This window comes from Bartonella sp. AC62GZZY (assembly GCF_042196525.1).
In the GTDB taxonomy this organism is placed as follows: Bacteria; Pseudomonadota; Alphaproteobacteria; order Rhizobiales; family Rhizobiaceae; genus Bartonella.
Genome location: NZ_JBHIQN010000001.1, coordinates 115344 through 230686, shown reverse-complemented (window position 1 = coordinate 230686; position 115343 = coordinate 115344). Strand labels below are relative to the sequence as shown.

The following is a 115343-nucleotide window of genomic DNA, read 5'->3' as shown; positions in this document are numbered from 1 at the left end:
AGTTTCAAATTATGGGTGGAGATGCTATGGATAATCCAGAAACCATTACGATTGCAGGAAAAGCGGCAGAAGGTTTCTTACATACAACACTTCCCTATAGTGAGGATATGCCAAATATGTCAGTAGCTGCGCAAGAATTCACAAAAGAATGGAGAGAAGCTTACCCTGACAAAGAGCCAAATATCAATTCTGTTTTAGGGTACACGAGTTATATGATGTTTATGAAGGCTATTGAAAATGCAGGTAGCGCTGATCGTGAAAAAATTACTATCGCACTTAGCAAATTAAAAGATTTTCCAACCCCCTTTGGTGATATGTCCATGGATGAAAATCATAATCCTAAAATTCCTATTGGTATCATTAAAATACAGGATGGAAAACGTGTTTATTTAGAAGAAGTTAAACCTGCTTTTTAATTAAGAAGTTTTACTAATGAAAATACAAGAATTGGTTGAGGATCTTTTCTCAACCAAAAACTTAAAGGTTTCTTGTTGTCTTATGTAAATTAACAAATGTGGAAGGATGAGAGATGAGCACTGAAATGTTCATCCAGTATTTTTTTAATGCACTGGCATTGGGATCTCTTTATGGACTTATCGCTATTGGTTATACTATGGTCTACGGTATACTGAGACTCATTAATTTTGCTCACGGTGATATTTTTATGCTGGGAGCATATTTTGTTTTCTTTTCCACAATTGGCTTTATGCCTGCTTGGGCAGCCCTTCTTCTTTTGTTCCTCGCTGCTCTTGTTTATTATTCGGTCTTTGTAGGGTTTAAAAGGCGTCCTCCAATTTATTGGATTGCTGTTTTTTTAATTCTTGCTTTAGGGTTTGTTTATTACTTTAAAATTTCTCCACAGGATTTCACTCCGATTTGGGTTTTAGCGCTTTGTTTTTCCATTTTTATTACAAGTGCAGTGGGTGTTACTGTTGATCAACTTGCCTATAAACCTCTACGCCATGCTCCACGTATCTCGGCATTGATCGGTGCGATCGGTGTTTCTTTTTTTATTGAAAATCTTGCTACTGTACTCTTTAGTGGTATTCCGAAAGGTGTAAAACAACCAGATTTTCTTGTAACACCATTTTTATGGCATCTAGGATCAGACGCAGATGGTATCATTAGAATTGCTCCTATGTCTCTGATTGTTCCTGTTGTGTCATTAATTCTTATTGTATTACTGTTATGGATTATCCATAAAACGAAACCGGGTCTTGCTATGCGTGCAATCTCCCATGATATTGAAACGACGCGTTTGATGGGTGTATCTGTTAATAAAGTCATTGCATTTACATTTGGAATAGGCTCAGCACTTGCCGCTATATCAGGCATTATGTGGTCTTTGCGCTATCCTCAAATTCAGCCTTATATGGGTGTTCTTCCTGGTCTCAAAGCATTTATCGCTGCTGTTATCGGAGGGATTGGTTCGATACCAGGAGCAATGTTGGGAGGATTGTTATTAGGGTTTATTGAAATTATGATTATCGCATTTTTCCCCGCGCTATCTGGATATCGAGATGCCTTCGCTTTCATTTTATTGATTCTGATTTTATTGATATTGCCCACAGGATTAATGGGTAAAAAAAGTCAGGAGAAAATCTAATGGCAAAGTCAGTGACAACTATTTTATCGTGTATAAGTGTTTTAGTTCTCATAGGTTTTTTATTTTATGCTGATAGCCATTTTAATGACTATACGCTTCGTATCATAAATCTGATTGCTATTAATGCGATACTGGCAATTTCGCTTAATTTGATTTATGGTTTTACAGGTATGTTTTCTCTTGGACATGCTGGCTTTATGGCTATTGGTGCTTATGTCTGCGCAATTTTACTGCTTTCTCCTGAACAAAAAGAGATGATGTGGATTCTTGAGCCTATCGCTGAACCATTGTATCATCTGCAATTACCTTTTTTCATTGCTGTTGTTGTAAGTGGTTTGTGTGCCGCAGTTGTAGGTTTATTGATTGCTTTGCCAATATTGCGTCTTGGTGGTGATTATCTTGGAATTGCAACATTGGGTTTTGCAGAAATTATTCGCATTGTCATTACAAATGCAACATCGCTCACAAATGGCTCTTTAGGAATCAAAGGAATACCTCAAAATGCAACATTATGGTGGAACTATGGTTGGCTAGCATTCACAGTTCTCTTTATTGTTCTCTTACTGCGAAGCAATACTGGTAATGTATTACGTGCTATTCGTGATGATGAAATAGCTGCGAAAACTATGGGAATTAACGCTTTTTTCTACCGTAGTTTTTCTTTTACTGTTGGAGCGTTTTTTGCAGGTATAGGTGGAGCATTAATGGCTGCTCTTATTTCAACCATTGATCCCAAAATGTTTAATTTTCTTCTCACTTTTAATATTTTGATGATTGTTGTTGCTGGTGGTTTGGGTTCAATTACAGGGAGTATTATTGGTAGCATTGTTATTACAGTTATGCTTGAATGGCTTCGTATTATTGAAAGTCCATTTGACTTAGGTTTTATACATATTCCAGAAACACCAGGACTTCGTATGGTTGTTTTTTCTCTTTTATTGCTGGTAATTATCTTGTTTTGGAGAAAAGGCTTGATGGGACAACGTGAATTCTCATGGAATGGAATTTATAGCTTTCTGATACGCAAAAAACTTTCTAATACTGAGGGAAATCTATGAACGACACCATCCTTTCACTCAACGAGATCGTCATGCGTTTTGGCGGATTAGTTGCTGTAAATAATATTAATATGGCAATTAAACGAGGAAGTATTACTGGATTAATTGGTCCCAATGGTGCTGGAAAAACAACAGTTTTCAATATGATTTCGGGATTTTATGCCCCTACGAGCGGTATCATTTTTTTTGATGAGCAAAAAATTTCTGGAGCACCTCCTTATATTATCTGCAGACGCCATATCGCCCGAACATTTCAAAATATTCGTCTTTTTTCAGGGTTAACGGTTTTGCAAAATGTTATGGTGGGGGCGCATGTTCGACAAAAATATCCTTGGTTTTCTTCAGCTCTATTTTTTTCAAAAGCAATGAAAGAAAAAAAAGAAATTTATAAAAATTCTATGGAGCTTCTTGAACGGCTACAACTTGATCACCTTGCCAATCAATCGGCAACAGCTTTACCTTATGGTGTGCAGCGACGTCTAGAAATTGCACGTGCGTTAGCCACAAAGCCCAAATTGCTTCTTCTTGATGAACCTGTTGCTGGCATGAATCCACAAGAAAGCGAAGATCTTAAAGAATTTATAACAAAAGTGCAAAAAGACTTTGATCTTACAATTCTTCTTATCGAGCATGATATGAAAGTGGTTATGGGACTTTGCCAACATATTTTAGTCATGGAACATGGCTGTTGCATTGCCAATGGTACACCAGATGAAATTCGTAATAACCCTAAAGTTATTGAAGCTTATCTTGGCGGAGATGTGTATGGATATTCTTAAAATAAAAAATCTTCACGTTCATTATGGTGCCATTAAAGCTGTCCAAGATCTTTCTATGTCCATAAAAAAAGGAAGTATTGTCACTTTAATTGGCGCCAATGGTGCAGGAAAAAGCAGTATTGTACGTTCTATTACAGGACTCAATCGCTCTGTGTATGGAGAAATTACCTATAATGGCAAATCAATTATTAAAAAGTCACCAGAAGAGATTTTGCGTTTAGGGATTGCTCTCAGTCCTGAAGGGCGTCGTATTATGCCTCATCTCACTGTTTTAGAGAATCTCCATCTAGGTGCTTATATCCGTCATGATAAACAGGGAATTTCTCGTGATATTGAATGGATATTTGATCTTTTTCCGCGCCTACGTGAAAGATCAAAACAGTTGGGAGGAACAATGTCAGGTGGGGAACAACAAATGGTTGCTGTAGGCCGCGCACTCATGAGCAATCCTGATATGGTCATATTAGATGAACCGTCGTTGGGATTAGCGCCCCTTCTCGTTCGGGAAATTTTTTCAATTATCCGAAAAATTAATGATATGGGAAAAACTGTTCTTCTTATTGAGCAAAATGCATTTGCTGCACTTTCCATAGCTGACTATGCTTATATTTTAGAGGTAGGGCATATTTTATTTCACGGTGAAGGTAAAGCTATGCTTTCTGATCCACGTGTTAAAGAAGCCTATCTTGGTGGATAAAGGCTACAAATTAAGGAAATAAAGTTCTCCCCTCCTCCTTTTAAAAAAGCATCTCTCTATTTAATGAGAAATGCTTTTTTGCGCTTAACTATGATATCCACCATTTTTCTGCACAGTATACTCCTGCTGCTTGTTCAATAATGTGCGCTATCTGAAAAATAACTTCCTCAGAAAAAGGTTTACCAATCAATTGCAGTCCTAACGGTAAACCATTTGATGACAGACCAGCAGGAACAGAAATTCCTGGTAAACCAGCCATATTAACTGGTACCGTAAAAATATCATTAAGATACATTGCGACAGCATCATTTTTTATTTTTTCATCAGCAATACCAAAAGCAGGTGTTGGTGTTGCTGGTGTCAAAATAGCATCAATGCCTGAAGCAAAACATTGGTCAAAATCACGCTTTACGAGTGTTCTTACTTTTTGAGCTCTTAAATAACAGGCATCATAATACCCAGATGAAAGAACATAAGTTCCAACCAGAATGCGCCGTTTGACTTCATCTCCAAAACCAACAGAACGCGTATTTTCATACATCTCAATGATGTCTTTTCCAGGCATGCGCAAACCAAAACGCACACCATCATAACGCGCTAAATTAGAAGAGGCTTCTGCAGGAGCGATAATGTAATAAGAAGGTAGAGCATATTTTGTATGGGGCAAAGAAATATCTTTAATCTCAGCACCTGCTTCTTTTAACCAATTTATTCCTTTTTGCCAAAGCTCAATAATTTCTGGAGACATTCCATCTACATGATATTCTTTTGGAATACCGATTTTCATTCCTTTGATTGATTGACCAAGATAACTTTCATAATCAGGAACTGGTAAATTGACGGAAGTAGAATCTTTTTCATCAAAAGAGGCCATTGATCTTAGTAAAATAGCACAATCACGAACATCTCTAGCAACAGGTCCAGCTTGATCAAGAGATGAAGCAAACGCAACAACGCCCCATCGCGAACAACGTCCATAAGTTGGCTTTATTCCTACAGTTCCAGTAAAAGCTGCGGGTTGACGTATTGAGCCACCTGTATCGGTTGCAGTTGCACCAGCACAAATTTGTGCCGCAACAGCGGCTGCGGATCCCCCCGAAGAACCACCGGGTACGAGTTTTTCATTTGAGCCTTTTTTTCTCCATGGACTAATAACGGGACCATAATATGATGTTTCGTTGGATGAGCCCATAGCAAACTCATCCATATTAAGTTTTCCTAACATCACAGCACCATCTTGCCATAAATTAGCCGTGACAGTTGATTCATAGTGCGGTTTAAAACCATCAAGGATATTTGAACAGGCTTGAGTATGAACACCATAGGTTGCAAAAAGATCTTTAATCCCCAAGGGAATTCCTTCCAAAAGCCCTTCCTGCCCTCTCGCTAAGCGACTGTCTGATTCAGCAGCCATTTTCATTGCCTGTTCTGCTGTTATTGTTACATAAGCATTCAAAATTGGATTAGCTGATTCTATTGCTTGTAAATAAGCTTCCGTTAATTCTGTTGCTTTGAGATTTTTCTTTATTAAAGCATCACGAGCTTGCGCAATTGTGAGAGTTGTTAAATCAGTCATATTGGTTCTCAAATTTCAAAAATATAAAAAGTTACTCAACAATTTTTGAGACAAGAAAAAAATTTTCTTCTGTAACAGGGGCATTGGCTACAATATCTGCTGCTTTATCGCCATCTGTAACACTATCTTCACGCATTCGTAGAGTCATCGGCATCACAGAAGTTAATGGCTCAACTCCACTGACATCAACTTCATTCAATTGCTCTACAAAACCTAAAATAGCATTGAATTTTTTTGTCACAGGTTCTATCTCATCATCGTGGAGAGCAATCCTTGCTAAATGTGCTATCCGCTTGACTGTCTCTTGATCAACAGACATACTCTTTACGCCTTTCTGCTTTTTTGTTTATTTATTGATCTTTATTCTGGCTATACAAGGCTGCACTTGTAAGTGCAAGAATATTAGATAACATGAATAAAGAATATAACTATAGATCTGAAACATTAAAAAACGTATTATACCTTTATGACTGTTATTAATATAGATGAAGTTATAACACATCTTTTGCCTAGACAAACGATAGCAGGCTTAGATTTAGGGACAAAAACGATCGGAATTGCGATTTCTGATAGGGGGTTGATTGTCTCAAATCCGCGTCCTGTATTACAGCGAAAAAAATTTACAGAAGATGCTTACACACTTATTAAAATTTTTGACCGTGAAAATGTAGGTGTTATTATCATTGGTTTACCTCTTAACATGAATGGAAGCAGTGGCTCTCGTGTTCAAGCAACCAGAGCTTTTGTGAGCAATATGAAAGCTTATACAAAAATTCCATTTGTTTTTTGGGACGAACGTTTATCAACAATTGCTGCAGAACGGTCTCTTTTAGAAATGAATGTATCGCGCGCTAAAAGAGTAAGCCGTATTGATTCGGCAGCCGCCGCTTTTATATTGCAAGGTGCTCTCAATAGAATTCAAAACTTTCATCATATGGAAGGATAGAGGACATTGAGCAAATGCCCTGCATTATATCGCGCAATGAGCATCCCGTAAGAAGATCTCCATTGTCCCCCAAGGCGGCTTTCCATATAGGCATTCGCAACATGTTCTATGTCCGTAGAACGTAATGCTGCTGCTGCTGCTGCATAAGCTACTTGTTCAACAAAAAATCTTCCTGCACCTTCATTTGCTGATGCCATATCACCTGCTGATTTAATAATTTCAATTGCTCGGGGTCCCGCTGGTCCAATATCAAGAGCAATTTTTTCCAACAATTTCTGAAACAATCCCGGTGCTTTTTCACCAATAAGAATGGCATCCTTTACCAATTGATTAGCAGAACTATTTCTCACAATTCGCGCAGGCCCATTATGCAACATTTGTGATAATGGATTATTCTCTATAAAACTTTCAATACCAAGTTGTGCAATAATTTCACCAATAATAGGCACAACCAATTGACTTACATGATAAGCAATAATAGGTGTCATAATGCGGGCAAAAGCTGCTTCAGAACGGTCATTTGCTGCATTGTCAAATGCTCTTGCTAAACGCAAAACCAATGCTTGTGAGGCAGCTATATCTAATGCAATATCTGCAAAAATACGTTCTGTCAGTGGAGGTAAAGGCTGATTGGGCATTTTTTTCCGGAAAAAATCCATACCAAATTGAAGAGCCGCTCGTAAAACACCTGCCGATATGACAGATTGATCGAAACGCATCATCGTCTCGATATCTTTAATAACTTTAAGCCCTTCTCCAGCATTTCCCAAAAGCCAGCCATAACTGCCTTGGAAGTCGACAACCCCCTCTGGTGTTAAAAGTTCTCCAGAACGCTGAATTAAATGACGAATCGATATAGATCCATTTAATGCGCCATTTTCTTGTATGCGTGGAATAAAAAAACAACTTAAATGACCATCTAAATCTGCACTAACAAGATATCCGTCAGCGGTAGGATTAATAACGTTGGTTTTTACAACATTTAAACGATATAGATCACGTTCCATACTTTCATCGAAAGAAATTTTCTTAACACTTGGAAAATTGAAAGCGTATTTTTCAATATCGTCAAATGCACAAGTTAGAGAAGCAGCCTTTTTATGATGAATAGGCTTTGATGAGGAATCATATTGGCGTGATAAAAGGACATGTTGCCATTTTTTGAAGAGCTCAATATCACTAATTAAAACAGCAATAGCTGCACTCGTTATGATAACTTCATTCAAATGTCCTGTTTCTAAACCAGCAGATAAAGCTAAACGAATCGCACGCGCTTGATAGCGTACTCCATTTTCTGAGCTCGTATTTTCCCAAAGCGAGGTAACCAAACCTGCTTGTCTAGAATATTGTTGAAGAGCTTGATAGGAAGAATGGATCTCTAATCTTTCTGTTGGTTGCCCCCATTCATCATTATAGCATAGTAAAGGCTTATAATGATTCGCTAAGCAAGAAAGTTTCCATGCTTCTCGACTCGCGGCAAAATCCCCTATTTCTTCAAAACTTGCTAACAAAAACTTAGGCAAAGTAGAAGCAATACGAAACATAAGCGTATCGCTAAGAAATGTATTTTTTCGACGAGTATTTTGCGCAGATACAGCACTCATAGGTATATTCCTACATTCAAATCATTCATATCATAGACTATTTGTCTTTTTAGAGTTAAGAAACATTTATCATATTCAAACAAATGCTTGTTTAACCTGTTTAGAGAGAGATAAAGAAGAATGCTATGATGCAAGATAATTTTTTTCCACTTTTCCCTCATCAACATCTTTTAGCTATTAAAGATCTAAGTGCACAAGATCTTAATACATTGCTTGATCGTGCAGAAGCAAATGTTATCCTTTCTAACAAAATTGATAAAATAAAATCTACTTTGCATGGACGGACTCAAATTAATCTCTTTTTTGAAGCCTCTACGCGAACACAATCTTCTTTTGAATTAGCGGGTAAAAGGCTAGGTGCACACGTGATGAGTCTTGCGATCGGCAACTCATCTGTAAAAAAAGGAGAAACATTACTTGATACAGCTATAACTCTCAATGCGATGAAGCCAGATATACTGGTTTTTCGCCATAACAGTGCAGGAGCGGCAGCTTTATTAGCACAAAAAGTTGATTGTTGTGTTATTAATGCAGGTGATGGTGCTCATGAACATCCAACCCAAGCTTTATTAGATGCTCTAACCATTAAAAGGACAAAAGGTCGTATTGAAGGATTAACTGTTGCGATTTGCGGAGATATCTTACACTCACGTGTTGCCCGTTCCAATATCCTGTGTCTCAATGCTTTGGGTGCTCGTGTTCGTGCTGTTGCTCCTTCAACACTCTTACCCGCAGAAATCGCTCATATGAGTGTTGAGGTTTTTAACACGATGAAAGAAGGTCTTAAAAATGCTGACGTTATCATGATGTTGCGCTTACAGCATGAACGGATGACAGGATCTTTTATTCCTTCTACGCGTGAATATTTCCATTATTTTGGCTTACATAAAGAAAATTTAGCCTATGCCAAAAATGATTCTATTATTCTGCACCCTGGACCAATAAACCGTGGTGTGGAGATTTCATCCGATATAGCAGATGGACCACAAAGTATGATTCATACACAAGTAGAAATGGGAATTGCAGTGCGTATGGCTGTCATGGAGGCTCTATTAGATTCACGCGCAAAGATCAGTGGAGAAAAAAAATGATAAAACCAGTTGTTTTTCAAAATGCTCGTATTATTGATCCTTCGCGCGCAATCGATGAAATTGGTACAGTTATTATTGAAAATGGAAGAATTATAGCCGCTGGAAAAGAAGCTCTGAATCAAGGATTTCCTGAAGAAGCAGAAGTTATTAACGCACAAAACAAAGCAATTCTCCCTGGACTTGTTGATGCGCGCGTTTTTGTTGGAGAATTAGGGAATGAACATTGTGAAACAATTGCATCAGCAAGTCAAGCGGCCGCAGCAGGTGGTATTACTTCCTTTCTTATGATGCCAAACACGCACCCAGTCATTGATAATATTGCTCTGATTAAATTTATTACGCATACAGCACAGGAAATGTCATCGGTCAATATTTATCCTGTTGCTGCCATCACACAAGGTTTCAACGGACAAGAAATAACTGAATTTGGTTTGCTCAAGGATGCAGGGGCTGTTGCTTTTAGTGAAGGAAAAAAAACACTTCAAAATTCATCTGTTATGCGACGGGCAATGAGTTATGCACGCGATTTTGATGTTCCATTGATGCATGAAACGCAAGATAAAGATCTTACAGGGCAAGGTGTGATGAATGAAGGACTGCTTGCCAGTTGGCTTGGTCTTTCTGGCATCCCACGCGAAGCAGAAGTTATCCCACTTGAAAGAGATCTGCGATTAGCAGTATTAACGCAAACACGCTATCATGCTGCTCAAATATCGACAGCACTCTCTGCTGATGCACTTCGTTTAGGTAAAAAACGCAGTGAGAAAATTTCAGCGGGTGTATCTATTAATCATTTATCTTTCAATGAAAATGACATTGGTGAATATCGCACCTCTTTTCGCTTAATGCCCCCATTGCGTACAGAAGAAGACCGTATAGCAATGATTGAAGCAATAAAGGATGGGACTATAGATGTTGTTGTCTCTTCTCATGATCCTCAGAGTATCGACAAAAAACATTTACCATTTAATGACGCGGCAGTTGGCGCTATTGGTATGGAGACCTTATTGAGCGCAGCTTTACGCCTTTATCATGATGAGAGCCTATCTCTTCTACGGATAACGGAACTTTTGTCAACGGCGCCTGCAAAGCTCTTTGGACTCAATGCAGGAACACTCAAAAAAGGTACTCATGCAGACCTTATTGTGGTTGATCTTGAAGAACCATGGGTTGTTTCAAAAGAGAAGCTCTATTCACGTTCAAAAAATACCCCTTTTGAGAATGCACGTTTTCAAGGACGCGTGCTCCAGACTTTTGTGAAAGGGAAAAACGTTTTTAAACTTGATCAACAAACTTAATGAGATTCTTAATGAATGAAGCAGAAATATTTTTTCAGTTCACTCCATGGTTTATTTTTCTCATATCTTATCTCATTGGCTCGATTCCATTTGGGCTTCTTTTTACGAAATTGTTCAAAATTGGTGATATAAGAACAATCGGTTCCGGCAATATTGGAGCAACAAATGTTTTACGAACAGGAAATAAAAAGCTTGCTGCTCTAACACTTCTTTGTGATATGTTAAAAGGAACTATCGTTGTTTTCGTTACAAAATTTTTTAGTGATCCGCTAGACAATAGTATTCTTATTTCTCTAGCAGGCTTTTTTGTTTTCTTAGGACATCTTTTCCCCGTATGGCTTAAATTTAAAGGCGGCAAAGGTGTTGCTACCTATCTAGGGGTGTGCTTAGGAATCTATTGGCCTGCAGCAATTATTTTTATTATTGTATGGAGTGCGATTTTTCTTCTCATGCGTTATTCTTCATTATCTGCGCTTATTGCTGTTACGATCACACCGGTATTTGTTTTTTATTTTTCCGCTTCTTATTTCTGTTGTATGCTGATTATGATGAGCATATTTGTTTTCATAAAACATTATGCAAATATCGGTAGATTATTAATTGGGGAAGAAAATAAGATTGGTACGAAAAACGGAGATAAATAAAGGAATCCTGCTTACTGATCGTCAACGTCTAAGCTGGTTACGGTTATTGCGCAGTGAAAATATTGGAGCTGTTAGTTTTCGCAATCTCATTGATCATTATAAAACAGCAGAAAATGCTCTGGCAGCGCTGTCAGAGCTTAGTAGAAAAGGTGGTGGTTCTGTATCTATTAAAATAGCAAGCTTAGAAGATGCAGAAAAAGAAATGCAAGAAGCTGAAAGATTAGATGTCCGGTTTATCGGTATAGGAGAACCAGATTATCCAGCTTTTCTTAAGGTTACAGAAGCCCCTCCGCCGCTTATTACTATCAAAGGTAATGTTGCAATTTTTCAAAAAACTTCTATTGGAATTATAGGTTCTCGAAATGCTTCAGCTGCGGGAAAAAAGCTTACGGCTCAATTTGCGCGTTTTCTCGGAGAAGCAGACTTTGTAACAATTTCTGGGCTTGCTCGTGGAATTGATAGTGTTGCGCATCAAGCAAGTTTAAAAACAGGAACTGTTGCAGTTATGGCTGGAGGAATTGATCATATCTATCCTCCTGAAAATAAAAAGTTGCATGAAGATATTATTGCCAACGGTGGAGCCATCATCAGCGAAATGCCCATTTCTTGGCAGCCGCGTGCTATCGATTTTCCAAGAAGAAACCGTATTATTGCAGCTTTGTCACTTGGTCTCTTGGTTGTAGAGGCAGCCCTGCGCTCAGGGTCCTTAATTACCGCACGTCAAGCAGCTGAAATGGGACGGTTAATTTTTGCCATTCCCGGTTCTCCACTTGATCCAAGATCTGTTGGTACCAACAATCTTATCAAAGACGGAGCTCTACTCACCACACATCCTTCTGACATCATAGAAACACTTACGCCATTAATTTCACCGCTTCCAAATTCCCAACTCAATTTTTTTGAGGAACCATCCTCTTTACAACTTGAAAAGGAGAATTTTAATTTAGCAGATAAAAAAAACAACAGCCTCTCTTTAGCAGATGATGATGCAGCACGCGCAGCAGTTCTCTCCGCTCTTTCAACAACGCCAATCGATTTAGACACACTCAGTATCCACTCAGGTGTTTCACTCCCAGCTCTCTACCTCTTGTTGGTAGAACTCGACCTTGCTGGAAAGCTTATTCGACACTCTGGTGGTTGTGTGTCATTGTCGAATCTTGATCTTCCCCAAGAGCCTCAGCACTATTAATAATGCTTTGCCCTTCTTTGGCAACCATATCCAAAAGCAATGCTAAAAGCGGACTGTGCGCCTGACGCGCCATCTGATTCATTTGTTTTGACATGTCTGTAATATATTGGATAACTTTTAAATGATTTATAAACATAATCCTCTATCCTTGAGCATTTCCCCTCCTACCTCTCAATAGACGTTATCTTAGTATTTCGCCGTATGTTTTTGTAATAACAGTGGAAAATAAATCGTGTAATTCTATATAGGGTGTACTCTAATAATGACAATCATAAGTTGTACAATATTCATGTTTTTTATATGGCTAATATTTTTTTATGTGCTCTTAAGCAATTGGCATTAGCTATTCGCGTGAAAGGCGTTTATAAAAAAATTTTTATTTCAATATTTGGATAAAATTATGAATATCGTTATCGTTGAATCTCCAGCAAAAGCAAAAACAATTAATAAATATCTTGGGTCTCAATACAAAGTTGTCGCATCATTTGGACATGTTCGTGATTTGCCTGCAAAAGATGGTTCTGTTTTACCGGATCAAGATTTTTCTATGAAATGGGATATAGATTCTGCTGCCGCTAAACGTTTAAATGAAATAGCAAAAGCCGTTAAAGAAGCCGATAGCCTTATATTAGCAACAGACCCTGATCGTGAAGGGGAAGCTATTTCATGGCATATTCTGGATGTTCTCCGTCAAAAAAAAGTTTTAAAAGATAAACCTATTAAAAGAGTTGTCTTCAATGCCATCACCAAAAAGTCTGTGCTTGATGCTATGAACAATCCACGTGATATTGATACATCGCTTGTAGATGCTTATCTTGCGCGTCGTGCTCTTGATTATCTCGTTGGTTTTACACTTTCACCTGTTTTATGGCGTAAACTTCCTGGTGCGCGTTCAGCAGGACGCGTTCAATCGGTTGCTTTGCGTATTATTTGTGATCGTGAATCAGAAATAGAACATTTTATCAAAGAAGATTATTGGTCCATTACAACACAGTTAAAAACCATCCGAAATGATAGTTTCCAAGCAAGATTGACAATGTTTAATCAAAGAAAAATAGGCAAGCTTGATATTCAATCTCAAGAACAAGCAGACCAAATTCGCTTTATGTTGGAGCAAGCCCAATACCATACACTCAGTGTTGAAGCAAAACCTACAAAGAGAAATCCTTTTCCTCCATTTACAACCTCCACACTACAACAAGCAGCTTCTTCAAAATTAGGATTTTCAGCTTCTCGCACTATGCAAATTGCCCAAAAGCTTTATGAAGGCATTGAAATTAACGGTGAAACGGCAGGGCTTATTACTTATATGCGTACCGATGGTGTGCAAATAGCACCTGAGGCTATTGATTCAGCAAGAAAAGTTATTCATGAAACTTTCGGAAAAGACTATATTCCTGAAAAGCCACGTTTTTATTCAACAAAGGCAAAAAATGCACAGGAAGCACACGAAGCGATCCGTCCAACAGATTTTCAACGCAATCCTAGTCAAGTCCGTAATTTTCTCGATAGCGATCAAGCAAAGCTCTATGAGCTAATATGGAAGCGTGCTATTGCCAGCCAAATGCGCTCTGCTGAAATTGAACGTACAACTGTTGAAATTGAAGCACAACAAGGAGAAAACCATGCAAATCTACGAGCAACAGGATCTGTTATTCGCTTTGATGGCTTTATTTCCGTCTACACGGATCAACGAGACGAAGAAAATAATGAAGAAAATGAATCAACACGTTTACCACAAATAAACACTGGTGAAGCACTGACAAAAGAAAAAGTTGAATCTATACAACATACCACAGAGCCCCCTTCTCGTTATTCTGAAGCTTCATTAATTAAAAAGCTTGAGGAGTTAGGAATTGGTCGTCCTTCAACTTATGCATCCACATTGGCGACATTGTGTGACCGTGGATATATTGTCATTGATAAACGAAAGCTTATTCCCGATGCTAAGGGACGTATTGTTACAGCCTTTCTTGAAAATTTTTTTAATCGCTATGTAGAATATGGTTTCACAGCAGATCTTGAAGAAAAGCTGGATCTTATCTCTGATGGCAAACTTTCTTGGAAAGACGTATTGCGAGATTTTTGGGATGGATTTAATGCATCTATTATCAATATCCAAGAACTCCGTATAACTAATGTTCTTGATGCTTTAAATGTAACATTAGCACCTCTCGCTTTTCCTGAACGCGAAGATGGAAGTGATGTACGTTCCTGTCCTCTTTGTAAAAATGGTCAATTATCATTAAAACTTGGGCGTTATGGTGCTTTTGTTGGTTGTTCCAATTATCCCGAATGTAAATACACACGCCAACTTGGTACAGATACTGGAGAAGAGAATGAAGCTATACGCAATGATGAACCTGTTATACTTGGTATTGACCCTGAAACAGGAAAAGAGATCTCTCTTCGTAATGGCCGCTTTGGTCCCTATATTCAACTTGGTGAAAGCAAAGAAGTTAAGCGTGCAGGACTACCAAAAGAATGGCAGGCAGAAAATGTAACCCTTGATAAAGCCTTGGCTTTACTATCCCTTCCCCGTGAAATTGGCATTCATCCTGAAACCGGAAAAACAATCACGGCTACGATTGGACGATATGGTCCCTATCTTAGCCATAACGGAAAATCTGCGCGCCTTCTTCATGCAGATGAAGTTTTTGATATTGGTATCAATCGCGCTGTTACAGTATTAGCAGAACAACAAGAAAACAAAACCAGGCAAAGCAGAACAACACCTGAAGCATTGGCAACATTAGGAGAGCATCCCGAAGGAGGAACCATTACCGTGCGCAACGGGCGTTATGGTCCTTATGTCAATTGGGGTAAAATTAATGCAACATTGCCAAAAGATAAAGATCCCATTAGTGTAACACTTCCAGAGGCACTAGAACTTATATCGGCTAAAGCATCGAGTAAAAAAACAACTTCAAAAAGAGCTTCTTCTAAAACAAAAGCAAAAATAAAAGAGATATAAATTTTGGCTAAAGGTGAAAAAAACATAAAATATCTCTCTTCATTCAAGGGGAAAACTTTTCCCAATAAGGAAGCAATTCTTTCCTTTATAATTGAGAATCCTAACCACTCAAGTAAACGAGAAATCGCCAAAGCTTTTAACTTAAAAGGTGATTCTCGTATTTTGCTTAGAGATATGTTACGTGAGTTGAAGGATCAAAATCTTATATCTAAACACCGCAAAAGAGCAATAAACAAAGGAAAATTACCTCCTGTTACTTTAGTAAAAATTAGCGGACGTGATAAAGATGGAAGTTTTATTGCACAACCTCTTGAATGGGAAGATTCTCCAAAGCCCAATATTGAAATACACTCTTTTCATCACATAAAAGGAAGTAATATTGGTGTTGGAGATCATATTCTTGTAAAAGTTTTTCGAAATAAAAATTCTGAAAGCTCAAGCCATCCTTATACGGGACGAATTATTCGTAAAATTGATGTATCTCCCAAAAGCGCATTTGCTATTGTACGAAAATTGGAAAATAATCAATGGCGCCTTGATCCTATAGACCGCAAAACCAATGAACTTATTGTTGAAATGTCTCCAGAAATGAAGATTGAAACGGGTGATCTCGTTGAAGTCGAAATAAAAAAAAATACTGGTTACGGATTAAAGAGCGCAAAAATAAAGAATGTTTTAGGGCACATTAAGAGTGAGAAAACACTCTCAATGATAGCGCTTCTTTCGAAAGGAATTCCTTATATTTTTCCTGAAAGTGTTCTTGAGCAAGCCAAACATATCAAAGCTGCCAATATGGATAATCGTGAAGATTGGCGACAATTACCCTTTATTACAATTGATCCACCAGATGCAAAAGACCATGATGATGCAGTTTATGCAACCAAGGATAAGGATCCAGCAAACAATGATGGTTGGATTATTATTGTAGCCATCGCAGATGTTTCTTACTATATCAAAACAGGAAGTGCTTTAGATAAAGAAGCATTGAAACGCGGAAATTCTGTTTATTTTCCCGATACTGTTGTGCCAATGCTGCCTGAACGCCTTTCTCATGATTTATGTTCTCTACGTGAAGGAAAAGAACGGCCAGCTTTAGCAGTTCGTATGATTTTTGATGCAAACGGTAATAAACGAAAACATAGTTTTCATCGTATTATGATGCGGGTAAGAGCTAAATTTTCTTATCAAGAAGTGCAATTGGCAAGAAAAGAACATATCAATGAAAAAAATGTACCTTTACTTGAGAATATCTTACACCCCTTATGGGAAGCCTATGCATGCCTTAAAGCTGCGCGAAATCTTCGACAACCACTAGAATTAGAAATAACAGAAAAAAAGATTATTCTTGATCAAAATGGATGCATCCAAGATGTTGTGAGTGAAGAACATCTAGAAGCACATCGTTTGATTGAAGAGTTTATGATACAAGCAAATATTGCAGCTTCTGAAACCTTAAAAGAACATCATCAGCCCCTCATCTACCGTATTCATGAGAAACCCTCTCTTGCCAAGCAAGAAATATTGCGGAATTTTCTTCAAAGTTTAGGAATATCACTCGCTCGAAGTGCAGAACTGACATCAGCACGTCTTAATAGAATTTTAGAAAAGGTCGCTCATACTCAACAACAAGAACTAGTCAATCAAGTTATTTTGCGTTCACAATCACAAGCAGAGTACAACCCTAAAAATAGTGGCCATTTTGGTTTGAACTTGCAGAACTATACACATTTTACATCACCAATCCGTCGTTATGCTGATCTCATTATTCATCGAGCACTCATTAAAGCTCTCAAATTAGGAAATGATCAATTAACAGAGACACAAGAACAAAATCTTGCAGAAATTGCTACGCAAATTTCTTTATATGAGCGCCGTGCGATGGTAGCTGAAAGAGAAACGATTGATCGGCTTGTTGCTCACTATTTAACGAATAAAATCGGTCGTATTTTTACAGGTCGCATTTCCGGAGTTACAAAAGCAGGTCTTTTTATCTCACTTGATAAACTCAATACAGATGGTTTTGTCCATATTTCTACACTTAAAAATGATTATTATCATTTTGATGAAGCACAACATGTTCTTGTAGGACAGCGTAGCCATAAAGGCTATCAACTCAGTGATGTTGTAGAAGTAAAACTTATAACGGTACAACCTTTTGCTGGCGCTTTATGCTTCGAGCTCTTAACAAAACCTCGTCCAATAAAATTTTCACCGACATCCTACCATAAAAACAAATTAAAAAAACAAAAATATACTTTTTATGGGAAAAGAAAAAATTAATTAAAAATAAAAAGTAAAAAACATTTTTATAATTTTCGTTGTATTATTTTTTATTTTAAAGTCTAAAAATCTTTATTAAAAATAATTAAACCTCTTGTTTCTCTCTTTAAAAGCATATAAATAATAATGACTTAAAGCTAAGAAAAGACCTATAATATGTAGTATTTATATTATTTTTATGTTTTATTTAGTATATAAAGGTATGTGATTTATTTTATAAATATAGTAATTTTATAAAAATCTTGCAGGTTTTTTATACTTAATAGGTGAGAAAATCTGCAAAAGAGAGCTTGGGCTTTTTTCATTTCAGCACACCTTTTTATTATTCGAATAAACAAAAGTATCTTAAGTCATTCTCATGAAAAAAAAAGCTTTTGACTCTCAAAATAATTCTTTGCGTGCCATTATTGCAGCTATTGCAACCATTGGTACCGTTGGAACAGCATTGGGAATGGGAACACAACTTGTCTCTTTTCTTATGGCAGAAAAAGGACTTTCCAACAGTACAATCGGCTATAGTGGAACTGTTGGTGGAATCGCCACAATTATTGCAGCTATTTTTACGTCTCGAATCGCCTTATGCTTAGGAATTTCTCAAACAATATTGCTTATGATGGCTATAGGATCTTTAAGTTTTTTAGGATTCTATTTTTTCGACCCCTTATGGGTTTGGTTCATTTTAAGGTTTATATTACATTTCACTATGACAGTTATGTTTATCCTGTCAGAGTTTTGGATCAACAGTTGTGCTCCCCCTAAAAAACGTAGCTTGGTTCTTTCCATTTATGCTATTGTTTTAGGATTAGGGTTTGCGGTAGGTCCAACGTTGCTAGCAAAAGTGGGAACACAAGGCTTTATTCCTTTTGCTGTTGGCTATAGCCTTATTATACTTGCTGTTATCCCAATTCTTGCGGCTTGGAAATTAAGTCCAGAATTTCAAAAAAGCCAATATACGCCATTTTTTCGTTATCTTTTTTATGTTCCAAGTGCCATGATGGCAGTGTTTGTTTACGGTGCTATTCAAATGGGCGCATTAACTCTTATAACACCCTTTACTTTATCCATTGGCTATAATGAGCATGAAGCAGCACACTTTATGGCAACGCTTGCACTTGGGAATGTTTTGCTCTTAATTCCTATCAGCATTATAAGCGACTATGCCAAAGATCGACGTTATCCCCTAATAAGTTGTGCTATCCTAGGTCTTGTGGGAACTTTTATGGTACCATGGATCACTCAATATCCATGGGTTCTAATGCTTGATCTGTTCCTTCTTGGTGGTGTATCAGCTAGCCTTTATACAATTGCTCTGGCACATCTAGGAGCACGTCTTAAGGGCCAAGAACTTGCTGCTGCTAATTCTGCCTTTATTTTTTGCTATGGAATTGGTATGCTCATCGGGCCAACCTTTATTGGAAAATCCATGGATATTTTTAATCCTTTTGGTTTTTCAATAGCTATGGCTGTTTTTTTCGGTTTATATGTCATTTTGGTATTTATCCAACTGATGAGAAAATTAATCAGCTCTTGACTTTTTTGAGAACATCCGTAGTGTTGCCGGAAAATCTGATGATGTCGGAAATAAGTTTTGAAAGCAATAATATTTTTTCAGTATAAATAGGGTATTTACATTATGGCTAAAGCAGCAACCATTAAGATCAAGCTTTTATCAACTGCAGATACTGGTTTTTTCTATGTAACAAAGAAAAACAGCCGCACAATGACAGATAAAATGAGCAAGCGTAAATATGATCCAGTTGTAAAAAAGCACGTTGAATTTAAAGAAACAAAAATTAAATAAATAAAATTATTATTGAATTGATAGATTTTATACTCCAAAAGAAATGTGGGAGTATTGCTCTTCAAAGTTATTTTTTGAGGGGTGTTTTTTTATTTCCTTAAGTTTAAAAAGTTTACTTTAAACTTTGTACGTTTTGTACGGATTTGGATTAAGTTGATTTATTATTTAAGTTGCTTACATATATTCTGCATGAGTATTTGATTATTGTGATATCTAACGAAAATTTTGTCATTAAAACGAGACATTGTTTCGTCATATGAATAAAGCTTCTCGGATGAATTATAAACAATACTAAAATAGAGTTATAGTAATGTTAGCAGTTTCTTTATTTCATGAAAAAATCTTTTTCTCATTTTAATCTAAGAATCTTTAATCTAAAAGTTATCGGTTTCAGTATTTTTGTCGCTGCCAGCATTCTTATCATTATGTCAACTTACTTTAAGAAAACTCAGCAGTTGCCTCAAAAAGAAAAATTTTCTTCTCAAAACTCTGTTAAAGGAAATGCTTTAATCATTGATGGCGATACCATTATGATTTCTTCAATTAAGATTCGACTAGCTGGAATTGATGCTCCTGAACTCCACCAATTTTGTGGAAAAAAGGAAGCACGCTACCCTTGTGGGCTTGAGGCAAAGAAATATTTAGAACAATTATTAAAAAATCAAACTGTTATATGTCACTGGCAAAAAACAGATAAATATCGCCGTATTCTTGCAACATGTAAAACAAAACAAGTTAGCAATATCAACGCAACACTTGTACAGAATGGTTGGGCTGTAAATTATTATGAATACCCCAAAGAAGAGCAAGAAGCGAGAAGGAAAAAGAAAGGAATATGGGCATCAAGTTTTCAACGACCAAAAGAATGGCGCAAAGCAAATCCTCGCACAGAATAAGAAAAATATTTTTTAATTTTATTTACTAATGAAACAATGTAGCCCAATTATCAAACTTGAAAAAGAGATCTATTCCTGTCGTGTTTGCGTCCAACAACCCCATTATTTTCCTCCTCTTCCTCATGAACCAAACCCTGTCGTTTATTTATCCGATACTGCTTCGATTGCAATTGCAGGCCAAGCACCAGGATTGCGTGTTCATGAAACTTCTATCCCTTTTAATGATCGTTCGGGCGAAAGATTGCGTAATTGGCTGGGTGTTACAAAAGAAGAATTTTATAATAAATCTCTCTTCGCTATTGTTCCTATGGGATTTTGTTTTCCAGGTTATGACAAAAATAAAGCTGATTTACCACCAAGATGTGAATGTCGAGAAATATGGCATGAAAAGATATTTCAGGCAATGCCTCAAATAAAGCTTGTTCTTGCCATTGGTCGTTATGCGCAAAAGTGGCACATTACAGAATTAAAACATAAAACCGTTTCTGCAACTGTTGGTGATTGGAGAAATATTCTTTCCATTCCTCAACCTCGAGGCTATAATGTTATGCCTTTGCCTCATCCGTCATGGCGAAATACTTCTTGGTTACAGAAAAATCCATGGTTTAACGATGAGCTTATTGTATATCTGCGTCGTTTAGTGCGTAAATTTTTATAAATTAAGATATTGAGAAGAAATATGGATCGTCTTGACCGAAAAATTTTACATCTTTTGCAAGAAAATGCGACACTTTCTGTTGCTGATATTGCTAAAAAAGTGGGACTTTCGACCACTCCTTGCTGGCGTAGGATTCAAAAACTTGAAGAAGATGGCGTCATTCAACGTCGTGTTGCTGTTCTTTCTCCAGAAAAAGTAAACGCACACGTCACTGTTTTTGTGTCTATTCGCACAAATACACATAGTCATGAATGGTTTAAGCGTTTTTCACAAATTGTGCAGGAGTTCCGTGAAGTTATTGAATTTTACCGAATGAGTGGAGATATTGACTATTTATTGCGTGTTGTTGTTCCCAATATTGAAGCTTATGATCTTTTTTATAAAAAATTAATTTCTAAAATTGATATCCGTGATGTCTCATCTTCTTTCGCAATGGAACAGATTAAATATACAACGGAGCTTCCGCTGAATTATATTAAATTACATGAAAAGGTAAATGAACATAACTCTTAAGCGTTTTTTATATCCGTCTCATCATCTTTTAAGTGTTCAAACTTTCTTGTTCCAAAACCGCCATTTGTGCATGAGTTAAAACAGCAGCTTTGACAATTCCAGCTGCTATAGCTGCTCCTGTTCCTTCACCAAGACGCATTCCAAAATCTAGAAGTGGTTCTTTGCCAATTTTTTGTAAAAGTTTACGATGGACTTTTTCAGAAGAAACATGTCCAACGAGAGTATGATCAAGAGCTTTTGGATGCATTTTATAAAGGACCGCTGCCGCTGCTGTTGCCACAAAACCATCTAAAATAACGGGTATCTTTTCCATTCTTGCCGCCAAAATAGCACCAACCATAGCAGCAATTTCACGTCCTCCTAAGCGACGCATTATCTCAAAAGGATCATTTAAATGCTCCTTATGCAAGGAAACTGCTGCCTTAACCGCTGCTATTTTACGCTGATAAAAATCACCCTCCGATTCCATATCATGTCCTGTCCACTCTTCAACGTCTCCACCAAACAATGCTAAACATAAAGCTGAAGCTATTGTTGTGTTTCCAATTCCCATTTCACCAATACATAAAAGATCTGTTCCACCAGCAATGGATTCCATTCCAAATGCCATTGTAGCAGCTGCACTTCTCTCGTCCATTGCAGCATCCTTGGTAATATTCATTGTTGGATATTCCAATGCTAAATCAAAAATTTTTAATCCCAGATCATAAGCGATACAAATTTGGTTGATAGCAGCACCGCCAGATGCAAAATTTTGTACCATTTTTTGTGTCATAGATTGTGGAAATGGTGTAATATTCTCCTCTACAATACCATGGTTTCCAGAAAAAATAGCAACCAAAGGTCGCGTTACTATAGGTTTTTCTGTACCTCTCCACCCCGCGTACCAAACAGCAATATCTCCTAGTTTTCCCAATGTTCCTTGCTCTTTTGTTAAGTTTTTTTGCCGTTTTTTTGCCAAAATTATAGAAAACTCATCAGCAACAGGTAAATTTGTAAACAAAGCACGAAAATCATCAAATGGACTAGCGATCATAAGGATACCTTTTAAAATCTACAATGTTTATGAAAATCACGTCATATATACAGGATATGAATAATTTATTGTTTTTTTAACAGTGCTTTAAAAATGTTAAATACTATGAAAGCAATAATTTCTACATTCTATTTTTTACCCCAATAACAAACGTGCAAGATTCAAAATGTTATTAATATCTTATGACTACCTTTACAGTGATACCCTTAAACTATTTTTTATTTAATAGGCATAATCAGCATGCCGTTTAATATATAAATTCTAACATTCTTATTCATAATAAAAGTTATAAACTTTCAAAAACTTATAAAATTAAAGGGATCAAAATTATCGCAAAGAAATCAAAACGCAAAGGATCTCAACTTCAATATATGTTAATTGTCTGACTGTTATTAAATGAGAGCATAAAAAGCTTCTTTTAAAGTACATATATCTGCGTTTGGTTTTATCGCATCATTTGATAGTATTTGCCGCCATCGACGTGCCCCACCCCGCCCATGAAATAAACCAATCATGTGACGCGTCACATGAGAAAGCCGTCCCCCCGATGCAATATGTCGAGCTGCATAATCACACATAACCTCAATAAGATCACTCTCACTTAGACTATTCTGCGACTCACCATAGAGTTCAAAATCAATATATTTTAACAAAGTTGGATCATGATAAACTTGGCGACCAACCATCACAGCATCACAGAAAGTTAAGTGTTCTTTGATCTCATCAATCGATTTAATTCCACCATTTATCCCAATGAATTTATGAGGATATTGACGTTTTAATTTGTAAACCCTTTCATAATTAAGGGGCGGAATATTGCGATTTTCTTTCGGACTCAATCCTTGTAGCCATGCCTTGCGTGCATGTATCCAGAGCGCATCACATCCAGCATTCCAAACTTGATTAGCCAAAAGATCTAATGCTAATTCTTCATCTTGTTCGTCCACTCCAATCCGACATTTGACAGTTACAGGTATCGTAACCACTCGTTTCATCGCTTCCACAGCATTTGCCACAATGTCTGGATGTAGCATCAAACAAGCTCCAAAGACACCTGCTTGAACACGATTTGATGGACAACCAACATTGAGATTTATTTCGTTATAGCCAAAATCCTCAGCAATTCGTGCAGCTTCTGCTAACTTTTTCGGATCTGCCCCCCCTAATTGTAATGCAACTGGACGTTCTTTGTCGCTAAAAGCCAACAATTGTTCACGAACACCATGAATGACAGCATCTGCTACCATCATTTCCGTATAAAGGAGAGCTTTTTTCGTTAAAAGACGATAAAAAAACCTGCAATGTCGGTCTGTCCAGTCCAACATTGGTGCTACTGCAAATTTTATAGGCGATGGAAGGTTGTAAAATATCATGAGGGTATTACTCTCATGTCCCTATAGCTCTCTCTTTATACATAGAAAAATACTTACTTTTAGTTTACGGAAAATTTTATTCTCTTATACTATCATGAGTATAATAACAGCTCATTATTTTCAATTGATATCAAGGTTTACTACAATCAATCATGCCAAAACACAATATCGCATTTCTCATAGATTAGTGTTCAGGTATATAAACATGAAAAAAGAAGATTTTTACTATAATATAAAAAACTCATTTATAAGTTCTTCTTACGCTCTTCAAGTCTCTCCCCTTACATGATTTAGTACAGCGTTTAAGATAATAAATGCTAAACTAACACATTATACAATTTTTCATGATCGATTTAATTTTCTTTAGATTTTTTAACTCATTGTGCAAATAAACGCTAAAGAAAGTAGCTTTATCTTCTCCTAAAGAAGAAAAAAACCTTATTTCATACGAATCTAATTATAAATCATTTTTTATCAATGAGTTCTTTTTGGTAATATTCTTAGATTTCACTTTATAAAATAGACAAATTTCATCTTAAATATTCTATCTAATTTTGCCATTTTGTGATTCTTGCAAAAAAAAACTAAAATCAGGGTATAGACAGCCATTGCCTTTTTAATATCTATAACTGATATCAGTATCTCTTGAAGGAAAATATTTACAATATTGCAGATAAAATCTGTAAAATGAAATGATCATAAACGTTGTTCAATCTCTTGTTGGCTTTGCATATAGGAAGAAAGAGTATCAACCTCTTGTTCATTAAATAGGAGCCCCAGTTTTGAACGACGCCATAACACATCTTCACATACTTTAGCCCATTCTTTTTCCATCAACCATTTTACTTCTACTTCATAAAGCCCATGTCCAAAATTTTTTCCTTTATTTGCCTTACCATGTGCAAAGATCAGCAATGCTTCCGTACCGTAGGAGCGTGCAAGCCTGCGATGTGTAAAAACATCTAAATCTGGCATTAAAAGAGCAATCCTATTTTCGATTGTATCTAATTTGTTATAGGGGAAATCTCCCCCTGGAAGTACTGCCTTAGCCGTCCATGATGCTCCCTTTTTACCAAGTGCTTTTTCAACAAATTTCATCGCATCTTCAGCTAACTTACGATAAGTTGTAATCTTTCCACCATAAAGATTAAGTATCTTTGGTGTCGTTCCTGTTCCCATTTCTTTTAAAACATAATCGCGCGTAATTTCTTGTGCTTTTGAAGCTCCATCATCATAGAGTGGACGAACTCCAGAGTAAGACCAGACAATCGTTTCAGGTAATACTGGTTGTATGAAATATTCACTGGCTGCTGCACAAATATAATCAATTTCTTTATCAGTAATATGAACGTCAGCCGGATCTCCTTGATAATTACAATCTGTTGTTCCAAGCAAGGTAAACTCTTCTTGATATGGAATAGCAAATATAATACGCCCATCACCATTTTGAAAAATATAAGCACGATCATGAGTATAAAGTTTGGGAACCAAAATATGAGAACCTCTAACAAGCCGTATTGGCGTATGTTCTTTACAGTCTAATACGCTTGCCAAAACATGATCAATCCAAGGTCCTGTCATATTCGCAACATAAGAAGCAGTGACATTATATTCTTTACCGCTTAACTTGTCTTGAAGAAAGATACGCCATTTTTTGTCTTCTCTTTTTAAAGATAGAACTTTTGTCCGTACTTTTATATCAGCTCCCCACTTTTCTGCATCACGAGCATTGGCAATGACTAAACGCGCATCATCTACTCTTGCATCAGAATATTCAAAACCTCTCTGATATTCTTTTTTCAGTGTAGAGCAAAACTTTTTTGAAAAATTAATCGTTTTACTGCGCCACAATTTCTGATTCCAGTTCCCTAAATAATCATAAATAAAAAGTCCAAAACGCAATATCCAAGCAGGACGCAATTCTTTATGATAAGGAAGAAGAAAACGTAAAGGACGTACAATATGTGGAGCTATACGTAAAATGATCTCGCGTTCTTTGAGTGCTTCACGAACAAGTTTGAACTCATAATGTTCAAGATAACGAAGACCACCGTGAATAAGTTTTGTTGATGCACTTGAAGTCCCTGATGCAAGATCTTTCATTTCAGCTAATCCTACTTTAAAACCGCGTCCAGCTGCATCTCTTGCCAATCCACACCCGTTTATCCCTCCCCCAATGATAAACAGTTCATAATGTGTTGTGGTTTTCATAATTTCACTTTTCATTATTTAATTTTGTTTCTCAGTCCTCAATAAAGCAACAGGAAAAAATAATACAAGTGTTCTTCATTGTATTATCAACGTACTTATTTCCTAAAATAAACACGCACAAAAAGCTTTTTATACCCTTATACATCAAAACAACATTTGACAAATTAAAGAGAGGATTTTTTATCCTGTAGGCAATATAATCTTTGCAAATGTACATCATATGAAAGCTTTTTAGAGAAAAATTAATGTTTTTTACCATTTGAGAATACATACTATAGCTAAATGCTTTATTGCACATAGAGAACGCTTTTCATATAGTTTACTCAATGACACAATAGAAAATGTAAAGGTATACAGATGACTCATCAACCTGAAAACTCGAAAATAACACTTGTTTCAAAAATTTTAGTCCCAGTTATGTTGAGTATTTTAACCTTTTTACCTTCTTTATCAAACGCAACATCACAGCAGACAGTAACCAATCATTTAAGCTTAGAAAAACTTAAAGCACAACTTTTAGAAGATTCTAGCTTTTTATCTAAGCTTAAAGAAAAAATGACACCGCATACTGATTCTCAGCATATTCAACAAATTGTTAGAGAGTATCTTCTTACTCATCCAGAAGTTTTGATTGAAATGCAGCTTATCCTTCAAGATAAGCTGGAAAAACAAAATGAAGACGAAAGTCAAAGCTCAATTATTCATTTATTAGAAAAGGAAATTTTTCACTCTCCTCATGACGCTGTTTTGGGGAATCCAAATGGTAAAAAAGTACTTGTTGATTTTTTTGATTACAATTGCAGATTTTGTAAAAGTGCCTATTCAGATATAGAAGACTTGATAAAAGAATATCCAGATCTACGGGTTATTATCAAGGATTTACCGATTTTGGGATCTGATTCTATGGCGGCTCATACCGTTGCTTACGCATTTCGAAAACAATTTCCAGAAAAATATCCTCAGTTTCATAAAAAGCTTTTAATGCATCAAGGGCGCGCAAATGAAGCTAAAGCTATAAAAATAGCTGTTTCATTAGGAGCAGATGAAAAAAAACTCCGTAATGCAATAAAAGACCCTAATCTGCAAAAAGCTTTTAAAGAAAATATTCACATTGCCTCTACACTTCATATTACGGGAACACCTTCTTATATCATTGGTAATAAAATATTCATCGGCGCAGCCAGACAAGACATTCTAAAACAAGCGATAGATAATACACAGTAAATACCCTATTCTATACCTGATTAGTTTTAGGAAGAATACTGTAAATGAGGTAATTTTATGCTTTCTCTTTTTTGACAACAGGCTTATAAATGCAATTTTGCGTAAAGCAGATACGAGTTTAAAATTGCAAAATATAATGAATTTAAAGGAAATAAATATCTTTAAAGCTTCAAAAGATATCATCCCTAATCTAGAGATATTCTGTCATAAAACGAAATAATGACGATCTTCATTGATCAAGGAGTTAGAAATAAAATGGCAACAAAAAAAATGGATTTGGCAAAATATACCGCAATTGATACGAACATTATTCGTGATCTTGCTGAAATTTTGAATGATACAAATTTAACGAACATTGAAGTTGAACAAGGGGAGCTTCGTATTTGTGTCTCACGCCAAAATACCTCAACTTCTTCCGAGCAAGCGATCTATGCTCCTGTTTCTACTCCTACTTTTTCTGTAACATCTTCTCCAGTTCCAACAGCTGAATCTCCTATACACTCTATCCAAGAAGATAAATCAAAAAACACAATAACCTCTCCAATGGTTGGAACAGCCTATCTTGCACCTTCACCAGGCGCACAACCTTTTGTAGAAGTAGGACAAAATGTTTCTGAAGGGGAGACATTACTTATTATTGAAGCCATGAAAACAATGAATCAAATTTCATCACCGCGCTCCGGTACGGTAACCACTGTTCTTGTCAAAGATGGTCAACCTGTTGAATTTGGTGAACCACTTATTATTGTTGAATAAAGCGAGGGGCAACCATGATTCGAAAAATCCTCATTGCTAATCGAGGAGAAATTGCTCTTCGCGTTTTACGTGCATGTAAAGAACTTGGCATAAAAACCGTGGCTGTTCACTCTACCGCTGATGCAGATGCAATGCATGTTCGTCTTGCTGACGAAAGTGTTTGTATTGGCCCTCCTCCTGCTCGCGATTCTTATTTGAGTATTCAGCAAATTATTGCTGCTTGTGAAATTACAGGAGCGGATGCTGTTCATCCAGGTTATGGCTTTCTTTCTGAAAATGCAAAATTTGCAGATGTTCTAGAAGCCCATGATATTACATTCATCGGTCCAACAGCTACTCATATCCGAATCATGGGCGATAAAATCGAAGCAAAGAAAACCGCCAAAAAACTTGGTATTCCTGTAGTTCCAGGTTCAGATGGAGCAGTCACTGAAGAATCAGATGCTTTACGCACTGCTCGTGAAATTGGTTATCCAGTTATTATAAAAGCTTCTGCCGGTGGTGGCGGACGTGGTATGAAAGTCGTTCATTCTGAACAAGAATTTTCTATAGCTCTCAAGACAACGCGTTCAGAAGCGAAAGCTGCTTTTGGTGATGACGCTGTTTACATAGAAAAATATTTAGAAAAACCCCGTCATATTGAAATTCAAGTCATAGGTGATGGTGCGGGAAATGCTATTCATTTAGGAGAACGCGATTGTTCACTTCAACGACGGCATCAAAAAGTATGGGAAGAAGCTACGTCACCTGCACTTAATGAAACTGAACGGAAAAAAATTGGAAGTATTGTTGCAAATGCTTGTGCCCAACTTGGATATCGTGGAGCTGGTACTATTGAATTTCTTTATGAAAATGGCGAATTTTATTTTATTGAAATGAATACACGTTTACAAGTCGAGCATCCTGTAACTGAAGCAATTACAGGTATAGATTTAGTCCACGAACAAATCCATATTGCATCAGGCTGTAAACTTTCAGTGACACAAGATGAAGTCTGTTTTTCTGGTCATGCCATTGAATGCCGTATTAATGCAGAAGATCCCATTAACTTTACGCCATCACCTGGAACCATTACACATTTTCATACACCTGGAGGTTTAGGGATTCGTGTTGATTCAGGCGCTTATTCAGGTTATCGTATTCCTCCTTACTATGATAGCATGATTGGAAAGCTGATTGTTCATGGACGTACCCGTTTAGAATGTATGATGCGTTTACGGCGTGCTTTAGATGAATTTGTCGTCGATGGGATAAAAACTACACTACCTCTTTTTCGCGATCTTATTAATAATCAAGATGTTGCTGATGGTAATTATAATATTCACTGGCTAGAAAATTACCTTGCTCATCAATCAAAGTCTTCAGATTCGTAATTCGATAGCAAAACGGTGCATTCTTATAAAAGATTCTATAAGATATCAACATAAGGATAGTTCCAACCTTGCTGTAAAAAGTGGAAAAAAGGAAATAAATTGGTTATTTTTTATATAGTTTTCTTTTAATATGCATAAAATTTAATAATTTTCTGTTTTCCTTTTTGTTAGTTTGTGCTAACTCCTACATGGTTACGCCCTTATAGCTCAGTTGGTAGAGCACCTGATTTGTAATCAGGGGGTCGGGAGTTCGAGTCTCTCTGGGGGCACCATATGTTTTTTTAATTACGTGTAGCTTTTCATTTTCCGAGTGTTTTTAAATTCAAGAGAAGGTAGAGGTGAGCGTGAATTTACAAAATATGTTATTTTTATCAAACTTCTTTTTAATACTTTAAATTCAGCTAATTTCTACCAAGGAAAATATTAAAGTTTAAGTTTCTAATGAATATACTAACAACTTCATAACATTGGTAAAATTATCCGGCGGGCTATTATTAAAAGAATCAGAAAGTTTTTTGTAAAATTCTTTCCACAAACATTTTTTTCAATAAAGCCACCTAATTCATCAGCCTTAACTTTAGCAAAGACATAAGGCATGTGTTTCATTTATTAAAGCAAATTCTTTTCTTTAAAAAGGTTGTAGCCTTCTATCTAACAGCGTTTTTGCTGTAAAATTCAAATTATCTATCTGCTCAACTAAAGAACTTTTATTGTTTAGCTTTTGTGCTTTTTTCAAAGAGATGTGGACTTTCAAGAATAAGCTTTTCTCGTGCTTTTTGTAACTGTTTAATGACTTCATCAATCTTTGACGGAGAACAAAAAGATTCTTGGCTATTCAACAAATGCAGCCTCTCCTTTCCCTCATATAAACATTGCATCTGAGATTGAAGTATTCTAACTTCTTGAAAAAAAAGACGTCCTGTTTCCTTAAAACCATTATTAAGTGCAAAAAGTTGATCAGAAATAGATAGCAGAATTTGTTTTAAAAAACGCTCATTTTCTTGGCGTTTACGATATTCTAAAATAAGAGCATGGCTTATTTCATCTAACTGTTTTTTTGTAGAATCAATTTGACGCAATAAATTTGGTTTTTCCCCCATATCACCTTTTCTCACCTTCACAAGCATAGCATGAATGTCTAATAACTTAATTGCGGAATGAGATAAATAATCAACAACTGTAGGCGTATTAACATAGCGTTTCCGTGCAATCATCACAAACTCACCTAATGACTGTTTTTTACATTCATCCCGCTATTTATTTTTCATTTTACAAGACCATTCTAAAGAAAGTGCTAAAAAATATTACCTCCAATACATTATTCGATGGAGCCCTTTCTCTCTTTTCACGATCAACGTGGAATCCGTGGAGAGAGAAAACGTACAGGTGTATAAAGGATAAGATGTGTTGTTTTTTCCAACACACTACTACCATCAGCAAGAAGGGCTTGACTAGGTGACAATTCTGTACCTTGCATAATTGTGGAAGCCAAAGAACCTTCTCGAGAAAGAGCCATCAACGTTGGCGAAGATGCAAAGACATTGTGTGCTCCCCCATCCACATGAGAAAAATCAAGAACAGCTATTCCATTTTTACGCAACATTTCGATATCTGAGCCATCGCCCACACGATGATGTCCACCCGTAAGACGTCCTGAAACGGCAAGAGCTTTATCCGCTCTGGATACTAAAATAGCGGTTGGCTGCGGGAGTTTTTTTATATCATTAAGTTGGCGCTCAAATACATCAACATCAATATCTGGTGCAGCCATTAATAAACTTGTAATACGACGAATAGGCCTATATTTTCCCTGTAACGCTAACGTTCTAAATGCTTCCATTATAACAAAATTGCCCATAGAATGTGCAATAACCGAAATTTGATCAGCATTGGTTTCACTAATAAGTGTTAAAAGCTCTATCAATCCGTCACGGGCAAAATTAGCACTGTCACGATCATAAATATAAAGAGGAACTGATCCGGCCGAAGGCCAAGAATAATGCACAGCGACAACATTTAAAGAATAATCGTGTGTAAACTGTGCTGTACGAAATGTACCATCTGCAAAATTATTATTATACCCATGGATAAAAAGAAAAATTTCTCTTTTTCCTTTTGGCTTTTTTGCTAAAGCAGCATTTAATTGCTGTTTAAACTGTTCTTTATTATCGTATTTTTGCAATGCTACTGCTGCAAAATACTTATCATGCGTAGGTTTATAGGCATTTATTTCAACAACTCCCTTTACATGTTGCTGAGGAATTCCTACGTCAACGCGATTATAATGAACTTTATTTGATCGCTCTGCACCATAAGGTTGAGCGTAATTATTTTGCATCATACGACTTGTTGCAACATACACTGGAACGATGGCTTTTGGAGAAACTGGTTTCCCTTCAACTTCCCTTTCTACGGCAGTCATAGAAGGTGTTGCATGTACCCCATGCCAAAGTACAGCACGTGAATCACTACAGGCTGATAATAAAGAAATACAAATAAGAAGTGTTAAATATCTCAGAATCATTATACTTCTCACTGCAACTTAACCCCACCTTATAAAAATATAACATTTCAAATGCATAGATAAAGTAATAAAAAACGAAACATTATTGGCAACACACCAACAAATAACATACAAAAAAGATTTTTCTATAATGCCTATAAATCCCCTCTCTCTAACATAACTTCATCTCATTATGGAGAAACTCACTGCTAACTGGTGCGGTCGAGAAGACTCGAACTTCCACGGGTTGCCCCACAGCGACCTCAACGCTGCGCGTCTACCAATTCCGCCACGACCGCACGTGGAAAGAAAAAATCTTGGTTTTTAGCCTTTAACAAATCATAAAGAAAGGTACAAGCCAATTTTCTTTTTCTCATAATTTATTTTATCCGGATGTTTTATAACTTAATAGAGATTACGAGAAATATGGGCTTTACTATGACCTTTGAACCATCATCATAAAATGTTCTTGTGCCGCTTGATCTTTTTCATAATAACCATGAAAGTTTTTTGTAATTGTTGTAGAGCCCTGTTTTTGGATTCCTCTCATAGCCATACACATGTGCTCAGCCTCAATCAATACTGCTATACCATGAGGCTTCAGATACGTTTTTAACGCGTGAGCCACTTGCGCTGTCATAGCTTCTTGAGTTTGTAAACGACGAGAAAAAATATCTACAACACGTACAATTTTTGAAAGACCAACAATTTTTGTATTAGGAAGATATGCTATATGTGCTTTCCCAATAATTGGGATCATGTGATGCTCACAGTGTGAATAAAAAGATATATTCTTTACGATTACGGCTTCATTGTATCCTGAAACCTCTTCAAAAACTGTACCTAAGGTTTCTTTAACCGATTGACTATAACCATTAAAAAGCTCGCGATATGCCTTGGCTATACGTTTTGGAGTATCTAAAAGCCCTTCTCTATTTGGATTTTCCCCTATCCATAAGAGTAATGTACGAATCGCCTCTTCCACCTCTTCAATACTCGGACGCTTTTCTTCAGATAAATTTGTGTCCTCTTTAACAACATTACGCATTCAAAAACTCCAAGCTTATTCTATACAAAGCATTTGCTCCATACCTATCTCATTTTGTATAATCTCTATATAAGCGAATTAAAAGTTTAAACAATCACGACTCTCAAAATTTCAGGCAATAGCGCATGATTGATACTATCTATAATGATAAAATACTTAAATATGCTGCACATATAGGCAAAATTGGGCGTCTTAATAATCCTGATGCAACATCAAGAAAACATGCACACCTTTGTGGTTCGACAATCACTGTAGATTTAAAAGTGGAAAATGGTATTATTACCGATTTTGCTCACGAAATACATGCATGTGTGCTAGGGCAAGCTTCAGCTTCACTTTTAGCATCTCATATCATCGGACAAACAACTCAAGATCTTAAAATATTGCGTGAAGTTATCTACCAAATGCTAACGCAAAATGGTCCTTCTCCTCAAGCTCCATTTGAGGATTTTTCTTGCTTACAGCCCATTAAAGACTATAAAGTGCGCCATGCAGCAACACTACTACCCTTTGATGCAACGATAGACTGCATTCAAAAAATTGAAGAAAAATAAATGTTCAAATCACAATCTAGACAAAAAAAATTGACTCGGAATTACACAGGCACTTGGCAAAAGACACCCGGACGATTATTGGGTATTTTCTTAATACGTTTCTATCAAATAACACTTTCGAGTCTTATAGGCAATCAATGTCGCCATGCCCCGACTTGTTCAGAATATACATATGAAGCGATTGCACGCCATGGGCTTTGGGCTGGTGCATGGATGGGACTCTTTCGTATCATGCGTTGTGGGCCCTTTGGAACAGATGGCTTTGATCCAGTCCCTCCATCACTTGGAAATTCTTGCTGTTTTTATAAACCTTGGCGTTACTGGAAAATTTCTGACAAACACAATAAATAATCCTTTTCTTTTTTTGTATGTACTGATAGAAAGATTAGTCTATAAGTTTTTACTTAGTCACGAAACCATCCGCAATCGTTGGCGGAATTGGACTTAAAGGGTGTTTTTATGTCTTGCTCTATTTCTCTTTCTTTTCCTGACGGCTCAAAACATAATTACCCCCCCGAAATGACAGGCTTGGAATTAGCAGAATCTATTTCTAAATCACTTGCAAAAAAAGCAGTCGCCTATAGTCTTGATGGCATCACGCGAGACTTATCGGATCCATTGGGACAATCTGGTCAAGTAGAGATTATTACCCGAGAAGACTCACGCGCTCTTGAGCTCATAAGGCATGATTGCGCCCATGTCCTTGCTGAAGCAGTGCAAGAGCTCTTTCCTGAAACGCAAGTAACAATAGGTCCTGTCATTGAAAATGGATTCTATTATGATTTTGCACGCCAACAACCTTTCACATTAGATGATCTCACTGTCATTGAAAAGAAAATGCGTGAAATTATCCAACGCAATAAATCTTTTAGAAAAGAAATTTGGTCTCGTGAAAAAGCGAGAAGAGTTTTTTCTGAGAAAAAGGAATTTTATAAAGTTGAACTTATTGATAGCATTCCTGAAAATCAAGATTTAAAAGTTTATTATCAAGGAGAGTGGTTTGATCTTTGTCGCGGACCGCACATGCAATCTACAGGGCAAATTGGGAATGCTTTCAAATTAATGAAAGTTGCAGGCGCTTATTGGCGTGGCGATGCCAATAATCCAATGCTCACGAGAATTTATGGAACAGCATTTGCAAATGAAAATGACTTAAAAGCCTACCTCCATATGCTAGAAGAAGCTGAAAAACGTGATCATCGCCGTTTGGGACGTGAAATGGACTTATTTCACTTTCAAGAAGAAGGGCCAGGAATGATTTTTTGGCACAAAAAAGGCTGGAAAATGTTCCAAAATTTGATCAACTATATGCGTAGGCGCCTTGATGATCATCAATATGCTGAAGTTAATGCGCCACAAGTTCTCGATAGGTCACTTTGGGAAATATCTGGCCATTGGGGCTGGTATAAGGAGAACATGTTCAAAGCAATTCCAGCAGTAGAAAATTCAGATCATAGGAATGTTTATGCTCTTAAACCAATGAATTGCCCTGGTCATGTGCAAATTTTTAAACATGGTTTAAAATCTTATCGTGATTTGCCTATTAGACTTGCTGAATTTGGACTTGTTCATCGTTATGAGCCTTCAGGCTCTTTACATGGTCTTATGCGTGTGCGTGGTTTTACACAAGATGATGCGCATATTTTTTGTACTGATGAACAATTAGCCGATGAATGTCTCAGTATTAATGATCTTATTTTATCAACTTATGCTGATTTTGGTTTTAAAGAAATCAGTCTTAAGCTTTCAACACGTCCAGAAAAACGAGTTGGATCTGATGCATTATGGGATCACGCAGAAAGTATCATGGAATCTGTCCTTAAAACGATTGAAACAAAATTTGCAGGACAAATCAAAACAAGCATCCTTCCAGGTGAAGGAGCATTTTATGGTCCAAAATTTGAATATACATTAAAGGATGCTATCGGTCGTGAATGGCAATGTGGAACAACACAAATAGACTTTAATCTCCCTGAACGTTTTGGTGCATTCTATATTGATAAAGATTCAGAAAAACGTCAACCTGTTATGATCCACCGTGCTATTTTTGGATCAATGGAGCGTTTCCTTGGTATATTAATCGAAAACTTTGCTGGACATATGCCACTTTGGCTTGCTCCTGAACAAATTGTTGTTGCAACAATTACATCCGAAGCAAATGAATATGCCCAAAAAATAACAGCAAAACTTAAAGCTACTGGGCTTTCCGCAACAATAGATCTCCGCAATGAAAAAATTAACTATAAAATACGAGAACATTCTTTACAAAAAGTCCCCGTAATTTTGGTATGTGGCAAACGTGAAGCTGAAACAAATAGCGTAAATATGCGCCGCTTAGGAAGTACAAATCAAACCCTTTTATCTGTAGAAGATGTAATTAAACAACTCTCAAATGAGGCAACACCTCCAGATTTGCAACGCGTAATAAATGCGTAATATCACAGAAAATTGTAATACGTTAATTTTTTACTATAAATCTTCAGTTTTTGTACAAAATGAAATAATTTGATATTGTAGTGTGTTTTTGTTTCATGCACAATGACCTATCATCAGAAAGAATAACGTGCTCTTTCTCTACAAGGTAGATTGGTGAAAAAATTGAATGTAAGCTATGAGCTTGTTTAAATGAAAAAATCATAGCCAATTGAATATTAATAATAACATTAATCTTTTACCTTTATAATGAAAAGATTCTGCTATTATCATGGATAGATCATTACAATAATGATAGCAATATCAAGCAAGAAAACTGGAAACAAGATTATATTTATTAATAAAAAATATGTAAAATTACCTGAACAATGATATGTCTTATTCATAAGATAAGCCCTTATAAAAAAGACAAGATATTGATTTATAATCATAATATATCGTTATTCATATTAAATAAAGCTTTGAATATCATAGGATTCTCTTATTTTAAATATGTTTATGTTGAATCTATCAAAATCATTTGCTTGCACCAAACAAGCGGAATAAATGTGTGGATAAAAATTATTGAGAAAGGACTTTTAAAATGCCTACAATGAACCGCCTAAAGTGCTAAGGATCGTTGCAATCATTGAGGACAGACTATAACTATAATGATGATGCCGACTTGCTCCTTCATAAATGTAAAAATAGCGACATTCAGCAGAGTTTACCATTATATCATTCACGAGGAATCATGGCAAAATAAGCTTAAGAAACATCTCTTTAAAACAAGCACATGAACCGGTAAGCCAACGGCATTCTACATCCCGCAATCTACACTGATGAGATATTGCCTTAATTTTTATAAAGCTAAATCAAAGAAAAATGGCAAAACTCAGCGTTTATTCTTTTTCCTCTTCATATTTTACCAAATTAAAAACTCTTATAAAAAACTCGTTAAATATACACATACGATACATGACCTCTCGTTGAACGTATTAAACTCTGAGCACATCCATAAAACGTCTAAATATCTACGAAACACATATAAAATAAAAAATATTATTATTATCGTGCTCTATCAAGAACACGCTTACATTCAATGAGTTCAAACAAAATTTCTTGTAACAATGCTTTATCAGTTTTGTCTTTGTAAAGATTCACAGAACCGACAGATGTTTCTCCCTCATTCCTCATGAAGCTCAAAAGCCCAAAAGAAGATTTTTTAGGCTTATTGCTTGCATTTTCAGAAGTTTGTCCTGCATGTTTCTTCTCTATGACCACATTCATAGCATCAAGATCACCATTACCCAATGCAGTCACAAAAGCAACACCATTTTCTTTCAAAAGGCGTTGCACACCTTTTATCGTATAACCCTGATCATATAGTAACTGCTTAATACCATTGAGCAAATCAACATCGACCGGACGATAATAGCGCCTTCCTCCCCCACGTTTCATTGGTTTAATCTGCCTAAAACGTGTTTCCCAAAATCTTAAGACATGCTGCGGAAGCTCCAATAACTCCGCTACTTCGCTAATTGTGCGAAAAGCATCAGAGCTTTTATCCATTTTGTAACACCTTATTTAAAACAAAATAAATTACTTTACAATGACTCATTCTGTTTCAATTTCTCAACAAAATTAGTCAAAAATAAGACCATCATTGACACCTTACTCACCAGTCTTTTTCTAAAAAACAAAGACTTTTATTTTATACATTTCTTTAACAAATACCAAACATACCATGGCATTTATTTATGAGATATCATTTTTTCTGTTTTGCACGATGCGAATCTAAAATTCTCTGTTTAAGAACATTGGCAGCCTTAAACGTCACAACACGTCGCGGCGGAATAGGTGCTTCAACACCTGTTTTTGGATTGCGTCCAACACGTTCATTTTTACTGCGAACCTGAAAAGTTGCAAAAGAAGATAATTTAACCGCTTCACCTCTTACAAGTGAGTTGCAAATCTCATCCAAAACCAATTCGACTAAAGCTGCTGATTCAGTATGTGACAAGCCCACTCTTTTACAAACTACGCTCGCTAAATCTGCACGCGTTACTGTCTTACTTGTCATTATAACCACCTATTAAAATATTAAAAATTACAAAATGACTTATACGTTTTCTTAAAATATGGTCAAGTAGCCATAATTTACCAACGAATAAGAATTGCTCCCCATGTAAATCCACCTCCCATGGCTTCTAACATGATAAGATCTCCTTCTTTTATTTTTCCATCGCAAACAGCTGTTGTTAAAGCCAACGGAACTGATGCAGCAGACGTATTACCATGTTGATCAACGGTAATCACAACTTTATCTAGTGAAATTCCCAGCTTTTTAGCAGATGCTTCAATAATGCGCTTATTAGCCTGATGAGGTACAAACCAATCTAGTTGTGAAGAATCCATACCTGCAGCTGCAAAACAATCATCAACCACATCCGTTATCATACCAACAGCATATTTAAAGACTTCTCGTCCTTCCATACGCAAATAGCCTGTCGTTTGTGTTGTTGAAGGTCCACCATCAACATATAGCTTATCTATATAAGCACCATTAGAGCGCAATTTCGCAGACAATATACCACGCTCAAAAGCAATATCCCCCTCAGTTTCTTGTGCTTCCAAAATAACAGCACCAGCACCATCACCAAACAAAACACATGTCGTACGATCTTCCCAATCTAAAATTCGAGAAAATGTATCGGATCCAATAACTAAAATTCTTTTAGCTCCCCCACACCGTAAATAAGAATCTCCTGTTGTTAAAGCAAAAATAAAACCAGAGCAAACAGCTTGAATATCAAAAGCAAATCCATGACTCATTCCCAAAGCATGCTGAATTTCAACAGCAGAAGCAGGAAAAGTACGATTCGGGGTGGACGTTGCTAAAATAATACAATCGATGTCTTTTATTGTTAAACCAGCATTTGTAAGTGCTGCTTGCGCAGCCTCAACTCCTAAAGAAACAGTTGTTTCATTTTCACTGGCAATATAACGTTGGCGTATTCCTGTACGCTGAACAATCCATGAATCTGACGTTTCAACAAACTTTGCAATCTCATCATTTGATAAACTTCTTTTCGGCAAAGCACTTCCTACACCCCGTATAATTGACCGAATCATTCAGCTCTTACCTTTTCTTCAAATTTTTTATTTCTATTATAAGAGCTTATCATAAGGACTCTCCATTCATCACTGCTTCATCTTCTTGGTCAAAAAGTGTTTCTTTATTTTCATGAAATCGCCGTAAATCAGCCGTTATTTTTTGTAAAAGTCCGTTATTAACCATCTCATAACCAACGCGGATAGCAGAAGCAAAGCCATTAGCATTAGCACTGCCATGACTTTTTATAACAACACCATTCAAACCTAAAAGCACTCCTCCATTCACCCTATCAGGATCCATTTTATGTTTCAGTATACGAAAAGCACCCCGCGATAAAAAATAACCAAGAGATGTTAAAAAAGAACTGCGCATTGCAGAGTTTAAAATCTCTCCTATCTGTCGCGCGGTTCCTTCTGCGGTTTTTAAAGCAATATTACCAGAAAACCCCTCTGTTACAACAACATCGACTGTTCCTTTTCCAATGTCATTGCCCTCAACAAATCCTTTATATTCCAATCCTTCTAATTGCACTTCACGCAATATCATTCCTGCTTTTTTTATTTCATAAAGTCCTTTAACCTCTTCCACCCCCACATTTAAAAGCCCAACACTTGGTCTTTCAGTGTGATATAAAGCGCGAAACATACCTGCTCCCATAACCGCCAAATCAACCAACTGACTAGCAGAGGCACCAATTGTTGCTCCAATATCTAAAACAATACTCTCACTGCGCAGTGTTGGCCAGATACCCGCAATACCAGGACGTTCAGCCTCTGCAAGCATTTTCAAACAAAAATAAGACATGGCCATGAGTGCACCCGTATTACCAGCAGAAATGCAAGCATCAGCTTCACCATTTTTTACCGCTTCAATGGCGTACCACATTGATGATTTACCACGTCCGTTACGAAGTGCTTGGCTTGGCTTTTCATCCATGCGTGTATAACTTTCTGTCGGGCAAAAGCGCGATACAGAATCCAAACAGGGATATTTTTTTAAAACCGGACAAACAGTCTCCTCTACCCCATAAAATAGAAAATAAATATTTGATAAATATTTTTGTACAATTGCTGCTCCTGCAATAGCTGCTTCTGGACCGTAATCACCGCCCATGACATCCACAGAAATTCTAATCACGCTTGCATATCCCACATCTTTTCATTTACATCTTTAAATACATATTATGATTTTTGGCTCCTGAATACTCACACAGAATATCTTGCGAAAATCGCTCCGCAGAAAATACCGTTTAGCATACAATAGATATTTTTTATATTTTTTTACAATCACTTCCAATTTTTCAAAACAGAAAATGGAGAGAATTTTCGCTCTGCTTCTTCTAAATTTTCAACCATATTCATCTTTATCCCTTCTTTACGTGGATAATGATTAATAGACAACTCAAAAAACTCTTCCATGATTGCGCCAATATCAATTTTATCATCATAAAACACTTCAGGAGTATCAAGCCCCTCTACATCTAAAAACAATTCCCCTGTATCCTCTGATATTTTGGGCTTCATCAAATTTGAATCTTCAGGAACAAAAACAACCTCAATATTTTCACAAAGGATATTTTCTAATGGTTCTAATGTAACAACACATAACTGTAGTATACGCGCTTGCAACAGACCTTTTATACGCACTCCACGTTTTTTCCACGGGAAAATATGAAATTTTCCCTCACAAGATTTTACTTCAATTAAATCATGGTTCTGGGCTAAATGTGTACATTCTTTTTTGTTTGCACAAAAATGAACCCTTATACCTTTAGCAGGGAGAGAACGTACAGATATTGGATAAGCCAAAGCAAATGTCATTTGAGGAACATTTTGAACATTCATAGACAACTCCCAAACATAAAAACGCGTAAAGCACCATGTTTTTATTTATCTCAAGTATTTATGCATTTTTTTCTTTTCTAAAGAAATTCTATATGGCATAATTTGCTTTATAACAGGGAAACTCAGTGTAAGCTACGGTAGATTAAGTTAAAATTAGAAAAAACTTGAGGTTGCCTTCTTGTCCTACATCTCAGTATAAAAAGGAGATATCATTGTTTCAAATGCCTCACATAATAGCCTTAATCAAACGTAAATTATTGATTGGTCTATCAATAGCAAGCATAGGAATGCTTGCTGGGTGTAGTCTTCTTGATTCTTCAGGTTCGAGCCAAATTTATAGAGAAGGCTATGTTCTTGATAAAAATGCTCTAAGTTCTATCTCTATTGGCTCAAGTCAAGAGCAAGTTCTTTTAACTTTAGGGACCCCTTCATTAAAAACAAAATATGATAATGAAGTTTTTTATTACATCTCACAGACACGTTATCGTGGGATGCAGTTTATGAAAACAAAGATTATTGATCGCAAAGTTTTAGCTATTTACTTCAATAAAAATAATCAGGTTGCAAAAGTTGCAAATTACGGGTTACAAGACGGTCAAGTGTTTGACTTTATTACACAAACAACGCCAACTGTAACGAAAGAACATCCTTTCTTAATTCAAATTATAAAAGGCCCTGCGAATTTGCCACCCCATAACTAAATCATATAGTCTGCGTACCGTTTCAATATTATAGGTCTGATAATATCAGATCTATAATGGAGGGGGGTTGTAACTCTTAGAGTCGGACTTTTTTTGCCATACTGTCGAGAACTGCATTAACAAGTTTTGGCTCTTCACCTTCAAAAAACGCCTTTGCTATATCAACATATTCATTCATAACAACTGCAATAGGGACATCTTTACGGTTGATCAACTCCCATAAACCTGCTCGTAAAATTGCGCGTAAGATAGAATCAAGACGTGAAAGAGACCACTCTGCAGAAAGCTGTTGATGAAGCAGCGGATCAAGCTGCTTTTGATCTTTTACAACACCCGTTATAATAGCCAAAAACCATTGAAAATCAGCTTCAAGATATTGGTCTCCATCAATATCTTTTCCCAAACGATAAGCCTCATACTCAGCTGCAGTTTCCATCACCCCCGAACCCACGATATCCATTTGATAGAGTGCTTGAACTGCAGCAAGTCTTGCTGCTCCACGTTTATTGGCTGAACGCGGAAAATGTCTGCTTTTTATATCAGCCATATTTAACGATTATCTCCAAATCTCTTTTTTAGAGCGATCATACATAAAGCAGCTTCAGCCGCAAAACCACCTTTATTTTTGTTATCTTGTTTTGCACGCACCCATGCTTGTTCTTCGTTTTCAACAGTCAAAATACCATTTCCAATAGCCAAGTGTTGATGAACAGTTAAATCCATCAATGCACGACAAGAACCATTAGCAACAATTTCAAAGTGATATGTTTCACCCCGAATAACACAACCAAGAGCAACATAACCATCATACGATATCTTGTTTTGTTCAGAAAAAGCTATTGCACTTGGTATTTCTAATGCTCCAGGAACCGTTACAACATCATAACTTGCTTCAGCTTTTTGCAAAGTATTCACTGCACCTCTCAAAAGCGCATCAGAAATCCCCTCATAAAAACGTGCCTCAACAATCAATACGTGAGGCTTTTTACCTATCTCTTTCATCATAATGAAATTCCACAAAAAACGAATCAAAAAAATCAAAGTTATAAAGCATAAAATTCTGAAAACGATCAATAGAGTGTTGGCTTATTCATCTTCTCTTTTTAAAGTAAAAAGTTTTGCAGCATAACGAGCAAGTTGATCAATTTCCAAATTTACCCGATCTCCAATTTTAGCTTGTCCCCACGTTGTCATTTCGAGTGTATGGCGAATAATAAGAACATCAAAAACACAATCCTCAACACCATTAACAGTCAAAGATGTCCCATTAAGTGCAATAGATCCCTTATTAACAATAAAAGGCATAAATTGTCTTGAAACTTTTAAATAAAAGCGAATTGCATCCCCTTCCTTTTTTTGATCAATGATTTCAGCCAAACCATCAATATGACCAGAAACCAAATGTCCCCCCATTTCATCACCCAATCGAAGCGAACGTTCCAAATTAACAAAAGTTCCTTTTATCCATTGTGCAAGATTCGTTAAACGTAATGTTTCTTCCCACGCTTCAACAACAAACCAATTGGAATCTTCTTGCTTTAATCCTCGCTCTACAATTGTCAGACAAATTCCCGAACAAGCAATTGATGCGCCAATTGCTAAACTTTCTATAGCATAGCGTGTGGAAATCTTTAAACGCATCCCCTGCTTTAAAGGTTGAACATCTTCAACACAACCAATATCCGTTATAATTCCTGTGAACATAATGTCTTACGTCTCCACTTATAAAAACGGTCATTTCCAAACATTCTTGTCTCAATTTTATGAAATTGCGAGAGATAATTTCCAAAATGAGGGGCTTCAATACGATTTTTGCCTAAAACAATGGGGGTATGAAAACATATCAAATGATCAACACAACCAGCATTCAAAAATTTTTCCCCTGTCTTGACGCCCCCTTCCAATAAAACACTATTAATCCCATGTTTATAAAGCATCTGTAAAAGAGCAAAGGGTTCTACACAACCATTGTTCATCTCTACCGAATAAACAGACACACCATATTGCTCCAATGCATTTTTTTTGCTTTTCTTTGAAAGATCCCCATCACAAATAACCCATGTAGGGATTTTTATAGCTGTTTGGACAACTTTTGCATAAAGAGGGATAGATAAATCTGCATCCAAAATAATACGAATTGGTGAGCGCATCTCCATCCCTGGCAAGCGGCAATTGAGTTGTGGATCATCTGCGAGTATAGTTCCAATACCAACGAGGATAGCATTATTTTGAGCACGTAAAATATGCGTATGGGCATGAGAAAGTGTTCCACTAATTTTTACGCTGCCCTTCTCTTTTTTTCCAACACCATTATCTGCAGAAATTGCCATTTTAAAAGTGACCGCACAGCGTTGTATCTTTCTTATGCACCAATGCGTCCATAAGGATTCAAAAGCCTCTTCAGCTAAAATGCCCTCAACCACTTCAATACCCGCAGCTCGCAAAAGAGCAATACCATGACCATCAACACGCTTGTCACAATCAGTCAGCGCAACAACAACTCGAGAAACACCTGAATCAATAAGTGCATTCACACACGGCGAAGTTTTTCCATAATGCGCACAAGGTTCTAATGTAACATAAGCAGTAGCTCCTTGAGCCAAAGAACCTGCCATGTGTAAAGCTTGCACTTCCGCATGAGGACTCCCATGAATAGCTGTTACGCCATAGCCAACAATAAAAGCCCCCGCACCATTATCGTTTCGCACAATTAATGTACCAACCGAAGGATTCTCACCTGTAAGACCAACATGACGCTCTGCTAAACGGATAGCAGCAGCCATAAACCGCTCATCTTGCACTTTTTTATTCATCAAAACGAGATTCTGTATCCGCTATACCCTGTGACAACTCATCTATAACATCGTGAAAATCGCTTGCATTACGAAAATCCCGATATACAGAAGCAAAACGAATATAAGCAATATCATCGATTTTTTTTAATGCTTCCATTACAAGATGTCCAATTTTTTCTGAAGCAATTTCTGGTTCTCCCAAACTCTCAAGTTGACGTACAATGCCAGAAATTGCTCGTTCAATATGATCAGGATCAATATTACGCTTACGCACAGCCACATCAACCGATCGCATTAATTTGTCACGATCAAATGGCTCACATCGTCCACTTTTTTTAGCGACTAAAAGCTCACGCAACTGAACACGTTCAAAAGTTGTAAAGCGACCAGCACAAACAGAACAAACACGGCGGCGTCGAATCACTGCCCCCTCTTCTGCAGGACGCGAGTCTCTAACCTGTGTATCCTCATATTGACAATAAGGACAGCGCATCTCTTTTATATCCTTAACAAGCGCTGAGATAAGAGTAAAGAGGAAATTGATTCGTTATATCTTCCACCTTTTTCTTAACAGCCATTTCAACAGCATGATTATCTTCATCACTTTTTGCGTTCCGAAGACCATCAAGAACTTCTGAAATCAAATGACCAACTTGAATAAATTCTTTTTCTAAAAAACCACGCGTTGTAGCAGCAGGTGAGCCCAAACGAATTCCCGATGTTATAGATGGCGTTTCAGGGTCAAAAGGAATACCATTTTTATTGCAGGTAATATGAGCGCGTCCTAAAGCCAATTCAGCACGTTTACCTGTTAGATTTTTGGAACGTAAATCAACCAACAATAAATGATTATCTGTACCGCCAGAAACAATATTAAAACCATTATTCTGTAATGTTTTTGCTAAAGTTTTCGCATGTGTGACCACCTTGGCACTATAATTCTTGAAAGAAGGATGCAAAGCCTCCCCAAATGCAACAGCCTTTGCCGCAATCACATGCATTAAAGGCCCCCCTTGAAGACCAGGAAAAATAGCAGAATTAATTTTTTTGGATAAAGCCTCATCATTTGTCAATATCAAACCACCTCGGGGACCTCGAAGCGATTTATGTGTTGTTGTCGTTACAATATGCGCATGTGGAACAGGTGAAGGATGTACGCCACCAGCAACAAGACCAGCAATATGAGACATATCAACGAGTAAATGAGCACCGATTTCATCTGCAATTTCACGGAATCTTTCCCAATTCCAGAATCGAGAATAAGATGAGCCCCCTGCTATAATAAGTTTTGGCTTATGTTCTTTTGCAAGTCGCTCAACCTCATCCATATCAATAATCTGATCCTCTTGACGTACACCATAGGAAACAACATTAAACCATTTTCCTGACATATTAACAGGTGAACCATGCGTAAGGTGACCACCAGCATTTAAATCTAACCCCATAAATGTGTCACCAGGCTGAAGTAAAGCTAAAAAGACAGCTTGATTCATTTGGCTACCAGAATTAGGCTGTACATTTGCAAACGCAGCACCAAAAAGCTGTTTTGCCCTTTCAATGGCTAAATCTTCAACGACATCAACAAATTGACATCCACCATAATAGCGCTTTCTTGGATAACCTTCTGCATATTTATTGGTTAAAACAGACCCCTGTGCTTCAAGAACCGCTCTTGAAACAATATTCTCAGAAGCAATCAACTCAATTTCATGTTGTTGACGCTCAAATTCTTCCATAATTGCATCAAAGATTGCATCATCAACAGTTTGTAAATTATCATTAAAAAAGCGCTCTTGTGCGTCATTTTTTTGCTGAGTCATAAAATACGTTCCTAACATTAAAAAATAAAGTCATTAAACGATAACACAGCAAACCATGCAAACCAAACATTTTAAACTACTTACACTCAAAAATAATGATACAAATAATTATCCTGTTCCTTGTCATAGAGACAGCAAAAAACGTCTCTCATAAAAATGGTGAAAAATGAGGTTAAATTTCTTCTTTTACGCTCTTATTTGTTTACACCTTTTACAAAAAAATATTTATAATCTAAATAAATTCAATAATTTAATAATTATTATTTAAGTTGGTAATGATTTAAAATAATTTATAATATGAAAAGCTGAATATAGTAGAGAAAAGAATGGCAACCAAAGTTTTTATTGATGGTGAACATGGCACAACCGGACTACAAATACAAAAACGCTTAGAAAGGCGTACAGATTTAAAACTACTCTCTCTTTCTCATAAAGATCGCCATAATGTTCATCTACGACAAGACTATCTTAATCAAGCTGATATTGCTATTTTGTGTCTTCCAGATGATGCTGCACGCGAAACCGTTCATTGGCTTAAAAAAAATAAAAACATTAGGATTATTGATAGCTCGACAGCACACCGTGTTACACCAGACTGGGTTTACGGTTTTCCTGAAATGACAGCAGGACAAAGAAAGCGCATTCAAGCAGCACATTATGTAACCAATCCCGGATGCTATCCTACTGGTGCCATTAGTTTAATTCGCCCACTCCGTGAAGCAGGACTGCTAGACGCCGATTATCCCATCTCGATTAATGCAATCTCCGGCTATACCGGTGGTGGAAAACAGTTGATTTTACAAATGGAAAATCAATCTCAACAGAATATTAAGGAAAATTATTTTATTTATGGTCTTAATCTTGCACACAAACATGTGCCAGAAATTAAAATCTATGGACAAATCAATCAAACCCCAGTTTTTATACCAAGTGTTGGTCGTTTTCCCCAAGGAATGATTGTGAATCTTCCTCTGCATCGCCATTTATTCACAAAATCAGCAAACTGTTCTGATTTGCGCGAAATTCTCGCAAACCATTACGATGGACAAAATACCATTTTAGTTGCATCACAAGAAGAAACTGTTTCACTTGAAAGACTTAATCCAGAGTGTTTAGCCAATAAAGATGGTATGAAACTGTTCGTATTTGGCAATGATCGCGAAGGCATTTTTAATCTCAGCGCCATATTCGATAATTTAGGAAAAGGCGCATCAGCTGCAGCTATCCAGAACCTCGATTTAATGCTTTCAAGCGACTAAACCTCCCTACCCACAAACTTTTATTCAACAACGCGATATGCCCCTTTCGTTGCTCGCCAGTGCGCAACCGCAAAACATAACACAGCTAGTGCCATACTTTGATGAATGAGCCCTAAACTTATCGGAACCTCATGTAACAGTGTTAAGATACCCAAGACTGCTTGGATAATAATCATAACACAGATAAGAAATGCACGACGAGAATGGGTTGAATGTGGAGCATTTTTTTGTACATAGAAAGCATGAACAACTGAGACAATAAATAAAAAATAAGCAAAAAACCGATGAATAAATTGAACCATTAAGGAATTTTCGAATAAATTGAGCCAAACAGGACGATGCTGCAACAATCCATCAGGAATAATCTGCCCATCCATAAGCGGCCATGTATTATAGACTTTTCCTGCATGAAGCCCTGCAACCAAAGCTCCGAAATAAATCTCTATCAAAACGAGAATAACAAGCCAAGACGCAAAATATTGCACCTTTTGATTTGCTGGCTTTTCTGAGTATTCTGCAAGTCCTCGAGATAAATAAGTAACAAAAACAATAACAAAACATGCCGTTATAAGATGAAATGCCAAACGATATTGGCTCACACTTGTTAAATTACTCTGCCCAATCCCTGAAGCGACCATCCACCAACCAATAAAACCCTGAAAGGCAATAAGGACTGGTACAATGATAAGCTGGAGTAAAATATTTTTTTCAATACGTTTAGTTGCCCAAAACCAAATGAGCCCTAATAAAGCAACAAGACCAACAAGACGCCCAAGAACACGATGCGCCCATTCCCACCAAAAAATGACCTTAAAAGCACTTAAGGTCATATCACGATTAAGAAGCTTATATTGTGCTATTTGTTGATATTTTAAAAATTCCTCTTGCCATTGATCCTCACCAATCGGTGGAATAACACCGTGTATTGGCTTCCATTCCGTTATAGATAATCCTGATCCCGTCAAACGAGTAGCGCCACCCACTAAGACAATTGCCAAACAAAGCAGTAAAATAGAGTAAAGCCACACCTGTATATGTTTTCTATTTTCCTTTTGCACAGGTGTTAAAAAGTTATCGTTTAATCTCTTTACTGCCATCTCTGATTGCCCCACGCTTCTCTCCAACTAAAATGCATTTTAAAATTAACATTAAATCTTTAATTTTAGTATGTACTATAACTTCAGCAAAAAACAAGCGTACCACTATAGCATATGATACATATTTCTTTTCTCTTTTGCGAAGTTTATGATGCAACAACACGATAAACAGTCTTTGGAAAGCTGCTTACCATCCACATCATCCAATCTTGTTCATTAAGAACAGTATTACAAATATAATAGTCTGTTAGCTCTGCAAATTGTTCAAAACCATATTTTGGTTTGCTTGCCATCTCTAAAATGATAAAATCATATTCTTTTTTAAATTCTTGTAATATATGAGAAATATTATTTGAAAAATCTTGTGCAGAAACAGCACTTGTTAATCCCTGAGGAAGAATATCAACGCCCGTATCGTAATCGCGGTAAATAACATCATGCATCTGAGCATGGCCGGTTAAAACATCACTCAGTCCGCGATGTGGGCCAATGACTTTCTCTATTTGTTGACCAGAGATATCGACCAATAAAATTGTTTTGTTCTCTTTTGTGAGATGAAGTGAAAGCTTTGCCGCTGTCCGTGCAGCCTCTGGTCCAATAATTGAAATAACTGTTGAAGCATGCCATTTCAAAACATCAGATAATCCCTCTATCGTAATAAAAGCTTCAAGATTTTTTATTTCTTGAGAGACTAAAAGACTCTCATTCTTCTTGAGAGCATTTTCTTTTAATCTCACATCCTCTTCTGAAAGTTGGTCTTTTTTGCTTTTAAAGAACGGATAAAATAACATTATTCCTAGCAAAAGAGTAAGGAAGCTGGCCAATGCACCCACAAAAACATTTTTTCCATAAAGAGCCATAAAAGAAATGGGGGCTAATGTTGTTGGCATTACCACATTGATCTTTGTATTTTGTAAGAGAAGAGGGTTATCACTCAATCCCCAATATGAACCAATAACTTTTTCTCTTTGAGCAGATTTGCTCATCACTTTATTTTGTGCATCGACCGCTGCTTTTATTTTATTTTCAAACTCGTTAAATATTTCATTCAAAGATTGGGATTGATCTTTTACAAAAAAACTCACCCTTTTTTGGAGCTGTTTTTCCAACTCCGTTGCAATAATTATATCTGAATGAACTTGATAAACGATCTGTAAAATTTTATTGTTTAATTGATGAGAAACCGCTTCTAACTCCGCAGTCATTGCCTTAATTTGAGGATGTGTCCACCCCAATTGCGCCGCCATATGTGCTCTTTGCGTTTCCAAGAGATCACGTTTAGATTCCAGAGAAACAATTGCTGAATTATCTGCAATAAACGATAAAGACAGTAAAGACTGTCCATTTTCACGTATCATGTTAATCGTTGAATTCAAACTTGTTAAATGAATACGCTTTAAAGTTGCTTGCATTAATTGCATCGAAAGATCATGAAGCTCTGTTTGTTTGACACTATGCTGAATAAAAGAATCAACAGAGGACCGAAATTCCTGCACGATATTAATAATCGCAGTGTTATCATATTGTTTGTCTTCAGATTTATCATTTAACAAGAATTGTTTTTGTTTTATGATTGCTTGTGAAAATACGGAAAACCAAGTTTCCAACCCACGTTGTGCTGCTTCCTGTGTCTCAGCTTCAAAAGTAAGGTTGATAAGTTCACCATGACGCGATAAACGGATATTTTCCTGATTTTTTTTCTTATAAGAAACCCTTAAAGAAAAAGGAGAATCATTTGAAATTATAGGCTGTGAAAACAAAAAGGCGATAACATTGTCTTGCTTTTTAATTGGTAATGGCTTTCCAACAGAATCAGATAATGAAAATATTAAAGTTGCTTGGTAACCACGGGGCTGGACAAAATAATACAACCAAATCAAAGATACACATAGCATTTGTAATAGCAAAACAATCAAAATGCTTCGCCATACGGTACGTACGAATAGTCTTTTATTACATGTAAGACTCATCTTTATTTTAACCAGCAAAATACTTCTTCATATTGTTTTATTAAGAGAAAGTAGTAACTATCCTCTTAACTTGCTGTCATATTATTTTGAGATAATAAAAATATAAAATTTAAGCAAAAATGTTCAACAATAGCTTTAAAGAACTTAATTCATATTTTTTTTGAGGCTCTCTAGTTGTTTTTTTGCTTCAGAAGTAACAACCGCTCTAATGGTAATAGACCCATCATCATGCCCTTCTTGCACTATTTCCGCAGAGTTTTCATAAAACCAATCAATAAGCGACATTTCATGAGGTTGTAAAAGATATTCAATGCTTTGCACGTCTCCAAAAATTCGCTTTTCAATGGCTCTTAATAATTGATCGAGTCCATCCCCCTTAAGTGCTGATACCATGAGAGCAGGATTTAATCGCGTCTTTGCGCTTGTTTGTAAAACATTCAATGCTTGCTCATCTAACATATCAATCTTATTCCAAACTTCTATGATGTGCTCCATATCATCAATATCGATATCAAGACTTGAAAGCACTTCTAAAACATCTTGGGCATGTGCTCGATGATCAAGATCTGACATATCTCTTACATGAAGAATGAGATCCGCTTCAACCACTTCTTCAAGGGTTGCTCTAAAAGCTGCAATCAAATTCGTTGGCAAGTTAGAAATAAACCCTACAGTATCAGACAAAAGAACAGTTTTTCCATGGGGAAGAACAACTTTGCGCAAAGTCGGATCAAGCGTTGCAAATAACATATTTTTTGCTAAAACATCTGCACCGCTTAAACGGTTAAAGAGAGTTGACTTTCCTGTATTCGTATATCCTACCATTGCTACAACAGGATAAGATGTTTTTTTCCTTTTTGCTCTATGAAGTGCACGTGTTTTAATAACCGTTTGCAATTCGCGGCGAATACGAATAATTTTTTCTTGTAAAAGACGCCTATCTGCTTCAATTTGCGTTTCACCAGGTCCCCCTAGGAAGCCACGCCCCCCCCGTTGCCTTTCCAAGTGCGTCCAACTCCGCACAAGCCTCCCTTTTTGATAGGACAAACGCGCTAACTCTACTTGCAAAACTCCTTCTTTTGTTCGTGCACGATCCCCAAAAATTTCAAGAATCAAAGCTGTTCTATCGATAACTTTGCAATTCCATAATTTTTCTAAATTACGCTGCTGTACTGGCGTTAAAAAGTGATCTACAATCGCAAGCTCAATAGAATATTCATCTATATAACAGGTTAACGCATCTACTTTACCTTTTCCAAAGAGTGTCGCAGAGCGAGGCGTTGAAATATTAATCGTTTCATAATTAACAACTTCTAACCTTATAGCACGCGCTAACCCCAATGATTCTTTAACACGAGAAGATATAGAACACTCTCTCAAAGAGCTTTCACTTCTATTTTCTTGAAAAATCGGTATCAAAACAAGTGCACGCACCTGTTCTGTATTCTGCGAAAACACCCCTCCTAATCTCTCATTTTCATTTATCATAGCAATCTAAGTACTTTTAAAATGGGATAAGAGGTCTATCTTAAAATGACGTGCTTACTCAGGACTTTCACCCTCAAACATCTGTACAGGCTGTCCAGGCATAATCGTAGAAATAGCATGCTTATAAACCAATTGCGCGTGTCCATCTCGGCGCAAAAGAACACAAAAATTATCAAATGAAGTTACAATACCCGTGAGTTTAACGCCATTGACAAGAAAAATTGTAAGGGAAATTTTTTGCTTACGCACCGTATTTAAAAACACATCTTGCAGGTGTTGTGATCGCTCTGCCATTATTCTTACACCTTTATCTAGATTGCATAAAATATTCGTGCATGCATATCGACTGAAAAATATCCAATTGTCAACGTAGAAGCTTCAAAATTCAGAAACAAACAACTGAAATCAGAGAAAAAACAGCTCTTTAAGGCAATAATAAAGTACAACTTACGAAAATCTATATTAAATTAGAAATTTTTCCACGTTTACTTTTTTATGAGCTTACAATTCAAAGGCATACTTTATACATCCTAAGCTATTACAGACTATATGTGATGATGAATCTGCTTCGTTTAGAATCAATAAAAGCAAGCGGACAACAACATTTATTAACGATTATCGATATTAAAGAGAGGCATTCGCACCTTACTGTATATATAACCGCTATTAAATTATCCTTATTTCAAAGATTGCCGGCTTATAAAGCTTTTTATAAACACAAGTTGTAAACAGTGTTTTTGTTTTAGTTAGATTTAAATAATAAATTGTTTTTACTATATTTTATAATATTTTAAAACAGGATACAAGAAACTGCGTTAACTTTATCTTGATAAGTTTTTAAAATTTTTCCCTAAGCATATTCCTTTCTAAATAATTAACAGCTAGTATATAGAAATTATGTGGAAGAGGACGTATCCCTTTTCCGGCTGTAAGAGTACGAGGCGAGTATGGCACGCAGAACAAAATTGCAAACATTTGAAGTTGAAGTTGAAGAAGCCCTCACAAAAGCTATGAACTTTGATTTCGATAACACAGGATTTGAAACGATATCATCCAATAATTCTGAAAATGTTGTTAATGTCGATGATCTGATTCAAAAAATTGCAATGGCAGAAGAAGAATTTTTTGCTGAAAACGGTACATCAACTTTTGTTTCTAATATTCATGATGAAGCTGTTATTGATAAATCCGTTGTTGAACAGCTTTTTGCTCCAAAACCTTCACCTGATATTTCAGGTGGAACTGTTCATAATACATTGTTGTCTACAAAACTTCTTCCTGCAAATGATGATATAACAACCCCTGTAAATTTTGGACCATTAAAGCAGCGTTCTTCCTCTCGAGTCTACTGGTATACAACAGCGCTTAGTGCTTTATGGGCAACGGGAGGAGCTTTTATTGCGCATAAGCTCGCACCTACCGGACTCAGCTCCTTATCCAATATCAGCACTTTTGTTACATCCCCAACAGGACTCGCTGTAGCAGCCGGAACAGCAATTCCTATCCTTATATCTTGGGGCGTTGCCCAATTAACAAAACGCTCAAACGACTTGCATAATATTGCTCTTCTTATGACCAATGCTGCACAGCGCCTTAGTGAACCACAACATCTATCCGAAAAACAAGCTATTGCTATAGGGCAAACCATTCGTGAAGAAGTAGCGGCAATGAACGAAGGTATTGAGCGTACCCTCGGACGTGCTGTTGAACTTGAAGCAATCATACAAGGTGAAGTTCACAATCTAGAACAAGCCTATGCTGAGAATGAATCACGCATTCACACATTAATCAAAGAATTGAGTAATGAACGCATAGCCATTTTGAATCATGCAGATCGCGTACAATCAACAATTAAAGGAACCCAAGAACAACTGAGTGATGAATTTGGGTTGGTTACCTCTAACATTGTCACCAATGTTGAAAAGCTTGCACAAACCCTTTCTCAAACTTTACAAAAACAAGGTGAAGACCTTGTTGAAAAACTTTCCTGTGCCGGTGATGGCGTAACAAATCAACTTGTTGAAAAATTTAACAAAACAACAACACAAATTCAGCAAAAAAACACGGAATTTTTTCATGAATTAGGAAAAAACTTTGATGGCTTTGCAAAACAATTTGATCATAATGAAAAACAAATAGAAAAAACTTTTAATGAAACAGCTGAAAAAGCGGAAGCGCATGTTGCTAAAATTGCAACACATATACAAACAGTAACAGATCAAACTTTGCACGCTGTCGATGAAAAGTTTAAAGCCTTAGATAAAGCTCTTATTGATCGTAATAATCAATCTATACAGAATTTTGATGAGAAGATCTTAAAGCTCGACGACCAAGCACATAAACTCTCTTCTAAATTTGATAACGTAACCTCGCAAGCGATTGGAGCCTTTGAACAACGTTTAGCAACTGTTGATCATTCTCTTAAAAAACATAGTGATTCCATTATTGATTCCTTTATAGAACAAAGTCAGGCTTTAGAGGATAATGCTGAAAAACTTGGTAACTTCTTGGAAGCTCATGTCTTGAAAATAAATGAGAACCTCCAAGAAAAAACAGCAGACATTACCCATGTATTTACAAATGGACGTGAAGCTATTCTTTCTGCAATTGATAAAAGTAAAGAAAGTCTGAGAGAAGAAATTCAATATGTCGACAATGCCATTGTTGATATCATACAAGAACGTTCACAAGATTTTAAAGTACAACTTTCTGATCAACGAGCTCTTATGGCAGATATGCTCGATAACGAGAAGAATAAAATTGCGGATACATTAAGAAATCAAATTGATGTTTTATCCCAAAATACTTCTCATATTGAAAAAGTTTTGGCTGATAATGTTCAAGTCGTTGATAAACAAGCTGAAAATCATATTACGAACATCATTCAATGCACTGAAAAGTTACAAGATGTCATTGTACAAAGTTGTAATACAACCCAAGATGCTTTAGAAGCACAAGCGAGAAATATTGATATCCGTGCTGATGCTCTACGTGACTCTTTAGCGATTAATAGTTTTTCTCTCAATGAAGTTCTTGCCGATCAAGCACGCACACTCGAGCAACGCATGGAAACAATCCATAATCTCATTGCAAAAAGTGATATACGTGTTGATGTTGCATTGAAACAACAGATAGATTTAGTTGAGAGCGCAATTGTTGCCAACAATAAAAATATTACTGAAACGGTTCAAGATCATATCAAAAATCTTGAAAGTCAGGCCGAAACTTTAAAGAATACTCTCTCTCAATCGAGTGGTGTTTTCTTTGAAACTCTTGAGACGCGTATGGAATCATTTGATACAAATCTAGAAGTTCGTGCACACAAAATTTTTGAACGTACAACAACGCTAGAAGAAACATTATCTGAAAAAATTAGCCAAGTATGTGAAGCTATTGATGCACAAACATCTGTTATTGAGGAACGTTCTGACACTTTAAAAACATCTCTCATGCTTAATAATGAACAAAGTCAGATAATTCAACAAGCGCTGGAAAACAGTGTTGACAATATGCGTGTCACCTTAGAAGATTCTGTTAATACAGTGACAGATAACCTGCACAATCAGATTATAAAGGCCTCTGACATTCTTTCTTCTACAAGTGAACAAATTCTTTCTTCTGTTACAAATGTTACTGCACAAGCAGAAAATATTCTTTCAGAATCAGGAAATCGCATTGTATCAAACGTTAAAAAAACAGTTTATGATACCAGTGAAAAAGTTCTGTCCGTTTTGTCTGAACAAACAGCACATACTGTCGAAGCTTTCACAACAGCCAGTCATAATGCACAAGCATTATTGAATGAAACTATTCACACATCAACAACAGCAATAGAACAAGTCCTTAATGAACGCTGTGATGTTCTTCATCACTCTATGCAAAATCTTAAAAATAATTTAGGACATCAGCTCTCTGATGTAACGAGCCGTCTGGAAGATGCAAGAAATCAAACAGCCACACAAATTTCAGAACATGTTGGAAAAATAACAGAGCTAACAAATCACTTAAATCAAGCAGCGCAAAGTACGACAGAATCAATTGATTCTTTAACACAGCATATCGGTGAACAACTCTCTCTCTCCACACAAGATGCTGAACAAAGAATTTATGCACATAATGAATCTCTAGTGAATAGCTTAACCAAAGCTAACTCTGAAACACTTCAAACAATAACGATTATGAAGGAAGAGCTTGTTAATAATGTCTCATCCATCTTAACACAGTTGAATCAATCAATTTACAATTTTCACGAAAATAGTAATGTTTTATTATCGGCTGTTCAAAATATTGATGGGCAGTTTAATGAGAGTACGAATAATTTTTTCCGCAACACGGACCAAGTAGCAGAGCGTTTGTCAGCCTCAAATCAAGCGCTCAATACTAATGTTGAAATTCTGCAAGGACTTTCAAAGAATACCTTTGAACAAATTAATCATATAACGAGCAGTTTTGGTGAACATGCAAAGACACTTTCCCAAACTATTCATGTTCTTGAACAGTCTGAAAATTCACTTAGTGCAACACTTGAAGAAAAACATAATACGCTTTCTGTATTAAGCGATGCTCTTGTTTCAAAGTCTCATGAAATTAATCAAATGATTGGGCATTATGAAAAAATCTTCAACTTAGCACTTGAACGCTCTGATAAGAATGCGCGTAACTCCACAAATTCATTCCAACAATCACTTAATAAGCTTGTTAGTGAAGCATCAACGCGTTTTTCAGAAGCAGCAGAAGATATACGTCGCTCCGCTGATGAAGTTCGTTTAGAGCTTTCAAAGATTAATAATGATATCAATGAAAATGTAAAAAAACTTCCAGAAAAAACAAAAGAAACAACGCAAACAATTCGCACAGCTTTGAATGAACAGATTACAGCGTTACAAGATTTAGTCAGTGTTATACAAAATGATCAAAAGAGCGCACAAAAACAGCTAATATCAGCATTTCCTACATCATCAATGTTTAATCAAAAAAGTGACAGTTCCACTGAGTCTGTTAAAAAGATTGTGCCACCTAAGCCTATTTTGCAACAAGATCAAAGCAAAAAAAGACCAAATAAATGGGTATCAAATCTCTTAGAAAGAGCTTCACGTGAAGAAACATTTTATGATGCTCCCCCTAGTGAGGCTGTTTTAACATCAGTGCAAACAAAACCATCTCCTGCAAACTGCTCTCTTAATTCATTAGCTGCTGGTATAGTGCAAGCGATTAATCACAATGCCATTGTTGAGCTATGGGATCATTATCAACGTGGACAAAAAAACATCGTAACAGAACGCCTTTATACCTTAAGTGGACAAAAAATATTTGAAATGATTAAGAAAAAATATATGAGCGATTTTGGGTTTAAACGTTCAGTGAATCAATATGTTACAGATTTCGAAAAGCTCTTACGTGATATATCGCGCAGTTCTGGCTCTTCCAACTCAGTTCGCAAGTACTTGATATCAGATACCGGAAAAGTTTATACTATGCTTGCTCATGCAAGTGGTCGAATCCAATAACAAATAAGAAAGTGGAAAAAGATATTTTTTCCACTTTCTCTCTCTAGTCGTTTTAATGGCTCATCATAGAATGCTTTTCTTTCAACTGTAGCTTTGTACTTCAAAGGTTGGGATAATTGGCATGCGGTTTTCTTTGATATCCTAAGCAATAATCCTAAAGAAGCGTAATGGCTTATCAAACAACATATCATTCTAAGAATGATAAAGCATGTTTTCTATTTCCTTATCTTTTTCTTAACTCCTTTATTTTTCATATTTTCATAAAAACACAAAGATTTAATAAAATTATTTTATTTGCTAGCCTTTAATATTTTTTCATGCGTTATTATTAAAATGGCTCATAAGAGAGATTTCTATTCCTTTCTTACATGTTTTTATCCACATATTAAGCGCACTTGAAATATCTAAGTAAATATTTTTATTACATTAGGTGAATTTGAAATGAATGTATCTTATTGTACTCAACTTTCCCATTCAATATACGAGATGATTCATTATAAATTATAAAGCAAAGCGTTAATGGAATGGACTTTATGTATAGAGTGCGCAATTACAGCTGTTTTAGTGACATATTCATTGCTTAAAACAACATATTTGTCATTCTCAATGTTCCAAACTCCTTTAAAATAGCTGAATAAACAATTTATAACTGTCAAATTGTTGTTTAATTTTTTTCTACCTCCGTATAAAACTTTAAATAAAATATATATTTTATAAAAAACGAATGAAATGAATAAGAAAATTTCTTCTGTTCTTTCCTTATTTTCTAAGCATTGCAAAAAAAATAATGACTTGGTAATATAGTCGTTAGAAAATATTTTATTCTTTTGTAAACTAATCAATTTTTATGCATTTTATTAAGGAAAGAAAAACAAACGTGCGACTAACCATGAAATTATTCATGCGCACAAACCAAAAGAATTACCAAATTGGTTTTATGATCCAGAAGAATTTGCTCATGCTCACGCATTTTGATATTCAGAGAAATGAGGATCTATTAGTGGACAAAACCTTATCGTAGATAGAACACTCATATAAATACACACTAACTTGGATATCATAAAAATGTCTAGAGAACGAAATAGTGATTTAAGGTCACCAAAAGCTGAACTTGACAGTGCCGCGCTTTTTTATCACCAATACCCTAAACCTGGAAAATTGGAAATACAAGCAACAAAACCTCTTGATAATCAACGTGATTTAGCTCTTGCTTATTCTCCAGGTGTTGCAGCACCATGTCTTGCAATTCATGAAGATCCTAATCTTGCTGCTCTATATACCTCCCGTTCTAATTTAGTTGCCGTTATATCAAATGGAACTGCTGTTCTTGGTTTAGGAAATATTGGCCCACTTGCTTCAAAACCAGTTATGGAAGGCAAAGCTGTTTTATTCAAAAAATTTGCGAATATTGATGTTTTTGATATTGAAATTGATGCATCCAATGTAGAACAAATGGTACAAACGGTATCGACCTTAGAACCTACATTTGGTGGTATTAACCTTGAAGACATTAAGGCCCCTGAATGTTTTGAAATCGAAGAAAAGCTGCGTGCTAAGATGAATATTCCAGTTTTTCATGATGACCAACATGGAACTGCCATTATTGTTTCTGCTGCTGTATTAAATGCCTTAAATCTTTCAGGAAAAAAAATTGAAAATGCAAAAATAGTTACCTCAGGTGCAGGTGCTGCTGCCCTCGCTTGCCTTAATCTTTTGGTTCGTCTTGGGGCAAAAGTTGAAAATATTTGGCTTAGTGACTTGGAAGGCGTTGTTTATGAAAGTCGCAAGACCCTTATGGATCGTTGGAAAGTTAATTACGCACAAAAAACTGACGCACGAACTCTATCTGATATTATTGATAATGCAGATATTTTTCTAGGTTTATCTGCGGGTGGTGTTTTAAAGCCTGAACATCTTAAAAGAATGGCTCCAAACCCATTAATTTTAGCGCTGGCTAATCCAGTACCAGAAATTATGCCTGAAGAAGCACAGTCTATACGACCAGATGCAATGATCTGCACAGGACGCTCTGATTATCCCAATCAAGTTAATAATGTACTTTGTTTTCCCTATATCTTCCGTGGTGCATTAGACGTAGGTGCTACGGCAATTAATGAAGAAATGAAAATGGCCGCTGTTCATGCGATTGCTGCTCTTGCACGTGAAGAAACTTCAGATGTTGTAGCACGTGCATACTCAAAAGAACCTCCCAGTTTTGGTCCAGACTATTTGATTCCCTCTCCTTTTGATCCACGTTTAATACTGCGTATTGCTCCCGCTGTTGCTAAAGCAGCAATGGCAACAGGTGTCGCTATTCGTCCCATTGAAGATATGGAAGCCTACTATGATATCCTCAATCGATTTGTCTTTCTTTCTGGTTTAACGATGAAACCTGTTTTTGCAGCAGCAAAAACAGCAAAACGTAAACGCGTCATTTATGCGAATGGTGAAGATGAACGCGTCCTTCGAGCAGCACAAGTTGTCATTGAAGAACAAACAGCAACACCGCTCCTTATCGGCCGTCCACATGTCGTAGAAGCTAGATTAAAACGCTTTGGTTTAAGAATTCGTCCTGGTATAGATTTTGAATTAACAAACCCTGAAGATGACCCACGTTTTCGTGATTATGTTAATTTATTTTTTCATTATACAGGAAGACGTGGCGTTACGCCTGAAATGGCAAAAACAATAGTAAGAACATCAACAACGGCTATTGCTGCCCTCGCCGTTATGCGAGAAGAAGCAGATGCAATGATTTGTGGCTTAGAGGGACGTTTTGAACGTCAACTTGAATTGATTGAACAAATTATCGGACTTGATCCTAATGTTCACCGTTTTTCTGCTATGAGTTTACTTATCTCTCAACAGCGTACTCTTTTTCTCACAGATACTTACGTCAATGAAAATCCTTCTGCAGAAGAAATCGCTGAAATGACTGTATTGGCCGCTAAAGAAGTTGAAGCATTTGGAATAACACCAAAAGCAGCCTTATTATCACACTCAAACTTTGGTTCTAAAAACACAGAAAGTGCGCGTAAAATGCGACGTGCAACAGAAATTCTTGCCCAATTACACCCTGATTTAGAAGCAGATGGTGAAATGCACGGTGATGCTGCCCTTTCTAAAGTTTTTCGTGATCGTGTTTTTCCTGATTCTCGTCTTAAAAGTGAAGCCAATCTGCTTATTTTTCCAACACTTGATTCAGCCAATATCACGCTCAACACTGTTAGAAGCCTTACAAATGCACTTCATGTTGGTCCTATCTTGATCGGGGCAGCACGTCCCGCGCATATCTTAACACCTTCGGTAACTTCACGGGGAGTTGTTAATATAACAGCCCTTGCCGTCCTTGCGGCAAATAGAAAAAATAGTCTCGTAAAATAAATGTGCAATAAAATTTCAAAGTTTTTTAAATATTGAGGTATAGTACTTCATATACTGTAAACCTCTTTTCTCTATAGAAAAGACAGCTATATTCTGGATTAATTCTTTTTTTTAAAGAGAAAAAAGGCTAGAAGAATAGTATTAAATATATTTTGAATTTACTAACTCTATAATAAGGAATCCGTACATTGCCTTCCACGTTTGATAAAGTTGCTGATATTATTGCAGAAATCAGTGAAATTGATCGCAATACAATTACGCCTGAAAGTCATACAATTGACGATTTGGGAATCGATAGTCTTGATTTTCTTGATATTGTTTTCGCTATTGATAAAGCTTTCGGAATAAAGGTTCCACTAGAACAATGGACGCAAGAAGTCAATGAAGGCACAGTTGCAACGGAAGAGTACTTTGTTCTTAAAAATCTTTGTGCAAAAATTGATGATCTCGTTGCCTTAAAACAGGCGGAGTAATTTTTTTCACCATGCATGATCAATCTGTATTCATCACTGGTATCGGCCTCATAAGCTCTCTGGGAGAAGGAACTGATCAACATTGGAATCTCTTAAATGCTCAAGCCCGTACACCAAATCTAGATTGTACAACTTTTTCGCCCTACACGGTTCATAAAGCGCCCGAAATTGATTGGAGTTCACAGATTCCTAAAAAAAGCGATCAACGACAAATGGGAACATGGCAGCGTCTTGGTACCTATGCGGCTGGTCTTGCTCTTGATGATGCCGGCATGAAAAATAATGAACAACTCACTTCAACAATGGATATGATCGTAGCGGCAAGTGGAGGAGAGCGTGATATTACTGTTGATACACAAATTCTTTCTAAAGCGCGCACAATCGCCGATCATGCTTCTATGTTAAATGTTGCTCTTTCAACCGAACTTCGTCCAACATTATTTTTAGCACAACTTTCAAACCTTCTGGCAGGAAACATTTCAATCGTTCATAAAGTCACTGGATCTTCTCGTACATTTATGGGAGAAGAAGGCAGTGGGCTTTCTGCACTTCAAATTGCTGTAGCCCGTATTAAATCAGGACAAAGCACCCATGCTCTTGTAGGAAGTTCTTATAATGCACAAAGTTATGATATGTTGTTGGCGCATGAACTTGGTGGTCTTTTAACCCATAATGGATGGAGCCCAGTGTGGAATCGTGAAATTCACCCCGGCGGCGGTATTATAACCGGTTCTGGTGGTATCTTTCTAGTTCTTGAAAGTGGAGAGCATGCGAAAAAACGTAACGCGCGTGCTTATGCTGAAATTAGTCAAATTGTTACAGACCAAACAGATAGAACCAAAACTTCACTGAGAGAGTCAATTGCAACAATGTTGAAAACTGTGGGCGCTAAATCTGCCTTAGTCATTTCAGCAGCCTCAGGTGCTCACGAAGCAACAAAAGCAGAACAATATGCTCTTGACGATGCTGATCTATCTTATCGCGGTATTACAACATTATTTGGTTATATGCGGGAAGCACAATTTCCTCTAGCGCTTGCTCTGGCAGCACTTGCAATTGAAAAAAAACACTGTTTTCCAGCATTAAGTCCTCATGAAAAACCTTTTCCTAAAGAAGTGCGTGAAATATTTATTACAACTATTGGTATAAAAAGAGCTGAAGGTATCGTGCGTCTTACAGCTGTTTGAAGGGGAATTTCTATCGTGAAATATCATGATCATTTTGGACGTCCACTTGTAGCAATAACTGGTGTAGGCGTTGTCACATCACTAGGACGAGGAAAACATGAAAATTGGCAAAAATTAACAAGCGGTGTAAGCGGAATCCACAAAATAACACGTTTTCCCATTGAGGGATTAAACACATATATTGCTGGAACGATTGATTTCCTCAAAGAAAGTACGTTTGGTGCTTCAGCTCTTTCTGAAAAGCTTGCACATCTTGCTGCTGAAGAAGCGTTAGAACAAGCAGCTGTTGATAAAACAAATTTTAATGGACCACTTTTTCTAGCTGCTCCTCCTGTTGAACTTGAATGGAAAGCACGTTTTAGTCTTGATCAAGAGGAAAAATTCAATAATGAGCCTTCTTATGCGGATCTTCTTAAAGTCTGTAAGCATAAACTCCATGAGGCACTTTTTGAAACCACACAATTTGGTGCAATTGCAGAAAAACTTCAAAAAACATTTGGCACAAAAGGACTTCCCGTTACACTTTCCACTGCCTGTGCATCTGGTGCAACAGCAATTCAATTAGGTGTTGAGTCTATTAGACGGAGAGAGACAAATAGAGCGCTCATAATTGCGACAGATGGATCAGTTTCAGCAGAATCTCTTATTCGTTTTTCGTTACTATCTGCTCTTTCAACTCAAAATGAGCCTCCAGAAAAAGCAGCAAAGCCCTTTAGCCGTGATAGAGATGGTTTTGTTATGGCAGAAGGATCAGGCGCTCTTGTTCTTGAATCTCTTCAAAGCGCATTAAACCGTAATGCTACAGTTTTAGGAATTTTAGCTGGCTGTGGAGAAACCGCCGATGACTTTCACCGTACACGTTCAAAACCCGATGCATCACCAGCAATTGAATCCGTTCGTAAAGCCTTAGACGATGCACAAATAACCATCAATGAAATTGACTATATTAATGCCCACGGAACTTCAACACCTGAAAATGAAAAAATGGAATATCTTGCATTATCAACTGTCTTTAGTGATCTGTTAGAGCATATTCCAGTCTCTTCTAATAAATCAATGATTGGGCATACATTAACTGCTGCTGGTGCAATAGAAGCCGTTTTTTCTCTTTTAACCATTCAATCAGGGGTACTTCCACCGACAATAAATTACGATAATCCTGACCCTTCCATCCCTTTAGATGTTGTTCCTCATCATAGCCGTAAAGCCTGTGTTAATGCGGTTTTGTCAAACTCTTTTGGATTTGGTGGTCAAAATATGAGTCTTGTTATCACAGCCTATAAAGGATAATCCTTTATATAATAAAAATTTTGTAACGCTAACCTAATAACGTCTTTTAAGGGGGCTGATAATGCGTGCACTGCAACTCTTTAATGAACGTCGACTTGAAATCACCAATATTCCCTCGCCATCTTCACCTAGTCTAGGTGAAATAACTGTGCGGATAAAAGCCGTTGCCCTTAATCATATTGATGTATGGGGATGGCGTGGCATGGCCTTTGCGAAAAGAAAAATGCCTCTCATCATTGGTGCAGAAGCCTCTGGTGAGGTTGTACAAATAGGAGATGGCGTTGAACATCTCCAACTTGGACAGATTGTCTCAATTTATGGTGCACAAACCTGCGGAGTATGCAAAGCTTGTCATGAAGGACGGGATAATCTTTGCAGTAATGTAAAGGGAGTCTACGGTTTTCATCTTGATGGATTTGCGTGTGAGTTTGTTAATCTGCCAGCACGTTTATTGGTTCCAGCACCACCCCAATGTAATGAATTGCAAGCAGCTGTTGCTCCAATTACTTTTGGTACTGTAGAACATATGCTTTTCGATAACGCAAAACTACAAGAAGGAGAAACAATCCTGATACAAGCAGGTGGTTCCGGTATTGGCTCTGCAGCTATTCAACTTGCAAAACACATGGGCTGTACAGTTATCACCACCGTAGGTTCAGATGAAAAAATTGCAAAAGCACACGCTCTTGGAGCAGATCATGTGATTAATTATCGTAAAGATCGTTTTGAAGGTGTGGTGCGGAAATTAACCCAAAAAAAAGGTGTTGACGTTGTTTTTGAACATGTTGGTGTCGATACATGGAACGGTTCTCTGTTATGTATGAAAAAAGGAGCACGCTTAGTGACTTGCGGTTCTACCTCTGGTGTTTCAGCACCAATAAATCTCATGCAATTATTCCAGCAACAGCTTAAGATATTCGGTTCATTTGGCTGCCGTATGGAAAATATGAAAAATGCCATGCAAAAAATGGCACAAAAAGCCGTACATCCTGTCATTGATACAATTGTTGGACTGGATGAAATTGATACAGCTTTAAAACGAATGGAAAGTCGTGATGTTTTTGGTAAAATTATCCTTAAAATCGATTAAATCATGATGAAACTTTCTCTTAAAAATCTCATATATCGTATTAAAATTATAGCTAAAAAAATATCCTATTTGTTATGGGCATATCTACTCTTTGGTTCTTTATTTATTCTAAAGTGTTTTCCAGCCAAAATGGGAATTTCTTTTTTTGCTTGGTTAGCAAAAAAAATTGGTCCCCTTATCCATCGTCATCAAATCACACTTGCAAACCTTAGGAGTGCATATCCAGAAAAAACAGAGCAAGAACTCCGTGCGATTGCAATAGAAATGTGGGAAAATATAGGACGTTTCCTCGCTGAATATATTTTTCTTGATAAAATTTTTGATTTTGATCCTCATGCAGACAAGCCAGGTTTCATTGAGGTTAAAGGCATTGAAATATTTGAGCGATTAAAAAATGAAAAAAAACCACATATTTTTTTCACCGCACATACTGGCAATTTTGAACTTCTGCCTATTTGTGCACAAAGTTTTGATCTTAATGTTACGGTATTATTTAGACCACCCAATAATCCCTATGTTGCCAAACGAATCCTTAAAGCACGACAAACTTCTATGGGACATCTTGTTCCCTCCAAGGCCGGTGCCGCATGGGCATTAGCAGCCAAATTAGAAGAAGGTGAAAATGTTGGTATGCTCGTTGATCAAAAATTTCGCCGCGGTATCATGGGAACATTTTTTAACAGACCTCTTAAAACAAACCCCTTAATTATAAAACTTGCTCGACAATATGACTGTGATATTTATCCAGCACGTTGTATTCGTCTACCTGGAGGACGTCATCGTTTAGAGTTATATGAACATGTAGAACTTCCACGTGATGAAAAAAATGATATCGATATAGCGGCTTCTACGCAAAAATTAAATGATATTGTTGAAACTTGGGTCCGTGAATATCCTGGACAATGGATGTGGTTACATAGACGTTGGGACATCTAACATAAGCTCTATTGCTTACAAAGGAAGTGCAAAATGTTAGCCTCAAAAGATATCAAAGATCTCACCGCAATTATCACTGCATTACGCAATCCTGATAGTGGTTGTATATGGCATAAAAAACAAACTTTTGAATCTCTCATACCCTATATGCTTGAAGAAGTTTACGAAGTCATCAATGCCATTGAACAAAAAAACCGAAGGAATCTCTGTGAAGAACTTGGTGATCTTCTTTTACAAGTTGTCTATCATGCTACTATTGCACAGGAAGAAGGCAGTTTTACTTTTGAAGATGTTGTTTATGCAATTACGGAAAAAATGATTCGGCGCCATCCTCATGTTTTTGGAAATGCTGTGCAAAAAGAACGGGGGATTATAAAAGAGGAGTGGGAATATATAAAAATCAGAGAACAGGCTGAACAAAAAAGAATGTGCGAAGAAAAAAACAACAATTCCTCCACAAGCATACTCGCAACAGTAAAACAAATCCAGCCAGCAAACCAAGAGGCACTTGCTTTACAAGAAGCAGCAGCTAAAGTAGGTTTTGATTGGCAAAAAAGTGATAAAGTTTTTGAAAAAATAGAAGAAGAACTGGAAGAGCTCAAAGAAGCCATCAAAAATAAACAAAACTCAGAGATAGAAGCAGAGTTTGGAGATCTCTACTTTATACTCCTTAATCTCGCGCGCCACTTAGCGATTGATTCACAAAAAGCATTAAAAAAAACGAATATAAAATTTCGAAATCGTTTCGCCTATATTGAAGAAAAGCTATCCACTCAATCTAAAACACTTACTGACGCATCCTTGAATGAAATGGAAGCACTTTGGAAGCAAGCTAAAAATGAACGATAAAAAATAGTAGATTTCTTCTACCTAAAAGAACAAGCGCCTCTAAAATTACTAAATTATAATTTAGCTTAGTTCAATTTGTTTTATATTGATCCTGCGTAGCAGGACGAAGTTCAACCGATTCTCCACACCCGCATGCTGAAACTTGATTAGGATTTTTAAAGACAAAACCAGACCGCAGCGTTGTCACTTCATAATCCATCTGCGTCCCTAATAAAAATAATACCGCATCATGTGCTACAAAAACACGGGCACCATTCACTTCAACAACATCCGCATCTATCCCCTTTTCTTTGACAAGAGTAATTGTATACTCCATCCCTGCACAACCACCTTTTTTGATACCAACAAGAATACCCTGTGCATCTTTTTCATCCATAATCGCTTTAACACGATCCACTGCTGCTTGCGTCAAATTTATTACCGAAAAACGGCTCATCCTTTACTCTTTTCTTAGTCCAATAGACACTTTGAAAGTTTTTCCTCTATAATATTTTATCTGATATTTTAGAAAAAAAACGAAACATAAATTAAAGCATTCTGATCTTGTTTATTTGGATAAAAATACATACCCGTAAAATGAGATTTGTGATTATACAATCCAGAACTTACAATTTTTTATCCACATAAAATGAAAATACCTCGTCTATAAAACTCTAAAAAAACGAAAACTTTTCAAAACCATACATTCACTCCTCTTCTTTTGAAAATCTTTATCTTTTTAGAAAAGTAACGATTAGGTAAGAAAAAATATACCTTCCGCACTCATTTGCTCCAATTCATACCCCTAAAGTCACCAATCTTACCCCCTCCTCACAATCTCAAAAGTAATTAAATGCATACATCTATTAACTATAGAGCTAAAAATTTAATGATCACAAAGAATTTTACAAATTCGTTATTTATCTTGAATTAACAACAAAATATTGATGTCCAAAATTTTTACTTTCAAAAGCTCTAAGTGCAAGAGCATTTTAGATTTTATTCTGTTTATTTTTTCTCTTGCCTTTAAAGAAACAGTCATTTAATCGTTTTACACGAACTCGGAGCGTAGCGCAGCTTGGTAGCGCACTTGACTGGGGGTCAAGGGGTCGTGGGTTCAAATCCCGCCGCTCCGACCATTTTTAAAATGCTATAAAATGAAAAAATAAGCTGACTTCACAATCGAATTATTACGCATTTTAATTGCACACACATGAACTTTTTCTTCAACGTAAAATAATGTGCAGTGATATTTTATCATAAATTTGAGATAAGCTGTTTTATTAAAATGCGCTTCGTTCTTAGGAAAACACATACGAAACGCGAGACCTTTTGCCTCGCGTTTTTTATTCTTCAGAAAAATTTATAATTATCCGATCTCATATTTTCTAAATTTTCTTTACACAATAACGTCGCTGTTATCATTTTTTGTAATGGATGGTGACATCTGTACGGTTATCTTTTTTGGTTTTAATTCAGCTGGCATTTCCCTTTTAAGCTGAATATGAAGAAGCCCATCTCCAAGTTCTGCCCCAATAACCTTAACATGATCAGCCAAATGAAAACGCCGTTCAAAAGCACGCGAAGCAATACCTCGATAAAGAAACTCTCGTTCTTCAGCATCATTTTCAGGCTTTCTGTCTCCTTTAACGATCAGCTGGTTACAATGTGTTTCAATATCAATTTCATCTTGAGAAAAACCAGCAACAGCCATAGAAATTCTATAAGAATCTTCAGTTAAACGTTCAATATTATAAGGGGGATAAGAAGAAACTTCATCTGGTTGGGTTCTAGAATCAAACCAATTAAAAAGATGATCAAAACCTACTGTGGAACGATAAAATGGTGAAAAGTCTACTTGACGCATAATATTGCCCTCCTCTAGAGCGACTATAATTTATAATTGATTCACAAAGTTCCCAAATGGCAAACTTGCTTGTGAACCCATGGCCCCATCATGGCAACCACACTATATTATCTAGTAATCGTTTTTCTTTATTTCAACTCTTTGGGACCTAAATTGATAAAAACTATCTAAAAAGCAATATACCCCTTTTTAAATCCTCTTTCTTCATTACATAAATGTCAAAGCACTAAGCGACAAATACAATGTAAAGGATTTCAATTGGAAACACCTCTTTATCCCATAGACTGGGGTTCCACTTCTCTTAATATCCATCATGATACTCTTAAAATAGCAATAGATCATGAAATTCGTTTTGCTATAACATATCCTGAGGTGGAAAAATCTAAGGGAACAATTGTTATTCTCAAAAGCTACGCAAATACTTTAGAAAAATATTTTTTATTAATAAATGAAATTTCTAAACGCGGTTTTCATACAGCAATATTTGACTGCTTTGATCAAGAAAAAACATCCTTCAAGATAAGAAAACAAAGCCGACATCATTGTTTTGATATAAATAATGATATTAATGACTTATATAAATTTCTTAAAAATATTGTTTATCCTAATTGTCCGCCGCCTTACTCTATGCTCACCTATGGCATAGGTGGATTGATAGCACTTAGCGGATTAGATCTCATTAATCATCAGTTTAATAGATTGCTCTGTGTTTCTCCCCTTTTTGCTCCATTCGGCAATAAAACGAATAGTTTTCAACATAAATTAACACAATTTCTTTCTGATATAGGTCTTGGCTTTATACCAGTGAAAAATAGGAAAAAATTAAACAAGACAAAACAAAAAAATATACAATTGGGACACATACATAAAGTGCCGCTCCCTTCCATTAAGCCCCCAACATCTCAATGGATGGCTTCAGTATTTAATACGATTGATTCTATGAAGAGAAATGTACTTCATGGAAATTTACGAATCCCAACACTCTTTATTCTTGCCAATCAAAACAATATTGCAAACAACATTGAAGTGCGGCAATTATGCCAACACACACGTCTAACAGAAAGTATTACTATTACAGGCGCTGAACTGGATACAATTATGGTTAACGAAGATTATAAAAAACAATTTTTTGCTGCATTTGATGCCTTTATTCCCGATAATGTATCTGTAAAATAACTAAACCTTAATTTCCACTTCGCCCCATCAAAAAAGAAAATTTCTACGAGCATTGGATCTACAAACACTTTTAAATATAATAGATTTTTCTTTCCAACCACTCATATGATTTGTTTTCTAGCCTTTACAGGCAAACCATGACCTAAATATTCACCACGCATTCTAATAAAAAACTAATATACAAAGTATATCATTACATTAAAAAATATTATTTTACATCATAAAAAATAACTTAATAAAAAAACTATTTATATAAATAAAAATAATAAATCTATCTTAATATAACATGATACATATTTACAAATAAAGCATCAAAATACTATTTTTTATTTGTTATAAAATACTCATTTAATATTATATCTAGAAAATAATACTTTTCATCCATTTAAGGAAAAAACTGGAAATAAAGCGCATTTATAATATTTATTACAAATCTCTATAAAAACAAATAAATATAAAATTTCTATTTCTTAGGAGAAATTTTTAAAAACAATAAATTAACATAATATTCTTTTAATTTCTCGATATAGGAAGTCCCTACAATAATGGTTTTCATAATTTTTTTAATGGAATTCTGATAATAATCAGCAAATTTAAAAGAAAAGATAGCAATGAATCATCCTAGAAGTTTTAGAGCCCCCCTTCTTTTTTCAAAATCACATATATTTCGAATTTAACCAACTCACAACGAATATGCTGTATTGTAAATCAGAATGTAAGAATTAACCATTTTGCCATTCATTTCAATTATGAGCATTTTACCATCTTTTTTCTAAATACTCTATATTGTATAATTGATGCGGCAAAACTCTGACAAATGGAGCCATTGGAACATAATCATGAAACGAATCCTGCTCGCAGAAGATGATAACGATATGCGTCGCTTTCTCGTAAAAGCCTTAGAACGTGCAGGCTACGAAGTCGCCGATTTCGATAATGGTATTAGCGCATATGAACGTTTACAAGAAGAGCCATTTTCCCTTCTCCTGACTGATATTGTGATGCCAGAGATGGACGGAATCGAACTTGCACGACGTGCTACTGAAATTGACCCTGATTTACGAGTAATGTTCATTACAGGTTTTGCAGCGGTAGCACTCAATTCAAATAGTGATGCCCCTCCTGATGCAAAGGTTCTCTCTAAGCCATTTCACTTACGTGAACTCGTCAATGAAGTTGAAAAGATCCTTATCGCTGCTTAAAAAGTATTTTTTAAAGTTATTTGCATCTGTTGAAAGAGAAAATAAAATTAGGCATTGACGTTTGGCATTCTATATGGTGTATGCAACATCAATGAATGGGCGTGTAGCTCAGCGGGAGAGCACTACGTTGACATCGTAGGGGTCACAGGTTCAATCCCTGTCACGCCCACCATTCAATTTTATAGTATAAATAAATTATTGAATTATCGTATTCTTCCAAGGTACGGGATGCGTAAATAAAGATTCGGAAATAAGATTTTGCAACATGCCTCTACAAAGGACATACTTTACAGAGTGTTTCTAATATTTTTTTACGTTCTGATAGCGCCTCTTTGGGGAAGCCATCTAAAAAATATCAAAAACGTAATAACAGCCTCATTTTGCAACAGATTAAAAGTTTGATTTTAAAACTCTTTCCACAAGCATAGACTTCTGTTCAAAAAAACATTGTTTATTTCCTGATCTATCCCCTGTTTTTCTTAATTCTTTCATGTCTATTGGTATACACTTGTTGTTCAAACAGTTAGATATAACAACAGTCACTTCGATAGATATAAAACACTTAGCCTTAGAGCTGTATTTTGAATTTACCAATTACAGATTATAATAAAATATTAAAAAGAGTAAAAAAATACGATAAAAGCAAATTTTTTCATTCTAAAAATATATTGATTCATAATCATGTTTTATTGTTTGCCATGTTAAATGAGAAATCCAGATATCGTAATGTTTTCTCATTTCAAACCTATTTATATTGAATTAATCAAAACCGTCTCTTTTACACGTCATAAGAGGAATTAATATTAAGTAAAAATTGTATAAAAAAGCACAAAAATGCCGATAACTACCTCAAATGCTAAGATTTATCGCAACATCGGGGGCTAAAAAATAGGCAAAGTGTATGATAGTGCCGGCTTGTTACTTCATAAGCGTAAAGATGGAGGCGCTCAATGGATTTATCATTGTACTATTCACGAGCGCTAGCGTGAAGTGAGCTTTAAGAGATATCTCTTAAAACAAGCGCATAAAATGGCATTCTCCTCACACTGTATTTCTATTGAAATAATGATCACCTTGAATCGTGTGAATTTAGATCTTCAGATCTCATCTGCATAACATTTTAATGTGATTGTTATCCAATATTAAAATACCTCTAATATGATGTACAAACTATAAAGAAATAAGAAAAAACATTTGAAAATTTAAATATGAAATCTAAAAACTTAATTCTGAGATACAATCTATCTCCATTCATATAAATACACAGCATATATTCTTAAACCGATAAGACTAAGAAAACCTAAATATTGATGAATATCTATAACCATACCTGAGAAACAGTGATAATCACGTTAAATCAAATTGTCCGCAAATGCCTCTCATTGAAAAAAACAATATCTTATCTGGGCGGCACATATAACACCTTCTTATACGAAAAAACTATAAAAAAGCAATTCGTTATGAATCCACTGCTTCCAAGACAAGAAGATATTCTCCACCTCTTGTGCCGCCTGTAAATTCTCATCATAAACAGATATCGTTTTTATTCTTCAATGTTTCATAAACTGTTCTAAATCACATCCATCATGCCTTGTATATAATCAAAGTCGATCTTACTAAAGGTCATGCTGAAAAATATAATAATATTATTCATAAAAAATAAAAAAATTACAATAGATGTTTTCTTTGCAATTTCACCAGCATTAGCAGCAATGCTTAAATCTAATCTAAGAAATAAAATATTCATTTTCAGAAAAATGAAAAGAAGCTCTTAAAAAAGAATTTTTACAATCTGTTTCCTAAAGCATGTAATGTAGTAGCAACACGCGGCACGAAAATGCAATGCTATAAGTTTCAGTAATCAAAAACAATTTTTACTGAAAAAAGGTAAAACAGCATTATTTTATACTAAAACAGTCAATAGAAAAACGTTTAGCAACAAAATCAACCAAAAAACATCAAAAAGGTTCGGGATTATACAGAAAAATAAGCTAATACAATAAGAGGAAAACTCTCTTTATAGCCTATTGATATTATTTAAACATGGTGATCCCGACAGGATTCGAACCTGTGACCCACGGCTTAGAAGGCCGTTGCTCTATCCAGCTGAGCTACGGGACCCAACTGATTATTTTCTCAATTCAAAATAGCATTTTTAATTCAATGTGTCCAAGGTTGCTGCCGATCACTGCGAAAATTATCAGAATAAGAAATAGCACGTCGAATCGATGTATGTTTCTTTTCTACACGGTAAGAGATAGCATTCTTACGTGCAAAAGCAATCGCTTCTTCTTTCCTATTAAATCGGATCCTTACCTGATTATTCATATCAGACGTTGCCGTGTATCCCATAAGAGGTTCAAGCATTTTTTCTTTCATCGGCTCATACTCTAGAACCCAAAAACTTGTATTCCCCTTACCTGACTGCATAGCTGTCTTAGCAGGACTATAAATACGTGCGATCATGTCTTTTTCCTTCAGATTAAACAACGCTTGAATGATAGTTTCTCATCACACGTACCCAATTTGGTCATTTTCACACACTCAATCAAATATGGTCGGAGCGATAGGATTCGAACCTACGACCCCCTGATCCCAAATCAGGTGCGCTACCAGGCTGCGCTACGCTCCGCCATTTACATTTACTTGATGCACATTTCCTAAAATTTTCACAACAGAAGTGCAAGAGAAAAACACACTTTTTTTAAATTTTGTTGCATTTCTTTACAAAAAAGAACATTTTTTAATTTTTTCCCCTACTCAATAACAAATTTATTGACAAATAGTAGAAAATAACCTCCGTAAAAAATCCAATCTATATTAAAAAAGAATGAATTTCTCTATAAAGACTTCATAATTTTTATCCTGTTTTAAGCAAGCTCTCACTGTATCAAAACGCATTTCACAGATACAGTTTTAGAAAAAAACAACTTAAATATCATAGAAAAATTTTCCCAAAGAGAACATAAGCCAAAGAATTCAGCTGTATTAAGCTTTTTTCTCCTCTTTTTCTATCTTCCCAAGGACTCTTTTATTAAAAACTCTAGAATCTACGACAATTCATATTCATAAACAACAAACATTTTTTCAAAGCACAAAGGTTTCATTATAAATAAAATAAAGTGCTCTTTTTAAAAAAATTTTCAAATGCGAAGATGAAAAAAATTCAATATCATACAATAAAATCTCAAAGTTATTTAAAATAATCACATGACAAAAGTAAAAAACACTATTTTTCTCTCTTATATAGATATCCAAAAAAGAAAAAATTTAAATGACTTGTCTTTTCACATATTGAAACGATAATAAAAGGTCAGAATAGGTAAGCCGCGATAAAGAGTATTTACGGATTTCTTCTATTCAAAACTTCAGCAATAACAGCACGTGTTATTTTTCTTTTTCTTTGTAATGCCAACTGATCAACAGAATCAATAACACGCTTCAATGAAAATAAAGAACGTTCACAACGACTTACAAGGTAATAAACCGTATCTGGATGTACAATAAGTTGCCTATCGGAAAAAAGCTTAAAAGCAACAGCTGTTAACAATGCATCATCAGGCTGATTAATTTCAACGAACATCACCGAATTAAGACGACTTTTTAGATCATTTAACGTTAAATTCCAAGCGGAAGGAAGTGTTCGTGCCGTCATCAATAAAGTAGCTTGTCGTGCATCAAGATTTGTTTGCTTAATACTGTTAATTAAATGAAAAAGTTCTGTCTCATTGATTTCACCTGTATCAATATCCTCTATTAAAAATGATCTGCCTAAAGAAGCCATAGTAACAGCCTGATCAAGTTCATTGTACTGAATCCTGAAAGCATCTGCTTTTTGGAGCCATATATTAGAAAAGTGCGTTTTTCCAGATCCTTCTTTACCAACTAAAACTGCAATAGGTAAGCTCCAATTGGGCCAGTGATCAATAAGCTGAAAAGCCATACGATTACTTTCCGTTACCACTAAATCCTCAAATTGAAAAATCGGATCATAAGGAAAATTTAAAGATAATTGCGTTTCACACCCATTCATTTTAGCGGCTCCGAATTTCCGCTTCGCGAATACATCTGAGAACTCAGATAAGTATGAAGAGCAAAACGAACTAAAACGCCAACAGCCGCTGCCGCAGGAACAGCAACAAGCATACCAGTAAAACCAAAGAGTGAAGAAAAAGCAAAAAGTGAAAACATCAACCATACGGGATGTAATCCCACTGATGAACCTACAAGCTTGGGTTGAAGAATATAACCTTCAATAAATTGACCAATTAAAAAAAGTGCCATCACAACAATGATTCCCCCCCAATTATTGGGATAAAACTGGACCCATGCAATACCAACAGAAAGGAGCAAACCACTCATTGTGCCGATATAAGGAACAAAGCTAATAAGACCAATAAACATACCAATCAAAAGACTAAAATTGAGTCCTGCAATCGTTAAACCAATAGCATAATAGCCTCCCAATATGAGACAAACTGTTCCTTGTCCACGAACAAAGCCTGCAATAGCTCTATCCATTTCATGAAAAATACTACGGACGGTTTCAAGATGATCACGCGGTATTAACGAATCGATTGCTGTTACCATACGTGGCCAATCTAATAACATATAAAATGCCACCACAGGTGCCACAACAAATAGGCTAACGATATTAACGATAGATTTTCCTGACTTTAAAAGTGAATTCAAAAGAGACGTAATAAAATCCGAACCTTCGCCCAAAAATCCTTTAATATTATTCCGTAATTCATTTGGATCACTTCCAAAATAGCGCCTTAACCAATCAAAATCATGCTCAACAAAAAAGGTTTGAATACGATTAATATAAACAGGTAAACCATCACTCATAAACTGCTGTATTTGCCAACTAATAACAGGAATCAAAATAACTAAAGCAGCAACAAAGATAATAACAATAAATAAGGTAATAAGGACAGTCCCAAACACACGACGAATACCAAATTTTTCAAGTAATTGAACAATGGGATTGAGAAAATAAGCCAACACAATCCCTGCCACAAAAGGAAGCAAAATCGATCCAAAAACAAACATAAAAAGAATGAAAAAAATCAGCGTACCCAGCCAAAAAAAGATTTGTCTTTTCATATTATTCGGCAACGGTAATTGAGTATACGCTGGCACATAAGTCTTATAACGATCACGAGATGTATTCTCACTCACTTTCTTTCTCATAAGTTTCCAAGAAGACTGTCCGTGATTATCTGATATCTTGCTCATAAAATATCCTAAAAAAAACTTCACAAAGAATTATAAACAACTTCAAAATAAGCTACAAGAAAAGTTGCTTATTTTCTTATCAATATCTCTTGCAGAGAGAACTCTATCATGGCATTGCATAATATCAAAACCTGATTTTCCATTAAAGGAAGGCTCCAATGAGCAATCAAGATCTTATAAAGAATAAATCCAAAGTCGGCCTTACCTACGCAAAAGCCGGTGTAAACATCGATATGGGTAATGCCATGGTAGAAAAAATCAAACCCTTTATACGCGCTACAAAACGAGCCGGAGCAGATGCAGAAATTGGTGGGTTTGGTGGCCTTTTTGATTTAAAAGCCGCTGGCTTTACAGATCCTATCCTCGTAGCAGCCAATGATGGAGTGGGAACAAAATTAAAAATTGCTATCGAAGTAGGTCACCATAATACTGTAGGTATTGATCTCGTTGCTATGTGTGTCAATGATTTACTTGTACAAGGAGCTGAACCGCTTTTTTTTCTGGATTATTTTGCAACTGGAAAGCTCGACCCTGAACAAGGGGCTGCGATTGTTTCTGGTATTGCAGAAGGATGTAAACAAGCCGGTGCTGCTCTTATTGGAGGAGAAACTGCTGAAATGCCAGGAATGTATGCAGAGGGAGATTATGATCTAGCCGGTTTTGCTGTAGGAGCATGCGAACGCAGCAAGCTACTCCCTTCAAAAGATTTGATAGAAGGTGATGTTATATTAGGTCTAAGCTCCTCTGGAATTCATTCCAATGGCTTTTCGCTTGTTCGACGAATCATCCAGCAAAATTATCTCAAATGGAATGACCCTGCCCCTTTTTCCCCTGAAAACAGCCTTGGTATAGCACTTCTTACACCAACACGCATTTATGTAAAATCGCTTCTTCCCATCATGCGAAAATATGAAGGGATTAAAGCTCTTGCTCATATTACGGGTGGAGGCTTTCCTGAAAATATTCCACGTGTCCTTCCATCTTCTCTCTGCGCTGAAATTAATCTTTCTACCATCAATGTTCCAGCAGTATTTTCATGGATTGCCAAACAAGGTAAAATAGAAGAAACAGAAATGTTAAGAACATTCAATTGTGGTATTGGCATGATCATTATCGTAGCACAGCATGCAGCTGAAGCAATTACACAAGCTCTTGAAAGAAAAGGAGAAACTGTAACTCCACTTGGCATTTTAATAAAACGCCAAGATCAAAATAAAGGAATACTTTATAAAGGGGTACTGAATTTATGAAAAAAAAAATTGTCGTTTTTATTTCTGGTAATGGGTCGAATATGGTCGCCCTTGCTCAAGCAAGCCAACAAACGGAATATCCTGCTGAAATTGTCGCTGTTATTTGCGATAATCCGCGTGCAAATGGTATTGAAAAGGCACAAAATCATAACTTACCCATTCATATTGTTGATCGTAAAATTTACAAAACAAAAGAAGAGCATGAAGAAAATATTTTTACGATTTTAGATCAATATAAACCAGATTTTCTCTGCTTTGCAGGGTATATGCGCCTTATCTCACCACGTTTTGTAAAACTTTATGAAGGACGAATTTTAAACATTCATCCTTCTCTTTTGCCTTCATTTAAAGGCTTAAACACACATGAAAAAGCTTTACAAGCAGGTGTAAAAATTACAGGTTGCACTGTTCATCTTGTTACAGAAGACGTGGATGCAGGAAAAATCCTTGCCCAAGCAGCCGTTCCAGTCTATCCCCATGATACTGCTGAGCGCTTAGCAGAAAGAGTTCTTAAAGTAGAGCATAAACTCTACCCCGAAGCCTTAAAAGCATTTATTGAAGGAAAGAGCAAAATGATAGATACGCAACAACAGCTTTTATCTTTTTGAGTGTATCAACAATCTATTAATCAGCATATTTCAATGCTTTATACATAGTTTCTGCTCAGTATCTACAATTGAAAATCTCTATGAAATGTTGACATAATAGAGCCCATCTCTTCAATAAATTTTTGCACAAAACATGTGATTTTTTTGAATTTTATTTCATTTTCAAAATTCTTCTTCTTTATTTAGTTCTATGACATTATCATAAGCTCTATTTATCAAAATGCTCTCGTATTTAGCCTAAAAAATCTTAAAATACGCACTTTTTCTATTGCATAAATTTTTGCTCATGACGAAAGTGTTTCTTTAACTGTTACAGCTAACTGTTTGAGTGTAAAAGGCTTAGATAAAAAACCAAAAACAGCATCTTGTGGAAGATTTTTAGCAAAAGCATCTTTTGCATATCCAGAAACGAAAAGAAATTTGATACCAGGATAGTTTTTACGGACTTCCTTCAATAAAGTGGGCCCATCCATTTCTGGCATCACCACATCGGAAACAATAATATCAACATCTCCTTTTTGTTCCTCAAGAATAGAGAGTGCTTCCACCCCACTTGCAGCCTCTAAAACCGTATATCCTCTCATTTGAAGAGCTCTTACCCCCCCCATTCTGACCGCATCTTCATCTTCAACCAATAAAACAGTCGCAGATCCTGTTAAGTCTATATTTTTATCTTTCTCTTCATCTTTTTCAACCTTTTGAGAAATTTCTCCTTTTATATTGGGGATATAACGGGGAAGAAAAATATGAAATGTTGCTCCTTCACCTTCTTTACTTTCACAATAAATATACCCACCGCTCTGCTTGATAATTCCATAAACCATTGATAAACCAAGTCCTGTTCCTTTTCCAACTTCTTTTGTTGTAAAAAATGGCTCAAACATTTTTTCTTGTATAGCAGCAGATATACCAGCTCCTGTATCTGAAATAGTCAATTGCACATACTCGCCAATTGCTAATCCAAGATGATTAAATTCAGCACTTTGTTGCTTTGTAATATTATTTGTCGCAATCGTAACAATACCTCCATCTAACATGGCATCACGCGCATTAATAACCAAATTCATAATAACACGCTGAAAAGATGCTTGATCAACTTCAACGCTCCACAAATCTCTTCCATGAATAATTTTTAACTGAATATTATTACCCAAAAGTGGTAAAATAAGATTGCGAATGTCTGATAAAAACTCTGTAAAATCAACTTCTTCAGGTCGAAGTGTTTGCTTTCTAGAAAAAGCTAATAATTGCTGTACAAGAGCAGCTGCACGATTAGCATTATTTTTAATATTGATCAGATCAGCATGAGCAGGATCAGAACTACGATGCGTATTTAAAAGAAGATCACACGACATTAAAATTGCTGTTAAAACATTATTAAAATCATGAGCAATACCGCCAGCCAATTGTCCTACAGCTTGCATCTTCTGACTTTGCATCATTTTATCTTCAAGAGTTTTTTGTTCGGTTGTTTCAATCACAGAGATAATAAGCAAATCTTGCAATACATCACCATGATAGGGCGGTACAGACATAATATGGAGCCGTAAATGGCATTCTTCATTTTTTTCTAAAACAGTTTCTAGAGAAACAAAATAATTTTTATTTGTTGCAATTCTCTGAAAAGAACGCTCTAACTGCACACAATCACGACGAGAAATAACATCATAAAAATTGACAGCTTTGTCCATACATCCCGTGAGTGATGAAAAAGCTTTATTCATATGAACCAATTGCCCTGCATGATCCACCACGGCTATTGCAAAAGGACTCGCATCAAAATATTCTCCTAATATACGGGGTAATTTTAATTGATCGTCCTCTTCTTTTTGTATTTGTTGTGGAATGATCACAATACGATAAATAGCCTCCTCTTCTAAGAGAGAAGAAACAGATATAAGACAATGGAATATTTTCTCACAAGTCGTGTGTGAATTTAAACATAACGAAAGCCTATAAGGTAAAGAGTAACCTGAACTTTGATATCTGTTGGTTTGTAAACAGATATCACTCCATGAGCTCTTAGCGCCAACGCTATCAAATAACGAATCAAAATTATATTGACCAATTGAGAAATTAGCTAAATCAATTGAAAACCATTCTGCAAAAGTCGCATTGGCATAAAGAATAGTTCCTTGTCTATTAACGGATACAAAACCAATAGAAGCTTGATCCAAGTGATTGATAGCCTCTTGAAGGTTCGAGAAAAAAACTTCTCGCGTTTGTTGTAAGTGCGAAATATCAGTAATACGCCAAAATAAAAGCTTTTTTTTCTGTTTTGTGATAGGTTGAATGGAAATATTATACCAAACAGACTTTTTTGGTGTAGAATCGGTAAAAATTGGCTGTTCTACTCTTAATTCCTCTTGCGCTGCAAGATTATTACAGGCTGCAACCTTTAAACGGTACGAGAGGGCACCAGCTCCTGGAAGATCCGCAATAACCCTATAACAAGACACTTCAGGCCTATAGGTCAGAATTTTTCGATAGTTTTGATTAGAATAATAAACAAAACCAGAAAGATCAGAAATTACAATTGCATCATCGCTCCTATTAAAGATGCTAAAATCAAAATCTTCATGCGACCACACATGATATCTTAAAATTCCCATTCCATACAAAACGAGTGTTGCAACACCGATCATTGCTAGAATCAAAAAAGATATTGATATCGCCTGTTGCAAATAGTTTTGTGTATAAAAAAAACCTAAAATACCCACAATGAAAAGAAAACCTAATACAAAAACAACACCAAAAATAACAACTCTCCGATGAAACGAAGACGCTGATCTTTCATTATTCTCAAAATCTTTATCCATCTCTCTTTGCCTTAGCTTATAGCTATTTCTTATGTCACAAAACTTCCTTTATATTCGTTGTTATGTTGTTATAAAGTATATACTATGATATTATCTAAGATAAGATCGCTTAATATTCAAAAGTTTATTTCTTACGTTATAAGTGAACCTTTTGAGGGTATGTTTATAAATTTATCTCAATAAAAAATAATATTTCCATACAAAATGGGAGAAAATCTATGTATATCTGGTTATCAGAGCAAATAGGTGTATCTGCGGCAAACATAACGATAAGCTTTTTGATTTTTTTAATAACAATCGCAGCTATTACCATAATTATCGTATTTTTACGCCGTTTAAATACAAGAAGATTCAACATTAATAGAAAAAAAAGCCTATCGCGATTAGCATTATGTGAAGTAATTTCTATAGATCGAGCACGCCGCCTTGTTTTAATCCGTTGCGATAATAAAGAACATTTGCTCCTTATTGGTGGATTAACAGATATGGTTGTAGAATCCGATATTGCCGGTACATCCAAAATACAAAAGAGAGAAACACACACACATCTAAATTCCACCCCTACAGAAAGAAACGATATATCGGATAAAAGTCCCTCTCCTTTTACGAATCAAGCGGTAAAAGATTCAACCATCACCGCCGAAATTGAGGGGCGGCAAGAACCATCTTTATTCATTCCTACCCCTCAAAAATAAAAATATACAATTTTATCACCACGAATTTCGTTTGTTTATCATCTTAATAACCTTACCTTAATCATCGCGATAAACTCTTTCACGTCGTTCGTGACGTTCTTGCGCTTCCAATGACAAAACGGCTATCGGCCGAGCCTCAAGACGCTTTATACTAATGGGTTCGCCGGTTTCTTCACAAAAACCGTATGTCCCATTATCAATGCGCTCTAAAGCAGCATCTATTTTTGAAATAAGTTTCCTCTGACGATCACGAGCACGTAATTCGATTGTACGATCAGTTTCACAAGAAGCCCGATCAGTCAAATCGGGTTGACCAACATTCTCTTCCTGCAAATTTTCCAAAGTCTCACGAGCTTCTTTTAATATATCATTCTTCCAAGAAACCAATTTAGCACGAAAATACGCCTTTTGCCGCTCATTCATAAAAGGCTCATCTTCACTAGGGCGATATTGACCATAAATCTCTTCGCTCATGCAATAAAAAACCTCCACATATGCTATGTGCGGTCTATATATTGTGCAATACCCATCAACACAAGAGTAAAATGTTTTTTCATAACAATCGACGAATATATTTAAATGTACTGTTTAGGTTTGATCACTTTATTTATGTAGATTGAACTCTTGATTAAATCTCATCCAGAATCATTTTTCTCGCTTATTGAAAAACCTTAAAAAGAAGGAAATCAGATATCAGAGTCATCTCTCCCCTACTCTCTACATTGCTTAAAATCTAAATGAAGCAACAATAAATCATTTCATCAATGCAAAAAATAAAATCTTTATAAAGGCAAAGTGTGATATTCACGTTTCAAATACATCAGAGCATCTTTTTCTTTATTACAGTTAATTGCAACAACCTCACCAATCAAAACACAATGAGTTGCGTGTTCGTGCCAACAAATCAAACGACAATCAAACGACGCTAGAGCGTCTGAAAGACTAGGCGCCCCCGTTTGCAAAGCTCCCCATTGAGCAACATCAAAACGCTCATTTTGTGTAGAATTGCAACGCCTCGAAAAAACATCCGCTAATGAGCGATGTTTTCCTGCCAAGCTATTAACACAAAAATTTCCATTCTCCATAAATACCTGATTCTTTAAATTATGACGCATAAGACAAACAAGAAGGGTTGGAGGATTATCAGATAAAGAACAACACGCCGAAACAGTCACCCCGCGTCTTCCCTTAATACCATTTGTTGTCACAATATGCACAGCTCCTGCAAAAAGACTCATGGCGTCTCGATATTCTTGGGAAGAAACCGCAATAGTATGTTTATGTTGAAGTTCAGGCATCAAATATGTTTTATGATTCGACATATCTTTCACTTATAAAGCTTTAAAATTTCAAGCGATCTTTCCATAAAAAGACCTATAATACATATTTTTTCTTTTCCGTCATAACACAAAAAATATTTGTGTATACACAGCGATATGATAAAAACTGCCAATCTAAGGAGATTTTAATGCCCCATGCTCATCTCATTTCGCCTTCTCTCTTGGCTTCTGATTTTTCTAAACTTGGACAAGAAATGTTAGATGTTGTTGATGCTGGTGCAGATTGGCTTCATCTTGATATTATGGATGGGCACTTTGTTCCTAACATCACCTTTGGTCCTGAAATCGTCAAAGCTCTGCGCCCATTAACAAAAGTAATATTTGATGTCCACCTGATGATCGCACCAGTAGACCCTTATTTAGAAGCTTTTGCAAAAGCAGGTTCAGATATTATAACTATTCATGCTGAAGTAGGTCCACATCTTCATCGTTCACTCCAAACAATCAAAAAAATGGGGAAAAAAGCAGGAATCGCACTCAATCCAAGCACCCCTGAACATATCCTTGAATATTTGCTTGATCAATTAGATCTCATTCTCATCATGACGGTCAATCCCGGTTTTGGTGGACAAAGTTTTATTCCAGAAATAAAAGATAAAATTAAGCGCGTTAAAAGCATGATTGCAAACCGCCCTATTGATCTTGAAGTTGATGGTGGTATCACCGTTGATACAATTGAGATAGCTGCAAAAGCTGGTGCAAATGTATTTGTCGCAGGCTCTGCAATTTATAAAGATGGAAATAAAGAGCTTTACAAAACACGTATTAGTGCATTGCGCCAAGCCGCAATCCTCTCACAACAAGGAAAAAAATGATGATCGCACGTTATTCCCGCCCTGCAATGGTAACAATTTGGTCTCCCGAAACAAAATATCGTATTTGGTTTGAAATTGAAGCCCATGCCTGTGATGCCCTTGCTCACTTAGGGATTATTCCGAAAGAAGCCGCCAAAGTCATTTGGGAAAAAGGGGCAGCAGCTAAATTTGATGTCAATCGCATTGATGAAATTGAAGCAATTACCAAACATGATGTTATCGCATTTCTAACCCACCTCGCTGAATTCATTGGACCAGAAGCACGTTTTATCCACCAAGGTATGACATCATCTGATGTTCTCGATACAACGCTGAACATTCAATTGATGCGTGCGAGTGATATTTTGCTAGAGGATATAGATCAACTTCTTGAAGCATTAAAAAGACGTGCTTTTGAGCATAAAGAAACAATCACCATTGGGCGGAGTCATGGCATTCATGCTGAACCGACAACTTTTGGAATCAAGTTTGCTCTTGCATACGCTGAATTTTCCCGTTGTCGCAAACGTCTTCTTGCCGCACGAGAAGAAATTTCTACTTGCGCGATTTCAGGAGCTGTAGGAACTTTTGCTAATATCGATCCACGCGTTGAAGAACATGTAGCAAAAGCCTTGAGGATGCGTGCTGAACCGGTTTCCACCCAAGTAATACCAAGAGATCGTCATGCTATGTTTTTTGCAACACTTGGTGTTATTGCTTCCTCTATTGAAAGGCTAGCAATAGAAATACGCCATTTACAACGAACAGAAGTTCTTGAAGCAGAGGAACATTTCTCACCTGGGCAAAAAGGTTCATCGGCAATGCCTCATAAACGTAATCCAGTTTTAACAGAAAATTTAACTGGACTAGCCCGTATGGTACGTGCATTTGCACTCCCGGCCATGGAAAATGTAGCTCTTTGGCATGAACGTGATATTTCCCATTCATCTGTTGAGCGTTATATTGCTCCAGATGCGACGATTACACTTGATTTTGCTCTTTCTCGCCTCACATCTGTCATTGAAAATCTCATTGTCTATCCAGAAAATATGCAAAAAAATCTCAATAAATTCCGCGGTCTTGTTCACTCACAACGGGTTCTTTTAGCACTCACACAAGCAGGGATTAGTCGTGAAGATTCTTATCGGATTGTACAACGAAATGCGATGAAAGTTTGGGAACAAGGAAAAGATTTTTTAGAAGAACTCCTCAACGACAAAGATGTTACCAAAGCTTTAAGTGAAGAAGAACTTCGCGAAAAATTTGATCTTTCTTACCACACCAAACATATAAATACGATTTTTAAACGTGTTTTTGAAGAACAATAAAGCGACATAGAAAACCAAAATCCATTCCACCTATGATCAAAAATCTGTTGTAACAAAGAAAACAATTCATGAAAGCAAATCAACTCGATATTCTTATTGTTCCTGGCTACAAAGGATCTGGTCCAGATCATTGGCAAACACGCTGGGAAAAAAAATTATCGACAGCCCGCCGCATTGAACAACTCCATTGGTCAAAGCCTGTTTGTGAAGAGTGGGTTAACAAAGTTAAAACCGCCATCGCAAAAGCTCAAAGGCCTGTTATGCTTATTGCTCATTCATTAGGAGTTCCCAGTGTTATTCATGCAACTGTACAAAATACAGAAAAAATTTGTGGCGCTTTCTTTGTTGCACCTCCAGATGTCGCCAATGAAAAAATACGTCCCAAACATTTAATGACATTTGGCCCCTATCATCGCCAAAAGCTTTCTTTTCCTTCTATTGTCATAGCCAGTCGCAACGATGAGTTTTGTCAATTTTCAGTAGCAGAAAAAATTGCCAATGATTGGGGATCACTCTTTGTTGATGCTGGGTATTCTGGCCATATTAACGCAGAATCCGGACACGGACCTTGGCCTGAAGGGCTTATGGTCCTCTCTCACTTTCTTGCAAAAATTTGATCCAAAAGAGATGATCTTCTTTCTCATCGCTTATGTATCTTCACCTTTGGATAAACGTGTAATGACAAAAATTATAAAAGTATCATAGCAATATCATTGAGAAATTCTATCAATTAGGATAGTATCATTTATCAATGTTATTAAAAACCTCTCAAGATAAATAGAGAATCATGATGAATCGTCGCCACCGTATTTATGAAGGCAAGGCTAAAATTTTATATGAAGGACCTGAACCAGGGACTTATATTCAGTTTTTTAAAGATGATGCAACTGCCTTTAATGCAAAAAAACATGAAATTATCGATGGAAAGGGGGTTTTAAACAACCGAATTTCGGAACATATTTTTAGCCATCTTGGACGTTTGGGCATCCCAACACATTTTATCAAACGTATAAACATGCGCGAACAGCTTATTAAAGCGGTGGAAATCATTCCGTTGGAAGTTGTTGTTCGCAATGTTGCTGCCGGCTCTCTTGCTAAGCGTTTAGGACTGGAAGAAGGAACCCCGCTTCCGCAATCCATCATTGAATTCTACTATAAAAATGATTCTCTCGATGATCCTATGGTAACGGAAGAACATATCACAACTTTTGGGTGGGCTGTCCCACAAGAGATAGAAGATATCATGCAACTTTCAATTCGTATTAATGATTTTCTTTCTGGGCTTTTTGCCGGTGTTAACATCCAATTAATTGATTTTAAAATGGAATTTGGTCGCCTGTGGGAAGATGAAACAATGCGCATTGTTCTTGCTGATGAAATCTCTCCTGATTCTGCACGACTATGGGATATGCACACACAAGAAAAAATGGATAAAGACCGTTTTCGTCGTGATATGGGTGGGCTTATTAATGCCTATCAAGAAGTTGCCAAACGTCTTGGTATTATGAATGAAAATGAACCTACACGACCAAGTGGTCCCGTTCTCGTAAAATAAAAACAAGGTAAAATATTATCACCTTATATAAATACCCCCTCTTCAAAGGAGAGGTTCTTTTAACAACAGGAAGCAAAAAATGAAAGCACGCATTACAGTTACTTTAAGAGAAAGCGTTCTTGATCCACAAGGAGAAGCAATTGTTGGTGCTTTAAAAAGTTTAGCTTTCGAGGGCGTTCATTCCATTCGTCAAGGAAAGGTTTTTGATATTGTTCTTGATGATCTACCTTCTGAAAGCGCAAAGAAAAAACTTAACCAGATGTGTGAAGAGTTACTCGTAAATACTGTCATTGAAAATTATACAATCGAACTTCTTTAAGTGGAACGCTCATGAAAACTGCTATCATTCAACTTCCTGGATTAAATCGTGACCGAGATATGATTGCAGCATTACATCATATAACGGGAGTTGAACCACTAAAAATTTGGCAAACAGAAACAACAATTCCAGATGTAGATGTTATTATTATTCCTGGTGGTTTTTCTTATGGCGACTACTTAAGGTGTGGCGCTATTGGAGCGCGAACCCCTATCTTAAAGGCCATTCGTGAAAAAGCACAAGAAGGGACTACAATAATAGGGATCTGTAATGGATTTCAAATTTTGTTGGAAGCTGGATTATTACCCGGTACTTTAATGCGTAACGCTTCTTTAAAATTTGTTTGTCGTGAAATCAAACTTGAAGTCGTCAACGCCAAGACAAAATTTTCTCGATATTATTCTAAAGGACAAATTATTCGTTGTCCCGTTGCCCATCACGATGGGAATTATTTTGTTGATAGTGAAACATTAAAACAAATGGAAGATAATCAACAAATTGTTTTTCGTTATACAGAAAATACAAATCCTAATGGCTCAATAAAAGATATTGCTGGTATTGTTAATAAAGCTGGTAATATTCTTGGTATGATGCCTCATCCTGAAAACTTTATTGAACCCGCTCATGGAGGTGTTGACGGTCGTTTACTTTTTCAAAGTGCTTTAGAGTTAGCAAATGGATGATGCCGCAAAATTCTTGTGCTCCATAATTATAAAAAACAAAGGTCTATATCTTGCGTCGTAAATCCATGAACGGAATTATTCACAAACAACAATGGATATTATTTTCTAAATACATAATTATTTAAGATCGTTTTTGGTCTTAAATCCCATCAAACAAACGAATAAAATCTTCAGCTTACGGTCTATGAATATTTTTATTATTAAACAACATTATTGCTTATAATAGCTGCTAGATAGAAACTAAAATGCTAAATTTCAGTTAATTTAACGGATAAATACTCATGAAGCCTTGCGATAACATCACTATTACACCAGAGCTCATTGCACAACACGGGCTAAAAGAAGATGAATATCAACGTATCCTGACGTTAATCGGTAGAGAGCCAACATTTACTGAACTAGGAATTTTTTCTGCAATGTGGAACGAACATTGTTCTTATAAATCCTCTAAAAAATGGCTAAAAACTCTTCCAACAGAAGGAAAGTGTGTCATTCAAGGGCCTGGTGAAAATGCTGGCGTTGTTGATATTGGTGAAGGGGAATGTGTGGTTTTTAAAATGGAAAGCCATAACCATCCTTCTTATATCGAACCTTATCAAGGTGCAGCAACAGGTGTTGGTGGTATTTTACGTGATGTCTTCACAATGGGAGCCCGTCCTGTCGCCGCTATGAATGCATTGCGATTTGGCGCTCCTGATCATCCACGAACACGCCATCTTGTTTCCGGTGTTGTTTCTGGTATTGGTGGTTACAGCAATGCTTTTGGCGTTCCAACGGTTGGTGGAGAAGTAAATTTTGATGAGCGTTATAATGGCAATATCCTTGTTAACGCCTTTGTAGCCGGTATTGCAAAGACAGACGCCCTTTTTTATTCTAAAGCGCAAGGCATCGGACTCCCTGTTGTTTATCTTGGGGCAAAAACAGGGCGAGATGGTGTCGGTGGAGCAACAATGGCTTCTGCTGAATTCGATGATTCAATCAGTGAAAAACGTCCAACCGTTCAAGTCGGTGATCCTTTTACAGAAAAGTGTCTTCTTGAAGCATGTTTAGAGCTCATGGAACTTGGAGCTGTGGTTGCTATTCAAGATATGGGAGCTGCAGGTCTCACCTCTTCTGCCGTTGAAATGGGTGCAAAAGGCAATCTAGGAATACAGCTTAATCTTGATGCAGTTCCCGTTCGTGAAGAAAACATGACAGCCTATGAAATGATGCTTTCTGAAAGCCAAGAGCGTATGCTCATGGTTCTTAAACCAGAGTTAGAAAAGAAAGCAGCAGCAATTTTTCATAAATGGGGGCTCCATTTTTCTATTATTGGAAAAACAACCAATGATCTACGTTTCCGTGTATTTCATCAAGGGAAAGAAGTTGTTAATCTTCCCATCAAAGAACTTGGTGATGAAGCACCTGTTTATGACCGTCCTTGGAGTGAACCTGCAAAAAAAACACTCCTGAAAACAGAAGACGTCAAAAAAGTTAACAATCTTGGTGATGCGCTTTTGAGCTTATTGAATTCTGCTGATCAAAGTTCACGACGATGGATTTATGAACAATATGATACCCTTATCCAAGGAAATAGCCTTATCCGCCCAGGAGGCGATGCAGGCGTTATCCGTGTAGGCAACAATAGCAAACGTGCTCTTGCTTTTTCTTCTGATGTAACACCTCGCTATTGTGAAGCAGACCCTTATGAGGGAGGAAAACAAGCTGTCGCAGAATGTTGGCGAAATATTAGTACGACAGGTGCAACGCCGTTGGCTGCTACAGATAATCTCAATTTTGGTAACCCTGAAAAACCTGAAATTATGGGACAACTGGTCTTGGCTATTAAAGGGATAGGGGAAGCTTGTAGAATCCTCGATTTCCCTATCGTTTCAGGCAATGTTTCTCTTTACAACGAAACAAATGGAGAAGCTATTCTTCCAACCCCTACAATTGCTGGTGTAGGACTTCTTGGTGATTGGTCTAAAATGGTAACAATAAAGGGGATGCAAAATGGAGATTATATTGTTTTAGTGGGAGATTGCGGTTCTCATTTAGGACAATCAATCTATGCGCGAAACATTTTAAATATTGATGCAGGTGCCCCCCCTCACGTAGATTTACAACTTGAAAAAAAGCATGGTCAATTTGTTCGAGATGTCATACATCGTGGTTTTGTTCACGCCGCCCATGATCTTTCTGATGGAGGATTAGCGATTGCGCTTGCAGAAATGGTCATTAAAGCAGGTAAAGGGATCAAAACAAAATTAAGCAACCAATCACCAGAACATGCAGAACTTTTTGGAGAAGACCAAGGACGTTATCTTTTAGCAGTCAAACCTGAAGCACTCAATAGCCTTAAAGAGCTCGCACAAATAAGTGCAGTTTCTTTAATAGAGCTAGGTAACGTTGCAGGTGATGCACTTGATATAGATGGAATACTAAAACTTTCTATAGACAAACTCACAAAAGCCTATGAAAACTGGTTTCCACAATTTATGGATGAAAAATAAAGACTTTTTCGTTTCTTTTGGCTATAGCTACTCTTATAAAAAAATGAATAACATAGGAGAATAATGATGGCGATGAGTGCCCATGCAATTGAAACGCTTATTCGTGAAAGTATTCCTGATGCTATTGTAATAGTTCGTGATCTTGCTGGAGATGGAGAACATTATGCTGCAGAAGTTATTTCTGAAAGTTTTCGTGGTAAAACCCGTGTTCAACAACATAAAATGGTTTATGATGCCCTTAAAGGCAATATGGGAAATGACCTTCATGCCTTAATGTTGCAAACAAATATTCCAAAATAATCTAAAATTTCTTCTTGCATTCACACATTTAATACGATTAAAAACAGTATGAATATAAATTACACACTGATAAAAATCTGAAATATCGAGGGATAAAAATGACCACTGTTCATGATTTTATTGACAACGAGATTAAAACAAACGACGTCATTTTATTCATGAAAGGAACACCTGACGCTCCGCAATGCGGGTTTTCAGGACAAGTTGTTCAAATCCTTGATTATTTAGGATTGAATTATAAAGGGATTAATATCTTAACTTCTAACGAATTGCGTCAAGGGATTAAAGATTACTCGAATTGGCCAACAATTCCACAGCTTTATATCAAAGGTGAATTTATCGGAGGCTGTGATATTGTTAAAGAGATGTTTCAAAACAATGAGTTACAGGAACTTTTGAAAGAAAAAAATATTCCCTGCAATCAATCATAGGTATCTTTCATTTTATTCAGACTCTTAAAAAGAGCTGTTTTCAGACGAAATTTTTATTTCAAGGATGCCATATGTCATATTCACTCAATGAACAAACACATAGTGATGCGATTAGAAAAAAAATTGGCTATAAAGAATTTGTTGTTCTTATTGCTTCTCTCATGGCTATTAACGCTATAGCTGTTGATATTATGCTGCCAGCTATGCCCAACATTTTAGACGGCTTAAATGTTCTTAATGAAAATGATCAACATTATATCATTTCGAGTTATCTTATTAGCTATGGTATTGCTCAAATATTTTTCGGTCCCATAAGCGATCGGTATGGACGACGTAAACTTATCCTTATTGGTCTTGCTTTTTATTCATTTACGGCGATTGGCTGTGCCTTTGTAACTGATTTTTCTCTCTTACTTATTTTGCGTATCTTGCAAGGTATTGGAGGAGCTGCTATGCGGGTTCTTACAGTTTCCGTCGTACGTGATCTTTACAGTGGTCGAAAAATGGCAGAAGTTATGTCTATTGTTATGATGGTTTTTCTTGTTGCACCAATGGTTGGTCCCGCAACAGGACAGGTCATTTTACTACTCGGACATTGGCAATATATTTTTATTTTCATGGCAATGATTGGTTTCGGGCTGATGATTTGGATTCAATTCCGCTTGCCTGAAACACTTCATGAACAACGCCCTCTTTCCTTTTCTTCAGTCAAACACAATTTATGGATTGTTGTGACAAATCGTACAACACTTTGCTATACACTTGCAACTTCTATCATTTTAGGGTGCATTTTTATTGCTGTTAATACATCACAACAAACCTATGAAGGAATTTATAACTTAGGCTTTTGGTTTCCTATCGCATTTGCCATCGGTGCTGCATTTCAGGCTTTCTCATCATTCATGAATTCTCGACTTGTCGGACATCTTGGAATGAGACGTATTGCTCATACTATGCTTTTGCTCTTTTGTGCCACTTCATGCATTTGGTTTATTGGCTCCATCTTAGCAGGTGGTGTTATCCCTTTTCCTTTTTATATGACGTTATATTGTATATTAATGTTTACCTGTGGTGGCATTATGGCCAATTTCAATACACTTGCTCTCGAATCTGTAGGCGAAATTGCTGGAACAGCATCTTCTGTATCCGGCTTTCTTCAAACATCTATCGGTGCAGGACTTAGCTTTTTTATTGCCCAACAATTTGATGAAACAACCATCCCAAACTCAGCAGGATTTTTCTTTCTGAGCCTCACTGCCATACTTCTTGTTTTATGGGCTGAACGTGGTCATCTTTTTAGGCAATATCATAATAACCCTAACGAATAAAGACTGCTTTATGAGACAATTAATAATATCTCTCTTGAACAATAAGGAAATGCCTATAATATAAAATAGGACATTCTTGTGCTGAACATTCACATGTTTGTTTTAAAAATAAACTTCTCAAATCATTTCACGACAACATTCATGAATGATATAAGGTTAAAAAAACAGTGAACTGTATAAAAATCATTGAATAGCAGTATCTTTACTTAATAAAGACGCAAATCGTCATCATAATACTATTCCCAGTTTTTAAAAATATAATCACTGACAAAAAACAAACATACCTATTGTTGCAACAGCTCTTATATTTCAAACAGTCTATAAGAAATATTTTTATTCTTTTCCTCAATAGTTTTTATGCACACAATCCCCCCTCATCTTATGACATGCAAATATTTTTTACTGATTTAACCTAAACAAGACAAAAATTAAGAAAAAAACTCACACTTTAGGCCTTTCTTTCACTATAAAAGTGATACGTTATCTTTATAAATCAATATATTGCATATCATAAAGTCATACGGCACTTTCCCGTTTATAAAATAAATTTAATTGATAAATTTTCCCGATTTTGGAAATCCCCTTGGAACCAAACGCCCGACGCCCGCACGCGTTCCCATCCATTCAATGAGATCATCAGCTTGGCGGTTAAAGATTCGATCAGCTGTATCTTGCCAACTTAAACCTTCTGATAAATTAAAAGTTTTGGCATCAACAATGCCACCCTCTTTGTAACGCTGTAAACGAACACCTTTACCGCGATTCATTTCTGGTATTTGTTCAATAGAAAAAATAAGCATTTTACGGTTTTCACCGACCACAGCAACATGATCACCATTTACCGGAACACAAAGTTTCACCTTATCAGGAGATTTGACATTCATCACTTGCTTTCCTTTTCGTGTATTGGCGATCACTTCTGAAGCAAGGACAATAAAGCCATTTCCATGAGACGAAACCAAGAGCAATTTTCCCTCTGCATGATGCACAAAAGCTGTAAAAATATCGTGCTCATCGTCCATATCAACTAAAAGACGAATAGGTTCACCATGTCCCCGCCCTCCAGGTAAACTATTTGCACCAATAGCAAAAAACTTTCCCCCCGTACTGATCAGCACAATCTTGTCGGTCGTAAATGCTGGAAAGGCTAACTTTAAACTGTCTCCTTCTTTAAAAGAAAGTGCTTTATAATCGTTTAAATGCCCCTTTAAAGCACGCACCCACCCCTTTTCAGAAATAACAATAGTAACCGGTTCTTTTTCGATCATTGCTTGTTGAATATCATCAAGATCATGTCTTGGTGCCTCTTCAAACGTCGTACGTCTTTTCCCCAAGAGTGTTTCAGGACCAAAAGTGTTTCGAACTTTTTTGATTTCTTCTGAAATTATTTTCCACTGTTTTATAGGAGAAGCTAACAAATTCTTTAGCTTTTCTTTTTCAGCTTTCAAACTTTCAAATTCCTTACGAATTTCAAATTCCTCAAGCTTACGTAAAGAGCGCAAGCGCATATTAAGAATAGCTTCTGCTTGATTTTCTGTTAATTCAAAACGACTGATAAGCTGCTTTTTAGGTTCATCCTCTTCACGAATAATCTTAATGACCTCATCGAGATTTAAATAGGCAATAAGATATCCATGGAGAATTTCCAATCGGCTATCAATTTGATCAAGCCGATAATGAGAGCGACGAATAAGCACTTCTTGACGATGTTCAAGCCATTGATGCAAACTTTCTCGCAAAGAAAGGACATTGGGTATTTTTCCCAAAGACAAAACATTCAGATTAAGGGGAAATCTTACTTCAAAGTCAGTCAATTTAAAAAGAGACTCCATAAGGAGCTCCGGATCAACCGACCGATTTTTAGGAACCAGCACGATTCTGATATCTTCTGCTGATTCATCTTGGATATCCTCAAGCATTGGTAATCGCCGAGCAAGCAGTAACTCTGCTGTTTTTTCAATAAGACGTGACTTTTGAATCTGATAGGGAATTTCAGTCACCACAATCACATAAGAACCACGGCTACCAGATTCCTGATGCCAACGTGAACGCAAGCGAAAAAAACCCCGACCAATACGATAAGATTCCTCAATACTCTTTTTAGGCTCAACTAAAATGCCACCAGTTGGAAAATCAGGACCAAGAACGAACTGATTTAATTCCTCATCATGTGCATCGGGATGTGCAATTAAATGGAGCGCCGCATCACAAAGCTCAGCAACATTATGGGGTGGAATAGATGTTGCCATACCAACAGCAATCCCTGATGAACCATTTGCTAAAAGATTAGGAAAAGCCCCAGGCAAAACAACGGGCTCTTCATCTTCCTCATTATAAGTTAAACGAAAATCAATGGCGTTTTCATTAATACCTTCAAGCAACAATGCTGCCACTTCAGTCATCCGTGCTTCCGTATAACGCATGGCAGCAGCATTATCACCATCAATATTGCCAAAATTGCCTTGTCCATCAACCAACGGATAACGAACTGCAAAACTTTGAGCCAAGCGCACCAAAGCATCATAAATAGATGCATCCCCATGAGGATGAAATTTTCCCATGACATCACCGACAATCCGCGCACATTTCGCATAAGACTGTCCAGGATTTAGTTTGAGAAGCCGCATCGCGTGAACAATCCGCCGATGGACAGGCTTCAACCCATCACGCACATCAGGCAATGCACGGTGCGTAATCGTAGAAAGCGCATAAGCCAAATAACGTTCCTGTAAAGCAGAACGTAATTCTATTGGCTCAATATGTTCTTTATCAAAAGGTAAATTCATTTTATCAGACATAATATTAGAACAAAAGTTCCCACAATAATAAAAAGTTATTTTATAGGATTTATTTAAAACAACCCTTTATGAGTCGACTTTTTTATTAAAAGTCAACGACATAAAAATAAGTGCTGCAATTAAAACATGAACAGAAAATTATATCAATTTGAAAAATTTATACATGTTCTTCCCTCTTGTCCTAAGCAGTATATGAAAATACTTCATACATTATCGAAAACTTTTTAAATATCCTCTTTAAGTGATAAATAACAAAGAAAGTAAATCATTTTTTCAGTGTTAAATAGAGAAACTGACATTTTCAAAATAAATAATATATTGATATATAAAGATAATTAATTTTTTTACAACTTAAATGAAACTCCAGAATATTGTAGAATTCTCTCATTTCTTACAATCAATCAATCACAAACATTTCCCCGCTTATCATAAGCGGAAAAGCTTCTATATGAAGAAAGGAAGAAAAATACCTCTTATAAACCCATTTGCTTACAAGAACTATCAATAATTGAAATCTAGAAAGTAAAACGGTGATTATTAGTAAAGATAGTGCTACACAACGATTTTTATATCACTCATGAGGCTTTTATAGTTATACCTTTCATACGAAAAAGCATCGTAAAACACAATTGACAGCATTGAGAGATATTTTTTTAAAAATAATACCCTCATAAAAAATCAAAACAACAGCATTTTTTGTTTATCTCAATTTTTACAAATAGTACACACACTGACCCCATAGAGAAGCATCAACGCTTCACTTTATGTAGAAAGATGACAACAATCCACAACCAACTTTATGAACTATTTTTATGAGTAGGAGCCATGCGGATTCCTAAATCACGTAATTGTGTAGGAGAAACCTCAGACGGAGCACTCATCAAAAGATCAAGTGCTTGTTGATTCATAGGGAATAAAGCAACTTCACGCAAATTTTTAACACCTTGCAACAGCATAATGATGCGGTCGATTCCCGCAGCCATGCCACCATGTGGCGGAGCCCCATAATGGAATGCACGATAAAGACCACCGAAACGATCTTTCACAACTTCCTTAGAAAGTCCTACAAGTTCAAAAACTTTAAGCATCATTTCTGGTAAGTGATTACGAATTCCACCTGATGCAATTTCATAACCATTGCAAACAAGATCATATTGAAAAGCTTTAATAGTAAGAGGATCTTGACAGGCAAGGGCATTTTCTCCCCCTTGAGGCATGGAAAAAGGATTATGTCCAAAATCAATCTTTTTTTCATCTTCATTCCATTCAAAAAATGGAAAATCAACAATCCACGCCAAAGAGAAACTATCTCTATCAAGAAGATCTAATTCTTCCCCTACCTTTGTGCGTGCTGCTCCAGCAAAAGATGCGAATTTTTTAGGGTCTCCAGCTACAAAAAAACAGGCATCCCCACTTTCAAGCCCAAGCTGTATACGGATTGCTTCAGTCCTCTGTTCACCAATATTTTTGGCGATAGGCCCTGCTCCTTCAAATTTTCCTTCTTCTTCACGCCAGAAAATATAGCCAAGTCCTGGTTGCCCCTCGCCTTGTGCCCATACATTCATACGATCACAAAAAGCACGACTTCCACCCGTTTTAGCTGGAATAGCCCACACTTGTGCATTCTCATCATTCGCTAAAATTTGAGCAAAGACTTTGAAACCAGAATTATAAAAATGCTGAGAAACATCTTCCATAATGATCGGATTACGCAAATCAGGCTTATCAGAACCATATTTTCGCATTGCTTCATCATAAGAAATGCGAGGAAAGCTTTGTGTCACAGTTTTTCCATCCGCAAATTCTTCAAAAATAGAACGCATAATAGGTTCCATAGTTGCTAAAACATCTTCTTGCTCAACAAAACTCATTTCAACATCTAATTGATAAAATTCACCAGGAAGACGGTCGGCCCTTGGATCTTCATCTCTAAAACATGGAGCAATCTGAAAATAACGATCAAAACCTGACATCATCAACAATTGTTTATATTGCTGTGGCGCTTGCGGTAACGCATAAAATTTTCCCTGATGAACACGACTTGGAACTAAAAAATCACGCGCCCCTTCCGGCGATGAAGCTGTCAAAAGTGGCGTCGTAAATTCCGTAAAACCATTATTTTGCATAGCCCGTCTCATAGCTGCAATAATTTCAGTCCGACGCATGATATTTTTGTGCATAGTCTCCCGACGCAAATCAAGAAAACGATATTTTAATCGAATATCTTCTGGATAATCAGGCTCACCAAAAACCGGTAAAGGAAGCTCATCAGATTTTGAAAGAATTTCTACCTCTTGTGCAAAAATTTCAATCTCACCTGTTGGAAGCGTTGCATTAATAACCTCATCAGAACGAGCACATACCTCCCCATCCACACGAATAACCCATTCAGAACGCACTTTTTCAATAGCTTTAAAAGCTGGTGAAGCAGGGTCAGCAACAATTTGTGTGATTCCAAAATGATCACGTAAATCCACAAAAAGAATCCCTCCATGATCACGAACACGATGAACCCATCCTGAAAGACGAACTTGTGTTCCTACATCACATCTACGAAGAGCCGCACAATGATGACTGCGATAACGGTGCATGTTTTTTGCCTTTGATTATAATATTCACATGCGCTACAAACGCTTTTTAATAACCATTTGTCAAGATATGAGAATAAAAACTCAGAAATAAAGTCAATAAAGCACAAATTTAATTTATCGAATTATAATAAAATGATGAATCTTATTACAAAAACAACAGATCTTAAAATTGCACTTAACGCTCTACGTACCTCTGATTTTGTAACTGTCGATACTGAGTTTATCCGCGAAACAACTTTTTGGCCTCAACTGTGTTTAATCCAGCTCGCATCACCAGATGTCACAGTTTTGATTGATCCCATAGCACCAGATATTGATTTACAACCATTTTTTGACCTTATGGTCGATAAAAAAGTTGTAAAAGTTTTTCATGCTGCGCGCCAAGATATTGAAACAATTTATCACCTTGGAGGTGTTATTCCTTCCCCTCTCTTTGATACGCAAATAGCAGGATCAATTTGTGGATTTGGTGATTCTATCTCCTATGATCAAATTGTACAACGCTGCACAGGGCATCATCTTGATAAATCCTCCCGCTTTACAGACTGGAGTTGCCGACCTTTATCTGAAAAACAACTGCTCTACGCACTTGCCGATGTAACTTACTTAAGAGATGTTTACCTGTTATTGAAAAAACGGTTAGAAAAAAATCAACGTGCTCACTGGATGGACGATGAAATAACAATCCTTTTAAATCCTAAAACCTATGACATGCCAGAAGATGAAGCATGGAAAAAAGTGAAAGGACAAATTAAAAAGCCACGTGAACTTGCTGTATTACAAAAGATAGCAGCTTGGCGTGAACGTGAAGCACGAAAATACAATATGCCACGTCGTCATATTATAAAAGATGAATGTCTTATAGAAATAGCAATCCAACAACCAAAAGATGAATCTGCATTAAAACGGTTACGCAGTCTTAATAAGAATTGGGATAAATTCTCAATTGCTCAATCATTAATCAAAGCTGTCCACGAAGGATTAGAGGTGGATCTTTCCACTTTACCCCCCATTCCTAAACATAATCCACTCAATGATACGACAGCCGCTGTTATCGATCTGCTCAAAGTGTTATTAAAAATTGTTGCAAATGAAAACAGCATTGCCCCTAAAATTATTGCAACATCTAATGATTTAGAAAAAATTGCCAATGGAGGAATAAAGAAAAATATTCCCGCTATGAATGGCTGGCGCTATGAAATATTTGGTCAAAAAGCCGAACAACTGCTAAAGGGCCAGATAGGTTTTTACTTTCACGATGGGAAAATAAGCACAAAACAGCTTTAATTTACATTTACATTTTTATTTTAAAAAATCCATTACGCTACTCATTATCTACATCAATTGGTATGCCCTATAGGCCAATGCAAACAGGATAAATAAAGCCTACTTCTGATAAAGTTAAAAAATTAAATAGTGAACTCTTATTAAAATGACAGCTAAATCTTTATCATTTCAATCAAATAGCAATCCTATTAAAAATAATCTAAAAAAACAGACAGCCCCTTATTTAAAAGCTTTAAAAAGAAAAAGCTCTGATAATAAAAGCGCATTCATTACAAAAATAGCAGCCTAGCAATAGGAAAAAACAAAGATATAATGCCTCACGTCACCATATCGTATAAAAAAACTACCGAGATTGCAATCTAACAATCAAAAACGAGCCAGCATAACAACTAAAATACCTAACAAAGACAATATATTGATTTATAAAGATAATCTAGCGTTATTTATATTGAATTAGAACTCCGAATATCGTAGGATTCTCTCATTTTATCTCAATAAGAATCATAAAGTATCACATAAGAAATTATATGATAAAGCGCTGTTTTTTATAGATTAAGCATCTTACAAAAAATTCAAAAATATGATGAATAAATAGTTATGATTTGTTTCTATTTTTTATAGTGAAAGGATTTTATAAAGTCAGAAAATGATATTCTTTTGCCAAACCGTGAAAGTGCAAAATTACTTCATATAAGTGGTTCAACATTGCGGCGTCATGTAACCAATGGATCTCTCCAAAAATCTTTAAAATTTGTTTTTTTATCGCGTTGGCTACAATCAAATCTTATCAATATAATCAAGAAAGCTAAACAGAAACGTTATAACGACGCAGCATAAAAAGAAAACCTTGTCACGTAAGGACGGACAAGGCTTTTATTTTTACATGAAGCTTATGAAATGCAAATCACATCCTGTAACGCAAATAACAGAATAAAAAATTATATTTTCTTTTATGAATGCTCAGGGCATTAAAAATGCCTTGCGTAGAGTCTGGATCGGGAATTATGAAACAACCAGTTGTTCAGCTCATGATGACAGGCTACCTAGCTTATCCCTCGTCAATGGCTTTATTATAAGACATAAAACACGAATAAATTAGGAAAAAAATCAAAAAATTTCAAAAGCGAGAGGTTGTTTTATTATTGTTGATAACTTCTTTAATCGTCCAAGAGGACGTTCTCCTAATAATCCAGCGTAATTCTTTGGGATCTGCAAGATAATATGATCTGCTTTTTTATGCCACAATAAATGAGGTAAAATTCCTGCAACAGAAGCACTAAAAAGATGAGCAAGACGCATAGTTTCACCGAGAATACGTGCTTTATCAATTATATTTTGAGTTGCTAATTGAAAAATGGGAAGAGATTCTTTATCAACCAATAAACTCGTATTGCGAAAAAAAACAGAAAGCGCCGCATAAAGGCGCCCTTCATGAGAAATTCCTGGATAAGATCCTAAAGCTATTTGATTTGCTGCTTCATTGCCTCGATAATCTGGATGTATACGCCAACCAATATCCGCAAGAAGACAAGCGGCTTGACGATAACGGCATTCATTTTCAGTTTCTGAAATTCCAAAAACTTCAAAAGCATTCGTCGTAAAATCAATGAGTTCTTCTGCTTGTTTTGGTGAACGTGCCCGTAAAATAGCCATTTCTGTGCATGCTGCAATGAGAGGATCAGAAAGTCGAATCGCCTGCGGCAATCGTGAATAAAGAAAACCTTCACGAACGCCAGCACCAGAAAAGATTATCTTTTCAAACTCCATACACTGAATGAGTTCAATAAGAACTATTGCCCCATAAGATAAAAGTTTTCGACGGTTCTGAGAAACCGCTGCAATCCCTCTCATATTATCAATATTGCCACGCGCTACAAGACGTAAAAAGTTCTCCATTTCAACAGCATCAACTTCATAGCCATGCATAACAGGAAGCCGATAGTGTTTCATTGCCATATGGAGTTTTGCCAAATTACGCCATGTCCCCCCTACTGCATAAAAATAACGTGCTATACCTTTACGAGCACGAACAACAGACGATTTATAAAATTGCTCATGTACAATTTTTGTAGCTACAGCACTATCATTATTTGATATATACTGTAGCCTTAAACCACCCAATGGGAGCGTTATCCCTTCACCAACATCAGAATGATCAATATCAATCAGCTCAAGACTTCCACCACCAAGATCCCCAGAAATACCTTTTGGTTGATAAAAGGTAGACACAACTCCATAGGCTGAATACATAGCTTCTTCACTTCCTGAAAGAAGATATATTTTATTTTGCAAAATATCTTCAGCATGCTGAATAAATGCTACGCCATTCTGTGCATCTCGTGCTGCTGCTGTTGCTAAAGTATAGACCTCATCTGCCCCAATCTGTCGACAAAGCGTACGAAACCGTTTCAGTGTTTGCAACGCCATTTTCATCGATTTTTCTTCTAAAAATCCCGTTTTCGCCACACCATGCCCGAGACCACAAAGAATCTTTTCATTAAATAAAACCGTTGGTGATCGAACAAGCCCCTCATAAATAACCAACCGAACAGAATTTGAGCCAATATCAATAACAGCAACAGGCTTACGCCCTTTTAACCGACCTTGAGCATCTCTATATGTCATTGGATTTTAGTCTTTATGTATTTCGGCTTGTTGCCGATGCAACGCAACCAAGCGCGAAACAGAAGACTCAAAAGACTCATTTTCCCCCGCAAAACTTGTATTGGCCATAAAATACTCCTGCGCATTAAATAGACTTTCACCTCTCTGCGGTGTAATACGTTTTGATGTTCCATCCTTAAGTATATCAAAGCTTTGTTGATTATCAATGATATTAGCTAACATAATCTGTAAAAGAATTTTTTGACGCACTATTTTATTAAAAACTGGAACCAATATTTCAATACGATAGTCCAAATTACGAGGCATCATATCAGCAGAGCCTAAGTAAACGAGTGCATTTTCATTAGGCAAATCTTGACCATTCCCAAAACAAAAAATGCGACTATGTTCAAGAAAACGCCCGACGATTGATTTTACACGAATATTATCCGAAATTCCTAGAATACCAGGACGTAAACAACATATCCCCCGCACAACCAAATCAATTTGCACCCCTGCTTGACTGGCACGATATAAAGCATCAATAATTTCAGGATCAACCAATGCATTAACTTTCATCCAAATAGCAGCAAATTTTCCCTGTTGTGCATGAACAATTTCTCCCTCAATATGCTCTAAGATACGACCACGCAATGTTAAGGGTGAAAAAGCAATCTTTATTGTTTCATTTGGACGCTCATATTGCGCAATATAATTGAACAATAACGCAACATCATGAGCAATAACATCATCCGTGGAAAAAAAAGAAAGATCGGTATAAGTTTTAGCGTTAATGGGATGGTAGTTTCCTGTTCCAAGATGAACATAAGAGCGAAGACGTTTTCCCTCACGTCTCACAACCAATGACATCTTAGCATGTGTTTTTAATGCAATAAAACCAAAAATAACTTGAACCCCAGCACATTCAAGATCCCGGGCCCAACGAATATTTGCTTCCTCATCAAAACGTGCTTTAAGTTCTACCAAAGCAGTCACAGACTTTCCCTGTTCAGCTGCTTCAATCAAAGCGCCAACAATTGGACTATCATTTGATGTACGATAAAGTGTTTGTTTTATTTCTACAACATCAGGATCGCAAGCAGCTTGACGTAAAAATTGGACAACAACATCAAATGTCTCATAGGGGTGATGAATCACAATATCATTTTCACGAATAGCTGCAAAACAATCCCCATGATGTTCACGAATACATTTCGGAACACGAGAAATATAAGGAATAAATTTGAGATCATCACGAGGAATAGAAACAATCTCTGATACCATATTAAGCGCCAAAAATCCATCAAGAACATTAATACAATGATCAGGAACAGCAAGACTATTCGCTATAAATTGGCGTAAACTCTCTGGCATTTTTGCGTCAAATTCAATTCGAATAACCTGTCCACGGCGCCGCCTTTTAAGAGCAGTTTCAAAAAAATGAACAAGATCTTCAGCTTCCTCTTCTACTTCAATATCACTATCTCGGATTATTCTAAATGTACCAATTCCTTTAATCTCATAGTTAGGAAATACATGTTTAATAAAAAGGCAAATAACATCTTCAGATGCGATAAAACGAAAATGATTACCTTCTTGAGGAAGAAGAATGAAACGCCTTAAAAGCATTGAAATAGACAACAACACTGTGTGTGAATTCTGATCAGCTTCTCCAGACAATTGAAGCCCAATAGAAAGCCCTAAATTAGGAATAAATGGAAAAGGATGAGTAGAATCAACAGGCAAAGGTTTTAAAACAGGAAAAATTGTCTCAAGAAAATATTTTTCAAGCCATGATTTTTCAGTTTCTGAAAGATCATCAGAACAAATAATTTCAATATCATTCTTTTTTAATTCATCACGTAAAATATTCAATTCTCGTAGTTGGTGAGCCTGCAGCTTTGAAATCTCAGCGAGCACAATATCAAGTTGTTCCTGTGGAGTGTGCCCATCTGCACTGCACGCTGTAACGCGAGCACGAATTTGAGCTGCTAGTCCTGCAACACGAACCATAAAAAACTCATCAAGATTTGCAGCTGAAATAGAAAGAAATTGTAGACGTTCTAATAAAGGATGTTTCGAATTAGCTGCTTCCATCAAAACACGATTATTAAATTGTAGCCATGAAAACTCTCGATTAATAAATCGTACCGGATTTTTCATTGTTATATTTGATATAGAAATTTTATCTTTCACCCTCTTTTCCATATATTCTAACTAAGCTTCTTTTATATTTTCTAAAATCCTTGACGAAATATCTCACATAATATTTTATAATATGTTATCATCATAATAATACATCAATGCCCCATTTTTCTTGTCATGTTTCCATTTAATATTTTAAAATACTTGGAACGAGGTTCTATGCGCAAAGCGCTAAAAGTAAGACAACTATTCTGATTATAGCATAAAAGAGGAGTAGTTTGTCTTAAAAAGCATCTTGCATTATGATACGCTTTATTACAAACTCACACTTATAAAATAGAAGAGCCTTATCATAACTAATGAGACAATTTATTCTGGAGTTTGTACGCCATGGCTGATCACAATATTCCCCATTTTCAAAATGACCTTGGATATAAAACAATCGAAATTGGTGTGAAAGAGTTTATGTGTGTAGGCGCTACACAACCATTCGATCACCCTCATATTTTTATTGATATGGGCGCTGCTGATGAGAAAATTTGCCCTTACTGCTCAACCCTTTATCGTTATGTTCCCTCGTTATCGTACGATCAAACAAACCCAACAGGATGTTTATATCATCCAGACAAGCTATTATAATGTGTTCTAGGGCTTTCTTAAATAACTACTCTTTTAATTCTGCTTGTTTAATATGAAATCGTTTGTAGAACAATCACCCATCATCGTTGGAGGAGGAATCGCTGGTTTAAGCACCGCTTTAGCACTCGCTCATAAAGGAATTGCAAGCATCATTATTGAAAAGTGTAAAAAACTTGAAACGATAGGCGCTGGTATTCAACTGACACCAAATGCAACATCTATTCTTGCTCGCTGGGAACTTCTTAACAAACTCACTGAAGTTGCGACAATCCCACATTTTCTTGAGTTAAAAGATGGAATATCTTTAAAAATACGTCTACGTTCTCATCTTATCACTCTAACAGAAAAATACTGGAAAGCCCCTTATATGACGATTCACCGCGCGGCTTTACAAAAAATTTTATATAATGCAGTGATTGAAAATCCTTTGATCAAATACAAAGCAGGCGAAACGATTGTATCTTCTACCCAATCGGCAACCAACATTAAAATAACCACAATAAAAACAGATACAGCAACACAACAACAGCTTTATTCAACCCCTCTCCTGATCGGATGTGATGGCGTTTGGTCAACACTACGGCAACAATTTCCTTTTCATGAAAGAGCAAATTTTAGTGGTTTTATTGCTTGGCGAGCAACAACAGTACTTGATAATCTTCCTCAAGACTTTCGTTCTTCATTGCAAAATATGAAGACAATTACGGCTTGGATGGGGCCTCAAAATCATCTTGTTGTTTATCCCATTAAATCGTCAGAAAAAATTGTAAATTTTGTCGCTATTACACATGGGGATAATTCAAAAGAGGGATGGGCCTATAAAGGAGATAAAGAAAAACTTAAATCTCTTTTTAAAGCTTGGAATTCAAAAATCTTACAAATCTTTGATCATATTGATGAATGGAGATATTGGCCACTCTTTCAGATGAAACAAAATCGTTTTCTAGGCCTAGAGAGACAAGTATTTGTTGGCGATTGCGCACACGCTGCCTTACCTTTTGCAGCACAAGGTGCCGCTATGGCAATCGAAGATGCTGCTACATTAGCAGAAGTACTTTCATTGAAAAATCTTTCATTAACGAAAGCACTTTCGCTTTACGAAAAAACACGTACCACCCGTATTGCAGCAGTAAAAAAACGCGGAGATTTCAATAGATTAACCTATCATGCAACGGGGCCCATAGCAATTGCACGTAATCTCATGATGAAAATTCGTACACCAGAGAGTATTATGTCAGATCTCAATTGGCTTTATATGTATGATGCGATGAATTCTATAAAAAATCGTGATAAAAACTTATAAAATTCTTCCCGTACTTTGAATATTATGAAAGAAAGAGATTTTTTGACTCTATGACACTAAAAAAATATCATAATTTACTCAAATAAAAGCAATATTTTTCTAAACCTACAATTCGATTTTAAAAGCTCAATTTTTAGCTCTCCTAAAAGCAAAAACACCACTCAAAATCAGCTCCCATCTTTAATCTTTCTTTAACTCAATTCTACATCAACAACACCCTGAATTAATTTCATAGCATTTGCCACATGTGAATTTACCTTATATCGCTTAGGAAGCGCAATTTCAACTTCTCGCAATCCATCCTCTTGAATTAAAATAAGTCCAACCTCTCCATTTCCCCCAAGATTTAAATTTTGTTCAATTTGTGGAAGCATATCAACTGTTTTTATAAAAAGACGCATCATTTTATGCTGCTGTAACGCTTCTTTTTCCAAAGACTGAATTGTCTCAATTCGCAAACTAACTCCTTCAGAGCGATTTTCTGCGCTCACCGTAATAATAAAAGATTTTCCGGGTTCTAGCATCTCTTCATAATCCGAGAGTGCCTCAGAAAAGAGAACTGCTTCATATTGTCCACTTGTATCAGAAAAATGAATAATTCCCATTTTTTTACCAGATTTTGTTTTGCGCACGTTTTTTGCCACAACAGTTCCAGCAAGCCGTGCAGCCGTTGCTCCCCCTTTAACGGCATTGGAAAAATTACCCCAAGTCTGAACGCGTTTTTTAGCGAGAATGGCTTGATACTCATCCAATGGATGAGCTGAAAAGTAAAAACCTATAGCTTGAAATTCTCGATAAAGTTTTTCAGCCAACAACCAAGGGGTCGTTTGCGATAAAATCAAGGGCTCTTTTAATCCGCCTGCCATTCCAAATATGTCAACCTGCCCGCTAGAATTGTCATCGAGAATACGAAGCGCTCGCGCATGAAGGGTTCCAAGATTCGCTAATAAAACTTCGCGTGCAATGTTAAAACAATCAAAAGCGCCAGCACAAACTAAACTTTCCATCGCACGCTTATTAACAATACGAGGATCAACACGCGCACAAAAATCTTCCAAATCCTTAAAAATCTCATTTCCACGACAAGTGACAATATGATCTACAACCGTTTCTCCCACACCTTTAATGGCCGCAAGAGAATAATAAATACAGTTATCACCAACCTCAAAAATACGATGAGATGTTTGTATAGAAGGTGCAATAACTTCAATACCCAGCCTTAACGCTTCACGCCGAAAATCATTGAGCTTATCGGTATTCGTCATATCATACGTCATTGAAGCAGCTAAAAACTCAACGGGATAATTGGCTTTCATATACGCTGTTTGATAAGAAACAATCGCATAAGCAGCAGCGTGTGATTTATTAAAACCGTAATCGGCAAATTTTGCTAAAAGATCAAATATAATATCAGCTTGCTCTTTATCAACACCACCAGCAACAGCACCATTGACAAAACGTGTACGCTGTTTTTGCATTTCTGCATGAATTTTTTTCCCCATAGCGCGCCGTAATAAATCAGCTTCTCCAAGCGAGTAACCAGCCAGCACCTGAGCAATCTGCATCACCTGTTCTTGATAGACTATAACACCTTGTGTTTCTTTAATCAGATGATCTATTTTAGGATGAATAGAAGCTATCTCCTCTTCCCCGTGTTTACGTGCATTATAGGTTGGTATATTCTCCATTGGACCAGGACGATAAAGCGCAACCAGCGCAATAATATCTTCAATACGGTCTGGCTTCATTCCAATCAGCGCCTTGCGCATACCAGAACTTTCCACCTGAAACACACCAACCGTTTCACCACATGCCATCATAGCGTAGGTTGCTTCATCATTTAGAGGGATATTTGACAAATCTATTTTGATCTTCTTTCTGGCAACAAAATCAACAGCCATTTTCAAAACAGTCAGTGTTTTTAGTCCAAGAAAATCAAATTTTACCAACCCTGCCTGTTCTACATATTTCATGTTAAATTGTGTAACAGGCATATCAGAACGAGGATCACGATACATCGGGACAAGCTCCCAAAGCGGACGATCTCCTATAACAATCCCAGCAGCATGCGTTGAAGCGTGACGATAAAGCCCTTCCAACTGAAGTGCTATATCTAATGCGCGTCCAATGACGGGATCTTTTTTCTTTTCCTCTTCAAATTTAGGTTCATCCTTAATAGCATCCGCTAATTCTACCTGACTTCCTGGGGTGGCAGGAATTAATTTTGTAAGATAATCCACCTGACGATAAGGAACTTCTAAAACACGCCCCACATCACGCAAAACTGCACGTGCCTGTAACTTACCAAAGGTAATAATTTGAGCAACTTGATCACGTCCATATTTTTTTTGAACATATTGAATAACTTCTTCACGCCGCTCTTGACAAAAATCGATATCAAAATCTGGCATCGAAACACGATCTGGATTGAGAAAACGTTCAAAAAGAAGGGAAAAACGCAATGGATCAACATCGGTAATCGTTAATGCATAAGCAACAAGTGAACCAGCACCAGATCCCCGCCCTGGACCAACAGGAATATCATGAATCTTCGCCCATTTTATGAAATCTGAAACGATAAGAAAATATCCAGAAAATTGCATACGCGTAATAACTGAAATCTCATAATCAAGCCGCTGCTCATAATCTGCAATCGTATACCCTTCAGCCAATCCAATTGTTTCAAGGCGCATCTTCAAACCAGCTTTAGCTTGATTTAACAATTCACTATCTTCTGCTTCTAAAGTATTTTCTGAATTAGAAGATTGTTCTATAAAACGAGGCAATATCGGTTTTCGAAGAGGCGTGGCAATATGACAACGCAATGCAATTTCAACACTATTTTCTAAAGCTTCTGGAAGATCAGAAAATAGCGCAACCATTTCATCTTGTGACTTCAAGTAATGATCTGGCGTCACCCGTTTGCGATCTGGATTAGAGACGATTTGTCCTTCTGAAACAGCCATCAACGCATCATGCGCTTCATACCCCTCTCTCTTCAGAAAAAAGGCTTCATTCGTTGCAACAAGAGGAATTTCATGTGCATAAGCCAATTCAATAAGATCTGCTTCTACTCTTCGGTCATAAGAGCCATGTCGCTGTAATTCCACATAAAGACGATCAGAAAAAATTTTTTTTAAATAAATTAAGCGCTCAACAGCGCGTTCTTTTTTTTCTTCTAACAAAGAACGATTAATAGGTCCTCCCTTTCCACCCGTTAAAGCGATTATACCTTCACTGTGTTCTGACAACCAATCAGCTTTAATATGAGGAGGATCAGTATCACATTTATCAAGATAAGCACGGCTTACAAGACGAACCAAATGAGCATAACCGGTTTCGCTAGCAGCGAACAGAACAATAGAGCAGAAATCAGAAGCATTACGTCCTTTAACCAAATGTGAATGATCATTTTCATCACAAAAATCAACGGTAAGCTGACAACCAATAATGGGTTGAACCCCATGAGAGAGACAATACTGCGAAAACTCCAAAGCACCAAATAAATTATTGGTATCGGTAATAGCAACCGCTGGAGCATGATCTACAATCGTCTGTTGAATAATTTGTGGGATTTTTAAAGCCCCTTCGAGCAAGGAATAAGCTGAATGCACTCTCAAATGAATAAAGCGAGGAAGAGAATTTTTGTACTCTTGCATTTTATTTTTATCTTTAACCACTCTCACAATTTCCTACTATAAACTAAATGCCAAACAGCCCCCTTAAAGAAAAAAATTCAGGCTAGCATAACTTTAAAGCTATAAATTTTATCATCCCACATAGAAAAAATGCCCTAATTTTATTGATATTTATAAGAGAGTTCTATCAAGAAAGTACCTCTATTCACAGCAAATAAATACCTAAAATAAAAAGAAGCAAAATATGCCATAAGCACTTTCATTTTTTTATTTTATTTCTCTTTTAAAGATAATTTCTCTTTTTACAACGCAATGTGTAAATAAAATATCATCTTCTTTAATGACTTTATCCCCAAAAAGCTCTTCTAAAGGTCTAGAAAAAACAAAAAGAGCAGGTTAAATTTTCTCATGCCTCCAAGTCTTCTTGCCCCTCTTTTCAACTCTATTCGAACCCTTTCTGGTATTACACCTAAAGTCTATGGCTTACTGACCAAACTCTTAAATGTTAATCCTACACAACGGGAAGCAACCCTTATTGATCTCCTTCAATTAATGCCCCATTCCGTTATAGACCGCAGAATGCGTCCCAGCATTGCTTGTGCAAAAGAAGGAGATACTATTACACTTGAAATTGTCATCGATAAACATCAACCACCCCCACGTGGTCATAACCGAATTCCCTATCGTGTTATTGCGCATGATCAAACAGGAAAAATAAATTTAGTCTTTTTTCATGCTCAACCTCTTTGGCTAAAAAAACAACTTCCCGAAGGCAAAAAAGTCGTTGTATCAGGAAAAGTTGAATGGTTTAATGGACAACTTTCAATGGCGCATCCAGACCATATCGCCACAAGCGAACAATCAAATCAGATACCTCTCATCGAACCGATTTATCCATCTACCGCCGGACTCACTGCAAAGACGCTAAGACGTGCCATAAAAAACGCTCTCGATTTTATTCCTCTTCTACCGGAATGGATAGATGAAAATGTAAAAAAACAGCAAAATTTTCCTTCTTTTTCTGTTGCTTTACGCCGTATCCATGCGCCCATTAATCCCGATGATCTATCCTTAGAAAGTACAGCACGCAAACGTCTTGCCTATGATGAATTGTTTGCTTGTCAATTGGCACTAAGCCTCGTGCGTTTAAAAACCAAATCTCTTATTGGCGCTTCTCGACCAGCTACTGGAATTTATACTAACAAATTGCTCAATATCCTCCCCTTTCAACTTACAACCGGACAAATAAAAGCGGTAGAAGATATCGCAAATGATCTTGCTTCACCAGAACCGATGCTAAGACTGCTCCAAGGTGATGTAGGCGCAGGAAAAACTGTCGTTGCATTAATGGCAATGGCACAAATTGCTGAAAATTCAGGACAATCAGCTTTAATGGCACCAACCGAAGTGCTGGCTAGGCAACATTTTGCCACCATTGCCCCTCTTGCCGAAAAGATCGGATTACAAACAACGCTTTTAACAGGACGAGAAAAAGGAAAAATGCGGACAAATATCTTGAATGATATTTTATCAGGTCAAGTTTCTATTGTCATTGGAACCCATGCTCTCATACAAAACAGCGTTACTTATAATAATCTCGCTTTAACCATTATCGATGAACAACACCGTTTTGGTGTCCATCAACGTATTGCCCTTACAGAAAAAGGCAATCAACCTGATATGCTGGTTATGACCGCCACGCCCATTCCCCGCACCCTTGTCTTAACAACTTTTGGTGATATGGATGTCTCTAAAATTACAGAAAAACCAATTGGGCGACAACCTATTACAACAGCAACGCTTTCTTTGAAACGTCTTCATGAGCTTATAGAGCGAATTGCAATTGCATTAGAAAAAGGAGAAAAGCTTTATTGGATTTGTCCTTTAGTGGAGGACTCTACAGCTCTTGACCTTACTTCAATTGAAAACCGCTTTGCATTTCTTCATGAGCGCTTTGGAGCACACGTTGGTATGATCCATGGAAAAATGTCTACAGCAGAAAAAGAAGCAGCTATGGCATCTTTTAAATGCGGCAATACACGCATTTTAGTAGCAACCACTGTTATTGAAGTGGGGGTAGATATTCCAGATGCTTCAATCATTATTATCGAACACGCGGAACATTTTGGACTTTCACAACTGCATCAATTGCGTGGACGTGTAGGACGAGGCAATAAAAAATCTTCCTGCATTTTGCTCTATAAAGATCCACTGACTAAAACAGCAGCAACACGCCTTAATATTATCCGCAATACAGAAGATGGTTTTGAAATCGCTGAAGAAGATTGGCGCCTACGAGGCGAAGGAGAGCTTTTAGGTACAAAACAATCCGGAGTCCCTGAATTTCATATAGCAAACCTTGCAGTTCACAGTGATCTTTTGTCAATGGCAAGAAAAGATGCTCGTTTATTTTTACAACGCGATCCTCATCTTTCTTCTGAGCAAGGACAAGCTTTACAGTTACTCCTTTATCTTTTCGGACACGACGATGCTACACGTCTCTTACGATCAGGGTAACTCTAGAAAAGAACTTTTGATAAAAAATAAAAACACCTCTCTATTCAAATATGATTTTCTTTCTTGAAATAACCCATAAATAACTTAACGTAATCCCTACCCTATCTTTATGCCTCATGAAAGAATAACAAACCAACGGCAAATCTTCTCTTACAATCTGGATGACTCTTGCGTTAAAACAATAAAAGCACTCTTGCGCTCTTTTTGCCATTATATTCACATAACTGATCTATTTTTGATAGGTAAGAAGATATTTTTTGTTTTATTGTAAAGATTGAGAAAGAAAAAACCTTTCTTCAGTATTCTCGTTCAACAGAGAAAAATGAAAAAACAAATTTCATTATAAATTAATTTCTTACATTTGATTATTCTCCAAAAGATTCAGAAATATACTTTTATTCAACCGTAACTGATTTTGCTAAATTACGGGGTTGATCAACATCTGTTCCTAATAAAACAGCCGTATGATAAGCGATTAACTGAATGGGGAGAGCATAAATAATAGGGGCAATAAATTCTGAAACATCTGGCAAAATAATCGTTGATAAAGTCTGAAAACAAGCTGCTTCTGCTCCTTTTTTATCGGTTATTAAAATAATACGACCATTGCGCGCTACTACTTCTTGCATATTAGAAAAAGTCTTTTCAAACCATCGATCATAAGGCGCCACAACAATAACGGGTATTGTCTCATCTACCAACGCAATTGGCCCATGCTTCAACTCACCCGCCGCATAACCTTCAGCATGAATATAAGAAAGCTCTTTCAATTTAAGGGCTCCCTCCAAAGCAATCGGATAAGAAGTTCCACGTCCCAAATAAAGGACACTTTTTGCATTCACCAAATCACGACAAATAGCTTCAATTTTGCCTTCTAATTTTAATACCTCATTTAAAATACGAGGAACTTCTGCCAACTGCTGAACCAATTGCTGTTCCATTTGAACTGTAAGATAACCACGTTGTTTAGCAGCACTAAGAGCAAGTGAAGCAAGCGTTGCCAATTGACAAGTAAAGGCTTTTGTTGAAGCAACACCAATTTCTGGTCCGGCAAGTGTTGGGAGAATAAAATCAGCCTCCCTTGCCATTGTTGATTGTTCAACATTCACAATTGTTGCTGTTTTTATACCCCGTTCACGACAATAACGCAAAGAAGCCAATGTATCCGCTGTTTCACCAGATTGAGAAACAAACAATGATAACGCATCAGACGTTATAGGAGGTTCGCGATAACGAAATTCCGAAGCCACATCATTATCAACACTTAAAGCGGCAAATTTTTCAAACCAATAGCGCGCAACTAAGGTTGAGTAATAAGCCGTTCCACAACTCGCAAAAAGAAGCCGATGAATATTTTTCCAATCAATCAAATTCTCAAGTGGTCGAACTGCATAATTCCCAAGATCAAGATAATGCGCCAAATTATGAGAGATCACTTCAGGTTGTTCAAACATTTCCTTGTGCATAAAATGACGATGATTACCCTTAGAGATCAATAAAGCCCCTTCAAGTAATGGTGTCACAGGACGTTTTATCAGTTGGTTGTTGGCATCGTAAATTGTGACACCCTCCCGTGTGATAACAGCCCAATCCCCATCTTCCATATAGCTAATATGATCAACGAATGGCGCTAAAGCAATGGCATCTGATCCCACAAAAAATTCATCTTTTCCATAACCGATTGCCAGCGGTGGACCAGAACAAGCCGCAATCATAAGATTATCTTCACCTTCAAAAATAAGAGCAATAGCAAAAGCCCCCTGCAACCGTTTCCAACTTGTACGCATGGCTTCTTGCGGAGAAAGACCACTTTTTAATGCACGCGTTATTAAATGTGCAATAACTTCTGTATCTGTCTCTGTTTCAAAGATATAACCATCCTCAATGAGTTCCTTTCGTAATTCTATAAAATTTTCAATAATACCATTATGAACAACTGCAAGCTTTTTAGTTACATGGGGATGCGCATTGCGTTCAACAGCAATTCCATGCGTAGCCCAACGGGTATGGCCAATCCCTAAACTTCCCTCCAGAGGTATTTTTTTTAATTTTTCTTCTAAACGAACAAGTTTTCCTTCAGCACGTACACGATAAAGATGCCCATTATGGACTGTCGCCACCCCAGATGAATCATACCCTCTATATTCAAGACGTTTTAAACCCTCAACCAAAGAAGACGTAACACACCTCTTTCCAAGAATTCCAATAATTCCACACATTAAAAAGCTCCAACCCACATCTTAAGATTTAAATCTTATAAAACAATCCAACAACCTTTATTTAAAACTGTAAATAATAAAATAATTCAAACATGGAGTACGGCAATCTTTAAAAATAAATCGCCTCTCCATCGTTCGATCAGCACTAAACAAAGAAATAGACTGAAAATGATCATTTTTTTTGTTTGTTTTCTGACAATTTTTTCTCTAACAAGCGCGCACGAAATTTTGTCGCATAGCCCTCTTTTATAACCTGTCGTGCACGCCCAAAAGCCATACTGTTCATAGGAATATTTTCAGTAATAACACTTCCTGAAGCAACATAAGAACCATCCCCTATCACCAATGGAGAAACAAGCGCCGTATTAGATCCAACAAAAGCATGATCACCAATCATCGTTTTATATTTGTTAAATCCATCATAATTGCACGTAATCGTACCGGCTCCAATATTGGTATGTGCACCAATTTCGGCATCACCAATATAACTCAAATGATTAATTTTAGAAGCTTCTCCTACCTTAGCTTGTTTAACTTCACAAAAATTTCCAACCTTTACAGCCTTCGCCAACTCTGTTCCAGGACGCAAACGTGCATAGGGACCAATCTGTGCATCTCTACCAACCACAGCACCTTCGAGATAACTAAATGCATGAATAACCGCACCAGAGTGTATTTTTACGCCTAACCCAAAATAAATATTTGGCTCTATCACCACGCCTGGTTCAATTTCTGTATCATAAGAAAAATAGACTGTTTCTGGTTTTAAGAGTGTAACACCTGATAACATTAAATCGTATGCTTTACGTTTCTGCCATAAAGAATCAGCCCTCGATAGCTCAAAACAATTATTAATTCCTACAATATCTTCAAAAGGAACTTCAACAACGCGTACATCTAATCCTTCACGTGTTGCAAGAGAAGCAACATCTGTTAAGTAATATTCTTTTTTTATATTGTTATTATCAACCTTCTCTAAAAGAGAAAGCGCATGTTTTCCGCGCATAGCGAGTATTCCACCATTACAAAAAGAAATCTTTTTTTCTCTATCGCTAGCGTCTTTTTCTTCTACAATTGCGATCAATTTACCATTTTTCTCGAGAAGACGCCCATAACCTGTTGGGTTTTGGGTATGAAAACCTGCAAAAACAACATCTGCTCCATCAACAAGCTGTGCACGCATTTGGTGCAATGAATCTTGCTGAATGAGAGGCGTATCCCCAAAAACAATGAGAACATCATCCACTTCCTTTTGCAAAGCTAAACGAGCAGACAAAACAGCATGGG

General features: G+C 36.5%; 93 protein-coding genes, 6 tRNA genes and 1 pseudogene (2 of these 100 cut by a window edge). 57 read left to right on the top strand and 43 right to left on the bottom strand.

Annotation, left to right across the window (positions count from 1 at the left end; translation table 11 throughout):
• The 5 genes from ACFIML_RS01040 to ACFIML_RS01020 all read left to right on the top strand — a co-directional run.
• On the top strand, positions 1 to 416 hold the final stretch of the coding sequence (locus tag ACFIML_RS01040) for an ABC transporter substrate-binding protein (RefSeq protein ID WP_375606892.1). 718 nt of this gene lie to the left of the window's left edge; 416 of the gene's 1134 nt are visible here — the last part of the coding sequence; the start codon falls outside the window, past its left edge; the stop codon is at positions 414 to 416.
• Positions 417 to 529: 113 nt separating this feature from the next.
• A complete protein-coding gene (locus ACFIML_RS01035; RefSeq protein ID WP_375606893.1) occupies positions 530 to 1606 on the top strand; it encodes a branched-chain amino acid ABC transporter permease in 1077 nt (358 codons plus the stop codon).
• Positions 1606 to 2664, top strand: a complete 1059-nt coding sequence (locus ACFIML_RS01030) for a branched-chain amino acid ABC transporter permease (protein WP_375606894.1) — start codon at positions 1606 to 1608, stop codon at positions 2662 to 2664. Before ACFIML_RS01035 ends, ACFIML_RS01030 begins: the two co-directional genes overlap by 1 nt.
• Complete coding sequence (locus tag ACFIML_RS01025) at positions 2661 to 3443, top strand: ABC transporter ATP-binding protein (protein WP_375614116.1); 783 nt, start codon at positions 2661 to 2663, stop codon at positions 3441 to 3443. The genes ACFIML_RS01030 and ACFIML_RS01025 overlap by 4 nt, the downstream gene beginning before the upstream one ends.
• On the top strand, positions 3430 to 4140 hold the full coding sequence (locus ACFIML_RS01020; RefSeq protein WP_375606896.1) for an ABC transporter ATP-binding protein: 711 nt from the start codon (positions 3430 to 3432) through the stop codon (positions 4138 to 4140). Before ACFIML_RS01025 ends, ACFIML_RS01020 begins: the two co-directional genes overlap by 14 nt.
• An 88-nt stretch (positions 4141 to 4228) precedes the next feature.
• On the opposite strand, the gene gatA is transcribed toward ACFIML_RS01020, so the two are convergent.
• A complete protein-coding gene (gatA, locus tag ACFIML_RS01015; protein ID WP_375610377.1) occupies positions 4229 to 5716 on the bottom strand; it encodes an Asp-tRNA(Asn)/Glu-tRNA(Gln) amidotransferase subunit GatA in 1488 nt (495 codons plus the stop codon).
• 31 nt (positions 5717 to 5747) lie between these two features.
• Complete coding sequence (gatC, locus tag ACFIML_RS01010) at positions 5748 to 6035, bottom strand: Asp-tRNA(Asn)/Glu-tRNA(Gln) amidotransferase subunit GatC (protein WP_375606898.1); 288 nt, start codon at positions 6033 to 6035, stop codon at positions 5748 to 5750.
• 147 nt (positions 6036 to 6182) lie between these two features.
• Between gatC and ruvX the strand changes: the two genes are divergently transcribed.
• Positions 6183 to 6662, top strand: coding sequence for a Holliday junction resolvase RuvX (ruvX, locus tag ACFIML_RS01005; protein WP_375606899.1), 480 nt, complete (start codon positions 6183 to 6185; stop codon positions 6660 to 6662).
• Here ruvX and ACFIML_RS01000 read toward each other — a convergent pair.
• Complete coding sequence (locus ACFIML_RS01000) at positions 6647 to 8266, bottom strand: acyl-CoA dehydrogenase family protein (RefSeq protein WP_375606900.1); 1620 nt, start codon at positions 8264 to 8266, stop codon at positions 6647 to 6649. The two genes, ruvX and ACFIML_RS01000, sit on opposite strands and share 16 nt — an antisense overlap.
• Before the next feature lie 125 nt (positions 8267 to 8391).
• Here ACFIML_RS01000 and ACFIML_RS00995 point away from each other — a divergent pair, with 125 nt between their 5' ends.
• From ACFIML_RS00995 to dprA, 4 genes are read left to right on the top strand one after another with little or no spacing between them, the layout of a single operon-like run.
• Entirely contained in the window at positions 8392 to 9357 is a 966-nt protein-coding gene (locus ACFIML_RS00995) for an aspartate carbamoyltransferase catalytic subunit (RefSeq protein WP_375687169.1), read from the top strand.
• Positions 9354 to 10655, top strand: coding sequence for a dihydroorotase (locus ACFIML_RS00990; protein WP_375687167.1), 1302 nt, complete (start codon positions 9354 to 9356; stop codon positions 10653 to 10655). Before ACFIML_RS00995 ends, ACFIML_RS00990 begins: the two co-directional genes overlap by 4 nt.
• Positions 10656 to 10666: 11 nt before the next feature.
• A complete protein-coding gene (gene plsY / locus ACFIML_RS00985; protein WP_375610381.1) occupies positions 10667 to 11299 on the top strand; it encodes a glycerol-3-phosphate 1-O-acyltransferase PlsY in 633 nt (210 codons plus the stop codon).
• Positions 11256 to 12488: a DNA-processing protein DprA gene (dprA, locus tag ACFIML_RS00980; protein WP_375687165.1), complete on the top strand. Its 1233-nt coding sequence runs from the start codon at positions 11256 to 11258 to the stop codon at positions 12486 to 12488. Before plsY ends, dprA begins: the two co-directional genes overlap by 44 nt.
• On the opposite strand, the gene ACFIML_RS00975 is transcribed toward dprA, so the two are convergent.
• The gene (locus ACFIML_RS00975; protein WP_005773510.1) at positions 12418 to 12624 is read right to left on the bottom strand and encodes a hypothetical protein; all 207 of its coding nucleotides are present in this window, start codon (positions 12622 to 12624) and stop codon (positions 12418 to 12420) included. The genes dprA and ACFIML_RS00975 overlap by 71 nt on opposite strands.
• 264 nt (positions 12625 to 12888) lie before the next feature.
• Between ACFIML_RS00975 and topA the strand changes: the two genes are divergently transcribed.
• The 7 genes from topA to ACFIML_RS00940 all read left to right on the top strand — a co-directional run bounded on the left by topA (position 12889) and on the right by ACFIML_RS00940 (position 21610).
• A complete protein-coding gene (topA, locus tag ACFIML_RS00970) occupies positions 12889 to 15462 on the top strand; it encodes a type I DNA topoisomerase (protein ID WP_375687163.1) in 2574 nt (857 codons plus the stop codon).
• A gap of 3 nt (positions 15463 to 15465) precedes the next feature.
• Positions 15466 to 17742, top strand: a complete 2277-nt coding sequence (gene rnr, locus ACFIML_RS00965) for a ribonuclease R (protein ID WP_375687161.1) — start codon at positions 15466 to 15468, stop codon at positions 17740 to 17742.
• A 358-nt stretch (positions 17743 to 18100) separates the two neighbouring features.
• Positions 18101 to 19273: an MFS transporter gene (locus tag ACFIML_RS00960; protein WP_375606907.1), complete on the top strand. Its 1173-nt coding sequence runs from the start codon at positions 18101 to 18103 to the stop codon at positions 19271 to 19273.
• 102 nt (positions 19274 to 19375) lie between these two features.
• Positions 19376 to 19543, top strand: coding sequence for a 50S ribosomal protein L33 (gene rpmG, locus ACFIML_RS00955; protein WP_004864083.1), 168 nt, complete (start codon positions 19376 to 19378; stop codon positions 19541 to 19543).
• A 332-nt stretch (positions 19544 to 19875) separates the two neighbouring features.
• Positions 19876 to 20439, top strand: a complete 564-nt coding sequence (locus ACFIML_RS00950) for a thermonuclease family protein (protein WP_375606908.1) — start codon at positions 19876 to 19878, stop codon at positions 20437 to 20439.
• A 28-nt stretch (positions 20440 to 20467) separates the two neighbouring features.
• Positions 20468 to 21097, top strand: coding sequence for a uracil-DNA glycosylase family protein (locus ACFIML_RS00945; protein ID WP_375610386.1), 630 nt, complete (start codon positions 20468 to 20470; stop codon positions 21095 to 21097).
• A 21-nt stretch (positions 21098 to 21118) separates the two neighbouring features.
• Positions 21119 to 21610, top strand: a complete 492-nt coding sequence (locus tag ACFIML_RS00940; RefSeq protein ID WP_375606910.1) for an Lrp/AsnC family transcriptional regulator — start codon at positions 21119 to 21121, stop codon at positions 21608 to 21610.
• 28 nt (positions 21611 to 21638) lie between these two features.
• Here ACFIML_RS00940 and cobT read toward each other — a convergent pair whose 3' ends face one another.
• The 3 genes from cobT to glpD form a co-directional block, all read right to left on the bottom strand.
• Positions 21639 to 22646: a nicotinate-nucleotide--dimethylbenzimidazole phosphoribosyltransferase gene (gene cobT / locus ACFIML_RS00935; RefSeq protein ID WP_375615171.1), complete on the bottom strand. Its 1008-nt coding sequence runs from the start codon at positions 22644 to 22646 to the stop codon at positions 21639 to 21641.
• Between the two features lie 392 nt (positions 22647 to 23038).
• Positions 23039 to 24019, bottom strand: coding sequence for a tRNA dihydrouridine(20/20a) synthase DusA (dusA, locus tag ACFIML_RS00930; protein WP_375687159.1), 981 nt, complete (start codon positions 24017 to 24019; stop codon positions 23039 to 23041).
• Between the two features lie 696 nt (positions 24020 to 24715).
• Positions 24716 to 26245 carry a glycerol-3-phosphate dehydrogenase gene (gene glpD, locus ACFIML_RS00925; protein WP_375687157.1) on the bottom strand — a complete coding sequence of 510 codons (1530 nt, stop codon included), beginning with the start codon at positions 26243 to 26245 and terminating at the stop codon, positions 24716 to 24718.
• 342 nt (positions 26246 to 26587) lie between these two features.
• Between glpD and ACFIML_RS00920 the strand changes: the two genes are divergently transcribed.
• The 4 genes from ACFIML_RS00920 to ACFIML_RS00905 all read left to right on the top strand — a co-directional run bounded on the left by ACFIML_RS00920 (position 26588) and on the right by ACFIML_RS00905 (position 29855).
• Positions 26588 to 27454, top strand: a complete 867-nt coding sequence (locus ACFIML_RS00920) for a DsbA family protein (RefSeq protein ID WP_375606914.1) — start codon at positions 26588 to 26590, stop codon at positions 27452 to 27454.
• 255 nt (positions 27455 to 27709) lie between these two features.
• Positions 27710 to 28210, top strand: coding sequence for an acetyl-CoA carboxylase biotin carboxyl carrier protein (gene accB, locus ACFIML_RS00915; RefSeq protein WP_375606915.1), 501 nt, complete (start codon positions 27710 to 27712; stop codon positions 28208 to 28210).
• Between the two features lie 14 nt (positions 28211 to 28224).
• Positions 28225 to 29583, top strand: coding sequence for an acetyl-CoA carboxylase biotin carboxylase subunit (accC, locus tag ACFIML_RS00910; RefSeq protein WP_375606916.1), 1359 nt, complete (start codon positions 28225 to 28227; stop codon positions 29581 to 29583).
• A gap of 196 nt (positions 29584 to 29779) precedes the next feature.
• Positions 29780 to 29855 (top strand) — tRNA-Thr (locus ACFIML_RS00905).
• Positions 29856 to 30290: 435 nt separating this feature from the next.
• Here ACFIML_RS00905 and ACFIML_RS00900 read toward each other — a convergent pair.
• From ACFIML_RS00900 to folE, 4 genes are all read right to left on the bottom strand, one after another.
• Positions 30291 to 30797: a hypothetical protein gene (locus ACFIML_RS00900; protein ID WP_015856440.1), complete on the bottom strand. Its 507-nt coding sequence runs from the start codon at positions 30795 to 30797 to the stop codon at positions 30291 to 30293.
• 137 nt (positions 30798 to 30934) lie between these two features.
• Positions 30935 to 32107: an alpha/beta hydrolase gene (locus ACFIML_RS00895; protein WP_375607121.1), complete on the bottom strand. Its 1173-nt coding sequence runs from the start codon at positions 32105 to 32107 to the stop codon at positions 30935 to 30937.
• 193 nt (positions 32108 to 32300) lie between these two features.
• Positions 32301 to 32385 (bottom strand) — tRNA-Leu (locus ACFIML_RS00890).
• Positions 32386 to 32522: 137 nt separating this feature from the next.
• Positions 32523 to 33134, bottom strand: a complete 612-nt coding sequence (folE, locus tag ACFIML_RS00885) for a GTP cyclohydrolase I FolE (RefSeq protein ID WP_375607120.1) — start codon at positions 33132 to 33134, stop codon at positions 32523 to 32525.
• A 125-nt stretch (positions 33135 to 33259) separates the two neighbouring features.
• Here folE and ACFIML_RS00880 point away from each other — a divergent pair, with 125 nt between their 5' ends.
• The 3 genes from ACFIML_RS00880 (at position 33260) to thrS (ending at position 36124) form a co-directional block, all read left to right on the top strand.
• A complete protein-coding gene (locus ACFIML_RS00880) occupies positions 33260 to 33688 on the top strand; it encodes an iron-sulfur cluster assembly scaffold protein (RefSeq protein WP_375607119.1) in 429 nt (142 codons plus the stop codon).
• The gene (gene yidD, locus ACFIML_RS00875; RefSeq protein ID WP_375607118.1) at positions 33689 to 34039 is read left to right on the top strand and encodes a membrane protein insertion efficiency factor YidD; all 351 of its coding nucleotides are present in this window, start codon (positions 33689 to 33691) and stop codon (positions 34037 to 34039) included.
• 108 nt (positions 34040 to 34147) lie between these two features.
• Positions 34148 to 36124, top strand: a complete 1977-nt coding sequence (thrS, locus tag ACFIML_RS00870; RefSeq protein ID WP_375687154.1) for a threonine--tRNA ligase — start codon at positions 34148 to 34150, stop codon at positions 36122 to 36124.
• A gap of 1044 nt (positions 36125 to 37168) precedes the next feature.
• On the opposite strand, the gene ACFIML_RS00865 is transcribed toward thrS, so the two are convergent.
• From ACFIML_RS00865 to ACFIML_RS00845, 5 genes are all read right to left on the bottom strand, one after another.
• The gene (locus tag ACFIML_RS00865) at positions 37169 to 37672 is read right to left on the bottom strand and encodes a MerR family transcriptional regulator (protein ID WP_375607116.1); all 504 of its coding nucleotides are present in this window, start codon (positions 37670 to 37672) and stop codon (positions 37169 to 37171) included.
• A gap of 196 nt (positions 37673 to 37868) precedes the next feature.
• Entirely contained in the window at positions 37869 to 38183 is a 315-nt protein-coding gene (locus ACFIML_RS00860) for an integration host factor subunit alpha (RefSeq protein WP_273791377.1), read from the bottom strand.
• 77 nt (positions 38184 to 38260) lie between these two features.
• On the bottom strand, positions 38261 to 39235 hold the full coding sequence (locus ACFIML_RS00855; RefSeq protein WP_375607115.1) for a beta-ketoacyl-ACP synthase III: 975 nt from the start codon (positions 39233 to 39235) through the stop codon (positions 38261 to 38263).
• A gap of 49 nt (positions 39236 to 39284) precedes the next feature.
• Positions 39285 to 40355: a phosphate acyltransferase PlsX gene (gene plsX / locus ACFIML_RS00850; protein ID WP_375607114.1), complete on the bottom strand. Its 1071-nt coding sequence runs from the start codon at positions 40353 to 40355 to the stop codon at positions 39285 to 39287.
• Between the two features lie 149 nt (positions 40356 to 40504).
• Positions 40505 to 41062, bottom strand: coding sequence for a DUF177 domain-containing protein (locus ACFIML_RS00845; RefSeq protein WP_375607113.1), 558 nt, complete (start codon positions 41060 to 41062; stop codon positions 40505 to 40507).
• 221 nt (positions 41063 to 41283) lie between these two features.
• Between ACFIML_RS00845 and ACFIML_RS00840 the strand changes: the two genes are divergently transcribed.
• On the top strand, positions 41284 to 41763 hold the full coding sequence (locus tag ACFIML_RS00840; RefSeq protein ID WP_375607172.1) for an outer membrane protein assembly factor BamE: 480 nt from the start codon (positions 41284 to 41286) through the stop codon (positions 41761 to 41763).
• Between the two features lie 76 nt (positions 41764 to 41839).
• On the opposite strand, the gene nusB is transcribed toward ACFIML_RS00840, so the two are convergent.
• From nusB to glyA, 6 genes are all read right to left on the bottom strand, one after another.
• Positions 41840 to 42310, bottom strand: coding sequence for a transcription antitermination factor NusB (gene nusB / locus ACFIML_RS00835; RefSeq protein ID WP_375607112.1), 471 nt, complete (start codon positions 42308 to 42310; stop codon positions 41840 to 41842).
• A 2-nt stretch (positions 42311 to 42312) separates the two neighbouring features.
• Positions 42313 to 42768 carry a 6,7-dimethyl-8-ribityllumazine synthase gene (locus ACFIML_RS00830; RefSeq protein WP_375608300.1) on the bottom strand — a complete coding sequence of 152 codons (456 nt, stop codon included), beginning with the start codon at positions 42766 to 42768 and terminating at the stop codon, positions 42313 to 42315.
• A gap of 81 nt (positions 42769 to 42849) precedes the next feature.
• Positions 42850 to 43467, bottom strand: coding sequence for a riboflavin synthase (locus ACFIML_RS00825; RefSeq protein WP_375607110.1), 618 nt, complete (start codon positions 43465 to 43467; stop codon positions 42850 to 42852).
• On the bottom strand, positions 43449 to 44576 hold the full coding sequence (gene ribD / locus ACFIML_RS00820) for a bifunctional diaminohydroxyphosphoribosylaminopyrimidine deaminase/5-amino-6-(5-phosphoribosylamino)uracil reductase RibD (protein WP_375687151.1): 1128 nt from the start codon (positions 44574 to 44576) through the stop codon (positions 43449 to 43451). The genes ACFIML_RS00825 and ribD overlap by 19 nt, the downstream gene beginning before the upstream one ends.
• Entirely contained in the window at positions 44569 to 45051 is a 483-nt protein-coding gene (nrdR, locus tag ACFIML_RS00815) for a transcriptional regulator NrdR (protein ID WP_375687149.1), read from the bottom strand. The genes ribD and nrdR overlap by 8 nt, the downstream gene beginning before the upstream one ends.
• Before the next feature lie 13 nt (positions 45052 to 45064).
• The gene (glyA, locus tag ACFIML_RS00810) at positions 45065 to 46378 is read right to left on the bottom strand and encodes a serine hydroxymethyltransferase (RefSeq protein WP_375615268.1); all 1314 of its coding nucleotides are present in this window, start codon (positions 46376 to 46378) and stop codon (positions 45065 to 45067) included.
• A gap of 326 nt (positions 46379 to 46704) precedes the next feature.
• Between glyA and argC the strand changes: the two genes are divergently transcribed.
• Positions 46705 to 47637 (top strand): N-acetyl-gamma-glutamyl-phosphate reductase, encoded by a 933-nt coding sequence (gene argC, locus ACFIML_RS00805; protein ID WP_375608301.1) that lies wholly within the window; start codon positions 46705 to 46707, stop codon positions 47635 to 47637.
• Positions 47638 to 47657: 20 nt separating this feature from the next.
• Here argC and ACFIML_RS00800 read toward each other — a convergent pair whose 3' ends face one another.
• From ACFIML_RS00800 to hfq, 4 genes are all read right to left on the bottom strand, one after another.
• Positions 47658 to 48734, bottom strand: coding sequence for a COX15/CtaA family protein (locus ACFIML_RS00800; RefSeq protein WP_375682342.1), 1077 nt, complete (start codon positions 48732 to 48734; stop codon positions 47658 to 47660).
• Positions 48735 to 48880: 146 nt separating this feature from the next.
• Positions 48881 to 50704 (bottom strand): hypothetical protein, encoded by a 1824-nt coding sequence (locus tag ACFIML_RS00795; protein ID WP_375686693.1) that lies wholly within the window; start codon positions 50702 to 50704, stop codon positions 48881 to 48883.
• A 144-nt stretch (positions 50705 to 50848) separates the two neighbouring features.
• Entirely contained in the window at positions 50849 to 52192 is a 1344-nt protein-coding gene (gene hflX / locus ACFIML_RS00790) for a GTPase HflX (protein ID WP_375687147.1), read from the bottom strand.
• Between the two features lie 54 nt (positions 52193 to 52246).
• A complete protein-coding gene (gene hfq, locus ACFIML_RS00785) occupies positions 52247 to 52486 on the bottom strand; it encodes an RNA chaperone Hfq (protein WP_005773461.1) in 240 nt (79 codons plus the stop codon).
• Between the two features lie 653 nt (positions 52487 to 53139).
• Here hfq and ACFIML_RS00780 point away from each other — a divergent pair.
• From ACFIML_RS00780 to mazG, 8 genes are all read left to right on the top strand, one after another.
• Entirely contained in the window at positions 53140 to 57699 is a 4560-nt protein-coding gene (locus ACFIML_RS00780) for a hypothetical protein (RefSeq protein WP_375687145.1), read from the top strand.
• Positions 57700 to 58764: 1065 nt separating this feature from the next.
• Positions 58765 to 61083: an NADP-dependent malic enzyme gene (locus ACFIML_RS00775; RefSeq protein ID WP_375607101.1), complete on the top strand. Its 2319-nt coding sequence runs from the start codon at positions 58765 to 58767 to the stop codon at positions 61081 to 61083.
• A 188-nt stretch (positions 61084 to 61271) separates the two neighbouring features.
• On the top strand, positions 61272 to 61556 hold the full coding sequence (locus ACFIML_RS00770) for an acyl carrier protein (RefSeq protein ID WP_005773457.1): 285 nt from the start codon (positions 61272 to 61274) through the stop codon (positions 61554 to 61556).
• Positions 61557 to 61567: 11 nt separating this feature from the next.
• Positions 61568 to 62743 carry a beta-ketoacyl-ACP synthase gene (locus ACFIML_RS00765; RefSeq protein WP_375609381.1) on the top strand — a complete coding sequence of 392 codons (1176 nt, stop codon included), beginning with the start codon at positions 61568 to 61570 and terminating at the stop codon, positions 62741 to 62743.
• Between the two features lie 15 nt (positions 62744 to 62758).
• The gene (locus ACFIML_RS00760; RefSeq protein ID WP_375607099.1) at positions 62759 to 64033 is read left to right on the top strand and encodes a beta-ketoacyl-ACP synthase; all 1275 of its coding nucleotides are present in this window, start codon (positions 62759 to 62761) and stop codon (positions 64031 to 64033) included.
• A gap of 61 nt (positions 64034 to 64094) precedes the next feature.
• Positions 64095 to 65123, top strand: a complete 1029-nt coding sequence (locus ACFIML_RS00755; RefSeq protein WP_375687143.1) for a zinc-binding dehydrogenase — start codon at positions 64095 to 64097, stop codon at positions 65121 to 65123.
• A 6-nt stretch (positions 65124 to 65129) separates the two neighbouring features.
• Entirely contained in the window at positions 65130 to 66059 is a 930-nt protein-coding gene (locus ACFIML_RS00750; RefSeq protein ID WP_375607171.1) for a lipid A biosynthesis lauroyl acyltransferase, read from the top strand.
• Positions 66060 to 66092: 33 nt separating this feature from the next.
• The gene (mazG, locus tag ACFIML_RS00745) at positions 66093 to 66908 is read left to right on the top strand and encodes a nucleoside triphosphate pyrophosphohydrolase (protein WP_375607097.1); all 816 of its coding nucleotides are present in this window, start codon (positions 66093 to 66095) and stop codon (positions 66906 to 66908) included.
• Between the two features lie 70 nt (positions 66909 to 66978).
• On the opposite strand, the gene ACFIML_RS00740 is transcribed toward mazG, so the two are convergent.
• The gene (locus ACFIML_RS00740) at positions 66979 to 67344 is read right to left on the bottom strand and encodes an iron-sulfur cluster assembly accessory protein (protein WP_375607096.1); all 366 of its coding nucleotides are present in this window, start codon (positions 67342 to 67344) and stop codon (positions 66979 to 66981) included.
• 605 nt (positions 67345 to 67949) lie between these two features.
• Between ACFIML_RS00740 and ACFIML_RS00735 the strand changes: the two genes are divergently transcribed.
• Positions 67950 to 68026 (top strand) — tRNA-Pro (locus tag ACFIML_RS00735).
• A 260-nt stretch (positions 68027 to 68286) separates the two neighbouring features.
• Here the strand turns inward: ACFIML_RS00735 and ACFIML_RS00730 are convergent.
• Positions 68287 to 68754 carry an Hsp20 family protein gene (locus tag ACFIML_RS00730; protein ID WP_375607095.1) on the bottom strand — a complete coding sequence of 156 codons (468 nt, stop codon included), beginning with the start codon at positions 68752 to 68754 and terminating at the stop codon, positions 68287 to 68289.
• A 258-nt stretch (positions 68755 to 69012) separates the two neighbouring features.
• Between ACFIML_RS00730 and ACFIML_RS00725 the strand changes: the two genes are divergently transcribed.
• The 4 genes and pseudogenes from ACFIML_RS00725 to ACFIML_RS00710 all read left to right on the top strand — a co-directional run.
• Positions 69013 to 69930 carry a serine aminopeptidase domain-containing protein gene (locus ACFIML_RS00725; protein WP_375687141.1) on the top strand — a complete coding sequence of 306 codons (918 nt, stop codon included), beginning with the start codon at positions 69013 to 69015 and terminating at the stop codon, positions 69928 to 69930.
• Positions 69931 to 70769: 839 nt separating this feature from the next.
• A complete protein-coding gene (gene cpdR / locus ACFIML_RS00720; RefSeq protein ID WP_005773448.1) occupies positions 70770 to 71132 on the top strand; it encodes a cell cycle two-component system response regulator CpdR in 363 nt (120 codons plus the stop codon).
• Between the two features lie 97 nt (positions 71133 to 71229).
• A tRNA-Val gene (locus ACFIML_RS00715) sits at positions 71230 to 71304 on the top strand.
• 716 nt (positions 71305 to 72020) lie between these two features.
• Positions 72021 to 72113 (top strand): annotated as a pseudogene (locus ACFIML_RS00710) (DUF4102 domain-containing protein); the annotation flags it as partial.
• 1063 nt (positions 72114 to 73176) lie between these two features.
• On the opposite strand, the gene ACFIML_RS00705 reads toward ACFIML_RS00710, so the two are convergent.
• From ACFIML_RS00705 to ACFIML_RS00685, 5 genes are all read right to left on the bottom strand, one after another.
• Positions 73177 to 73253 (bottom strand) — tRNA-Arg (locus ACFIML_RS00705).
• Between the two features lie 39 nt (positions 73254 to 73292).
• Positions 73293 to 73598, bottom strand: coding sequence for an ETC complex I subunit (locus ACFIML_RS00700; RefSeq protein ID WP_375606624.1), 306 nt, complete (start codon positions 73596 to 73598; stop codon positions 73293 to 73295).
• Positions 73599 to 73687: 89 nt separating this feature from the next.
• Positions 73688 to 73764, bottom strand: a tRNA-Pro gene (locus ACFIML_RS00695).
• A 711-nt stretch (positions 73765 to 74475) separates the two neighbouring features.
• Entirely contained in the window at positions 74476 to 75165 is a 690-nt protein-coding gene (gene hdaA, locus ACFIML_RS00690) for a DnaA regulatory inactivator HdaA (protein WP_375609379.1), read from the bottom strand.
• Positions 75162 to 76373: an AI-2E family transporter gene (locus ACFIML_RS00685; protein ID WP_375606626.1), complete on the bottom strand. Its 1212-nt coding sequence runs from the start codon at positions 76371 to 76373 to the stop codon at positions 75162 to 75164. The genes hdaA and ACFIML_RS00685 overlap by 4 nt, the downstream gene beginning before the upstream one ends.
• A gap of 158 nt (positions 76374 to 76531) precedes the next feature.
• Between ACFIML_RS00685 and purM the strand changes: the two genes are divergently transcribed.
• Together purM and purN are read left to right on the top strand one after the other, a co-directional pair.
• Positions 76532 to 77623: a phosphoribosylformylglycinamidine cyclo-ligase gene (gene purM, locus ACFIML_RS00680; protein WP_375606627.1), complete on the top strand. Its 1092-nt coding sequence runs from the start codon at positions 76532 to 76534 to the stop codon at positions 77621 to 77623.
• Positions 77620 to 78231: a phosphoribosylglycinamide formyltransferase gene (gene purN, locus ACFIML_RS00675; RefSeq protein WP_375610464.1), complete on the top strand. Its 612-nt coding sequence runs from the start codon at positions 77620 to 77622 to the stop codon at positions 78229 to 78231. Before purM ends, purN begins: the two co-directional genes overlap by 4 nt.
• A 284-nt stretch (positions 78232 to 78515) precedes the next feature.
• On the opposite strand, the gene ACFIML_RS00670 is transcribed toward purN, so the two are convergent.
• Complete coding sequence (locus tag ACFIML_RS00670; protein WP_375615129.1) at positions 78516 to 81050, bottom strand: response regulator; 2535 nt, start codon at positions 81048 to 81050, stop codon at positions 78516 to 78518.
• A gap of 218 nt (positions 81051 to 81268) precedes the next feature.
• On the opposite strand from ACFIML_RS00670, the gene ACFIML_RS00665 reads away from it, so the two are divergent.
• Positions 81269 to 81745, top strand: coding sequence for a hypothetical protein (locus ACFIML_RS00665; RefSeq protein WP_375606630.1), 477 nt, complete (start codon positions 81269 to 81271; stop codon positions 81743 to 81745).
• Between the two features lie 57 nt (positions 81746 to 81802).
• Here ACFIML_RS00665 and dksA read toward each other — a convergent pair whose 3' ends face one another.
• Positions 81803 to 82219 carry an RNA polymerase-binding protein DksA gene (gene dksA / locus ACFIML_RS00660; RefSeq protein WP_375606631.1) on the bottom strand — a complete coding sequence of 139 codons (417 nt, stop codon included), beginning with the start codon at positions 82217 to 82219 and terminating at the stop codon, positions 81803 to 81805.
• 308 nt (positions 82220 to 82527) lie between these two features.
• Positions 82528 to 83067, bottom strand: a complete 540-nt coding sequence (locus ACFIML_RS00655) for a flavin reductase (RefSeq protein ID WP_375606632.1) — start codon at positions 83065 to 83067, stop codon at positions 82528 to 82530.
• A gap of 146 nt (positions 83068 to 83213) precedes the next feature.
• Here ACFIML_RS00655 and rpe point away from each other — a divergent pair, with 146 nt between their 5' ends.
• The 10 genes from rpe to ACFIML_RS00605 all read left to right on the top strand — a co-directional run bounded on the left by rpe (position 83214) and on the right by ACFIML_RS00605 (position 92315).
• Entirely contained in the window at positions 83214 to 83900 is a 687-nt protein-coding gene (gene rpe / locus ACFIML_RS00650) for a ribulose-phosphate 3-epimerase (RefSeq protein WP_375606633.1), read from the top strand.
• Positions 83900 to 85207 (top strand): adenylosuccinate lyase, encoded by a 1308-nt coding sequence (purB, locus tag ACFIML_RS00645; RefSeq protein WP_375606722.1) that lies wholly within the window; start codon positions 83900 to 83902, stop codon positions 85205 to 85207. The genes rpe and purB overlap by 1 nt, the downstream gene beginning before the upstream one ends.
• 68 nt (positions 85208 to 85275) lie before the next feature.
• Complete coding sequence (locus tag ACFIML_RS00640; RefSeq protein ID WP_375606634.1) at positions 85276 to 85824, top strand: RBBP9/YdeN family alpha/beta hydrolase; 549 nt, start codon at positions 85276 to 85278, stop codon at positions 85822 to 85824.
• A gap of 173 nt (positions 85825 to 85997) precedes the next feature.
• Positions 85998 to 86762, top strand: a complete 765-nt coding sequence (gene purC / locus ACFIML_RS00635; protein ID WP_375606723.1) for a phosphoribosylaminoimidazolesuccinocarboxamide synthase — start codon at positions 85998 to 86000, stop codon at positions 86760 to 86762.
• Positions 86763 to 86841: 79 nt separating this feature from the next.
• Complete coding sequence (gene purS / locus ACFIML_RS00630; RefSeq protein WP_375615126.1) at positions 86842 to 87081, top strand: phosphoribosylformylglycinamidine synthase subunit PurS; 240 nt, start codon at positions 86842 to 86844, stop codon at positions 87079 to 87081.
• 11 nt (positions 87082 to 87092) lie between these two features.
• Positions 87093 to 87764 carry a phosphoribosylformylglycinamidine synthase subunit PurQ gene (purQ, locus tag ACFIML_RS00625; RefSeq protein ID WP_375615125.1) on the top strand — a complete coding sequence of 224 codons (672 nt, stop codon included), beginning with the start codon at positions 87093 to 87095 and terminating at the stop codon, positions 87762 to 87764.
• Positions 87765 to 88045: 281 nt separating this feature from the next.
• Positions 88046 to 90256, top strand: a complete 2211-nt coding sequence (gene purL, locus ACFIML_RS00620) for a phosphoribosylformylglycinamidine synthase subunit PurL (protein ID WP_375687137.1) — start codon at positions 88046 to 88048, stop codon at positions 90254 to 90256.
• A 66-nt stretch (positions 90257 to 90322) separates the two neighbouring features.
• Positions 90323 to 90556 (top strand): BolA/IbaG family iron-sulfur metabolism protein, encoded by a 234-nt coding sequence (locus ACFIML_RS00615; RefSeq protein WP_375606724.1) that lies wholly within the window; start codon positions 90323 to 90325, stop codon positions 90554 to 90556.
• A gap of 98 nt (positions 90557 to 90654) precedes the next feature.
• Entirely contained in the window at positions 90655 to 90987 is a 333-nt protein-coding gene (grxD, locus tag ACFIML_RS00610) for a Grx4 family monothiol glutaredoxin (RefSeq protein ID WP_375606638.1), read from the top strand.
• A gap of 71 nt (positions 90988 to 91058) precedes the next feature.
• On the top strand, positions 91059 to 92315 hold the full coding sequence (locus ACFIML_RS00605) for a multidrug effflux MFS transporter (protein ID WP_375608315.1): 1257 nt from the start codon (positions 91059 to 91061) through the stop codon (positions 92313 to 92315).
• A 548-nt stretch (positions 92316 to 92863) separates the two neighbouring features.
• Here the strand turns inward: ACFIML_RS00605 and parC are convergent.
• Positions 92864 to 95113 (bottom strand): DNA topoisomerase IV subunit A, encoded by a 2250-nt coding sequence (gene parC / locus ACFIML_RS00600; RefSeq protein WP_375608316.1) that lies wholly within the window; start codon positions 95111 to 95113, stop codon positions 92864 to 92866.
• Between the two features lie 797 nt (positions 95114 to 95910).
• The gene (gene aspS / locus ACFIML_RS00595) at positions 95911 to 97704 is read right to left on the bottom strand and encodes an aspartate--tRNA ligase (RefSeq protein ID WP_375606641.1); all 1794 of its coding nucleotides are present in this window, start codon (positions 97702 to 97704) and stop codon (positions 95911 to 95913) included.
• Positions 97705 to 97836: 132 nt separating this feature from the next.
• Here aspS and rnd point away from each other — a divergent pair, with 132 nt between their 5' ends.
• Positions 97837 to 98991, top strand: coding sequence for a ribonuclease D (gene rnd / locus ACFIML_RS00590; RefSeq protein ID WP_375606642.1), 1155 nt, complete (start codon positions 97837 to 97839; stop codon positions 98989 to 98991).
• Between the two features lie 633 nt (positions 98992 to 99624).
• On the top strand, positions 99625 to 99828 hold the full coding sequence (locus ACFIML_RS00585) for a DNA-binding protein (protein ID WP_375606725.1): 204 nt from the start codon (positions 99625 to 99627) through the stop codon (positions 99826 to 99828).
• Positions 99829 to 100098: 270 nt separating this feature from the next.
• On the opposite strand, the gene ppx is transcribed toward ACFIML_RS00585, so the two are convergent.
• Together ppx and ACFIML_RS00575 are read right to left on the bottom strand one after the other, a co-directional pair.
• A complete protein-coding gene (ppx, locus tag ACFIML_RS00580; protein ID WP_375606644.1) occupies positions 100099 to 101616 on the bottom strand; it encodes an exopolyphosphatase in 1518 nt (505 codons plus the stop codon).
• A gap of 6 nt (positions 101617 to 101622) precedes the next feature.
• Complete coding sequence (locus tag ACFIML_RS00575; protein ID WP_375687134.1) at positions 101623 to 103803, bottom strand: RNA degradosome polyphosphate kinase; 2181 nt, start codon at positions 103801 to 103803, stop codon at positions 101623 to 101625.
• Positions 103804 to 104130: 327 nt separating this feature from the next.
• On the opposite strand from ACFIML_RS00575, the gene ACFIML_RS00570 reads away from it, so the two are divergent.
• Positions 104131 to 104379 (top strand): zinc-finger domain-containing protein, encoded by a 249-nt coding sequence (locus ACFIML_RS00570; protein ID WP_375606646.1) that lies wholly within the window; start codon positions 104131 to 104133, stop codon positions 104377 to 104379.
• A gap of 52 nt (positions 104380 to 104431) precedes the next feature.
• Positions 104432 to 105682 (top strand): FAD-binding protein, encoded by a 1251-nt coding sequence (locus ACFIML_RS00565; RefSeq protein ID WP_375687132.1) that lies wholly within the window; start codon positions 104432 to 104434, stop codon positions 105680 to 105682.
• Positions 105683 to 105873: 191 nt separating this feature from the next.
• Here ACFIML_RS00565 and dnaE read toward each other — a convergent pair whose 3' ends face one another.
• Positions 105874 to 109362, bottom strand: coding sequence for a DNA polymerase III subunit alpha (gene dnaE / locus ACFIML_RS00560; protein WP_375606648.1), 3489 nt, complete (start codon positions 109360 to 109362; stop codon positions 105874 to 105876).
• A 366-nt stretch (positions 109363 to 109728) separates the two neighbouring features.
• On the opposite strand from dnaE, the gene recG reads away from it, so the two are divergent.
• The gene (recG, locus tag ACFIML_RS00555) at positions 109729 to 111837 is read left to right on the top strand and encodes an ATP-dependent DNA helicase RecG (RefSeq protein WP_375687130.1); all 2109 of its coding nucleotides are present in this window, start codon (positions 109729 to 109731) and stop codon (positions 111835 to 111837) included.
• 395 nt (positions 111838 to 112232) lie between these two features.
• Here recG and glmS read toward each other — a convergent pair whose 3' ends face one another.
• Positions 112233 to 114056, bottom strand: coding sequence for a glutamine--fructose-6-phosphate transaminase (isomerizing) (glmS, locus tag ACFIML_RS00550; RefSeq protein WP_375687128.1), 1824 nt, complete (start codon positions 114054 to 114056; stop codon positions 112233 to 112235).
• A gap of 172 nt (positions 114057 to 114228) precedes the next feature.
• On the bottom strand, positions 114229 to 115343 hold the 3' portion of the coding sequence (glmU, locus tag ACFIML_RS00545; RefSeq protein ID WP_375608324.1) for a bifunctional UDP-N-acetylglucosamine diphosphorylase/glucosamine-1-phosphate N-acetyltransferase GlmU. The gene runs 250 nt beyond the window's last position; the window shows 1115 of its 1365 coding nt (coding positions 251–1365); the start codon falls outside the window, past its right edge; it ends in the stop codon at positions 114229 to 114231.

Excerpts from the sequence above, each read along its gene's own strand:
- rnd (WP_375606642.1), top strand. The coding sequence starts at position 97,837 with ATGATGAATCTTATTACAAAAACAACAGATCTTAAAATTGCACTTAAC.
- ACFIML_RS00950 (WP_375606908.1), top strand. The coding sequence starts at position 19,876 with ATGAAAAAATCTTTTTCTCATTTTAATCTAAGAATCTTTAATCTAAAA.
- ribD (WP_375687151.1), bottom strand. The coding sequence starts at position 44,576 with ATGAATAAAAAAGTGCAAGATGAGCGGTTTATGGCTGCTGCTATCCGT.
- ACFIML_RS00880 (WP_375607119.1), top strand. The coding sequence starts at position 33,260 with ATGATTGATACTATCTATAATGATAAAATACTTAAATATGCTGCACAT.
- ACFIML_RS00865 (WP_375607116.1), bottom strand. The coding sequence starts at position 37,672 with ATGGATAAAAGCTCTGATGCTTTTCGCACAATTAGCGAAGTAGCGGAG.
- ruvX (WP_375606899.1), top strand. The coding sequence starts at position 6,183 with ATGACTGTTATTAATATAGATGAAGTTATAACACATCTTTTGCCTAGA.
- ACFIML_RS00615 (WP_375606724.1), top strand. The coding sequence starts at position 90,323 with ATGGCGATGAGTGCCCATGCAATTGAAACGCTTATTCGTGAAAGTATT.
- ppx (WP_375606644.1), bottom strand. The coding sequence starts at position 101,616 with ATGACATATAGAGATGCTCAAGGTCGGTTAAAAGGGCGTAAGCCTGTT.
- ACFIML_RS00945 (WP_375610386.1), top strand. The coding sequence starts at position 20,468 with ATGAAACAATGTAGCCCAATTATCAAACTTGAAAAAGAGATCTATTCC.
- ACFIML_RS01025 (WP_375614116.1), top strand. The coding sequence starts at position 2,661 with ATGAACGACACCATCCTTTCACTCAACGAGATCGTCATGCGTTTTGGC.
- ACFIML_RS00665 (WP_375606630.1), top strand. The coding sequence starts at position 81,269 with ATGTATATCTGGTTATCAGAGCAAATAGGTGTATCTGCGGCAAACATA.
- purM (WP_375606627.1), top strand. The coding sequence starts at position 76,532 with ATGAGCAATCAAGATCTTATAAAGAATAAATCCAAAGTCGGCCTTACC.
- ACFIML_RS00900 (WP_015856440.1), bottom strand. The coding sequence starts at position 30,797 with ATGATTGCACGGAAACGCTATGTTAATACGCCTACAGTTGTTGATTAT.
- rpmG (WP_004864083.1), top strand. The coding sequence starts at position 19,376 with ATGGCTAAAGCAGCAACCATTAAGATCAAGCTTTTATCAACTGCAGAT.
- ACFIML_RS00860 (WP_273791377.1), bottom strand. The coding sequence starts at position 38,183 with ATGACAAGTAAGACAGTAACGCGTGCAGATTTAGCGAGCGTAGTTTGT.
- cpdR (WP_005773448.1), top strand. The coding sequence starts at position 70,770 with ATGAAACGAATCCTGCTCGCAGAAGATGATAACGATATGCGTCGCTTT.
- ACFIML_RS00960 (WP_375606907.1), top strand. The coding sequence starts at position 18,101 with ATGAAAAAAAAAGCTTTTGACTCTCAAAATAATTCTTTGCGTGCCATT.
- ACFIML_RS00670 (WP_375615129.1), bottom strand. The coding sequence starts at position 81,050 with ATGGATAAAGATTTTGAGAATAATGAAAGATCAGCGTCTTCGTTTCAT.
- ACFIML_RS00730 (WP_375607095.1), bottom strand. The coding sequence starts at position 68,754 with ATGCGTCAAGTAGACTTTTCACCATTTTATCGTTCCACAGTAGGTTTT.
- ACFIML_RS00895 (WP_375607121.1), bottom strand. The coding sequence starts at position 32,107 with ATGATTCTGAGATATTTAACACTTCTTATTTGTATTTCTTTATTATCA.
- recG (WP_375687130.1), top strand. The coding sequence starts at position 109,729 with ATGCCTCCAAGTCTTCTTGCCCCTCTTTTCAACTCTATTCGAACCCTT.
- argC (WP_375608301.1), top strand. The coding sequence starts at position 46,705 with ATGGCAACCAAAGTTTTTATTGATGGTGAACATGGCACAACCGGACTA.
- ACFIML_RS00775 (WP_375607101.1), top strand. The coding sequence starts at position 58,765 with ATGTCTAGAGAACGAAATAGTGATTTAAGGTCACCAAAAGCTGAACTT.
- ACFIML_RS00840 (WP_375607172.1), top strand. The coding sequence starts at position 41,284 with ATGCCTCACATAATAGCCTTAATCAAACGTAAATTATTGATTGGTCTA.
- hdaA (WP_375609379.1), bottom strand. The coding sequence starts at position 75,165 with ATGAATGGGTGTGAAACGCAATTATCTTTAAATTTTCCTTATGATCCG.
- nusB (WP_375607112.1), bottom strand. The coding sequence starts at position 42,310 with ATGGCTGATATAAAAAGCAGACATTTTCCGCGTTCAGCCAATAAACGT.
- aspS (WP_375606641.1), bottom strand. The coding sequence starts at position 97,704 with ATGCACCGTTATCGCAGTCATCATTGTGCGGCTCTTCGTAGATGTGAT.
- ACFIML_RS00780 (WP_375687145.1), top strand. The coding sequence starts at position 53,140 with ATGGCACGCAGAACAAAATTGCAAACATTTGAAGTTGAAGTTGAAGAA.
- glyA (WP_375615268.1), bottom strand. The coding sequence starts at position 46,378 with ATGACTCAGCAAAAAAATGACGCACAAGAGCGCTTTTTTAATGATAAT.
- ACFIML_RS00830 (WP_375608300.1), bottom strand. The coding sequence starts at position 42,768 with ATGATGAAAGAGATAGGTAAAAAGCCTCACGTATTGATTGTTGAGGCA.
- ACFIML_RS00750 (WP_375607171.1), top strand. The coding sequence starts at position 65,130 with ATGAAACTTTCTCTTAAAAATCTCATATATCGTATTAAAATTATAGCT.
- nrdR (WP_375687149.1), bottom strand. The coding sequence starts at position 45,051 with ATGCGCTGTCCTTATTGTCAATATGAGGATACACAGGTTAGAGACTCG.
- ACFIML_RS00570 (WP_375606646.1), top strand. The coding sequence starts at position 104,131 with ATGGCTGATCACAATATTCCCCATTTTCAAAATGACCTTGGATATAAA.
- thrS (WP_375687154.1), top strand. The coding sequence starts at position 34,148 with ATGTCTTGCTCTATTTCTCTTTCTTTTCCTGACGGCTCAAAACATAAT.
- ACFIML_RS00765 (WP_375609381.1), top strand. The coding sequence starts at position 61,568 with ATGCATGATCAATCTGTATTCATCACTGGTATCGGCCTCATAAGCTCT.
- ACFIML_RS00855 (WP_375607115.1), bottom strand. The coding sequence starts at position 39,235 with ATGATTCGGTCAATTATACGGGGTGTAGGAAGTGCTTTGCCGAAAAGA.
- purL (WP_375687137.1), top strand. The coding sequence starts at position 88,046 with ATGAAGCCTTGCGATAACATCACTATTACACCAGAGCTCATTGCACAA.
- ACFIML_RS00825 (WP_375607110.1), bottom strand. The coding sequence starts at position 43,467 with ATGTTCACAGGAATTATAACGGATATTGGTTGTGTTGAAGATGTTCAA.
- ACFIML_RS00940 (WP_375606910.1), top strand. The coding sequence starts at position 21,119 with ATGGATCGTCTTGACCGAAAAATTTTACATCTTTTGCAAGAAAATGCG.
- folE (WP_375607120.1), bottom strand. The coding sequence starts at position 33,134 with ATGCGTAATGTTGTTAAAGAGGACACAAATTTATCTGAAGAAAAGCGT.
- ACFIML_RS00990 (WP_375687167.1), top strand. The coding sequence starts at position 9,354 with ATGATAAAACCAGTTGTTTTTCAAAATGCTCGTATTATTGATCCTTCG.
- glmS (WP_375687128.1), bottom strand. The coding sequence starts at position 114,056 with ATGTGTGGAATTATTGGAATTCTTGGAAAGAGGTGTGTTACGTCTTCT.
- gatA (WP_375610377.1), bottom strand. The coding sequence starts at position 5,716 with ATGACTGATTTAACAACTCTCACAATTGCGCAAGCTCGTGATGCTTTA.
- ACFIML_RS00700 (WP_375606624.1), bottom strand. The coding sequence starts at position 73,598 with ATGATCGCACGTATTTATAGTCCTGCTAAGACAGCTATGCAGTCAGGT.
- ACFIML_RS00655 (WP_375606632.1), bottom strand. The coding sequence starts at position 83,067 with ATGTCGAATCATAAAACATATTTGATGCCTGAACTTCAACATAAACAT.
- ACFIML_RS00575 (WP_375687134.1), bottom strand. The coding sequence starts at position 103,803 with ATGGAAAAGAGGGTGAAAGATAAAATTTCTATATCAAATATAACAATG.
- hflX (WP_375687147.1), bottom strand. The coding sequence starts at position 52,192 with ATGATAAATGAAAATGAGAGATTAGGAGGGGTGTTTTCGCAGAATACA.
- ACFIML_RS00845 (WP_375607113.1), bottom strand. The coding sequence starts at position 41,062 with ATGAATGTTCAAAATGTTCCTCAAATGACATTTGCTTTGGCTTATCCA.
- topA (WP_375687163.1), top strand. The coding sequence starts at position 12,889 with ATGAATATCGTTATCGTTGAATCTCCAGCAAAAGCAAAAACAATTAAT.
- ACFIML_RS00920 (WP_375606914.1), top strand. The coding sequence starts at position 26,588 with ATGACTCATCAACCTGAAAACTCGAAAATAACACTTGTTTCAAAAATT.
- ACFIML_RS00755 (WP_375687143.1), top strand. The coding sequence starts at position 64,095 with ATGCGTGCACTGCAACTCTTTAATGAACGTCGACTTGAAATCACCAAT.
- rpe (WP_375606633.1), top strand. The coding sequence starts at position 83,214 with ATGCCCCATGCTCATCTCATTTCGCCTTCTCTCTTGGCTTCTGATTTT.
- cobT (WP_375615171.1), bottom strand. The coding sequence starts at position 22,646 with ATGATCGCTAGTCCATTTGATGATTTTCGTGCTTTGTTTACAAATTTA.
- dksA (WP_375606631.1), bottom strand. The coding sequence starts at position 82,219 with ATGAGCGAAGAGATTTATGGTCAATATCGCCCTAGTGAAGATGAGCCT.
- hfq (WP_005773461.1), bottom strand. The coding sequence starts at position 52,486 with ATGGCAGAGCGATCACAACACCTGCAAGATGTGTTTTTAAATACGGTG.
- ACFIML_RS00795 (WP_375686693.1), bottom strand. The coding sequence starts at position 50,704 with ATGAGTCTTACATGTAATAAAAGACTATTCGTACGTACCGTATGGCGA.
- ACFIML_RS01020 (WP_375606896.1), top strand. The coding sequence starts at position 3,430 with ATGGATATTCTTAAAATAAAAAATCTTCACGTTCATTATGGTGCCATT.
- ACFIML_RS01000 (WP_375606900.1), bottom strand. The coding sequence starts at position 8,266 with ATGAGTGCTGTATCTGCGCAAAATACTCGTCGAAAAAATACATTTCTT.
- purS (WP_375615126.1), top strand. The coding sequence starts at position 86,842 with ATGAAAGCACGCATTACAGTTACTTTAAGAGAAAGCGTTCTTGATCCA.
- purB (WP_375606722.1), top strand. The coding sequence starts at position 83,900 with ATGATCGCACGTTATTCCCGCCCTGCAATGGTAACAATTTGGTCTCCC.
- accB (WP_375606915.1), top strand. The coding sequence starts at position 27,710 with ATGGCAACAAAAAAAATGGATTTGGCAAAATATACCGCAATTGATACG.
- ACFIML_RS01035 (WP_375606893.1), top strand. The coding sequence starts at position 530 with ATGAGCACTGAAATGTTCATCCAGTATTTTTTTAATGCACTGGCATTG.
- yidD (WP_375607118.1), top strand. The coding sequence starts at position 33,689 with ATGTTCAAATCACAATCTAGACAAAAAAAATTGACTCGGAATTACACA.
- grxD (WP_375606638.1), top strand. The coding sequence starts at position 90,655 with ATGACCACTGTTCATGATTTTATTGACAACGAGATTAAAACAAACGAC.
- ACFIML_RS00565 (WP_375687132.1), top strand. The coding sequence starts at position 104,432 with ATGAAATCGTTTGTAGAACAATCACCCATCATCGTTGGAGGAGGAATC.
- purC (WP_375606723.1), top strand. The coding sequence starts at position 85,998 with ATGAATCGTCGCCACCGTATTTATGAAGGCAAGGCTAAAATTTTATAT.
- ACFIML_RS00975 (WP_005773510.1), bottom strand. The coding sequence starts at position 12,624 with ATGTTTATAAATCATTTAAAAGTTATCCAATATATTACAGACATGTCA.
- ACFIML_RS00740 (WP_375607096.1), bottom strand. The coding sequence starts at position 67,344 with ATGAGCCGTTTTTCGGTAATAAATTTGACGCAAGCAGCAGTGGATCGT.
- ACFIML_RS00640 (WP_375606634.1), top strand. The coding sequence starts at position 85,276 with ATGAAAGCAAATCAACTCGATATTCTTATTGTTCCTGGCTACAAAGGA.
- parC (WP_375608316.1), bottom strand. The coding sequence starts at position 95,113 with ATGTCTGATAAAATGAATTTACCTTTTGATAAAGAACATATTGAGCCA.
- plsY (WP_375610381.1), top strand. The coding sequence starts at position 10,667 with ATGAATGAAGCAGAAATATTTTTTCAGTTCACTCCATGGTTTATTTTT.
- gatC (WP_375606898.1), bottom strand. The coding sequence starts at position 6,035 with ATGTCTGTTGATCAAGAGACAGTCAAGCGGATAGCACATTTAGCAAGG.
- dusA (WP_375687159.1), bottom strand. The coding sequence starts at position 24,019 with ATGATATTTTACAACCTTCCATCGCCTATAAAATTTGCAGTAGCACCA.
- glpD (WP_375687157.1), bottom strand. The coding sequence starts at position 26,245 with ATGAAAAGTGAAATTATGAAAACCACAACACATTATGAACTGTTTATC.
- ACFIML_RS00685 (WP_375606626.1), bottom strand. The coding sequence starts at position 76,373 with ATGAGCAAGATATCAGATAATCACGGACAGTCTTCTTGGAAACTTATG.
- mazG (WP_375607097.1), top strand. The coding sequence starts at position 66,093 with ATGTTAGCCTCAAAAGATATCAAAGATCTCACCGCAATTATCACTGCA.
- purN (WP_375610464.1), top strand. The coding sequence starts at position 77,620 with ATGAAAAAAAAAATTGTCGTTTTTATTTCTGGTAATGGGTCGAATATG.
- ACFIML_RS00800 (WP_375682342.1), bottom strand. The coding sequence starts at position 48,734 with ATGGCAGTAAAGAGATTAAACGATAACTTTTTAACACCTGTGCAAAAG.
- ACFIML_RS00995 (WP_375687169.1), top strand. The coding sequence starts at position 8,392 with ATGATGCAAGATAATTTTTTTCCACTTTTCCCTCATCAACATCTTTTA.
- ACFIML_RS01030 (WP_375606894.1), top strand. The coding sequence starts at position 1,606 with ATGGCAAAGTCAGTGACAACTATTTTATCGTGTATAAGTGTTTTAGTT.
- ACFIML_RS00605 (WP_375608315.1), top strand. The coding sequence starts at position 91,059 with ATGTCATATTCACTCAATGAACAAACACATAGTGATGCGATTAGAAAA.
- accC (WP_375606916.1), top strand. The coding sequence starts at position 28,225 with ATGATTCGAAAAATCCTCATTGCTAATCGAGGAGAAATTGCTCTTCGC.
- purQ (WP_375615125.1), top strand. The coding sequence starts at position 87,093 with ATGAAAACTGCTATCATTCAACTTCCTGGATTAAATCGTGACCGAGAT.